We start from the raw sequence: 110413 nt of genomic DNA, 5'->3' as shown, positions 1-110413 counted from the left end.
TTCATCGGTCGCGAAGCGTTGGAGAAAGCCAAGGAAACCCACAAACGCACGCGCGTGACGCTGTTGTTCAACGCCGACGACGTTCGCACGGTCCTTGGCGAGGATCCCGGCTACCTCCTGCGCTATGCGCGCGACCGCGTCGAAGTCGGCGGCGAGTTGGTCGGCCTGTCGATGTATACGGCCTTCTTCCCCGAACACGGCACGATCCTGTCTCTTGGCCTGGTCGACAAGGCCCACGCCACGCCGGGTACGGAAGTCACGATCGCTTGGGGCGAACATCCCGGTTCGGGCACACCGCCCGAAGCTCATCTCGACTTCCCGCGGATCAGGGCAACGGTTGAGGCCTCGCCCTACGACCAATTCGCCCGAACCGGCTATCGCGCCGCGTCCTAGGCATCGACTAGAGCTCTTGAACCTCAAGGCCCTGCTCTTCATCCCGAAGAGCAGGGCCTTTTTGCTTGGGCTTCACGCGCCCACCGCCGTCCACAAGACCGTCGCGAAACCCGCGCCGCAAAAAGAAAGCGCGTGACGGATGCCATCACGCGCTCAGTTTCGGGAGAATGTCTTCAGCGCCTATGGTGCGATCGAAGCTGTCAGGCGAGCCGCCTTGAGGGTATTGGCGAGCAGGCACGCGATCGTCATAGGACCAACCCCGCCGGGCACTGGGGTCACGACGCCGGCATGTTCCAGCTCATGGGTCGCGACATCACCGACAATCCGAAACTTGCCGTCTTCCTTGGGCACCCGGTTGATCCCGACGTCGATCACCACCGCCCCTGGTTTCACCCAATCGCCGCGCACAAGATACGGGCTCCCCGCGGCCACGACCACGATGTCGGCGCCGCGGACGATGTCGGGCAGGTTCCTTGTGTGGATATGCGTCACGGTGACGGTGCATTCTCGTTCGAGCAACAGAAGCGCCACCGGCTTTCCGACGATGTTCGACTTGCCGATCACCACGGCCTTCAGGCCCCGAAAATCCTCGATCACCTTGTCGAGCAGCATCATGCAGCCGAGCGGCGTACACGGCGTCAAAGCGTCGTTGCCGATCGATAGCCGCCCCACATTGACGGGGTGAAAGCCATCAACGTCCTTCTCCGGATCAATGGCGTCCAGCACCGGTCCAGGGCGGATGTGACCAGGGAGCGGCAATTGAATGAGGATGCCGTGGACGCTGGGGTCGCGATTGAGCTGGTCGATCAACACCAGCAACGCCTCTTCGCTCACAGTGTCAGGCAGACGGTGCTCGATGGAGCGAATTCCCACCTCGCCGGCCTTGCGCACTTTGCGCGAGACATAGACCTGACTGGCCGGATCCTCGCCCACGAGCACGACCGCCAGCCCCGGGGTGACACCGTGACTGGCGGCCAAGTCTCGAACGTCTTGGGTTAGAGCCCGGCACAGATCGGCCGCGACCACATCGCCTCTAAGGGTGGTGACCATGTCAGTCGTGGAAGACGATGGTCTTGTGCCCGTTCAAGAGCACGCGCTGCTGCAGGTGGTAGGCCACCGCGCGGGCCAGGACGCGCTGTTCGATAGGTGTCCGAGCCATCGCCGCCTCGCAGGATGTCATCGCCTGCGCCCCCCTCAATCGTGTCGTTGGTCCAGAAACCGTCGACCGTATCGTTGCCACTGGTCTGATGCTGTTGGATGTAGCGCAAGCGCAGATTGGCCGCGGTCCAGACGGTCCCGTCGGCGAACCTAAGAGCTTCGATCTCGTTGGGGCGGATGTTTAGCGAGGTGTACGCGAACTGGTTAATGATCTCGAGGCTGTCGCTGGTGTTGAGGATCAGACGAGCGTTCTGGAGATCGTCGCCGAAGCGCTCGATGGTCACAACGCCGGGCGTAACCCCGCTCTTGAATAGGACCGCATCCTCGTCCTCCGAAAGCAGGCTCTCGTAGGTGTCGTTGATCCGGTCGTGGCCGGAGCCCGCTCCGAACACATAGGTGTCGGACCCGCCGGCGCCTTCCATCAGGTCATCGCCACTCAGAGCGTCGATGTAGTCGTTGTAGTGGGTGCCCACGACGTGGTCGGCGCCCGTCGTCATCTGCGATTGCAGAACGGTCAGTTCAACCTGCTGCCAGGTCTTGACCGTGCCGTCAGACCACACGAAGCGCTCGACGCGATTGAACGCGACATCCCCGAACGGACCGGTCTCGGTCACCACATAGTGGTTCTTGATCCGGATGGCGTCGTTGGTTCCCTGGATCGAGGCGATCAGGTCATCGCCCTGGCGGGTGAAGACGACATCGGCGACCGCCACGCCCTTTCTGAATTGCAGCGTATCGGTCTCGCCTGCGGTAAAGTTGTCTTCGCGCTCATCGATAATGTCGCGTCCATAACCGCGACCAAAAACGTAGGTGTCGTTTTCATTGCCGCCGGAGAGGTAGTCGTTGCCGCCGCGACCATCGATAACGTCGGCCCTGTCGAAGCCGTAGACGATGTCGTCGCCATCAGTCTGGTACTGGTTAAGCACCAAATCGAAGATCTGTTCGTAGCCGATCATCGAATGATCAGCGAAAATCAACGTCTCTATCTGGTTGATCCACCAAACACCGAGCGTGCCGGTATAGGTGGCGGCGAACTGCTTCTCGATCTTGATCGAGCCGCCGCCGTTGTTGAGCACGATCGTCAAGTCGTCGGAGTCGCCTTCACGGACGAAGGTCAAATCTCCGCGAGCGAGGCCCGCCTTGAACTCGATGCGGTCGACGGACTCCCGGAAGGCGTTGTCTTCCTGGTCGACAATGACGTCATTCCCGTCGCCGCGCCCGAAGATGGGCGAACCTTCGGCCCAGGCCTCGAGCAGCGGGCGCAGCGCGCTGCGGATCGAGGCGAGGTCATGCCCCGTCTGCGAGTTGAGACCCGAAAGCGTCTGGGTCACCAGGGATAGACCCGCCGGCTCCACACTCAGGGCCTGACGCAGGCTGACCAGGGTGCCAAACCCTTTGAGGTCGGGCATGGCGGCGGCCTGGGCCGACACGGTGATCTCCGGGCCGATGTAGGTCGTGTCGTGATTGTTGAGTTGAAGGAGCACCTCCCCCAGCAAACCGGTCGAGCCGTTCGTGCGAATGTAATTGGAAGTCGCGGCGATCGGATTGCCCGAAACGACTGCGTTGCTCGGCGTCGTTACGACGCTCAGACCGGCGATGTTGAAATCGGCCAGCGACCGCAACTCGCCGACACCGACCTTTCCGTCGCCATTCCGATCGTTCCAGATCTTGATGGCCGTGAAGTGGTCGCTAGCGTTGATCACACCATCGCCGTTGAAATCGGCGCGACCATCGTCAGCGGCATTAACGACGCCATTGTGGTCGCCATCAAGCAACGACAACAGCTCGAAGCCCGACCCGCGCCCTCCAAACATCTCACGAGAGTCGCCGATCTGGCCGTCGCCGTTCAGATCGCGCACCAGGAAGCCGTCGTCCGAACCGACCCAGCCGGAATGCTCGGCATAACCATCAGCATCGATGTCGAAGAGGGGCGCCTGGCTGCTCTGGGGGAGCAGATCGAACCCATCACCATCCAGATCGAGCACCAGGGGGTCTTTGCCCGTCCAGTAGTCATGACCGGTAGCGATCTTCGAGATGAGCCCGAATAGCTCCCAGGTTCCCCAATAGCTGCCGGCGCTTGTGAAATCCTCGAACAGGCGGAATGCGCTGATCAGGAACTCAGCGACTGTAATGCCGCCGGCGCCCGTGAAGGCGCCGCCACTGCCCGTTCCTTGCGAGGCCTTCCAGTTGGCGAGGAAAAAAGATTCGCTGTCGGAAGCCCATTTCGAAAAGCTTAGCACAAGGTCGCCAGCTTCGTTGAAGGCGTAGAGTAGTCCGTTCTTGCCTCTAGCGTAGATCGCTTCAGATGCCTTGTTGCGAAGCCCCCCCTTCACGAGGAAGCCCTGACCAAGAACGTGATCGGTCAGAGACAAGTCCGTAACAATCGACCCCGCGCTAAAGAGCACCGTGTCGATACCGTTACCGGTGACGATCTTGGACCCTGCGCCCGTAGCCCAGACAATATCGTTCCCATCGCCAAGATCGATACGTCCGCTATATCCAAGATCGTTGAAGACATCACTTTTTGACGTAAGTATTAAGTTGTCAAAATTAATATACCTTACATTCGAATAAATTTCATCGTTTACGTCAGAGTATGTACCCGCCCCATACGGCTTGAAAGAATTGCCGGATAGATACAGCCCGACTTCACCATCTAGAGATAATTGATGCAGGTCGAGTGTGTCATACCCACCCCAGCCATCCAGCCAGATAGAAGATGTTGAGGGACTGTAGTTCGATGCGATGACGAGCGTGTCATCGTACGTCGTAAATTTGATCCGCTCGACTTCGTAGGCGGTGTCGGCGAATGAAAGGCCATCGAGGACCCCCGTGATCCTTTGTCCCGTCCAACCGCCACTAGAGACTGATTGATACGTCAGATGAATGGCGACTCCGGGGGGGGCTTCCTGAGAGTAATCAACTGTGTCGTAGCCCTGCCCGCCAACGAGGAGATCATTGCCCCCGCCCCCCACCAACGTATCGTCACCAAAACCGCCAGACAGGAGATCTTTGCCAATACCACTGCCGCCTAGCAGCAGATCATCCCCCCCGCCCCCAGCGATCAGATCGTCGTCCTGGGAGCCAACAATACGGTCGTTGGCGTCGCCCGATGCGAAGAACGCGATCGGCCCAGGTTGGTAACTCGCTCCCCGATCAGGCTGGGTAAAGTTCTGATGCGTGCTGCCTACCGCGATCGAGATGCGGTCAATCGCATTGCTATAGTTTACGCCCCACAACTCGGCCGCACGGTCGCTAGCGTACACCTTGTCGGTCTGAGGATCGGACGCCAGCACATGAACCATCTCCTTGACGCCGGCGATCGTGCTCGGCCGTCCCGAAGCGCTACCGATCTGCGTGGCCGCCGCAGTGGCTCCGCCCGATATGGCCCATTGCTGATCCGAGAGATCGATGGTGAGCACCTTGCCGGAGGAAGAACCTTCATCGGTATGGAAGCTGAGCACGCCATCCTGAGGGTGAGGCCCGTGCTGACCATAGGTCATGCTTTGGGTCACACCGCGCGCAGCAAGCGTTCCTGAATACTGCGCAAATATTTGCGCGACACTAGGAGCCAGCTTGGTCAGGTTTTCATTCGCGCCCTGGCTAAGCGCTTGTCCCAAGTCCCCCGCGTCCTGGAAGAAGACCTTCGCGGCTATATCGCCAAACAGTAGGTAGCCGTCGTTCAGCACCGAATAGGCGATCGCTTGGCTCAATTGGATCGACGCGGCAGCCTCGCCGGTTTGATCCTTCTTGAAGCCGACCGCCTCCGCGACCGCATCCGAAAAGATTGATTTCAGGGTCGCATCGGCGCTGAGATTGGTCGCCTTCCAATAGGACAAAGGATCGGTGACGCTCGGAACGCCGTCGGCGTACATCAGAAGAATCTGGAGCGCCTGGCTATGCTTTTCGACCGCACCCAAGTTGCCGTTGCTTCCTGGCACAGGGATCGTGGTTTCACTTGCGAGATCGATGGCCCCCGCCCCTACTCCGCCAAGACCGTGCAAAATGAGATTCACGAACGCTTCGGCTGCAGCCCCAACAGCAAGTCTCAGCCCAACGAGAACCTCGCCATCAACGTGGATCGCTTTGATCAAGTCTCCCTTTGGGAGTTCGGGAATAACGACCAGCTCACTGGCCCGCTGGAAGGCCTGGACGAGCTTTGGCCACTCCAGCAGCGGTGAGCCAACCTTCCCGCTCAGCAACCCGCTAAGCGCGTCGAAGCGCTCCTGCTGCGTCGCGGCCACGACACCAAACGCAGCGGTCGCCGCCGTCACCGCGGCAATGCGCCAAAGAACCTCCTGAGCGTACGTTCTGTAAGTCGCGATATCGAACGGCATGTGATCGAAAACGACAGCTTTGCTGTGCGTCAGCGCCGCAAGATAGCCAGCCAGGCCGCCACCCAAGGAGTGGCCCGTAAAGACTAGATTCCGCCCTTCTGGCGGACCAGCAAATAGGTCCGCACCGAGGCTGCCGCCAACCGTCAACTTGTAGAAGTCCGTGGCCGCCTGCGCCTGATTGTTCATGGTGGCGCCGGCGCCGACCAGCCATCCCGAGAGGAAATCGCCCGTAGACCAAAAGCTGGGCGCGGGAGCGTCCGTACCGCGGTAGGCTATAATGATGTCCGCTCCGGACATGTACTGGGTCGCAGAGAACGAAAGGAGGTTGTTCTGAACATTGGTTATGAAAGCCGCTGAACCGACATTCGCCGCCGGATCTATTTTGAAGGCTTGCTTTGTCCCACGGTTGTACGAATCCATCGCCAGAACGGCGAGGAGCAAATCACTCTTCTCGGTCACGATTTACCTCGAAAAATATTCGGGATGAGCGCCAAAGTCTTTCCATCGCAATGGGTGCGACTGTGGCTTTAGGCCGTGCTCCGCCCACGGAAGATAGGTCTTCACTGAGCGGCTGACGGGATCATCGACAATCTGCGCCGCCACGCGTTCGATCCCACAGGTTTGGCCCGCTAAGTCGGAAAGATCGAACGGGTTAACGAGCCTTCCTGTGTCGGGCGATGCTGGATCGGTGAAGGCAGCAAAGGCCGGGAGGAAATCAGGCGCAACAGCGATCGGTCTTGTCGGGGCCAAGCTTGCCAGACGCCGCAAGCCCGGATTGTCCCGTCCACGCCAATCAAGATCGACGCCAAATCCTTCACGGAGAAGCTGATTGCACTCCCAAGGATGAAGCGCAGCGTCAGCTCCGCGGCTTCCATCAAAGGTGAGCAGCGCAAAGACCATCTTGCCGTTGGGCAGCCGGATCGGGATCGCATCCCCTTGAAGTTCCTGAGAGACGTAATCTCCCGGATTGGGGAAAGAGCTGCCCGAGATCCAATTCATCCGCCATACGCCGGAATGCGACGACAATTCACCGGCGCAGCGGAGGTGAAAGGTGAGTTTGAGGTTGAGGGAGATCGTCCTTATCAACCCGCAACTAGAAAGCGCAGGAAGACCAAGGCAAGTGACCAAGGCCGCAGTGGACTTCAAAAGTCCCCTTCGCGTTGCCTGACTTGGCGGAGGGTCCGCAGGCATTTCCCTAAACGCGACTCTCACCGACAAACTCCACCGCTGCGCGAATCTTCCTAGGATGATTTGCGTTCACCCTGCCAGTGAAAATGCCGCAAGGATTGCAAATCCATACATCTCGCCCCCTGCGGTAGCGCTACCCTAAAATTAGGCGAAGCTAAGGCCCGCTGGGCATCCGCCCGCTGGCGGGCAGGCCCTCCAACACACTGACATCCCGCACCCGCTGCTGATCAAGGTTGCTTCCGATCAAAAGGCTGGTGGCTGACGGCCGCACACGCGGGCTCCCCGGCACCGGGCCGGTCCGCAGAACTACGGCCGTTCCTGCGAAGATGGGAGGGACAACCAGGTCGCGCCACCATCCGACAGTAGATCTCCGAGCAGCCAGGGAGAGATTGCCGAGCGGATAGCCCCGAACCCCACGCACCGCCCTTAGTTGCACCGTGACGATCCGCTCTTCTATGGTGGAGCTTCGCCTGGAGGGGGCTCCTATGAAACTTCTCAAAATCGTAGCGGCCGCTGCCATCCTTGTGGCCTGCGCACCGAAGGCAATGGCTCAAGAACGCGGCTATATCGCTGCGCCCGCCGATTGCAGGGCCAATCCAAGCGAGCAGGGGAAATTCATCGAGCGGCTCAGCAAGGGCGACCCGGTCACGATCATTGGCGATCAAGAATCCTGGTCCAATGTCCTATCCGCCTCCGGAAACGAGTGCTGGGTTCCGAGCGAGAAGATTGCTGGCTGGGGCGGATACACATCCACCGGAACGCCTTCGGGCAAGGTTTCCGCCAAACGCGGAACAGCTAAACCGACGTCGAAGCCGGCGCCGATCAGATCCACCAGCGCATACAGATCTCCGACCCCTTACTACGGAAGCAGCTGCCCATGCTCTGGCTCTCGGGTCTGCATCGGCCCGCGCGGCGGTCGCTATTGCATTACCTCGGGTGGCAACAAGCGTTACGGCGTCTAGTCGCTTTGCCCAACGTATCGCGAGGTCTTACGGCCGACGGGCCTGCGCCGAGATAACTCACTGAAAGTAGGCGGGCAGCGTCAACCACTATCCGCTGGGCGTCCCGTCCTAGCGACCCCATCGAGAAATCGCCATGGCTGACGGCCTGATCGCCATGCCGTCCTGCCTGGCCATATCGGACTAGCGGAACATCCCTGCCTGCGGGTGCGTTGGTCCACGGGCATTCAGGATGAACTAATGACATGGGTCGACAGGATCAAAGTCGCGATCGCCGCCGCCGTGCTGGCGAGCGCGACGGCGCATGCATCGACAGCCTGCACGGCCTCTTCGCGCATGAGTGTCGCCGGCCCCGTGCTCGCTGTTCCCGAAGCCGGGGTCATCTGCGTGGCGCTTGGCCCGCACCCGAGACAGTGGGTTCGCGTTCGCCTGACCGGTCCCGAGCTCCTTGATCGCAAGCGCCTCATGGCGGCGGCTTTCTCCCGGCGTGTGGATTGCGTCCAGGCCGTGGCGGGATGGTCCTGTCGTCTCGGAACCGAAGACTTGGCGGTGCTGGCGGGGTCGCGTGAGATCGGCTTGACCGCCGCCAACTGGCGCTAGGATGGCGACTCATGGATAGACGACATCGGTTAACCCCTGTCGACGCGCCAGGTGGAGCGACGCCAGACCCGGTGTTTGCACGCCTGATGACGATCCGTCACGCCGTTGAGACCGGCGTCGCTGACACCGAGACCGTGGCGCGGTGGGATGACCTTCGCGCCGGCGTCCTGGACCTCGTCGAAAGTCTGTGGGCGCGTCCCGTTCCGGTTTCGCGCGCGGACGCCGAGCGGTTCATCCGGCTTTGGATTGGCGAATTTGCCGACAAGCACTGGCCCAGTACGGCCTTCCCATTGATCCATGCGCCCCCGGAGGCGGACAGCGCCGTCGAAGCTGTTCGGCCCCGCTGCTTCACGCCCTAACGACAGAGACCGCCACGCCCCGCCTCCAGATGCAGGTGGTTGGCGTGGGCGGCGTTGTAGTCCGGCGACAGGGTGACGCCGAACACGCGACAAGCGTCGTCGCGCACCCGGCGCAGGAACGTGGCCTCTACGCCCTGCCCGTTCCAGTCCTTCTCGACCGTGATGCGCCGGCCATTGGCCAGCCGGAAGCCGGCGATGTCGATGGCTTCGGCTTGCGCATGGGCGCTGGGCCGACCGTTGAGCGGATCGCCGACGCCGCGGCAGGCATAGACTCCGAGGTGGTCGATCTGCCGAATGTCGGCCCCCAGCAACTCCCAGGCGGCCGGCCCCACCGACTGCCGCCGCCAGATCGCCACCGCAGCGGCCAGATCGCAGGCCATCATCGGTCGGTTCGGCGAAAGGATCGGATCAATCCGGGGGGCGCCGTCGAGCAGATTCCCAGCGCCGGTCACCCGGCAATAGGTGTCCTCGGTTCGGTCGGCGACCGGCCGAAAGGTCAGGCCCGCTCCCGCTATCCAAGCCGCGCAGACGTGTGGCTCGGCCACGGCGTTCAGCAGTCGCCCCCGCGTCGTGCCGTCGATCGGCTCGGTGATGTAGACAGGCCGTCGGTCAAAGCCGAGATCGGACAATGGCTGGCATGCCGCGCAGGCCAAGCCCAGCACCAGCCCGGCAAGCTTGGCGCGACTATGGCTCAAGGCTTGGATGCGTGCTCGGGGTTGCCGTTGCGCTTGGTGTGGGCGAACTCCTCAAGCTGCTTCTCGGTCATCGACAACATCGACTTGGACGCGCCCTTGAGCTCGCTCTTGGGCGTGTCGCCACGTTTGGCGGACAGCGCCGCGCCGGCGGCCTTCTGCTGGGCGGCGGATTTGGCGGGCATGCTGGCTTCTCCTCTCACGAACCTAGTCAACGCCCAGCGATCGGGTCGGTGTCACGTCGATCTCGATCGGGTGGCCGGAAAGCGGACCTAGACGATGCTGTCCATCGTCAGACGGCGATGCTTTGCGCCCGCTCCAGTATCGCCCCGATCCTGCGGGCGAGGTGATCGATCGCGAAGGGCTTGGTGATGATCTCCATACCCTCGGCCAGGAAGGCGGCCTGGTCGGCGGCCTGCTCGGCATAGCCGGTCATGAACAGGATCGGCAGGTTCGGTCGGCTCTCCCGGGCGATCTCGGCCAGCTGGCGACCGTTCAGGCCCGGCAGGCCTACATCACTGATCATCAGGTCGATCGGGCGCCGGGACTGCAGGATCGGCGTGGCGTCGCGGCCGCCTTCGGTCTCGATCGCGCGATAGCCGAGTTCCTCCAAAACCTGGATGACCAGCATCCGCACTGACGGGTCGTCCTCGACGACCAGCACCGTCTCGCCGGCGCCGACATGGGCGGCGTCCTCGCTGTCGGACGTCGCCTCGGCGAGGTCGCCGTGATGGCGCGGCAGATAGAGGCGGATGGTGGTGCCGGCGCCTTCCCGGCTTTCGATCTCGATATGGCCGCGCGATTGCTGGACGAAGCCGTAGATCATCGACAGGCCAAGGCCCGTCCCCTGCCCCAACGGCTTGGTCGTGAAGAACGGATCGAACACCTTGCCCAGGACATCGGGCGACATGCCCAGGCCTGTGTCGGAGACGCTGAGCTCGACATAGTCGCCGGGCTCGGCGCGGTCGCTCTTGGCTAAGCGCTCGGCCGATAGCGCAACGTTGCGCGACGCGATTGTCAGTCGCCCGCCCCGGGGCATGGCGTCGCGCGCATTGATCGCCAGGTTGAGAATGGCGCTTTCCAGCTGATTGTCGTCGGCGACCACTGTCCAGACATCCTTGGCGACGGTGGTCTCGAGGCGAACCTGCTCGCCCAGCGTCCGTCGCAGCATGTCCTCCATCGATCCGACCAGCGTCTCGACATCTAGCGGGCGGCTGTCCAGGGTCTGGCGGCGCGAGAACGCCAATAGGCGGTGGGTCAGCGCGGCGGCGCGCTGGCCCGACTGCATGGCGGCTTCCAGGAAGCGGTCGGCGTCGGCGACGCGGCCTTCGCCGATGCGGCGACGGACCATGTCAATGCCGCCCAAGATGCCGGTCAGCATGTTGTTGAAGTCGTGCGCCAGACCGCCGGTGAGCTGGCCGACGGCTTCCATCTTCTGGCTCTGGCGCAGCTGATCTTCCAGCAGCTTGCGCTGGGTTATGTCACGCCCGACGGCGTAGACGACGTCGCCCTCGGGCACCGCGGTCCAGTTGATCCAACGATAGGCGCCGTCCTTGGCCAGGACGCGGCAGTCGAAGTCGGCGACTGCGTCGCCGGCGAGCAGTCCCGCTGCGCGGTCACGCGCATGGACCTTGTCATCGGGATGGACCAAGCCGCCCATCGGCACGCCGATGAGATCGGCGGCGTCGTAGCCCAGCAAGTCCTTCCAGGCCGGATTGACAGCGCGATAGACGCCGGTGCGATCGCCGATGCTGAGCAGGTCGCGCGAGAGATTCCAAATCCGGTCGCGCTCCTGCCGGCTGACCTCGACCCGCTCCTCCAGCGCCGCCGCCAGGGTCCGCAGACGGGCCTCGGAACGCTTCGTGGCGGTGATGTCGTAGAGGACCCCGATGAAGCTGACGCCGCCGGTCGCCGCCTGCTGGTATTCGCCGCGGCAGACCAGCCAGCGCTCCTCACCGGTGTCCGCGCGGCGGATGCGGAACTCGTGGAACGTTCCACCGATGTCAATCTCGCGCTCGCGCCCGCTGATCAGCGGTGGGTCGTCGGCGTGCATGACCGAATTGATCGTGCGGATAGGCAAGCTGCGCGCGGGTTGCAGGCCGAGCAACCGGCAGAATTCGTCTGAAACCTCGGCGGTGCCGTAGCCGCTCAGATATTCGAAGCTCCCGATGCCCCCGGCGGTCTGGGCGATCCGCAGCCGCTCTTCGACGCGCTTCTGATCGGTGATGTCGGCCAGGACGCCCGAGAATCGGACCGGGCGCTCCTGTTCGTCCAAGAACGTGCGCCCACGGGCGGACACCCAACGCACTTCGCCGTCGATCACGACGCGATAGTCGCGCGCGAAGACCTCGGCGCCGTTCAGAGCGCCAGCCACGGCGATCTTCAGGCGCATGCGATCGGGCGCGAAGACGGTGTCGAAGAACACCGAGGTGGGCAGCCCCTGCGAGGCCGCGACGGGATCCAGGCCGTAGAGGTTGGCGAAGCGCGCGTCGGCGATCAGGCGGCCGCTGGCGATGTCCCACTCCCAAGCCCCGGCCGCGCCGGCCACGGCCTGGGCGACCCGCAGCCGCTCCTTGGCCTCAATCAGACGCTGGCGCGTGAGATTAAGTTCGCGGCCCAGGTCTTCATTGCGATACTCGCCGCTCACATCAGCCTGGGTGGCGATGCGAAAGGCTGGGCGCCCTGCCGCGTCCGCGACGGTGGTGATATTGAGACGGTTCCAGAACTTGGAGCCGTCGCGACGCGCGTTCAGCAGGTCGGCATTGGCCGCGCCGGACGCGACCAGAGCGACAGCGATTCCGGCCACCGTTTCGGCGTCCGTCTCGGCAGTCTGCAGGAAGCGGCAATTGCGGCCGACGACCTCGGCGGCGTCGTAGCCCGTCAAGGCCTCGAAGGCGGCGTTGACGAAGACGATAGGGTCGTCCTTGCGGCGCGGGTCGCTGACGGCGACCGCCATGCCAGAACCGACCAGCGCGTCGAACAGCGGACCGGCCAGGGCGCGCAAGGCGTCCAGGTCCGCGGCCGCCCCCCGGTTCACTCGGCGGATCGCTGGATCGACGATGTCATTCATGACCTCGCTACAACGCCAAGCTGGGCAATAGGTTCAGGGATGCGCGTCAAGCGACGTCGCCCGCTACGCGCTCGATGAAATCGTGGATCAACGTTCGCAGGGCCTGAAGCGATGGTAAGTCCATCAGCATGGCGATGTAGCCGCGGATGTCGCGGTCGTTGATCGCGAAATTGATGTAGAGGAACAGCACCACGCCACCCTCGGCGTGCTTGGCCGACAGACTGAACAGCGCCGCGCCGTCGCCCCTGAACACCTCGGGCAAGGACATCTGCAAAGGCCTCTGCAGCATGTTGGCCATGGTCGCCAAGCAGCTGTTGAGCACCACATTGCCGGTCTCGGCCAGCGCCTCGTCTTCCATCTCCAGCGCTTCGCCCGAAGACAGCGCGCCCCCGGTGACCGCGTGGACCAGGGCCAGGCTATTGGCCTGAGGAAAGATCAGCAGGGCGCGTCCCGAGAATACACCTTCGAAGTCTTGACGCACGGCGACCAGTTCGCCCGCTTCGCGCTCGCGGATCAGGGTGGCGGCGCTCTCGCGGGTCATGACCTCGACCGATGGCACCGACAGCAGCACCTGCTGGCCGACCATCTTGCGCAGACTGCTGGCGGCGCGACTGACGCCGATATTAACCAGCTCCGTCAGCGCGTCGCGCTCCAGCTCTTCCAGGAAGATGGGCTGAACGGTCATTGGCCGTTCGACCGCAGCCGAAGGGCCGCACCCGAAATGAAGCCGCGCATGCCGTCCTCGGTAACGGGCTTTGCAATGAAGGTGGCGTTGGCCGCGCGGGCCCGCGCGACGATCTCGTCCTGGACGTTGGCCGTGGCGACGGCGATCGGCATGTCGGCGAACCGTCCGCGCAACTCCTCGGCCAGCTCAAGGCCATCACGGCCGGGCATGTTGAAGTCCAGCACCACGAGATCAATCTTCTCGTTCTCGAACAGCAAGAGCGCCTCGTCGGCATTGCCAGCCTCGAGCCGGCGCCATTCGGGCTGCAGGGCCAAGATCGCCTTGCCAACCACGATGCGGGCCAGCTTGCTGTCGTCGACGATCAGCACCGTCGTACCCATGAAACCCTCCAACCTTGCCGCCTTTGCAAGGCGACGAACACGATAGTCTTGATCTACACAGTCTTCCGGGCGAGCGCCGGAAGAAGACGGTCACGCAAGAACGGCTCGGCCGGCGCGCCGACAACGGACCTGTCGAACGCCAACAATACCTGTACGACGGCGGCATGGAGACTGTCACACCCCGATATGTCGACCATGACGCCTTCGGAAGGCTGTAGCAGAGCTGCAAGCGCCTCTGCGTCCTCCACCCGACAGTGACCGCTCAAATGGACGATGTCGCCGTTACGGGAGACCTTCATGCCAAAAGCTCCGCCAAGTTCAGAACGAGCAGCACATCGCCGTCGGCCGTCAGGGTCGATCCGACCACGCCGGCCGCTCTGGACAGCAGGCCGCTCATCGGCCTGACGACCGCGTCGATCCGGTCAAGGATCGCATCGACAGCAAAACCGACGAGTTCGCCATCGACCCTCGCCACCACCACGCGATCGACGGCGCCGGCCGCGCCACCGACGGTCTGTTCCAGCCAGACTAGCGGCACGACCTCGTCGCGCAGGACGAAGGCGTGACCGGCGCGGATCGGAACGACTTGGCCGGCGACGACCCGGGTGACCTCGACGATATCTTCCAGCAACAGACCAAAATGCTCCTGCCCAGCCGCCACAACGAGCAGTCGCGCCAGCACCATGCGGATTGGCAGGATCAGACGGATCGTCGAGCCGCGCCCGAGCCGGCTGGCGACTTCGACCCGGCCGCCCAGCTTCGCCGTCGCCGACCGCACGGCGTCCATGCCGACCCCGCGCCCTGAAACGCTGCTGACGGTGTCAGCGGTCGAGAAGCCGGGCTGGAAGATAAGATCGACGAGATCCGCCTCGCCCAGCGCGTCCAGCTCCGCTTCATCGACCAGACCACGCGCCAGGGCTCGGGTGCGGATGCGCGCCGGGTCTATGCCGCCCCCATCGTCCGTCACCTCGACGACGACGTGATCACCGACGGCGCGCGCAGAGAGTTTGACGACGGCCTGAACGGGCTTGCCCGCCGCCTGGCGGATCGTCTCGGCCTCGACACCGTGGTCAACGGCGTTGCGCACCACATGCAGCAAGGGCTCGAACAGGCCGTCGACCACGGCCTTGTCGACCTCGACCTCGCCACCCTCGACGTCCAGCGACACCGTCTTGCCGAGGCCGGCGGCGATCTCGCGCACTAGGCGCGGGAAGCGACCGAACAGCGGCGTCAGCGGCGTCAGCCGGGCGCGGCCGACCGTGGCGTGAAGGGTCGAGACCAGCCGATCCAGTTCAGCTTGGCGAGCTCGCAGGGCCGAGCCCAGCGCCTGCCCGCCGTCCAGGCGGTCGGCATGGGCGGCGAGATCGCCCAGGCCGCTCTTGGCGACCACCAGTTGGTCGGCGATGTCGGCCAACTGATCGATCCGAGCGGCGTCGATGCGGAGTGTGCGCCGGCCTGTGTCCGCCTCGACAGACATCGCCGGCTCGGCTGTCAGCGGCGCTAGCTGGGTCAGCTCGACTTGGTCGCGCACTAGACGCAGGGCCGTCTCGACAAGGCGCGCGTCCGCCGTCGACAAGGCTTCGATGACGAGATTGCAGGCGAAGGGATCGTAGAGCGCCAGGTCGCCGGCCGGCTCGCGAAGGCCCACGCGCAGCTCGGCCAAGTCCGGCACGCCAGAGATGATGGCGATCGGATCGTCGCCCGCGAAATAGCAATCGGCGCGCGGCGTGTAGCGGATGGCGATCCCCGCTTTGCCCGCGAAAGGCGTGTCGCTGGCGGCAACAGAGCTAGGCGCGCTGCTTTCGGCCGATCCCAGCAGGATCAGCAGGCGATCGGCGACAACATCCGCATCGCCCGGCAAGGCGCCAGTAACCTCCAGCGCATCCAACCAGCGCTCGACCTGATCAACGACCGCGACGAGCTTGGTGAAGTCCGGCGCGACCGCCGCGCCACCCCGCAGGGCGCCCAGCCGGTCCTCGACCAGATGCAGCACGCGTCCGAGCGGTTTCAGCCCCAGCAGGTCGGCCGAGCCCTTCAGGGTGTGGACGGCGCGAAAACAGCTGTCGAGTCGCGCGGCGTCATGGCGCGCGCGTTGCAAGGCCGCCAGATCGGCGCTGGCCTGCAGCGCCTGCTCGCGGCCTTCGATCAGGAACTGAGCCAGGAGTTCGTCGATCACGGCGCGTCCTCCGGGCGCTGGAACACCACCGCGTCCTCGAACCGGCGGACGACGAAACGCTCGTCGATCCGGCTCATGGACTCGGTGTGACCGAGGCACAGATAACCGCCCGGCGCCAGTCGGTCATAGAGGTTTCGCGCGGCGGTCAACCGCGACGCTTCGTCGAAATAGATCAGCACGTTGCGGCAGAAGATCACGTCGAACGCGCCCTGCTCTTTCAGCCGCACACCGTCGATCAGGTTGGCGTGGGTGAAGGTCACGGACTCGCGCAGATCGTCGATGATCTTGCGTCGATGGCGCTTGGCGGGTTCGAAATAGCCTTCTCGCACAGCCTCCGGCAGCCGAGACAGCGCGCGCTCGCCATAGAGCCCGGCGCGGGCGGCGTCGAGCGCATGAGTGTCGATGTCGGATCCGACGATCTCGACGTTGTAGGCGTCGACCATGCGCCAGTTTTCCAGCAGCCACAGAGCGATGGAATAGGTCTCCTCGCCGGTCGAGCACGGCAACGACCAGATCCGCACCTTGTCGCCGGGCCGCCGGCGCGAAACGATGTCGGGCAGCAGCTCGCGGCCCAGGCAGGCCAACTGATGCTCCTCGCGGTAGAAATAGGTCTCGTTGACCGTGAAGGCGTTGATCAGGGCCTGGCGTTCCGCGCTGTCTATGCGCAGGAGCGACATGTAGCTGGCGAAGTCCCCGCCGGCCTGCGCCAGACGATCGTTCAAGCGGCGCTCGATATAGTATCGCTTGGCCTCGCCGAACCACATGCCGGTCTGGCGGTAGAGATAGTCCCGCAACCGTTCCAATTCGTCGTTGGTGAAGACCGCGGTCATCGCGGCACCATCGCGACCATGCGGCCGGCAATGGCCTCGAGCGGTTCGACCGCGTTCGCGCCGCCGGCCCGAACCAGCGACCCCGGCATGCCCCAGACGACGGCCGTGTCCTCGGCCTCGGCGATCGTCAGGCCGCCAGCCTTGTGAAGCGCCGCCATCTCGAGCGCACCGTCATCGCCCATGCCGGTCATCAGCACGCCGACCAGTTGTTCAGGCGGGACCTGGGCCATGGCGCTGGCGACCAGCCGATCGACGCTCGGATGCCAGCGGTACTTCTCGTCCGCCGGCGCCGGCAGGGCCACGAGACCGGACACGCGGCGGCTGACCACCATGTCCGCGCCGCCGCGCGCGATGTAGATGGCGCCAGTCTCCAGGCGCGTGGGTCCGGTGACCTCGCTGACGGTCAGGGCGCACAGTCCGTTCAGCCGCGAAGCCAGCGATCCAGTGAAGGTGGCGGGCATGTGCTGGGCCACGAGAATGGGCCACGGAAAGTCGCCAGGGATGTCGCAGAGCACGGTCTCGAGCGCGGCGGGTCCGCCCGTCGACGCACCGACAACGACCAACCCCTTTGGCTCCTTCCCCGCCTTAACGCTCGCCGCCTGGGCGGTTCGGATCGAGCGAGGCGGTGGCTGGGTCGGACTTTTGATCTCGCCGCGTCGCGCGCGCAGGCGCTCGACCAGGCGATGGGCGCGCCCGACCCGCGCGGTCGCGGCGGCTCGGACCTTCTCGACCAGGACCGGCGCCAGTTCGCCGGCGGCCAAGGACATGACCCCATCGGGCTTTGGCACGAAATCGACCGCGCCGAGTTCGAGAGCGGTCAGTGTTTCTTCAGCGCCGGCGGCGGTCAGCGACGAGACCATCACGACCGGACACGGCCGCTGCAACATGATCCTGTCCAGGCACTCCAACCCGCTCATGCTCGGCATCTGGACGTCGAGGGTCACGACGTCGGGCAGGAAACTGCTCAACTTCGCCAGGGCTTCGACACCGTCGCGCGCGATGGCGACCTCGAAACCGGCTTCGGAGAGGATCTCGCTCAGGACGCGCCGGATCAGAGCCGAGTCGTCGACGACCAGGACCTTTGTCACGAAGTGGGTGACGCCCGGGCTAGGTCGCGCAGCAGGTCGGCCTCGGCCCGCGCGAGCAGTGTTTTCGGATCGACCAGCAAGATGACTTCACCCCAGCGCTCCACGGCGCGATCGAACAAACGGGTCTGATCTCCCGAGAGTTCCGGCGCGGGCAGCAGCTCGTCCGCGCTGATTTCCAGGATCTCGCTTGCGCCGTCCACCGCGAAGCCGGCTTGCAGGCCGTCCACCGTGACGACGACCACGCGGCCGTTCGCGACCGGCTGACCGGGCGCCGAGAAGCGCAGACGTTGGTCGATCACCGGCAGGGTCTTGCCGCGCAGGTTCATGACACCAAGAACATAGGGTGGCGCTTTGGGAAGCCTGGTGAATTGGTCCGGCGCGCGCACGACCTCATCGACGGCCGCGATCGGCAGGCCATAGCGCTCGTCGCCCAGGCGCAGGATGACGAAGCGCTCGCGGATCGCCGCCTGTCGGGTCTCGACCATCTCGGCCTCCTTGGAACCACTTGCCAGGGCCAGCCACTGGGTCACCCGTTCGTCGGCCAGCAGGCGATCCGGCGTCAGGACCGCCAGGACGCCCCGACCATCGGCCAACCGCAGCACCGTATCGATGCGCGCCTCGCCGCCGCCGCGGTTGAACAGGCTCGGCGCCTTGCTCCGGCGATCGGCCGAGGCCCGCACGATCGCGTTGATCTCATCGACGACCAGGCCAATCCGCTCGCCGCCGATGCGCACGATCACGAGCCGTCCGTTGATCGTGTCGCCCGCCAAGCCTAGCAGGCCTCGCGCCGACAGCACCGGCAGGACCTGGCCGCGATAGTCGCTGACGCCTAGCAGCACCGCCTCGGTCCGCGGGAGTTCGGCGATGGCCTTGGGGACGGCCGCCACTTCGACGACGGCGTCCAGCGGCAGGCCGTAGCTCTGCCCCATGAGGCTGAACCCCAGAAAGGCGAGATCGGGTTCGCTCGCCTGCTGAAGCGTCGGACGCGCCACCTCAGGGGCGATGGTCCGGCGACGTCCCCGATCAACGGCGAACTTGGCGTCCAGCGCTTCGTCCAGATCCAACCAGGGCGTCCCGTCGGCGCGCGAGAGCCGCAGCCGGGTATCGCCGCTATCCGCCTCGCCGTCGGCGAGCGTCAGGGCCTCGACCCCGTCGACGACCAAACCGACCGGCGGGTCACGGCGCAACACCACGACGCGATCACCGTCGCCACCATCCAGACCCAGCATCTGCCCCAACGACACGATCGGCAGAACGGCGCCACGCAGATGCGCCACGCCCAGCAAACCGGGCGGCGCGTGCGGCACTCGGGTCAGCCGGGGACGCTTGATCACCTCGGCAACGGCCTGGGCGGCCAATGACATGCGGGCGCCGGCCGCTCGGACGGTCAACCGTCGACGAGCGCCGTGGTCCGCGCTCATGCCTCGGCCGTGCGCTGGAGCTCGCTGGCCAGGAGGGCGATTTCCTCGATCGCGGCCGCCAGCTCCTCGGCCGCCTGTGACTGCTGACGGGCCGCGACGGCGGCCTGGCTCGCCGCGGCGCTGGCCTGCTCGGCGGCCACTGCGATCTGGCTCACGCCTGCCGATACCTGCGCGCAGGCCGAGAGAATGGCCTCGCCGCCCCTGGCGATATCATGCGCGCCCGCGCGCAACGCCTCGGCCTCCTGCACCACGGCCCCAAGGCGCTCTTCGATCGTGCGGTTGCGATCGACCTCCACCTCCGCGACGGCCACGGTCTGGTCGACCTCGCGGCGGACCTTGCCGATCTGCACCGAAATCGCGGCGATCAAGTCCTTGACGGACTCGGCGTTCCCCGACGCGTCCCGCGCGAGGGTCCGGATGTCGCCGGACACGACCGCGAAGCCGCGACCAGCCTCCCCCGCACGGGCCGCCTCGACCGCGCCGCTGGTAGCCAGCATGGTCGTCTGGACGGCGATCAGCGACAGCCCGTCCACCAGCTTGGCCGTCGCGGCGCTTTCCAGCTCCAGCGCCTCGACGGCGTCCAGCACCGAGCGATTTTCCGCCGTCGCCGACTCTACGTTCTCGACCAACGACGAGATCGCCTGACGGCTTTCCTCCAGCAGACCCCGCATCGTCTCGGCCCGCGCCGCGCTCTCGGCGCCGTTGGCACTGGACAGTCGCGCGGCCCGCTCGATCTCGGTCATCGCGGCGCTGGCCTGCTGGGTCGCCGCGGCCTGGATCTGCGCGCCTCTGCTGATCTGGTCGATGGCGACGAGAATCTCGTCCGCCGACCCGGAAAGTTCCTGGATGGCCGCAGAAAGCTCTTCCGCCGCCGCCGCGGTCTCGGTAGCCGCGGCCGCCGCGCCGGTCCCAGTGGTCCCGGTCTCGACCAGTTCGCTCAAGGACTCCGCCGCGCTCTGGCTCTGGTCCAGGGACTGACCCTGTTGCTGGATCGAGCGCTGGGCTTCCGTAGCGGCCGCGGCCTGTTCCTCGGCCGCGCTGGAGATGCTTTCGGACCCGCGCCGCATTTCGTTCGTCGCAGATGCGGCTTCGACGGCCGCGATCAGGACGATCTGACTGTCCTGACTGAGCCGAGCCATCTCCGCGCGGATGGTCTCCAGTGTCGACAGGATCTTGGTTGCGGAAGCCGCCTCGGCCTCGGCCGTCGTCGCGGCGCTGCGCAGGCGTCCACCGACGTCGCGGACCATCATCGTCATGCGCTCGGCAGAGTCCTTGATGTTCCCCGATCTCGCCTCGGCCGCCTCCGCCAAGGCCCGCACCTCGTCGGCGACGACCGCGAAGCCACGCCCCTCGTCGCCCGCCCGCGCGGCCTCGATGGCGGCGTTCAAAGCCAGGAGATTGGTCTGGTCGGCGATGTCGGAAACGGCGACGGTGATCTCGTTGATCCGCGCCGCATGCTGGTCCAGTTGAGCCACGGCGTCGACGGTGATCAACTGGCGCCGGGCGTTGGCCGCCACGGCCTTGATGGACGCACCGACCGCGGCGCCAAATTCGGTCAGGACACCCTGCAGCGCTTCGGCCCGCTGACGCGCCGCCTCGGCGCGTTCTCGCCCCACTCTGAACTGCTCGGTCATCGCATTGGTGGCCGCGAGCGATTCGTGCGCCGCTCCGGCGGCTTCCTCGGCGCCGCTGGAGATCTGCGCCAGGGCGCGCCGCAACTCCTCGACGGCGCCGGCCGCCTCGGCCAACCCGCTGCTGAGCTCGAGCACCGCAGCGCTGATCCTGCCTTCCGCTCCCTCACGATAAGCGCGAGGCTTGCGGGCCGGGGCGCGTTTGACGACGGGCGGCTCATCTTGCGCGGCCGGCGTTCCCCCCGTCTTGGCGCGACCAGTCAGACTCGTCGTCTTCACAAGCGCCATCTGGTCAATCCTGGAACACTCTTCAGCCCACCCGAGCGCCCGTCGCGATCAGCGCTGAAGATCGGTCATACAAGCATGGATGTGTCGCACCGCTCAACACGACCTGCCGCCAATCGCGCCGCTTCCTAATGTTCATATGGCTAGTAGCGGGTGGCTAAGCGTCTTTTTCAGACCGCGCTGAGCCCTGTGTCGGCTTGACGACCGCAACCTCGACTTGCGGCCGACGTTAGGCCTGCACATCCATCCAATCGAAAGACGCTCATGGCCACCCCGGCGAAGACCAAGGCCAATACGGCCGCGCGCGGCAGCGCCAAGCCTCAGACCACGACGACGGTCCCCCACCCCGCCGGTCCCTCGACCGAAGGCGAAGCTCTGATCGCGCCCGGCGGCGAAACCCATCAACAAGCCGATGGCCCGGACACCCAGCTGACGACCAATCAGGGCGTACCGATCGGCGACAACCAGAACTCGCTGAAGGCCGGCGTACGCGGGCCGGTGCTGTTGCAGGACTTCATCCTGCGCGAAAAGATCATGCACTTCGACCACGAGCGCATTCCCGAACGCGTGGTCCATGCCCGTGGCTCGGCCGCGCACGGCTTCTTCGAGTGCCTGGACTCGTGCGCCGACGTCACTTGCGCAGACTTCCTCCAACGGCCTGGCGAGCGCGTCCCTGTGTTCACCCGGTTCTCGACTGTAGCCGGCAACAACGGCTCGGCCGACCTGCCGCGCGACGTGCGCGGCTTCGCGGTGAAGTTCTACACGCAAGCGGGTAATTTCGATCTCGTCGGCAACAACATGCCGGTGTTCTTCATCCAGGACGCCATCAAGTTCCCCGACCTGATCCACGCGGCCAAGCAGGATCCCGATCGCGAGTTCCCGCAGGCCGCCACCGCCCACGACACCTTCTGGGACTTCATCTCGCTGACGCCCGAGAGCATGCACATGATCATGTGGGCGATGAGCGACCGGGCCATCCCGCGTTCGCTGCGGATGATGGAGGGCTTTGGCGTCCACACCTTCCGGCTGATCAACGCCGCCGGCGACAGCACCTTCGTCAAGTTCCACTGGCGGCCCAAGCTGGGCGCGCAGTCGGTAGTCTGGGACGAGGCGCTGAAGATCAACGGGGCCGATCCCGACTTCCACCGCCGCGACCTCTGGGAAGCCATCGAAGGCGGTGAGTTCCCCGAGTGGGAATTCTGCCTGCAGACCTTCACCCAGGAACAGGCCGACAGCTTGCCGTTCGACGTGCTGGACGCCACCAAGCTGATCCCCGAGGAAGTCATTCCCCTGCGGGTGGTCGGTCGGATGGTGCTGGATCGCAACCCTGACAACTTCTTCGCCGAGACCGAGCAGGTCGCGTACTGCGCCGCCCACGTGGTGCCGGGGATCGACTTCACCAACGACCCGCTGCTGCAGGGGCGCCTCTTTTCGTACCAGGACACCCAGCTCAAGCGGCTAGGCGGACCCAACTTCCACCTGCTCCCGATCAATCAGCCCAAGTGTCCGTTCCACAACCTGCAGCGCGATGGCCACATGCAGATGGGCGTGCCCAAGGGCCAGGTGAACTACGAGCCGTCCACCCTGGGCGCGGACGTAGCGCGGGAGTCTCTGGAGACCGGTTATCACACCTTCCCCAATCCCGAGGCCGGCGAGCAGCTGCGCTTAAGGCCTGAGACCTTCGCCGACCATTACACACAGGCGCGCCTGTTCTTCGCCAGCCAAACCAAGCCCGAGCAGGACCACATCGTCGCGGCTCTAGTCTTCGAGCTTAGCAAGTGCGTGACGCCACGCATCCGCGAGGCGGTGCTATCGCGACTGATCCACATCGACGACTTCCTCGCCCAGTCCGTAGCGGAGGGTTTGGGCTTCCCGGGCAAGATCGTCCCCGCTCCAGCGCCGATCGCGGCGAAGGACATGGAGCCCTCGCCCATGCTCAGCCTACTGGCCAAGGCCACGCCAACTCTAGAGGGCCGCAAGATCGGCGCCCTGGTCAGCGACGGCTGCGACGACAAGCTGATCGCCAAGCTGAAGGCCGCTATCGAAGCCGCCGGCGCCAAGCTGCAGATCATCGGTCCGACCATCTATGGCGTGACCGCCGCCAGCGGTGCGGTGCTACCGGTCGATCACAAGAGCGACGGCGGTCCTTCGGTGCTGTTCGACGCGGTGGCGATCCTGCCGTCGGACGAGGGTGGCCAGCAGCTGGCGATCGAGGCGGCGGCGGTCAATTTCCTGCGCGATGCCTATGGCCACCTGAAGGTCATCGCTTACCTGCCATCGGCCGCGCCGCTGTTCGCGGCCGGCGGGATCACCGACGTCGGACCGGGTGACGACGCGGGCCTGATCGCCCTGCCCGACGCCAGTGTCGACGACTTCATCGCCGCCGCCTCGGCAGGCCGCGTCTGGGCGCGCGAGCCCCTGGTGCGTCCGCCGCCCAAACCGCTGGTCGCGGCGGCGTGAGAACGCCCCGGAACAAAGCCCACCCGGACGGATTAGCCCAACACCGCGCGTATCGCGTGAGCCATCGTAGGATCCCATGAGCATCTTCAGTAGTATTCTGAACAAGATCTTCCATCGCAACCCCGCCCCGGCGGCTCCGCAATCGACGGCTCAGGCCGCGCCGACGGCGAGCGCTCCGGCGACGCCCGCGCCCACCCCAGCGCCGGCGGCTCCTGTCGACGTCGAGGCCGTGCTGACCGACTTGGCGGCGCAGAAGGGCGGCGGCGGCAACTGGCGCACCTCGATCGTCGATCTGTTGAAACTGCTGGACCTGGATTCCAGCCTGCAGGCGCGCACCTCGCTGGGCCAGGAGCTAGGCGTTCACGCCGGCGCCGACGGCAGCGCCGAACAGAACATCGCCCTGCAGAAGGCGGTCTGGGCCAAGCTGGCCGAGAACGGCGGCCACGTGCCGGCTAGCCTGAAAGACTAGGCGGTTGCGCTAATAACCATGATCGATTGCCTGATCATCGGCGGCGGGCCGGCCGGCCTGACCGCCGCGATCTACGCCGCGCGCTTCCACCTGTCCGTGCAGGTGGTCGACGCCGGCGATAGTCGGGCCGTTCAGATCCCGCTCACCCGCAACCACGCCGGATTTCCCGAAGGGATTTCCGGCGTGGCGCTATTGGAGCGCATGCGCAAGCAGGCCGTCCTTTATGGTACGAAATTGATCGCCGGGCGCGTCACGGATCTGAGGCGCGGTTCGAAGGGTTTCGTCGCCTGTCTCGCCGACCGCGAAATTTCGGCCCGGACCGTGCTGCTGGCCACCGGCGTGACCAACCGCCAGCCTCTGATGGACGCGGCCCTCCATGCCGAGGCCCTACGGCAAGGCCGCCTACGCTATTGCCCGGTCTGCGATGGCTTCGAAGTCACCGATAAGGTCTTGGGAGTCGTCGGCCGTGGTCCGCGAGCCGCTCGGGAGGCCGAGTTCCTGCGCAGCTACACCGCCGACGTCAGCCTGATCGGCCTCACTGGCGAAGACGGTCTGGATGACGCCGCCCGCGCCCGTCTCGACGCCATTGGCGTCAAACGCTTCGTTGGCCCGGCGCGTGATTTCCACCTAGAAAGTGATGGTCTTGTCGTGACCTGCACGGCGGTTCGCCTGCGGTTCGACGCCGTCTATCCGTCGCTGGGATCGGACGTCCATTCCAACCTCGCCCGGTCCCTGGGCGCGGCGGTCACCGAGGACGGTTGCATCAAGGTCGACGCTCACCAGCGCACCAGTATCCGCGGCCTCTACGCCGCTGGCGACGTGGTGCTGGGCCTAGACCAGATCAGCCACGCCATGGGCGAGGCCGGCGTCGCCGCCACGACCCTACGCAATGACCTGGTGGCTGTTAGCCCCTTGCTGCGATGATGGCGGATCGGCCCTTCCGCTGAAGACGCCTTGTATAAATCTGGGTCTTTGCGGTTCGACACGCGTTGGTTGGGTATGAACCTGACTGACGCTCAACGAAACGCCCTCGAGAACCTGGAGCGCAAGCGCCAAGGCAAAGAGGTCCCCTACATTAACATCTCCAGCGCCCGGATATTGACCGACCTTGGCCTCGCAGAGCGAAATGCTCAGGGATGGGATATTACAACGGCAGGATCGGCGTTACTTCAGTCGCAACCACATTGAATTTATGCAAATTTATGATTTAACGCCCCCCTCATTATGGATATCAATTTTAGTTCCATTTATAATTACTTTATTTATACAGTTGAATATTTAACCCAACGCAACTACATAACACTCCTGGGAAGAGTACGCCTCTTCCCTAGGAACCCCACACAATGCGAATTCAAACCCTGGTCGCCGGCGTCTGCGCTGCGGCCTTGATCCCCACCATCGCGCTCGCACAGCAGACCTGCGAGCAACGTCAAAGTACTCGAGTTGTCGGGACTCTCGCTGGCGCTGGCATCGGCGCTCTCGCCGGCAGCGCCGTCGCCGGTCATGGCGCCCGCAATGAAGGCGCGATCGTCGGCGGCGTCGCCGGCGCCCTGATCGGCAACCAGGCGGCGAAGGGCAAGCAAGACTGCGCCCGCGCCTACGGCTTCTATGACAACCAGGGCGCATGGCATGCCAACACCGTCGCCCGCGGCGACGCGGCCGGCTATTTCGACCGCGACGGCGGCTGGGTCGAAGGCGCTCCGCGCGGTTACTACGGGCGTGACGGTCGCTGGGTGCAGGCCAATACCGACACCTCGACCAGCGGCTACTACGCCAACAACCTCTGGGTTCCGGCCTCGGCTGACGGCTACTACGCACAGGACGGGCGTTGGGTCGCCGCCGCTTCCGGCTACTATGATCAATCGGGGCGCTGGATAGCTGGTCCCGCGACGGGCCGTTATAACGCCGATGGTCGTTGGATGGCTGGCCAGGCCAGCGGACGCCGCGACGCCAGCGGCGCCTGGATCGCCGATCCTCAGCCGGGCTACTACGACAAGGGTCGCTGGGTCCGCGGCGAGACGTTCGGATACTACGACTCGCGCGGCCAATGGATCGCGACCGACGGACGGGCCCAGCACGTCAACATGACTCCAGGCGGCCCTCGCGGGGGATCGACCGCGCCAAGCATCGACGAACGCCAAGCCCAGCTGGCGGAGCGGATCAATCGCGGCGCGCAGAACGGCCGGCTGAGCCGAGCGGAGGTCAGCCAAGCCAGACGCACGCTCGTCGCCATCGAGCGCCAGGAGCGATCGTTGCGCACCCGCCAGGGTTATCTCGGCCCCAAGGGACAGGCGATCATCATGGCCAGGCTCGACGGTTTGAGCAAAAGCCTCAGGGTCGATGTCCGCGACATCTACTGACCTCTGCGATCCCGAGCGCGTGGCGAACGCCGCGCGCTCTTGACCGCTGTAGCCGCATAGCCTCCGCCGCCGAACGCTCGCCGGCGCTGGCGTCGACGCGCCCCGGCTTGGCGCATTTTTGGAAAACCCGATGATCTGGCTCTTCGAACTCTCGGTCGGCCTGCTGGTTGTAGCAGCCTTGATGGCGCCGCTCTATAAGCTCCTCGCCCCCGCTTGGGCCGGGGTCGAACCTCGGCTGGCGAAGAGGCTACCCGCGACTGATCGCTCATCGCCCAAGGCCCCCTGAGCGGCGAGGCGCCTATTTGAGCAACCCGGCGGCCCGCAGCGCCTTGGCGATGGTCTCCTGAACACCCGCCGGCGCCGCGCTGACCGCGCTCATCACCGCTCGTCCCAAAGGGTCCCCTTCCCGCTCAACCGATGCAGTCGGCCGCGTCACGACCTCGTCACCGGAAGAGGTCGACGCCTCCCTCGCCGACACGTTGTCGATCCCCCAGAACCGGACGATCTCAAGAGACGAGGAGACGCCCGCCTCGAGCATGAAGGGCGCGAGCTTGCCCAGCGCATCGTCTCCCCTGGTCGATAGAGGCGTCCCATGGCCCAGGCCGCGTACAAGATTTAGCTCAACCAGTGTTTCTCCCGCCGCCGACCGCCAGATCGACCGCGTTCCAAAGGCATGCTGCTCCACGCGATGCGGAGCCGAGGACAAGCCATGGATGGCGCTCCATTGCTGGGTCAGGTCATGCGCGTTCCCCGCCTGAACAGTGAAGTCGGCCTCGCCATGCCAGACGGACAGGCGCGGCGGACGGCCTTCCTCTTGCGACCTGGGGATCAGAGCGCCCAACTCCCGGGCCGCGCGGCCGTCGGCGCGGCTCATCACCCGCAAGGCGTCTTGGACATTGCGCGCGACGCCATAGGGCAAGCCGCCAATCACCGCGCCACCCGCAAAGACATCAGGATAGGCCGCCAGCATGGCCACAGTCATTGCCCCACCCGCCGAAAGACCGGTGACGAAGACGTTCTCGGCGTCGAGATCGTGGATAGCGACCAGGTGGGCCACCATGGACACGATCGATGCGGCCTCGCCCTCCCCGCGGCGGGTATCGCTCGGCGAGAACCAGTTGAAGCAGCGATTGGGGTTGTTGGCCGACGGCTGCTGGGCGGCCAAGACCATGAAGCCGAAGCGATCGGCCAGGGTCAGCCAGCCGGCATTGACGGCATAGGCTTCGGCGGCCTGGGTACAGCCATGAAGGACCACCACGAGGGGCGCGCCGAGCTGTAGCCCTAGGGGCCGGTAGCTCAGCATCGTCAATTTACCGGGATTGGGTCCGAAAGACTCTGTCCGTTCCAGGGCTCCGTCGGATCCGGACGCGGGGGGCGACGCCTGGCGCAGCCGCGCCAACATCGCGGTCGTTTCACGTAGGCCCGGCATGACATCATCCTGATCAGCGCAGCAAGATGCTGCATCGCAGTATAATGCTGCGATGCAGCAAACATGGCATCACGCTTGATCACGTCTTTCGCACCACGACCCGAAGGCTCGGGTCGTGGCGCGCTCGATCAATAGTCCGGGCGGATCAGATTGGTCGCGGGACGCTCGGCGCGGCGGACATCGCCGTCGACAACGACATCGTCGGTCGGAGAGAAGGTGCGCGGCTCGCCATACAACGACCGTTCACGGCTGATATCGTCAGCATTGTAAGGCGTGGCGGCCGGATCGAAGCCCGTCCAGCCGGTCTGGCGATAAGCGTCCCCGCGCATCGCCGCGTCCACGCCACGACGGTCGTTCAGGATGCCCTCGACCGTGGCGATCTCATCGTCATGCGCCTTGACGCTGACCAGGCTGCCACCGCGGCGAACGCCCTCGGAATAGACGTTGGCTTCATCGTCGCTGTGGCCCGCGTCCTTCAGCGCGCCGAGCAGGCCGCCCGTGGCCGCGCCGGCGACGGCGCCAACCAGCCGGCCGCCACGACGGGACCAAGACCCGGAATGGCCAGCATGCCGAGACCAGCCAGCAGACCCGCGCCCCCACCGAACAGGCCGCCAGTGGCCGCGCCCTTGCCCGCGCCCTCGGCTGTGTCGTTGTCGCCATCGGCGTGCTTATGGCCGTCGTGCCACTTGTCGGCATTATTGGAGACCAGGCTGATCTTGTCGTGGTCGATGCCGCGCGCCTCCAGATCGGAGATGGCGTCGAGGGCTTGGGTATGGCTGTCGAACAGCCGAGTGATCGTCTTGCTCATAAGGAATGTCCTGGCGTGATGTGATTGGAGAAAGGGACGTGCCGAGACCTAGAGCGCGGTGATCGCGCCCTTGTAGTCGACCGAGACGCTGACCTTCTTGCCGTCCTTCATGGCCTCGCCCTGCCACAGGCCGTTGGCGTTCTGGTTCAGCGGGCCGAGCTCGGTGTAGCCGGCCTTCTCGATCGCCATCCGCGCCTGGTCGGCGGTGTAAGAGCTGGCGCCCGGGGTGGGGCCGCTCTCGCCGGTGGTCGGCTTGGTGTCGACGGCGACATTCGTCGGCGCCGCGGCGGCCGACACGGCCGGCCCTTCGACCTTGTCATGGTCAGCGTTCTTCTGGCCGCACGCGGCCAACAGCATCGCGGCGAGCGCGACGCCCATCATCGGTCTCAACATGTCTTGGATCTCCCAGAGGTGCGAGAGAAAGCCCCCGACCACGACATGGTTCCAATGCCGCGAAGTCAGATCTTTATTAATAAATTCAAATTCTTGCGGAACGATTCACTTGGGAACCTTGCGACCTGTCGCCAGTTGCCGTCCCATGACCCATCCCAATCACACCCTCGTTCTGCTGGTCGATGACGAGCCCGTTGTTCGGATGGTGGCCTGCCAGAGCCTCGAAGACGCCGGCTTCCAGGTTATCGAGGCCGACTGCGCTCAAGAGGCCCTGGATATCCTCAAGTCGCGGACAGACGTCGGCGTGCTGTTCACGGACGTCAACATGCCCGGCGCGTTCGACGGCCTGGAACTGGCCACGCTCGTCCATGAGCTTTGGCCTGACATCCAGCTCGTCGTGACCTCGGGACAGGCGTTGCCAACTCCCGTTCCAGACGATGGCCGCTTCATGGCCAAGCCTTACAGGCTCAACGAGATGGTCGACACGGTTACGTCGGTCGCCATGCGCCTGCCCTGAATGGAGGACTACACCGATCCCGCGCCGCGCGGATCACTCGCATTGGCCTCGATCGAGGCGGCCACCGCGGCCGCGTCCGTTGGCTTGGCCATATCTTCGGACTCCGGATCCAAGCGGTCGGCCAGATTGGGCTCATCGCGACGCAGCTCTTCCAGAAGCTGGATGATCTTCGCGCTCTTTTTGTCGGCCAGCAGCGCCAGCTCCAAGGTCAGCTGAGCGCGGCGGTCGGCCAGCAGGTCCTCGCGCCGCTGAGTGACCAGGATCAGGAACGCGACCAGCAGGGCCGCGACCGTGGCGGCCAACTCCAGCCAAGCGAAAGAAGGCTGATCAACCCGGCCTCCCCCGCGCCAGGCCGCAAGGCCCGCCCAGGCGCAGACCACGACCACCAGGACGATCACCGCCGCCGGTCGTCCCAAGCGGTCGGTGACGGCGTCGATGGCCCGCTGCAAGCCGCTGGCGTTGCGATAGTGCTCACGATGAAAGCTGGCCACAGCCTCGACGGACTCGGCGACATGATCCGCCAGGTCGTCGTCGCCATCCGCGACTTCTCTATCCTGTTCGGACGGACTCACGGCGCGACCTTGGTACGCGAGGCCCGCTCGGCCTTCACCTTGGCGGCGATCCCGGCGCTGCGCTTGGCGGCGCGTTCGCATCGCAGATGCAACGCGGCCAGCTCCTTGTCGGTCAACTTCTCGATGCCCATGAAGTCGTCCTCGGCGTCGGACATGCGGATCAACTCGTCGAGCTTGGTCTGCAGGGCGACGCCGTCGCGGTTCTGGGTGTTCTGGATCAGGAAGACCATTAGGAAGGTCACGATCGTAGTGCCGGTATTGATCACCAGCTGCCAGGTCTCGGAGAACTTGAAGATCGGACCGGTGACGGCCCAGATCAGCACGGATGCGACGCACAGCAGAAAGGCGACGGAGCTACCCGTCGCCTTGGCCGTGGCGTTCGCGAACTTCGCGAACAGCTTGTCCATCAATGGGCCGCGAGCACCGTGCCTTGCAGGGTCGGCGTCTCAGGGACGGGCAGGCCGCCGGCCTTGTAGCTGGCGATCAGCTCGGCCTTCTCCGCCGCCATCTGCTCGCCCAGGGCGTCCATGTCGAGGCCGGCCTTGCGGGCCTGACTGAACATGCCTTCGACGCGCTGCTCCTCCTCCTTGACGTGGTGCTCGATCATCTCCGACAGCACCTTGACCTTGGCGTCGTAGAATTCGTCGTCCGGCCCACCGGCCTCGATCTCGGCGATCAGCACCTTGGCGCCGTCATGCTCGACATAGGCTTCCTTCAGAAGACCCTCCTCCACCTTGCCTTCGCAAGCCGGGTAGAAGATGTCCTCCTCGATCTTGGTGTGGACGGTTAGCTCCATGCAGATCTGCTCCGCCAGAGCCTTCTTCTTGCCGTCGCCCTTGGCGGCTTCGAACTTGGCGAACAGGTCCTCGACGTTGCGATGATCGGCCTTCAACAGGGCCACGGCGTCGAGCTTGGGGGCGTCAGCCATCATCTTAGTCTCCATGAACAGCCAGGGAGACTGTCGAGACAAGCAACGGGGCGCTCGGCCCGTCGTTCCGCGCCAGGACGACTTGAGATACGTTCGCGAATACCCACCCGCGCCGCCTACTCGGCTGGCGCCGGCTCGAGCAGATCGACCAGAAAGGCGCGGATGATTTCGTGCAGGGCGGCAAAACTGCCCAGCCCCAGCACAAGCGCGAAATAGCCTCGCGCATTAATCTGGCGGACGCTGAAGTCGACGTGGATCAACAGGACCACACGGCCGTCTTCGGCCGGAAACACCTCGTCCGCCATCAGGATCGAGACCGTCGGTATGGCCACCTTGAAGGTCACGCCCAGCATCGAGCCGATGGTGGCCAGAAGCCCTAGAAGCAGAACATTGCCCACCTCACCCAGCGTATCGTCCAGCAGTTCGGCATAGTCCTGTCCGGAATAGCCTTCACCCAGCACGGCGCGCGCCAGCGTGCTCCCGTCGTCGGGGCTCAACAGCAACATGGTCTGGCCGTTCAGCCGCCCGGAAAATTCCTGGCGCACGACCGTCAGCGCCTCGCCGTTGAAACTGACAAGCGCCCGAGCCGAGTCCGCAGCTTCATGGATCTCGACGACCGGGACCTTCAAAGACACTTCCGACCCGACCATGGCGCGCAATCGCGTGGCCGCGCCGCTGACGGCGATGTTGACCAGCTCGGTCAGAGCGTCGCGTTCGAGTTCGGAGAGGTGATCGATGGCCACGCTGGAACTCAGTCTCAACTCGGGAATAGCGTGAAGTCGACGATGGGTCGGCCCTGACGCCGCCCCATCAGAGGAGCTCTGCGGCTGAGATCACCATGCGCGCTAAACCTGGGTTGCCCAAGGATAATAACTGCCTTGGCAGCTAGCCCCCAGGAACCTCAATCGACCTCAAGAGCTAAGCCTCCGCTTTAAGGGGATGCCTCGATGTCCGGCGCCACGATCAAACGCCACCTGCGGACCGGCCGATCGCTATGGGCCGATACCCGTTGTCCGCTCTTGAGGCCTGGGATCGCACGAACATGGTGGTGTGCAGGCCGTCGAAGGTCGTTGGTCGCAGCCGCCGCTTTGAGGCAGATTTGGCCGCGAGTGGAGACAGGCAGCACAAATAGACCCTAGCGCCATGGTCACGCATTGATATCATGTATTCAGGATGTTTTTGCGTGACCCATCACACACAGAGAAATGCAACCGCCCCAATTGGATAGCCCAGTAATTTTTCGTATTTCGAAATTTGTACACAAATCAACGACATAAATACGCGTCATTATTGATGCACAACTACCCCACTCTAGATCACACTTACTCACCCCCGATCACCGCCAGTCACTCTTAGGCACACAGGCTTCGCCTGCGGAGGCGATGTCAAATTTGACAACAAGCCGTCTCTATTGGCATTTTCAGGCATTGATTGCCTGAGGGATCGCCGTGGAGATCGAAATCGAAGTCGTCCGAGGCACAGGTGACGTCTATCGCGATTTAGGGAAACCCAACTCTGGACCCCACTCACTCAAAGCCAAGCTCGCAGCCGAGATCATCAAGGCTCTGGATCGCGAGGGCGTCTCTGTTCGAAGAGCCTCAGAACTGACGGGGATCGCCGCCGCCGACTTCTCTCGCGTGCGAAACGCCAGGCTCCAGCGGTTCACCGTCGACCGACTGATCACGATGCTGGAGCGCCTCGGCAACCACATCATCTTCGACCTGACGGTGCAGCCGTCTAGCCCCGATCAGAGAAGCGCTCGAACGCGGTGATCTTCTTCATCAGCGGATCGATCTCTCCGCGATAGATCTCCGATCGCAGGAAGGCGACTTCGGCATCGCGATCGGCCTCGTCGACATCAATGTACCAAGCCTTCGGCGCCGGACCTGGCTCACCATTCCAACGGTATCCCCGCGCCTTGAGCACATCTTTCAGTTCGTACGGCGAGTTCTCCGCCCAGATCCTGATGCTGGCCTTGCGAGCGGCGACGAGCAGGGTCTGGAAACCCGATCCGTCACTCCCCGGAAGCGGGGCCGATAGGATCTCCAGTGTCGCCAGGCCGTCGTGAGATGCACGATGCCCTTCATGGAAGAACCCGTAACCTGCGGCGAGGAAGGCAAGCTTGCCACTTTCAAAGCCCGCCGCCTTCCAGTCGATCTGGGTGTAGGAACAGGCCCAGGCCTTCTCAGCGAAGGCCGGACAGAAAGCCTCGGCGAAGCGACGGTCGAAGCTGGCGTTGTGGGCGATGATCAAGGCGGCCGGCGCGATGAAGGCGGCGACCTCAGCCAGGTCCACCGCCTGGCCCTGCACCATGTCGTCGGTCAGGCCCGTTAGTTTGGTGATCTCGGCGGAGATGGGCTCCGCGGGCTGGCGAAGCCTCGAGAAGGGTTCGCCGACCGCCACGATCCGTCCGCCGACATCATAGGTGAATGGCACGAGGCCAAACTCGATGATCTCGTGCTTACGCGGGTCAAGGCCAGTCGTCTCAAGATCCAGAACGATGCCCTGGCGCAGGACGCCGACCGGCGCGGCTTCGATGCGCCGCACCCCGTCGAGCCGCCGCAGCACGCGATACCGCCCGCTTGCCTCGAGCATACGGGCCATCGCTTCCAGCTCGTCGGGCGTGCTCGTCACTTGATCAGGGCGACGACCGGGCAGTGATCGGAAGGTCGTTCACCGCCAGCGGCGTAGGTCAGTTCCTCGAAGCCCTTTAGATCGCGCGTCGCGCGGGCGTCGAGCACGACGTGGTCGATGAACTCCGAGAACCGCGGATCGCATTTCGGCCCCGTCGCGCCTTCGGCGAGCGCCAGGTCGGCATTGGCCGGCGTGGCGTCATCGAGATCCGCCCAGATTGGATCGCCGGCGCGCGCGAGGCGGCGATTGAAATCACCCAGAACGGCAAAGCGCACGCCCTGCCCCGCCGCCGCGTCGATCCAGCGCTCCAGGATCGGGACCTGGCGAAGCAGGATCTGGCAGGCATCGCCGTTCTGGCCGGAGGCGCAGCCGGACTTCATGTGCACGGCCAGCAGTCGCAACGGCTGATGGCCTTTGGCCGAGAGCGTGATGTCGACGGCGGAGCGGAGATTGGGATCGCCCACCTGCAGGTCAGTCAGATCGGCGGCGCGTTCGAACGGGACACCCTTGCGGATGGCAAAACCGACGGCCTGACGCGTGAGGGTTCGCCCTTCCAGACCGCGACAGGGAAAGGCGTCGCCAGCCGGGCGTCGCTCGATGATGACCGTGTACTTGGCCGGATCGAAGACCCGCTCTGCAGCCTTGATGGACTCGACTTCCTGGAAGGCGATGACATCGGCGTTCAGGCGCTCGGCATAGGTCCGCATCAGCGCATAGTCGGCGTCGGTGCGTGGGCGGCAGCCCTTCGCGCCATCCTCGGAGAGATGCTCCATGTTCCAGCTCGCGACCCGCAATGGCGTCTGGACGGATGTGGGCTCGATCGCGCAGGCGCCGGCGACAAGAGCAAGAGCGAGAACGGCGAAACGCTTGAGCATGAGATTCTCCCGATGCTCTTTCCTATCTTGCCTCCTCGGCGCGTGGCGATAGCGGCGCATCAATTCTCAAAGGGCCGACCGCTTGGCGCCAATTGCTGACATTAGGCCCGGCTCAGGAAGTGGACATTCGGCCGGCAGGGCCAAGTGACCCTAAGATGTAGCTCACCGATCTCCAACTAGACGGCGATCAAGCTTCGCCTTAGCGTCTCGCACATGATCGATGCCCTCCAAGCCTCACGGACGGCCACGTTTTTCGTTTTGTCGCATGCGCCTACAGGCGCCGACGTGGAAACGATGTTCGATGCCCTGCGCGCTGCGCAGCAAAATGCGCAACCCGATCTCTTCCGGCATATTCGTGTCGCCGAGGGTGACGCCCACTGGTCGGCGATCGCCTTCAACTATGAGCGACGCCCGGCGTTCCTTCCTGAGCAAGACGCGATCTGGGAAGTCGTATGCGGCTTTCTCTTGATCGTGGAGCATGACGGCCACGTTGCGGTCTTCCGTTCTCGCTTGGATCTGACGTCCCTTTTCCGAACGAACCACCTGACCAAACTGTCCCCAGAGCGGGTCAACATGGCGATTGCGCGGCCCGACGCGATTTTCGAGAAGGTGCGCCTGAAACACATGACGCTGTCGCGCCAAGCGCTTCGCACGAAGACCCTGGAGTCCAACGATCTTAGCAACGCCGTCGGTGCCGCCTCGTCTAGCCGCTACATCGCTCAAGGTTATGCGCTGCGGAGCGGGGCTGGGCACTACACCGCGACACCCAGCACAGGTCGCATAGCACAACGGGCTGACCGGGCGGGTCATCTGGAGTTAGTGCACTATGCCGTCGCGGTCATCGACGAGTTGCAGACGGCTAGCGCTGCGCCATCGACATTCATTCAGTCGTTTGCCCGCCCCATCAGTTTCTCCGAACTCGGATCCAGGCAGCCTACGGCGTTCTCCGTGGATACGGCGGCGCTCAGCGACGCGATCTACGAACTGGAAGAGATTCGCCTGGTCCGATTAGCAGGGTCCGACTGGCTGCCGCTCACCTTCGGTGAGACCCAAGCGCTGCTTGCTGAACTTGACGCCATTATGGAAGTACACGGCGACGAGCCAACGCGGTTGCTTCGCAACGCGACCGGCGTGCAGCTGGGTCGGATGCGGCTCAACAAGGCACACATAGCGCTTCGCAGTCTGTCGCTTCCGATCTGTGCGGGCGTCGAAGTTGAGCGTAGCGACCTGCCGCTTGGCGGTGATCCCGAACGTATTGGTCTGTGCGCTTATCTCGATCGTGAGCGCCATTTCATCGTCCTGTTCGATGACGTCTCGCTCGCCTACATTGATGGCGAGCTTTATCAAGACGGGGGCCTCGCGCAGGGTAGTACGCAACTGCTCTCGTACTTGAAGGCGGAGCCATCCCTCACCAACGTCACGAGCGAAAAGGGGACGTTTTCCGCTGCTCATACCAACTTTGATGTGGACTCGACCTTCAGCGCCGTCGCCGCGCACGTCTCGCAAGGCGATAACGTTCTTGTTTGCGATGACCTAGGCGATGAATGGGCGGACTTCATAGGCTTGGACAATGCGGGTTCGCCCAAACGCATCACATTCTATCACGCCAAGCATGGCGCTCTGTCGCTCGGCGCCTCTCCCTTCCACATTTCAATAAGCCAAGCCATCAAGAACCTCGGTCGGATGTCGCTGCCCAGCGACGAGTTGCCCGGCAAGGTCGCCGGCTGGGGGCAGTTCTATTCCAACGATGGTGCCGTGACGCAGATTTCGCGCACGGTTCGCAGCACGCACGCAGCCCTATCCGATGAGTTCAACGCAGCCCGGGCCGCGCCTGACGCGATCCGTCGCGTGATGATCGTCACGTCTTCGCTTAGCCGCCAGCAAGTCGAACAGGCGCTCCAAGCCGTCGCAGCTGGTCAGCGGCCCAGTCCCTACTTTGTGCAGCTCTACTGGCTGCTCATGTCGTTCTTCAGCGCTTGCTCTGAGGTGAACGCCCATGGGTACGTTGTTTGCCAACCCTAGCAGGTGCTCATGTGCATTTCCTCGGCCTGGTGCCAAATGCGGGCTTTGGCCAAGGTCCAGAACTAGACTCTGATCAGCGTATCTTCGCCGAGCCAGAAGAATGGCTAGGCTTTTTCAGAGGGAGGAGAGACGCGGATGTCCCACAAAAGGCGAGCTGAAGATGAGCTTAGGAAACTGAAAAGCCAACTGCAGACGATGCGCTCGTTCTTGCAGTCCGGCGACGCCAGTTTCGCCCTCACATTGCTAAGCAGGGCCGAGGACCATGCAAAACGTGCGTCCGATCACGTTCACCGAATTGACGAAGCCTAAGCGCCATTAGCTGCCGCTGACCTAGCTCCAGCAACAGGACGTTCGCTTTGATGGAGTGATGCGCTGAATCACTACGCCTGCGCCGCAGCCCTCTAGAGCGCGAATTGCCGTGTTCGCCTGGGCTCCGATCACGTCCAGCGCTCGTCGGACGCTTTGTCCTGGGACAACCAGAAATCCACCACGCGATAGAGCTCGGCCCGGTCAATCGGCTTGGCGAGATGATCGACCATGCCGACCTCTCGATAGCGCTCCAGTTGCTGGGGCGCGATATCAGCCGTGACGGCTACGATTGGAATGCCAGAGCATGCGCCACCCGAAGAGCGGATCGCCCGCGTCGCGGCTAGGCCGTCCATGCGGGGCATGTGTATGTCCATCAAGATGATGTCAAAGTCCTGATCCGCCGCAAGACGGACAGCCTCCTCGCCGTCCTCGGCCAAAGCAACCTCGCAGCCCGCCAGCACCAGCATGGCTTCGCCCAGCTCGCGGTTCATCGGATGATCATCGACCAGCAGGACCCGCGCCACCACCTCGGCGTTCTCGTCGATCGTGGGAGCGACCGCGGCCTCGGCCAGCCGGACAGGCATCTTGATCCAGAAGGTCGAGCCCTCGCCAAGGGCGCTGACGACACCGATCTCGCCGCCCATAAGATCGACCAGCGCACGGCAGATCGCCAACCCCAGGCCCGCGCCGCCGAACACCCGGCTCGCTGAGCCGTCGATTTGGGAAAAGCGCTTGAAGAGCTTCTCATGCTGGTCGGCGGATATCCCTATGCCCGTGTCGGCAACCTCGAGACACATGATGGGGAGGTCTTCGCCAGCCGTTATGGTCAGCCGGGCTTCGACACCGCCGGCCGGCGTGAACTTTACCGCGTTGTTCAAGAGGTTCAGAAGCACCTGACGGAGCCGGTCCTCGTCCAGCTCATAAAGCGCTGCGTCGTCGACGCTGGTCTCGACCGCTATCGTCAGACCCTTGGCCCGCGCGTCCGGCGCGACGATCGCGACGACCTCCTGAAGCAACCTGGACGGCGAGTTGGGTTTCGGGTCCAGCTGGACGCCGATCGTTTCCAATCGCGAGGCTTCCAGGACATCGGTGACGAGCATCCGGAGCGAACGGCCCGCGCCGGCGATCAGGCCAAGCCTCCGTCGCCCCTCGTCCGACAGGTCTTCAGTCGCGCCCAGCAGGTCGGCGAAGCCCAGGATGCTGTTCAACGGCGTGCGCAACTCGTGACTGACGGTAGCGAGAAACTCGGATTTAGCGCGATTGGCGGATTGCGCCTCAAGACTTAGCCGCGCGTTCGTCTCGGATTCGTGCTGCAGATTCCAGTTCAGGTGGTCACTGGCGCAACGGGCGGTAACCTCGCGCCGGATCACTGTTCGAATGGCCAACGAAACGCAGAAGCCTACGATCGTCGCCCCGATGCCGACCGGAATGACGAAGGCTCCCTCTGGCGTTCGGGCGGCGAACATGAGGAGCGCCAGCAAGGGCAAGCCGCTGCCCAGCAAGGCCACACGCGCGCTTGGAGCCGCCAGGACGAAGACAAAGAGGTCGATGATGAAGTTGAAAAGCTTGTAGTCGCTCGGCGCGATCTGGATCGAAGCGCATTGTCGCGCGACTTCCAGCAGGTAGACGACCGACATGATCGCTTCGAGAGCGAGAAGGCGCGGCGTGGACGCTCGTCGCAAATGACGGAGAGATAGGCCGGCGACGGCCAGATTGGTCGAGGCGATCGCCAGCATCGCGACGCGATCACCGCCTGAAAAGGCGATCGAATACGAGACCAGCATGAACAGTTCGACCGCCACGACGGCAGTCAGAATAATCTGGACCACAGCAGAGAAACTGCGGGCGAACTCCGCCTCCGTATCGCTCCAGGCGGTCGTATTCATCATCAAAAATCGCCGGTCCCCGAAAGGCGACGACATGGACCCAAGGGTCCGTGCCGTCAACGCGCGAGCATAGCCATTCCCGGAGATTCATGGCTTGCTTGATCTGGGTCAATTTCGGGAAAAGGAAAATGACCGCATGATGGTCGTTTCCCCCACAAACAGATCTCCTTGGGAGCAGGCCCGCCGTGAAGCGGTTCCGTCTCAGCCGCATTGACAATTTCCATGGCCAGGAAGCCGGCCAGATCCATGCGCTCATTCTGATCACCGCCGTGCAGGGCTGGGCATGGCTGCCGACATGGGTAGTCGTACTCTGGGCGACCGCCAACTGCGGCTTCGCGATCTATTTCCGCCAATTGGCGCGGCGCATCGCGGCGAAGGCGGAAGACGTTACGATCGGGCGCCAGCCAGCCGGCTTGGCGCGGGTCTGCCTGACCAGCTTCCTCTTCACGACGTCGTACTCTAGCCTCTCAATCCTCGTCGCGCTCCAAGGCCATTCCAGCGCGCTCCTCGCGGCTTCGGCGTTTTTCGCGGGGCTGACGCTCGGCTCCGCCAGCCTGTTCACCGTAAGCCGCCCGTTGGGCTGGAGCGCGATGGCCGGCCTCGTGTTCAGCCTCGCGGCCGGGCTTGGCTGGCGCGTGAGCACGCCACAGGATCCAGATCCATCGCACAGTCTGTACGGAACCCTTTCCGCAGCCTCGGCGGTCCTGCTGTTCATGCTCTACGCCGTACAGGTCGGGTTCGCTCGACGGGCAGCCGATCGGCGCGCCACTCGGCTCTTCTTGCGCGCCGAGGCAAGCGAGCGTGCGGCGGTCGAGGCCGATCGAGCCAAGGCCGCCTTCCTGGCCATGGTGAGCCACGAGATCCGTTCTCACCTCAACGGCCTGATCGCCGTCGTTCACACGACATCCGACGTGGACGGACGGAAAGAGCTCGGTCGCCGCCTGGCCCTGCTCGAGGGCGTCAGCCACGACATGCTCGCGATGCTCAACGACCTGCTCGACATGTCCAAGATCGAGGCCGGGAAACTCGAACTGGAGCAAATATATTTTGACCTGTCGGACATATTCGACACGCTTGAGGTCGTCTATGCCAGCCTGGCCAAGCAGAAGGGCGTCGCCTTCGAGGTCGAGATCACACCCGCGGCCCTAGGTGTCTACATCGGAGACCCCTATCGCCTGCAGCAGGTCTTGAACAATCTGGTTTCCAACGCGGTCAAGTTCACCGACAGCGGCCAAGTGACGTTGCGGGCGGATCGAGGCGACCACGGGCTTGTGCTCCAGGTCGCCGATACCGGAGCCGGCATTCCGCCCGAGCTTTCAACGCGGCTCTTCGAGCACTTCGTCCAGGCGGACGCTTCAATCGCCAGACGGTTCGGAGGTTCCGGACTGGGATTGTCCATCTGCCGGGAGCTCTGCGCGCTGATGGGCGGCACAATTGAGGTAGAGACCGGCGACGACGGAACCGTCTTTACGGTCGAACTTCGGATCGATCGGGTCGACCTTCAGGCCGAAGGCGCGGAACGCTCGCAAGACTAGGCTTCGGAGACGCCCAGCAGTTCGAGCCGATAGCCGTAGCTGTACACGGGCGCCAGTCGCACGCCGTTGTCCCGGTGCATGGCAAGTTTCGTCCGGATACGGGATACATGCATGTCCAGGGTGCGGCTGGGCAGATCTGGATTGCGCCCCCAGACCGCCTCCAGGATGTGGGCGCGGGACAGCGCGCGCTCAGCATTGCGGAAGAAGTGAAGAGCCAGGCCGAACTCCTTGGCGGTGACGGAAATGTCTTCGCCCCGAACGCCAACGCTGTTGGCCGTTAGATCAAATCTGTAGACACCGTAGGCTTCGACCCCCCGCGCCTGCCGCCCAGGATAGGCCCTGCGCAGAAGCGCGCCGACACGAGCCTGGAAGACAGCGGGATCGGCGGGTTTGACGACATAGTCGTCGGCGCCCGCATTGAGCGCGGCCAATATGTCCTCCTTGGCATCTCGCCCCGTCAACATCAGGACAGGAGGCGTCTCGGGCAGGTTTTCGCGGAGCCAAATCAGCGCTTCAAGACCGGATATTCCCGGCATATTCCAGTCCAAAACCAGGAGATCAAAAGTATCTCTCCTTAATTCAACCTGAAGCGCTCTGGCTGAATTGAAAACAAGGCATTGGTTTCCGGCATCCGAGAGCAATTCCGCGACAATTCGCGCCTGAGTGATCTCATCGTCCAGAATTGCAATTCTCAATGGTAAACCCTCATTGCGCCGCGCGGCGGATAGGGGTCCCCCCGGGAAAGCGACCGACTCGCGCGAGGCTAGGCCGTAAAATCACGGCGTCAAACCCGACCAGGGGCCTTCAAGGCCCAAATTGAGCCACGGAAACGTCAAGCTTCGAGCGGCAGCAGGCGAGGAGCCAGATATCGCAACCGAAAATGGAAAATACTTCATTTTACAGTTGGTTACATGACATCGCGCTTCGGCCGGGCAACTAGTGCATTTGCATACATGCCTGTATTCCCGAGGCGCCTGTCGTGAAAAATATCGCCAATACACACGACGAATACAATTCAGGCTCGAGATTGGCTGGAAGATCATCGGACGAGAAACTTTCGATATCCGACCTCAGAATTCTCATTGTCGACGACAACGCGCAAATGAGATCCATCATCGGCTCGATACTCGCAGCCGCTGGAGCTCGCCATCTCTACTACGCCGCCGACGGCCAACGAGGTCTCGCGACGTTGAACACGCTCGCCATGGACGCCGTCTTCGTGGATCGTGAAATGCCCAATCTGGACGGGCTCGAGTTCATCTCGAAAGTGCGCGCCAGGGGCGTATCGTTCCAAACGCTGCCGATCATCATGGTGACCGGTCGCGCCGATCGTGAATGTGTCGAAGCGGCCCGCGATCGGGGAGTTACAGAGTTCCTGGTCAAGCCCGTGACGGCCGCCGCGATCCTGGATCGTCTTCAGGCCGCGCTCTCTCGTCCTCGCCCCCGCGTCGTATCGACGACCTATTGCGGGCCGGACCGCCGCCGCGCCCAGGCCGAAACCCATCATGGCCCCCGGCGTCGATCGGCCGATAGCGCTCGCTACCTCGACTGACCTTTCCTCTTTGCCCAGCGGCCTGCCTCCCGCGCGAACCTGAAGCGCGGAGGCCGATTTGATTCAACTGGATCCATCTTGATGTCATCCGTCTCTTGCCCCCACGCTGGCCAGACTGCTTCAGACACCATCGACGCTCTGGTGCTGGGGGGCGTTCTCGCGATGTCAACCGAAGCCCTCGTCGTCACCGACGCGGCGATGAACGTGCTGATGTTCAGCGCCGGCGCCGAAGCCATCTTCGGGTACGCCGCGTCCGAGATCGTTGGGGCTTCGCTGGACAGTCTTTTGCCGCACAGATTTCGTGCGACCCACCGCCGGCGTGTCGCCGCCTTCGGCCGCACCGGCGCGACCAGCCGCCTGATGAGCGACCGCGCCGAACTCTATGGCCTCAGGAAGAACGGCGAGGAGTTTCCGATCGAGGCTTCGATCTCTCAACTCCAGACGCGCGACGGACAGGTGTTCACGGCCATTCTGCGAGACATCACCGCCCGTAAGCAGGTCGAGATCGACATGCAGGCGGCAATGCTTCGAGCCGAGTCCGCCAACGCCGCCAAGAGCACATTCCTGGCGACGATGAGCCACGAGATTCGAACGCCGCTCAACGGCGTGCTCGGCATGGTGCAGGCCATGTCCTACGGCCCCCTGGAACCTCGCCAGCGCGAACGCCTGGAGATCGTGAAGAGCAGCGGCGAAGCGCTCCTGTCACTTTTGAACGACATCCTGGACTTGGCGAAAATCGAATCCGGCAAGATCGACCTCGAGGCGCTGCCTTTTGATCTCAGCGACCTGCTTCGAGTCGTCCTGATGAGCTTCCGGGACACCGCCATGAACAAGGGCCTGAAACTCGTCCTGGCCGCCGATCCGGCACCGAACTGGCGACTCGGCGATCCGGTACGCGTGAGGCAGATCGTCACGAACCTGATTTCGAACGCGATCAAGTTCACCGAGCAGGGCCAGGTCCGGCTGTCGCTCGCGGGTGACGCCCGGCAGGTCGAGATCGAAGTCAGCGACACCGGGCTGGGCATCCCTCCGGATACACTGCCTCGCCTCTTCGAGACCTTCGTCCAAGCCGATGCCGCCACCACCCGTCACTTCGGCGGCACGGGACTTGGCCTTGCCATATGCCGGCAGCTGGCCGAGCTGATGGAAGGCGAGATCGGCGCGACGAGCGAGATCGGGACGGGTTCCACCTTCCGGGTCACATCACACCATCACCGCAAGACGTTCGCGGCGCCGTCGTCGCGATCCTTGGCGCGGCCTTTTCATTGGAGGCTTCATGTCGGGCTTGCGATTGATTTTCGGCGCTGCGGTGACAAGCTGTCCGCAACTTGCGCCAGATGTCATCGCCCAGGAGACGCACTTGGAAGACTGGAACGCTCGTCTTCAAGAATTCGTAGCCAGCATTGCCTCCAGCGTCGCGGTGATTACCCGTGGCCCGTCCGAAGAACTGACTGTCACTGCCTGCAACGAACTGTTCTTCGAAATGGTGGGCGGGAGGCGCATAGGCGCGGAGACATTCCCATTCGCTTTGGAGGCCGTGGTTCCGAGCTATGCGCGGCGAGATGCGCGAAAAGCTGGTGGAATGTTTCGGAACCGGAGTGCCGCAGGAGCTCGAACAGGCCTACGATCTCAAGGACGGGACCCACTGGTGGCGCCTGTCGTTGAAGCCCATTCGCGACCTCGACGCCGGAGGGAGTCTCCACATCCTGGTCACGGGCCTCGACATCTCCCCGAAGATGTTGCTGACCCACCAGCTGGAGGTCAGCACGTCCCGCTTTCGGTCCGTGGTGGACGCGGCCTACGACGCGATCATCACGATTGACCAGCAACACAGGATCACCCTGTTCAATCGCGCGGCGGAAAACCTCTTTGGCTACGACCAGGAGGAGGTGATCAACCAGTCGCTGGAAATGCTCATTCCGGACGCCCACCGCGCCAAACATCCAGACTATGTGCATCAGTTCGCCCGATCACCGGTGAAGTCTCGGCAGATGGACGAGCGAAATCTGATCTACGGGCAGCATCGAAACGGCGGGAGGATTCCGGTGGAGATCGCGATCTCGAAGATCAGCGTGAATGGCCTGGTCGAGTTCACGGCCGTCATCCGTGACATCACCGACCGCGTGCACCTGATGGACGTACTGCAGCGTCAGGCCTCGACTGATGAGCTGACCGGCATCCCAAACCGGCGCGAGTTCTCTGAGGTCGTCGAACGGCTGATGCGGTCCCAGAAGAGCCTTTCGCTCCTGATCCTTGATGTCGACAAGTTCAAGTCGATCAACGACACCTACGGTCACGATGCTGGCGACGAAGTCCTGCGCATCCTCGCGCGCGTTGGCGCGGGCACTGTTCGCCACATGGACATCTTCGCGCGCCTGGGCGGCGAGGAATTCGTGGCCGCCCTTCCCGGTACCGACATTGATCAAGCCACGGCCATGGCCGAGCGCATTCGGCTGATTTTCGAAACCCAGGAATTCGAGCACAAATGGCGAAATGGCAGCCCGATCCCCTTCACGGTGAGCATCGGAGTGGCGGCGCGAAACCCTGGCGACGCGGACGCGGGCGCGATTCTGAAACGAGCCGACATGGCCCTCTATCGGGCTAAAGAGGGTGGACGCAATCGCGTTGTGATCGGCTAACCCTAAATGAAAATACGATTTCTAGCAGAAGACGGCCCCGCTCAACGTCACCTATGAGTCAGTTCGGTTCCGCACCGGCGCCGGTGTCACCCACGTCCGATAGCGAACCTTCCCAACGTCTCTGATGAGTCAGGAACGGCCTTACATTTGGCTAGTCGGTAGCCTGCTGCGCCTTCGACAGCAGGACTAGCGGATCGACCTCAAGCGCGACCGCAAAACGCTCAACCACCGCAAGCGTCGGATTGCGCTTACCCCGTTCTAGTTGGCTGACGTAGGAGTAGGCGAGGTCGACCTGGTCGGCGAGCGCTTCAAGCGTCTGCCCCCGTTCGAGACGCAAGCGCCTGACATTGATTCCGAACGTCTGCCCCAAATTCATGGGGCAAGCGCAACCAATCCTAAACGCCTGACCATTCTCTATAGTGAATATATACTATAGTGAACTTATGAGGCGATCGATGCCCTCTAGCGATGTTGAAGCCTTCCATGCCTACGGGCCAGGCGCGGAAACCCCACAATCACGGCCAGCACTTCAACGGAGTGCAAGCCTATCCACGACCATGCATCGAACAGGGAGGGAAAGGCAGGGAGGTCCCGAGCGGCAAAAGCAGCTGCAAAGGACCATACTCATGCGTGAAGCGCCCCCGTCCGTCTGGCCGGCGCCGGAACCGGACTATCGCTTACCTCAAGACCTGATCGCCGCGATCGACAGAGCCCTGACCACAAAGCTACCAGCCGGAATTTCAAAGCAGGTTCGCCACGACATTTTACAGCGGCGCCTCCACGAGCTAGCGGTCCACCTCGGCTTCAAGTCCCGAATAGAAGTGCCAACCGGGTATAGACGGTTTGTCGCCACGGGCCGTTTCGACGCCGTCTGGGAGCGAGTTGACGCAAGCGCTTTGCCGATCGTTTTCGAGATCGACAGTTGCTGGCGCTCTGAGTCGCTTTTGAAGCTGGCCCGGGTTGGAGAGGGGGCCCTCAAGCTTTGGATTTACTATGGGCAACGGCCGTTCCCGCTAGAGCCAACTGAGCCGGGCCTGCGGCGCCTCAACATCCTTCGCATCGAACCTTGGCGCCTGGGGGTCAAAGACGGAAGACGCATGAAGGCGCTTACGCCCGGTCCTTGGCCAGCAACGCTTCATCCACAACGGGGCGGTCGAGACTTCGTCGAAAGGATCGGACTCAGCCACCGGTTCCCGAAGTTCGAGGGTGGCGAGCAAGCGTAGATTAGCACAAGACGTTAGCACAATTGTGGATTATCCTTGAAAATCAACGCTAATAACGGACTTAAAATCCGTTGGGCTTCGGCCCGTGCCGGTTCGACCCCGGCCGCCCGCACCACCTTCCGCGATCCACCGACGGAAGACTTTGCGACCGATCACCCGCGTGAAGTGAATAAACATTCCCATGCGGAATAAGCGTTTCTCTGCGTTTCGACTCCGGTCAGGATGCGCCCGCGTCGCGCGTGTCGAAAGCCGCCGTTTCAGCACGACGTCCTACCTTGCGTTCCAGTGAGTGAGCATGGCCGACGACAAGACTCCCGATCCCGTCGATGTCCACGTGGGCCGACGCCTGCGTATGCGCCGCAAGGACCTGGGCTTCTCCCAGCAGGCCCTGGCCGATGCGCTAGGCCTGACCTTTCAGCAGGTGCAGAAGTACGAGGGCGGATCGAACCGGATCAGCGCCAGCAAGCTGCACGCCACGGCCATGTTCCTGAAGACGCCGATCGGCTTCTTCTTCGAAGGCCTGGACGATCCGGAACACGCCGACAGCACCGCCGCCGAGCTGGCCAACGAGATGGCCCAGTTCTGGTCCCTGCCCGGCGCCCCCGACCTGGCCCGCGCCTTCGTCACCATCCAGTCGACCGGCATGCGCAAGCACCTGGTCGACCTGGCCAAGGCCGTGGCGGGCGAGGAGTAGGACCTACCCCGCGTCCGCGAGCAGCTCGATGTTCTGAGCCTTGGCCTCGGTCAGGGCGGTGATCAGCTCGGCCACGGCCGCGTCCAGCTCTTCGGCGTCGCGGCCGCGCAGCACCAGGTTGGCGCCGTAGGTGTCCGGCGGCGAGAAGAATGGATAGCTGCCCAGCGACATCTCCGGATGGGCCTTGGCCACCGATTCCAGCGGCGCGGCGATCGTGCCCTCGCCCGTGCCGGTGACGCGGACGGTCTTCGACAGCACCACCGCCCCGGTCCGCAGGCGCGGGCCGACGTCCTCCAGCATCCCGCGCATGATCGCCGGCACGCCCGCCAGGACGAAGACATTGTCCTTCTGGAAGCCAGGCGGGCCCTGCACGGGATTGTTCACCAGGCTGCCGCCCTCGGGCACGTGCGCCATGCGGCGGCGGGCGGCGTTGGGCTCGCCCCAGCGCTCACGCAGCAGGGCCATGATCTCGGGATGCTCGGGCGCCGTGACCCCGAACGCCTTGGCGATCGAGTCGGCGGTGATGTCGTCGTGGGTCGGGCCGATGCCGCCCGTGGTGATGACGTAGTCGTAGCGGGTGCGCAGGGCGTTGACCGCGTCAATGATGTCCTGCTCGACATCCGACACCACCCGCGCTTCGCAAAGGTCGACGCCGTAGGTGGCCAGATACTTGGCGATGGCTGACAGGTTCACATCCTGGGTGCGGCCGGAGAGGATCTCGTCGCCGATGATCATCACCGCCGCCGTCACGCGTTCCGTCATCGCTCTACTCCCTCGTCGTCCTTCCATCGCACTTAAGCCTGGGCTTGGTTCGGAGCAACGACCTCCTGTAAGCAATCGCGGCGACTTCGACAGACAGAGCGCCATGACCGCTGACATAAGCTTCGAATTCACGGGTCTCGGCTGGGCGAGATTCCACCTCACGGTCGGCGGCAAGGCCTATGACAGCCCCTCGGTCAGCTACTGCACGGACGCGTTCGGCGACCTGGCGAGGATGGCGCTGAGTACGGCGACCGGCGCCTATCGGTCGGAAGCCAGCTTCGAACTCGAGCCGGGCGAGCTGCGCATCACGTTGGTGCGCCAACCGGTCGTGATGGGCGCCTCGCCCGGCTCCTGCCTGCTCTCGATCCTCGAATTTCCCGACTTCGCGCACTATCCAGCGCCGCCGCCGGATTCGGATGGCGTGCTCGTCTTCGGCGTGGAGGTCGGCGGCAGGGTCTTCGGCAAGGCGATGCTGACGGCCTTGGAAGCCGTCTGGAACGAGCACGGCGTGGACGGCTTCAACAAGCGCTGGGCGAGTGACGACGGCTTTCCGCTTTCGGCCATGGAAGCGCTGCGGCGCGCCTTGGAGGTCCAGGACCCGCCGCCGATCAATCCCGATTTCGAAGAGAAGTGGGCGGCGCTGATGGATGAAGCGGGGGAAGGCTAAGCCGCATGCTGCTCCCGCAACCGCTCATCCACGGCCGGCTGGTCAGTCGCTACAAGCGCTTCTTCGCGGACATCGTCCTGGACGACGGTCGGGCGATCACCGCCCACTGCCCCAACCCCGGCGCCATGCTGGGCGTGAGGGACGCCGGCCAGGGGGCCTGGGTGTCGTGGTCGGACGATCCCAAACGCAAGCTCGCCTACACCCTGCAGCTGGTCGAGCAGGGCAATGTGCTGGTGGGGATCAACACCCTGCTGCCCAACAAGCTGGTGGCCGAGGCGCTGGCCAAGGACCTGATCCCGGAGCTGTCCGGCTACGCGACGATCAAGCCCGAGGTGAAGTACGCCGAAGCCTCTCGCGTCGATTTCCTGCTGACCCATCCGGATCGCCCGCCGTGCTGGCTGGAAGTCAAGAACTGCCATTTCAGCCGCACGCCGGGCCTGGCCGAATTCCCCGACTGCAAGGCCGAGCGCTCGACCCGCCACCTCACCGACCTCGCCGCCCAGGTCCGCGAGGGCCACCGCGCCGTGGCCCTGATCGTCGTCCAGCGCGAGGACTGCGAGACCTTCCAGGCCTGCGCCGACCTCGACCCGGCCTTCGCGCGGGGTCTGGACGAAGCGGCCAAGGCGGGGGTGGAGGTGCTGGTCTATGCGTGCGCGATGAGCACCGAGACGATCCGCATCGATCGCCGCATCCGCTGGGCCGGCGAGGCCGCATGACGGCGAATTAAGCTGCGGGCGGGTCCCGGCGGCGCCACGGTGGCGCGGCAAGGGAGATCCCGATGAAGCTTTTCACCACCGCTCTGGCGCTCACGCTCGCTTTCACGGCCGGCGCGGGGTCCGCTGAGCAGAAGCCGAAGGGCGGTTTCATGGACCTCGTCACCGGCGGCTACGCGATCAAGTCCTGCACCGACAAGATCCGCGACCGTCTCGCCGTCGGCGCCGGCAAGACGCTGAACATCGAGCACATGAACGGCGACGCCCCGCCCTCGCCCGGTGTCTGGGATATGCGCTTCAAGGGCTCGACGACCGTCAGCGCCACCCAGAAGACGACCGCGTTCAGCGGCGTCTGCCATGTGCGCCCCGACAAGCCGACGACCATCGACCTGAAAGTCGGCTGAGCTTAACGCACCTAACAGCGATTTAAGCTGCAATCGCCGCGATGTCGGTTACCCATTCGCGCCTGCGAATGAGGGATCGCATGCGTAAGACTATTCTCGCCGTCACGGTCATGACCCTGGTCCTGGCTGGCTGCGGCCGTTCCGAACCCGGCAAGGCCGAGACCGGCTTCATGACCGGCCTGCGGGCCGTGTTCGCGTTCAAGGCCTGCACCGACAAGCTGGAGGATCGCTTCGGCCTGAAGGAGATCGCCGGCGTCACCTCCAACGACATGGACCCGGTCTCGGCCGGCCGTCCGGGCGAGTGGGACGTCAAGTTCACCGCCGACGTCACCGAGAAGGAGAGCGGCCGGGTCACGCGCTACAACGGCGTCTGCCACGTGCGCCGCGACAGGCCCACGACCCTGGACGCGACCTTCGTCAAGGAGGTCCGGGCCGGGACCGGGGTCGTTCGGCGTATCACCCCCTAGAACCCGGAAGAGGAACTCTTGGCGGGCCTGGGGTTGAAATCCGTGCTAGGATCGGCAGATACGCCCCTTCCGTCGACCCGATCGCCGCCTCATCGCGGCGGCGACCGCCCGAGTAGAGCATGACCTTGGACAACACCCTCGAGATCGAAGCCGAGACCCGCACGGGCCAGATCAAGATCCACAAGGCCGAGGATTTCGAAGGCATGCGCAAGGCCGGCAAGCTGGCCGCCGAATGCCTGGACATGCTGATCCCGCACGTGCAGCCGGGCGTCTCGTCCGACCACCTCGACACCCTGGCCCGCGAGTTCATCCTGGACCACAAGGCCCTGCCGGCGTGCCTGTACTATCGCGGCTATCCCAAGACGGTCTGCATCTCGCGCAACCACGTGGTCTGCCACGGCATTCCGGGCGACTGGAACGTCAAGGAAGGCGACATCGTCAATATCGACGTGACCGTGATCGTCGACGGCTGGCACGGCGACACCTCGCGCATGTACGGCGTCGGCGAAGTCGGCCCGCGCGCCCGTCGCCTGGTCGAGATCACCTATGAGGGCATGAAGCGCGGCCTGGACGCGGTGAAGCCGGGCGCCACGCTGGGCGACATCGGCCACGCCATCCAGTCCTACGTCGAGGCCCAGCGCTGCTCGGTCGTCCGCGACTTCTGCGGCCACGGCCTGGGCAAGGTCTTCCACGACGCCCCGAACATCCTGCACTTCGGCCGTCCGGGCCAAGGCGCGGTGCTGAAGCCGGGCATGTTCTTCACCGTCGAGCCGATGGTGAACCTCGGCAAGCCGGCCGTGAAGGTGCTGAACGACGGCTGGACCGCCGTGACCCGCGACAAGTCGCTGTCGGCCCAGTGCGAGCACTCGATCGGCGTGACCGAGGACGGGTATGAGGTGTTCACGGCCTCGCCGCAGGGGCTGTTCCAGCCGCCGATCCTGGGGTGATTTTGATTTCTCCTCCCCCTCTGGGGGAGGTGGCCCAGAGGGCCGGAGGGGGCAGCGCGGCATGGGCCGCATTAGCCCCCTCAGTCGCTCCGCGACAGCTCCCCCAGAGGGGGAGCAGATGAACACCCACTAGACAACCCTAACGCTAACCCTCCAAGATACTCGCGCAGAGTCGAGGGCGGTATGGTCAGCGTCACATCCCTGGGCATATCGGACGCCGCGCCCGACGAGCCGCCCACCGAAGTGCGAGCGCTCGCGCCCCTTCCCAAGCCGGCCCACAAGTCCGCCCACGCCCATCACGCCGGCCACCGCGAGCGCCTGCGCCAGCGGGCCAAGATCGGCGGCTTCGTCGCCCTGCCCGACTACGAGCTGTTGGAGCTCTATCTCTTCCGCACCTATCCGCGCGGCGACGTCAAACCGCTGGCCAAGGCGCTGCTGACCCGCTTCGGCTCGCTTGGCGCGGTGCTCGGCGCCACCATCGAGGAACTGGCCACCGTGCCGGGCGTCGGCGAGACGGCGGCGATGGACATCAAGTTGCTTCACGAGGCCACGCTGCGGGCCGGGCGCGACAAGATCGTCAAGCGCCCGGTGATCAGCTCGTGGAGCGCCCTGCTCGGCTATGTCCGCGTCGCCCTGGCCAACGAGTCGCGCGAGCAGTTCCGCGTGCTTTTCCTCGACAAGAAGAACCAGCTGATCGCCGACGAGGTGATGAACCGCGGCACGGTCGACCACGCCCCAGTCTATCCGCGCGAGGTGATGCGGCGAGCGCTGGAACTGTCGTCCAGCAACGTGATCCTGCTGCACAACCACCCGTCCGGAGACCCGACCCCGTCGCGCCCGGACATCGACATGACCAAGCAGATTGTCGAGGCCGGCAAGGCCCTGAAGATCGCCGTCCACGACCATCTGGTGGTCGGCCGCGAGGGCGTGGCCAGCTTCAAGGCGTTGGGGTTGATGTGACCCTCTGACTCCGGATCAGGACAGAAATTTCTCCCCGGGATTACCCAGCTTGGCTTGACGCCTTGGGCCTAAACCTAGAGCGTCCCGGCATCAGTTTGCTCCGGAGTCCCCGCATGCGTCGCCTGCTCACCGTCCTCCTCGGCTCGGCCGCCCTGCTGACCGGCGTCGCTTACGCCGCCGACGTCAAGAAGACCCCCGAGAAGCCCGGCGAAGTCCCCAAGGCGGTGCTGGCGGCGCACGACAAGTACCTGACCCTGGACACCCACCTCGACACGCCCGAGCACTTCGCGCGTCAGGGCTGGTCGATGCTGGACAGGCACGCGGTCACCGAAGACGGCACCCAGGTTGATTTGCCCCGCATGAAGGCCGGCGGCCTGGATGGCGGCTTCTACGTGATCTACACGGGTCAGGGCGAGCTGACGGCCGAGGGCTACCGCAAGGCCCGCGACTTCGCCCTGAACCGCGCGACCGAGATCCGCGAGATGGTCGCCGCCCATCCCGACCAGTTCGAGCTGGCCTACACGGCCGACGACGCCGTGCGGATCAACAAGGCCGGCAAGAGCTTCGTCTTCCAGAGCATCGAGAACTCCTGGCCGATCGGCGAGGACCTGACCCTGCTGCAGACCTTCTACGCCACCGGCGTGCGCATGGCCGGGCCGGTCCACTTCCGCAACAACCAGTTCGCCGACAGCTCGACCGACAAGCCGATCTGGCATGGCTATTCGCCGCTGGGCCTGCGCTGGCTGGCCGAGGCCAACCGCCTGGGCATCCTGGTCGACGTCAGCCACGCCTCGGACGACATCGTCGAACAGTCCGTGCTGCTGTCGAAGGCGCCGATCATCGCCTCGCACTCGGGCGCTCGGGCGATCTTCGACCACCCGCGCAATCTGAATGACGGCCTGATCAAGAAGATCGCCGAGAGCGGTGGCGCGGTCTGCATCAACTCGGTCTATCTGCGCGCCAACGCCGTGCCGAGCCCCGAGCGCAAGGCCGCCCTGGACGCCATCGGCAAGGCGCCGGGCGACGAGGCGACCCAGGCCGAGGTCAAGGCCTGGACGGCCAAGCGCGTGGCCGTGGACAAGCAGTTCCCGCCGGTCCGCGCCAACTTCGACATCTTCATGAGCAGCATGCTGCACACCTTGAAGATCGCCGGTCCCAAGGGCGTCTGCGTCGGCGCCGACTGGGACGGCGGCGGCGGCGTTGAGGGCCTGGAAGACGTGGCCGACCTGCCCAAGATCACCGCCCGCCTGAAGGCCGAAGGCTACAGCGACGTCGACATCGAGGCGATCTGGAGCGGCAACGTCCTGCGCCTGGTGGCAGGCGCGCAGGCCTATGCCAAGAGCGTGGCGAAGTAGGCGCGCGCGCCTACCGGCGAACGTCGTTCTCGGCTAGGTTGCTCAGGCATCGCCTGGGAGGTCTTCCGATGGGTCGCATCGCTGCTCTGGCCGCCTTCCTGCTGCTGGCCGGCCTCGCGCTATCGCCCAGCGCCCAGGCCGCCAGCTTCGACTGCGCCAAGGCCGCCTCCGCGACCGAGAAAGCCATCTGCCGCGACGCCGCCCTCTCGAAGCAGGACGAGGCGGTGGCCGCCGCCTACAAGGCCGCGCTCACCCTGTGGCCAGCCGGGAACTGGCCGAGCTACCTGCGCACCGAACAGCGCAACTGGCTCCGCGACCGCGACACGATCTGCAAGGGCGGCGACATCGCCTGCCTGAAGCGCGACTACGAGCTGCGCCTCGGCTACCTGCAGCGGAAGAGCCTGAAGTGGACCGGCCGCTATGTCGCCGGCGCCTGCCCCAAGGACGGGATCTTCCTCGACGCCGCGCCCAGCTATCCCCAGGACGAGCTGTCGATCGACATCTACTATTGCCCCAACTCGGCGGGGAACATGCTGCAGCAGGTGCGCGGCATGCCCGACGCGGCCGGGCGACTGGACTACAAGGGCGAGGCCAACTGCCCGATCACCCTGGTCTTCACCCAGGATACCATCACCGTCTCCGGCCCGAGCACCGGCAACTGCAAGCTGCTGTTCTCCGAGCGGGTGTTCCGCCGCGATCCGGCCCGCTCTCCGTTCCTCAACGAGAACTAGCCGATGCCCCGCCTCGTCGCCGCCCTGCTGGGCTTGCTACTCTTAGCCTTGGCCGGTCCCGCAACCGCCGCCAGCTTCGACTGCGGCAAGGCCCGCACCAAGGTCGAGAAGCTGGTCTGCGCCGATCCCCAGCTCTCGCGCCAGGACAGCGACCTGGCCGCCGCCTATGGCGAGGCGCTGAAGGCCTGGGACGGCAAGATCACCACCTATGTGAGGCTGAACCAGCGCGGCTGGGTCGGCGCCCGATCCCTGACCCCGCCCGGCCTGAGCGGCGACGGCGCGCTCTGCGAGGACGACGCCAGCCGCCTGGTCTGCCTGCGTCAGGTCTATACCGACCGCCTCGCGGTGCTGAGGAACCCCGGCTTCCGGCTCAGCGGCATCTATGCCCGAGGACAGGACTTCATCAGCGTCAAGGCCATGCCGACCGGCTTGGTCTTCGGCTACGCCCTGGCGGATACGAGCGCGACCCAGGGTTTCACCGACGACACCAAGCCGATCCACATCGCGCCGGGCCAGACGGCCGTGACCTTCCCGCTGACCGGCCAGGGACCGGACGCCTGCCGGCTCGACGCGGTGTTCACCGCCGACGCCATGGTGCTGACCCAGAAGGGCCCGTGCTCCGGCGCCAAGCTCGCCGGCCGCTGGGCGCGCGACCAGGCCCGCGATCCGGAAGTGGAATTGTTCTAGGTCGCGCGCCGGCGGTTCCACGCGTCCCACGCCCGCCAGGCCATCAGCAGGCCGAAGACCACGCCGTAGACGATCGGCGGCCGATGCTCGGCCTTCACCAGCAGGTAGTAGTGGATCACCCCCAGCGGCACGATCAGGTAGATCAGCCGGTGCAGCCGCTCCCACGCCGCCCGGCCCATGCGGATCACCCAGCCGTTGGTCGAGGTCACCGCCAGCGGGACCAGCAGGACAAAGCCCAGCATGCCCAGGGTGATGAAGGGCCGCTTGAGGATGTCCTTCCACAGCTGCTTGAAGTCGAAGAACAGGTCGACGCCGATGTAGCTGCAAAGGTGCAGCACGATGTAGCTGAAGGCGAACAGGCCGATGGTCCGGCGGAAACGGACCAGCCTGGGCATCTTCAGGATCCGCGCCGCCGGGGTGATGGCCAGGCCGACTAGCAGCAGCCGCAGACCCCAGACGCCCAGCTGGCGGATCAGCTTCTCGATCGGATTGGCGCCCAGCTCGCCCGAGAAGCCCTTCCAGGTCAGCCAGACGATCGGCGCGAAACAGGCCGCCCAGACCAGGGCGTAGATGAGGTTGTCGCGGAGCTTGGAGGGGCGTTTCCGCACGCCCCCGTTCTTGACCGACACCATCAATAGAACCGCTTCAGGTCCATGCCCTTGTACAGGTCGGCCACATACTCCCCGTAGCCGTTGAACGGCAGGGTCTCGCGCCGGCGGAACTCGCCGATGCGGCGCTCGGTGGCTTGCGACCAGCGGGGGTGGTCCACGGCCGGATTGACGTTGGAATAGAAGCCGTACTCGCGCGCCGCCAGCTTGTTCCACGAGGTGGCCGGCTGCTTCTCCACGAGGCTGATCCGGACGATCGACTTGATGCCCTTGAAGCCATATTTCCACGGCACGACCAGCCGCAGCGGCGCGCCGTTCTGGTTGGGCAGCACGTCGCCATAGAGGCCCACCGCCATCAGGGTCAGCGGGTGCATGGCCTCGTCGATCCGCAGGCCTTCGCGATAGGGCCACTCCAGGGTGTTCCACGCCTGGCCGGGCATTTCGGTGGGCCGCATCACGGTCTCGAACGCCACGAACTTGGCCTTGGACGTCGGTTTCACCGAGGCGATCAGGTCCTTCAGCGGGAAGCCGACCCAGGGGATCACCATCGACCAGCCTTCGACGCAGCGCATGCGGTAGATGCGCTCCTCCAGCTTGTTCCCCTTGATCAGGTCCTCAATGCCGACCGTGCGCGGCGCCTCGCAGGCCCCGTCGATGCGCACCGTCCAGGGACGCGGCTTGAACTTGCCCGAATTCTCGGCCGGATCGCCCTTGTCGACGCCGAACTCATAGAAGTTGTTGTAGGTGGTGATGTCCTCTTTCGGGGTCGCCTTCTCAGGTGTCGAGAAGCCCTTCGAGAAGGTCAGCCCCGCTTGGGCCTCACCCGCCGCCAGCCCCGCCAGGCCCAGGCCCGCGATCCCCGTCATCAGCGTCCGCCGCTTCAAGTAGAGGCCGTGATCGGTGACGTCGTTGTCGGTCAGGTCGGGGGCGTGGCGGATCAGCATGGGGCGCTCCGAAGCGGCTACGTCAGAGATACGTCGCGGCGAGCCGTTTGGTTACGCCCTCACCCAAAAAAACAGCGCCGGAAAATCAGTTCGGACCTTCCATCCGCCGCGCCGCCGCCGGGGCATAGACCCGCGCCAGGCCGTCGGCCAAGGCCGCCCGCTCCTGCGGCGACAGCGAGGCGGTGAAGGTCGCCAGGGCCGCCTCGACATTGCCGCGCGCCTGCTGGTCCAAGGCCCGGGCCGAGGCCAGGCGGCGGGCCACCTCGCCGGCGTCGTAGCCGGGCGCGCCCAGGGCGGCCAAAGCCGCCTGCCGCTCGGCGCGGGCCTGCTGGGTCAGCGGCTTGTTGCGCTTGTTGGTCTCGTTCAGCGCCCGCCGGAACGCCCGGCGGCTTTCCGGCGACAGCACGTCGCCCGCCGAGATCAGTGGCGGCCGGGGCGGGGCGGCGTTCGGCGAGACCATCTCGACCGGCGGCGCGGCCACGGGCGGCGGCGCCTCGATAGCCGGCGGCGGGCGGGTCGTGGCGTGGTGCGCAGGCTTGGGCGCCTCGCCTCCCGTCACCACCGGCGTCTGGGGTTGGACGACGGGCGGCGGGTTCGAGGCCACGACCGCCGGACGCGTCGGCGCGGGCGCGCTGGCGGCCGGCGCGGACTTGGGGGCGGTCAGGCGCACATAGGCCATGCCCGCCAGTCCGCCGATCAGGAAGACATTGACCACCGCCGACACGCCCAGGGCGATCATCCAGGGACGCGCGCCGCTCATAGTTCGGAAGGCTCCGCCAGGGCGTCCTGCAGAGCGGCCGAGGTGTCGACAGCGGTGACGACGGACTCGGCGGCGACCGGCGCCTCGATCTGGGCGGGCCGCGCGAGCACCACGCCGACGGCGACGCCCGCGAGGGCGGCGGCCGACAGGCCCAGGGCCGCGCCCAGGCCGGCGATCCAGCGCCGCGCGGAGGCGACCGGCTGCGGAGCAGCGGCGATCAGGCGACCCAGCAGGGCGGCGTCGGCGGTCTGGGCCGGGGCCAGGTCCAGCAGGCGGTCCAGGTGGGCGGCGGCGGCCAGCACCGGCGTCAGGCGCGCGCCCTCGGCGGCCAGCAAGGCGCGCGCGGCCTCGCGCTCGCCCTCGGGCCAGCGCGCGATCTCGCCGCCATAGCTCTCGGCCAGGTCCTCGAACCTCCCAATGGCCATCTCTGGCGACATCATGACCCTGCCTCCTTCATTCCCCGCCCCCGTGCAGATCCGCCAGCGACGCCTTCAGCGCCCGACGTCCCCGCGAAAGCAGACTCTCCAGGGCCTCGACGCTGATTTCCATCAGCCTCGCGGCTTCGATATTGCCCAAGCCTTGGTGATGGCAAAGCACGATCGCCTCGCGCTGGCGCGGCGGCAGCGCCGCCAGGGCCGCCTCGACCCGCTTGGAAAGGTCCGCGCCCAGCAAGCCGGCGTCCGGCGCCGGGCCGGTGTCGACCTGCTCCGGCGGCGTGTCCGTCGCGATCTCGCGCCGGCGCCGCAGACGGTCGTAGCAAAGGTTCAGGGCCACGCGATGCAGCCACGTGTCGAACCGCGCCTGGCCGGGCTTCCAGGCCCGCGCCTGCTTCCAGGCGCGCAAGAAGGTCTCCTGGGCCACGTCCTCGGCCTCCCCGGAGTCGTTCAGCATGCGGCTCGCCAGGGCGAGGATGCGCGGCAGGCGTCGGTCCAGCAGCGTGCGAACGGCGGACGGCTCGCCCCGTCCCACCCCCGCCAGCAAGGCTTCGTCGGGATCGTTCCCGTCGGACGCCAACCGTCAACCTACCGCGCACGTCGCCATCAGACCCCGACCTTGGCCTTGCCGCCCTTGGCCTGCAACTCCTCCAGGGTGAGGACGCCGTCGTTGTTGGCGTCCATCCGCTTGTAGCGCCAGGCCAGGACCGCATTGGCCTCGGTCCGCGACAGGGAACCGTCCTTGTCGGCGTCGAAGCGCGAGAACAGCTTCTGCCCGCGCTTGCCGGCCTTCTCGGCCTTGGCGTCGGCCTCGGCGTTCTGCTTGCGGAAAGCGCCGAACTCCTCGGGCGAAATCTTGCCGTCCTTGTTGGTGTCCAGCCGCGCGAACAGCTTGTCGCCATTGGCGGCCTGGAACTGCGGCAGGGTCATGCCGGAGGGGGCCGCGGCGGTTTTGCTGTCGGCGGTCTGGGCCAGCGCCGGCGCCGCGACGGCGAACAAGGCGCCGGCGACGATCAGGGTGCGTAGGGTCATCAGTCTCAAGGTCTCCAGGGTTGGAAGGCCCGTCCCATGAGACTGAACGCTAAACCTCGTGGAATCCGTCGCGGTCCGACAACCAATTTTCGCAGCGCAGGCCGTCGACAGGTCCGAACTCACGGATATTGCCAGTGACCACCGTCAAGCCGCGTGAGCGAGCGTGGCCAGCAATGAACACGTCGTACGTGCCGATGATCTGCCCTCGGCGCTCCAGATCGGCGCGGATATCGGCGGCGTGAGCGGCCGCCTCGCTGTCGAATGGCAGCACCCTGAGGCGTTCGGCGAACCCTTCCACCTCGGCCGTCTTCTGCTCCGACCACATCGACTTGGCCACACCGACCAGCAGCTCGGTCAAGGTGATTGTCGAAATACTCAGGTTTCCCGCATTTAGGACGAAGCGATCCCTCAGCTTGAAAGATCGATCGCGCAGCACGGCAACGCAGAAATCCGTATCGAGCAGATAGCCCGACATCAGAACTCCTCACGCTTCTGCATCGGTGGCTGCGGTGGCCGTTCGATGTCGATGCCCGGCCGATCGAAGAAGTCATCCCAAACGGACTCCACCGGCACGATCACAAGCCGTTTGCCCTCCTTGATGATGCAGACTTCCTTCACGTGCTCCGGAAAGGCCACGTCCTTGGGCAGGCGCACGGCCTGGGTCTTGTTCGACAGGAAAAGGGTGGTCTTGATCATCGCCAACCTCCTTGGATATCCATATTGTATATCCAAGAGAACAAAGGCGCAACCAACCCCTATCCCGGCGCCTTCACCACGGCCTCATAGGCCGCCCGCGCCTCGGCCTTGGCCTTGGCCAGCTTGGGTTTCAGCGACTTGAACTGGCTCACATGCCCCGCCTTGGCCAGCAGGGCCTTGAAGGCCTTGGGCTCGGCCTCGACGTCGCCGCCGTCTTCCAGGGCCACCTTGATCAGTTGCGAGAGGTCCTGCTCCAGCCGCCAGGCCGTCTCCAGCCGGGCCAGGGCGCCATCGTCGGCCAAGCCGGCCTCCCGCAGGGCGGCCAGGGCCTCGCCGGTGTTCTGGCGCAGAGGGCCGCCCTTGGCCGCGTGGGCCAGTTGCAGGAACTGGGCGGCGAACTCGATGTCGACCAGCCCGCCGGGGTCCAGCTTCAGGTCCCAGTCGCCCTTGCCCGGCCGCTCGCGCTCCATCAGCTCGCGCATTTCGATGACGTCGGCGGCGGTCTTCTTCCATTCGCGCGCCCGGCGCAGAGCGGCTTCGATCGCGCCCTCGGCACGCGCCTTGAACTCCGGCGAGCTGGCCCAGACCACCCGGGCGCGGGTCAGGGCCAGCAGTTCCCAGGTCTCGGCCTCGCGCTCGTAATAGTCCTCGAACGAGGCGAAGCTGACCGCGACCGGCCCCTTGGTCCCCGAGGGGCGGAGCTTCAGGTCGACCTCGTACAGCGTCCCCTCGCCGGTCGGCGCCGACAGGGCCGAGGCCAGGCGCTGGGTGAAGCGGGCGTAGAAGACCTCGGCGCTCCAGTCCTTGATCGACGACATCGCCGCCGGCTCGTCGGCCGCATAGAGCGTCATCAAATCGAGGTCCGACTTGGCGGTCATCTCGCGCGAGCCGGCCTTGCCCAGGGCCACCACGGCCACCTGGCCGGGGAAGGTCCCGCCGATGCGTACGGCCTCGGACAAGGCAGCGGGCGCGAGGCCGCCGATGATCAGGTCGCCCAGTTCGGCGAAGGCCCGGCCGATGTCGCGGGCGTCGGCGCTGCCGCTCATAACCCGCACGCCGATCCGGAAGCTCTGGTCGCGGAACAGCCGTCGCGCGCCGTCCATCGCGCCCTCGAAGTCCTCCGGGTCCCACGGCGCCACGGCCGGGGTCTCGATCGGGCCGAAGAAGCTGGGGTCCAGCAGGGCGTCCAGCGCCGTCGGGCGCTTGGCCATGGTCGTGGCCAGGCGCGGAGCGAAGGCCATGACCTCGACGATCAGTTCGAACAGGCGCGGCTGGGCCAGGAACAGCGACTGGATCTGCACGCCCGAGCTCAGACCGCCGAAGAAGTCCGCGAACCGGTTGAACGCCTGGTCCGGCGCGCCCGTGGCGTTGGCCGCGTCCAGCAGGCGTGGGGCCAGGCGCGTGAAGAGCTCGCGGCCCCGCTCGGTGCGGGTGGCGGCGATGTGGCCGTGATGCCAGCCCCGGATCGTGGCGGCGACGCGCTCGGGGCTGGAAAAGCCCATGCGCTTGAGCGTGGCCAGGGTCTCGGGGTCGTCCTCGACGCCGGTGAAGACCAGGCTGCCGAACCGGGAGGACAGCTCCTCCTCGCCGGCGAACAGGCGGCCATAGCGAGCATTGACGCCCTTCAGGATCTTGCCGACGGCGGCGTCGAAACTGCGCAGGTTGTCATGGTTCCACAGCGCGGCGACCTTCTTACGGTCGTTGTCCGACTCCGGGAGCTTGTGGGTCTGGTCGTCGGCGATCATCTGGGCGCGGTGCTCCAGCGCTCGCAGCTCGCGATAGGCGTCGGTCAGCCAGGCGGCGTCCTCGAGGGTGACGTGGCCGGCCTCGGACAGAGCCTTCAGGGCGTCCAGGGTGCGCGGGCTGCGCAGGTCAGGCTGGCGGCCGCCCAGGATCAGTTGCTGGGTCTGGACGAAGAACTCGATCTCGCGGATCCCGCCCCGCCCCAGCTTCAGGTCCGCGCCCTTGGCGGTCAGGCGGTCGTCGACCTTGTAGGTGTGGATCTGGCGCTTGATCGAGTGGATGTCGGCGATGGCCGCGAAGTCCAGGTTGCGCCGCCAGATGAAGGGCTGCAGCCCCTCCAGGAACGCCGCGCCCTCGCCTGCGTCGCCGGCCGCGATCCGCGCCTTGATGTGGGCGGCGCGTTCCCAGTTCTGGCCGACGCTCTCGTAGTAGTCCATGGCCGCGTCGACCGGCATGGCCGGCGGGGTCGAGGACGGGTCGGGGCGCAGGCGCAGGTCGATGCGGAAGACATAGCCGTCGCCGGTCCGCTCCTGGAGGACGCGGCCCAGGTGGTTGGCGATGCGCACCGCCACGGCCTGGGGCTCGACGCCCTCGGCGACCTGCAGCTTCTCGGGCGCATAGAAGATCGAAAAGTCGATGTCGCTGGAATAGTTCAGCTCGAACGCGCCGTGCTTGCCCATGGCGATGCAGAAGAGGCCCGGCGCGGGGCCTTCCTCCCCTTCGCCGACATGGGTGAGCGCGCCGCGAGCGACCTCCTGCCGGACAGCCTGGGCCAGGGCGGCCCTCAGGGTGGCGTCGGCGAAGCGGGTCAGGGCGCCGGTCACCTCGTCCAGGTTCCAGACGCCGCCCAGGTCGCACAGGGCCGTCAGCAGGTGCAGGTCGCCCTTCAGCTCGCGCAGGACCCGGCGGGCGGTCTCGAAATCCGGCTCGGCGGCGACGGCCTCGGCGGCGGCCAGGATCATGGTCAAGTTTTCGCCGGGATCGCCGCCCAGGATCATCGGCAAGCGTCGGCCGTCGCGGCGAGCGAGACCGGCCAGGTAGGGCGAGGCCGCGAACACCGGAGCCAGGGCGCTCCAGGCCGCGTCGACCCCGTCCATGGCCTCGTCGGCCCGCTTGGCGATCGCCTCGTGCGCCCGTTCGGCGGCCTTGGCGTCGAGGATCGGGCCGCAGGGGGCGAGGCGGTCGGCCAGGGGGGAGACGGGTCGAGTCATGCGGGCACCGTGGCCCGCCTTGCGTTCACGGACAAGCCGAGCGCGGCGCCCGTCGCTTGCGAACGGCTCTTAGGTGCTTGACGTAGGAATTTACAGTTGTAACCATTGAGTCCGAGAAACGGTCAGGACCGCATCCGACGATGATCGAGCTCTTCGCCCTCGCCCTGGTTCGGGCCCAGATCGCCGCCGCCGCCGCGGTGGTGCTGGTGCTCATGCTGCGCCCGTCCGCGCGCCAGCTGTTCGGCCCGCGCCGCGCCTACGGCCTCTGGACCGTCGTGCCGGCCGCCGCGGCCGCCGCCTTCCTGCCCAGCCTGGCCGAGACCATGGACATCGGCTCGCCCGCCCGTCCGCTGGGCGTGTGGGCCAGCAAGCTGATCCTGCTGTGGCTGGCCGGCTGCGCCATCGCCACGGCGGTCCTCGTCCTGCGCGAGCATCTGTTCCGCCGCCGCGTCGACCAGGGCGTCGCCGGCCCCGCCGTCATGGGCGCCCTGTGGCCGCGCATCGTCCTGCCGTCCGACTTCGCCGAGCGCTTCGACGCTCGCGAACGCGAGCTGATCACCCTGCACGAGCGCACGCACATCAATCGCGGCGACCCGATCGCCAACCTGATCCTCGCCGGCGCCGGCGTCCTGGGCTGGTGCAACCCGATGATCCACCTGGCCCAGCGCTTCGTCCGCATCGACCAGGAGCTGGCCTGCGACGCGACCGTCGTGGCCCTGCGCAGCGACATTCGCACCGACTACGCCAAGGCCCTGATGAAGGCGCAGCTAAGCGTCTCGGTCTCGCCCCTGGCCTGCGGCTGGGCCACCCACCCGCTGATCCTGCGCGTCTCGATGCTGAACCGCCGCGAGCCCAGCCTGCACCGCGACATCGCCGGCTTCCTGACCATGACCTTCCTGGCGCTGGTCGCCATGCTGCTGGTCTGGAGCATCGCCCCGCGCGGGCCGGACGCGGGGGACCTGCGCCCCGGCATGGCCGCGCAAATGGATCCCTATACCGGCGCGATCACCTGGGTTCAGGCCGAACGCTGACACGACGGCGCAACGACGCCGAGAGGGCCGGAAGGGGAAGACGGCGATGATCGACCTGCTGGTCCTGGCCCTGATGCGCGTGCAGGTCGCCGCCGCCATCGGCGTGGCCGTGGTGCTGCTGTTGCGCCTGCCGGTCCGCTGGCTGTTCGGGCCGCGCCTGGCCTACAGCCTCTGGACCCTCGTGCCGGTGGCCGCTGTCGCCGGCCTCTTCCCCAGCCTGTCGGAGACCCTGCGCGTTCGCGGCGGCGCCGCGCCGCTGGGCGATCACCTGGCGCTGAAGGTGCTGGCGGCCTGGGTGATCGGCGCCGCGCTCCTGGCCGGCCTCATGGTGCTGCAGGAACGCGCCTTCCGACGCCGCGCCGCGCGGGGCCAGGCCGGCCCCGCCGTCATGCGCGCCCTGTGGCCCCGCCTGGTGCTGCCGGCCGATTTCGAGATCCGCTTCACCGCTCGCGAGCGCGAGCTGATCCTGCTGCACGAGCGCACGCACATCCGCCGGGGCGACCCGCTCGCCAACCTGATCGTGGCCGGGTGTCGCGTGCTGGGCTGGTGCAATCCGGCGATCCACCTCGGCGCCGCCTTCGCGCGGATCGACCAGGAACTGGCCTGCGACGCCACGGTCCTGGCCCTGCGCGGCGATATTCGCGGCGACTACGCCAAGGCCCTGCTGAAGGTCTCCGGTTCGGGCGTCGCCTCGCCCCTGGCCTGCGGCTGGGGCACGCATCCGCTGGTCCTGCGCGTAAGCTTCCTGGGCCGGACCGAGCCCTGCACGCGCCGCCAGATTGTCGGCTACCTGTTCCTGCCCGCCGCGGCGATCGCGACCTTCCTGGGGGTGTGGAGCCTGGCCCCGCCCGGCTTCGACGCCTTGGCCATGGCCCCGGACGCGCTCTACGCGCCGCACGCCGACCTGGGCTGGAAACTGCCGTAGAGCGGAACGCAATTCTCAAGCGGCACAATCCATTGCCTTCCTGGCCCTTGTGCCCAGGACCCATGCTTGAGTCCGGCGCGGATATTATGGGTTCGCGCGACTGGAAGGCCGTGAACTCGGCCTGATGCTCGTTGCGTCTGAACCATGGGTCCTGGACACGAGGCCCAGGAAGGCAGGGGTTGTTGGTTCGATCAGATGTCGACCTGCGCCGACCTACCGCCTACTCCACCCGCGGCAGCACCAGGGCCACGCGAAGACCCGGGCCGGTGCCGTTGTACTCGCCCGGCCCCTCGGCCAGTTCCAGGCGGCCGCCGTGCGAGGTCGCCACGGCGCTGACCAGCGACAAGCCCAGGCCCGCGCCCGGTTCGCTGCGGCTGTTCTCCAGGCGCACGAAGCGCTGGACCACGCGGACGCGGTCGGCCTCGGGCACGCCCGGGCCGGTGTCGGTGACCGAGAACTCCAGCTCGCCCGACGAGGTCCGCCGCGCGCGCAGCATGATGGCCCCGCCCTCGGGCGTATATTTGATGGCGTTGTCGAGGATGTTGGCCAGCGCCTGGGCCAGGAACTCGCGGTTGCCCTTGATGGTCAGGGCCGGGACGATCTCGGCCTTGAAGTCCAGGCCCTTGTCCTCGCACGACAGCTCGTAGAGCTCGGCCATGTCGCCGGCCAGGTCCGAGGCGTCGAACAGCCGCTGGTCCGGGGCCGAGCCGGCGGCCTGCAGGCGGGCGATGGCCAGCACGGCGTTGAAGGTCTTCAGCACCCCGTCAGCGTCCAGCAGGGCCGTCTCCAGCGCCGCCACCGGATCGCCCTTGCCGTTCTCGGCGTCGATCAGAGCCACTTCCATGCGGGCGCGCAGGCGGGTCAGCGGCGAGCGCAGGTCGTGGGCGATGGCGTCGCCGGCGTGGCGCAGGCCGCCCATCAGGCGCTCGATCCGGTCGAGCATGTCGTTCAGGCCTTCGGCCAGTTCGTCATACTCGTCGCGCGTGCCCCGCACCCGGGCGCGGGCGTGCAGGTCGCCGGCGCGGACATCGTTGACCACATCCACCAGCCCCTGCATCGAGCGGCTGACATTGCGGCTGATCAGGACGCCGCCGGACATGCCCAGCAGGATGACCAGCGCCCCGGCGCCCCACAGGGCCCGGACGATCTTGCGGACATAGGCCTCGGAGGCGTCGACATCGGCGCCGACGAACAGGATTTCGCCGTGCTCCAGCCGCTGCTGGATCCCCCGCGCGGCGGCCTTGACTTCGGCCCCGTCCAGGTCGGTCTCGGTGACCTTGAAGCTGGCCCATTCGGGACCGTCGCCACTGAAATTGGCGACCGGCGACTCCTCGATCGAGCCGGAGATGCGCTTGCCGTTGGGATCGGCCAGGAAATACAGGAACGGCCGCTCGCCCGTGGCCCGCTCGACGATGGTCTGGTTCAGGGCGTCGACGCCGCCCTGGCGGTAGGCCGCCTCCAGGCTCTCGAACTCACGGCTGATCTCGGCCTGGGCGCGGCGGTTCACCTCGCCCGCCGTGGCCACGTAGATGTAGCCCAGGAAGGCGCTGGCGGCCGCCGCGAACAGGGCCAGGAACAGCAGGGTCAGCCGGAACGGCGTGGTGCGGAGAAGGCGCGGCAGACGCATGTCAGTTCCCGACGGCTAGGCCGCCGCCAATCAACTACGGATCGAGGCGATAGCCGGCGCCGCGCACGGTCTGCAGCATCGGCCGGTCGAAGCCCTTGTCGATCTTCGAACGCAGACGCGAGATGTGCACGTCGATGACGTTGGTCTGCGGATCGAAGTGGTATTCCCAGACCTTCTCCAGCAGCATGGTGCGGGTCACCGACTGGCCGGCGTGGCGCATCATGAACTCCAGCAGCTGGAATTCGCGGGGCTGGAGGTCGATCTCCTTGCCCTGGCGATGGACCGTCCGGTTGATCAGGTTCATCTCCAGCTCGCCGACCTTCAGGGTCGTGGCCACGGCGCCGGTCTCGCGACGGCGCGACAGGGCCTCGACCCGGGCCATCAGCTCGGGGAAGGCGTACGGCTTGACCAGGTAGTCGTCGGCGCCGGCCTTCAGGCCCACGACGCGGTCATTGACCTCGCCCAGGGCCGACAGGAACAGCACCGGCGTCTGGTCGCCTTCGCGACGCAGGGTCTCGACCACCTGGACACCGTCCATCTTGGGCATCATGCGGTCGACGACCAGCACGTCGAAGCCGCCCTTCTGGGCCTCGGCCAGGCCGGCTTCGCCGTCGGGCGCGTGCTGGACGTCGTAGCCGGCTTCCTTGAGGCCGTGCGCCATGGCGCCGGCGGCCTCCAGATCGTCCTCGATAATCAGAATACGCATCAGTGAGCCCCTCATGCGCCAGACACAGCGGTGGAACGAGCGACGTTCTCCCGATTCTGGTCCATCGCGCGATAGTTGACCCTGCAATAGCGTTTTCGACGAGCGCCGTAACTTAAACCTTGGACAGATACGAAAAAGCCCCGCTCCGGAGGACCGAAGCGGGGCTCTGTCGTCTAAAGCGTCGTCAGACTACGGCGCGATCTTCAGCGGCACGAAGACCGAGCGGTTCTGGCGGATCACCTTGATCAGCACGTTGTCGCGACCGGCCTTCTTGGCCGCCGCCACCGCGTTGCTCACGTCAGCGGCGGTGACCACCGGGATGTTGTTGATGCTGGCCAGGACGTCGCCCTTGGCCAGGCCCTTCTCGCCCGCGTCACTGTCGCCCTTCACGCCCACGATCAGCAGGCCCTTGATTTCGCTGTCGATCTTGTAGGTCTGGCGCGAAGCCGGATCGATCGGGGCCAGGGTCAGGCCCAGGGCGTCGATCTTCTGGCTGGCGGGCTTGTCCGGCGCCGGGGTCGCGCCGCCGTTCTGATCCTGATCGTCATTGGTGGCGTTCAGGTCGTTTTCCGCCGGACGGGTGCCCGAGGTGACATTGACCACGCGCGGCTTGCTGTCGCGCAGGATCGACATCTTGATGACCTCGCCAGGACGGGCCTTGGCGACTTCGCGGGTCAGCTCCGAGCGGTTGGCCACGGCCACGCCATTGACGGCGGTCAGGATATCGTCCGGAAGCAGGCCGGATTTCGCGGCGGGACCGCCCGGCACCAGATCGGCGACGATCGCGCCCTTCACGTCCTTCATACCGAGGGCCTCGGCCATCTCGCTGCTGAAGTCCAGGATGGTCACGCCGATGTAGCCGCGCACGACCTTGCCGCCCGAGATCAGCTGCTTGGCCACGCCCTCGGCGATGTCCGCCGGGATGGCGAAGCCGATGCCGACCGAGCCGCCCGACGGCGAGTAGATGGCGCTGTTGACGCCGATCACCCGGCCATAGATGTCGAAGCTGGGACCGCCCGAGTTGCCGCGATTGATCGGCGCGTCGATCTGGATGTAGTTCACGAACGACGAGGTGTTGTCCTGCAGGTCACGGCCATAGGCCGAGATGATGCCGGCCGTCGCCGTACCGCCCAGGCCGAACGGGTTGCCGATCGTGATGACCCAGTCGCCGACGCGCGGCTTGGCCTGGTTCTCGAAGTCGACATAGGGGAAGTCCTTCCCCTTGGCCTTGGGGTCGACGACCTTGATGACCGCCAGGTCGGTGCCTTCGTCGCGGCCCACCAGAGTGGCCTTCAGCTCGCGGCCGTCCTTCATCACCACCTGGATGTCGTCGGCGTCGGCCACGACGTGGTTGTTGGTGACGATGTAGCCGTCGGCCGAGATGAAGAAGCCCGAACCGGCCGACTGCTGCTTCGGCGTGGCCGGCGTGTCGCCGTCATCGGCGCCGTCCTGGCCTTGGCCCGGCTTCTTCTGGCCGCGCGGCACGATGTCGAAGCCTTCCAGGCCCGGGATGCGCAGCGACTGCGGCGAGGCCTTGGACGTCACGTTGATCTGGACGACGGCGGGGGAGACCTTCTCGAAGATGTCGGCGAACGACATAGGAGCGCCCGGCGGCGGGGCGAAGGCCGGCGCGCCGGCCATCGACGCGCGGACGGCCGGCGCCTCGGCGGCGTCCGCGCCACCCATGCGCATGCCCACGCCAGCCAGGGCCGCGCAAGCGACGCCCGCGCCCGCGATGGCGCCAACAATGAAACCCGACTTCCTAGCGGTCATTCGTCTTTCCTCATCCGCGCGCAGCGCGCGCGGTCCCAAATAAGCCCGACCAGCGCGCCCTCCCGCGCGATCGCTTCGATCTGAGAACCTAGCCCTGGCGGCAAAAGGTGCAATGGTCCTCGAATTATCTTTCCGTCATCCGGAAGGTGCTTCTTGAGGCTCCATTTCGGCGCAATCGTGTCATTCGTCTTTGAGCAGGCGCTCCAGACGAGCTTCCTCGTCCTGCGAAAGCTCGGTCTCGCCCGTCTCGCGACGACGCAGCAGACCGAACATCAACAGACCCCCGACCGACAACACGCCCAGCGGGGCCAGCCACAGCACGGCGTTGCCCGCCGAGAACCTGGGCTTCAGCAGCACGAACTCGCCATAGCGCTGCACGAGGAACGCACGGATCTCGACGTCGCTGCGCCCGGCCTTGACCTGCTCGCGGACGGTCCGCCGCAGGTCGCCGGCCAGTTGGGCCTCGGAGTCGTCGATCGACTCGTTCTGGCAGACCAGGCAGCGAACTTCCTTGAAGAGCTCGCGAGCGCGGGCCTCCTGCGCCGGATCGGCCAGGCGCTCGGACGGCTCGGACGCGCTGGCCATCAGGGCGACGGCGACCAGGGCGACGGCGAGGGCCTTCAGACGGCTCACGACGCCGTCTCCCGCGTCCGGCGGCCGACACCCAGGCGAACGCGGCGATCGGACAGCGACACCACCCCGCCCAGGGCGATGATCAGCGGGCCCAGGAAGATCAGCCGCACCCACGGGTTCACATAGGCGCGCACCAGCCAGGCCGGCTTGCCGCCCTCGCCCGCCCGGCGCTCGCCCAGCACGACATAGATGTCGTCCAGCCCGCGCGGGCAGATGGAGACTTCCGAGGTCGTCTGGCCGCCGGTCGGGTAGAAGCGGCGTTCGGGTTCCGCGCGACAGATCTCGGCGCCCGAGGCGTCCGTGACCTTCACGATCCCGCGCTCGGCCAGGTAGTTGGGGCCCTCGACCGTGCCGACATCGGTCAGGGTCATGGTGTAGGCGCCCAGGGCGTGACTCTCGTTGAGGCTCAGGGCCTGGGCCGCCTCGACCTTCCAGGCCATCTCGAACGACGCGCCCAGCACGAAGATCCCAAGGCCGGCGTGCGCCAGGGTCGTGCCCCAGGCGCCGCGCGGCAGGCCCTTGGCGCGGCGGGCGCTCTCGGCGACGGGCGCGCGGAACAGCTTCAGGCGATCGGCCAGCTCCAGCAGCGCCCCGCCCAGCAGCCAGAAGCCGACGACCAAGCCGGCGCTGGCCAGGGCCTTGCGGGGCTGGACGACACCATAGGCGACCAGGCCCAGCAGGGCGGCGACCGCCAGGGCGATCCACAGCTTGCGGGCCACGGCGCCAGCGTCGCCGCGCTTCCAGGCCAGCAGCGGACCGGCCGGCAGGATGGCGAAGGCCAGCACCATCAGCGGCGTGAAGGTCAGGTTGAAGAACGGCGCGCCGACCGAGACGGCCTCGCCGTCCATGGCCTCGCGGATCAGCGGATAGAGCGTGCCCAGCAGCACCACCGCCGTCGCCGTCGACAGCAGGATGTTGTTGAGCACGATGGCGCTCTCGCGGCTGATCGGGCGGAACTGGCCGCCGGCGTTCAGGCTGGCCGCGCGCAGGCCAAACAGCAGGAAGCCCGTCCCCGCCGCCAGGCCCATCATGATCAGCAGCAGCACGCCGCGCGTCGGGTCGACGGCGAAGGCGTGGACGCTGGTCAAGACGCCCGAGCGCACCAGGAAGGCGCCCAGCATCGAGAAGGTGAAGGCCGCCAGGGCCAGGAACGCCGTCCAGCCCGGCAGCGCGCCGCGCTTCTCGGTGACGATGGCCGAGTGCAGCAGGGCCGCGCCGATCAGCCAGGGCATGAAGCTGGCGTTCTCGACCGGGTCCCAGAACCACCAGCCGCCCCAGCCCAGCTCGTAATAGGCCCAGAAGGCGCCCAGCGTGATGCCGACGGTCAGCAGGCTCCAGGCCGCCAGGGTCCAGGGCCGCACCCAGCGCGCCCAGGCCGCATCGATCCGGCCCTCGATCAGCGCCGCCAGCGACAGCGAATAGACCACCGAGAAACCGACATAACCGCTGTAGAGGAACGGCGGATGCACCGCGAGCGCCCAGTCCTGCAGCAGCGGATTGAGCGAGCGCCCCTCGACCGGCACGTCGATCAAGCGCGTCAGCGGGTTCGAGGCGAAGACGGTGTAGGCCAGGAACAGCACGCCCAGCGCGCCCTGGATGGCGATGGCGTAGGCCCGCAGGCGCGGCGGCAGGCTGTCGCCGAAAAAGGCCATGGCCGCGCCGTAGCCGGTCAGCACCAGGCACCACAGCAGCATCGAACCCTCGTGGCTGCCCCAGGCGCCGGCCACCTTGAACAGCAGCGGCTTGGCTGTGTGCGAGTTGGCCGCGACATTGGCGACCGAGAAGTCCGAGGTGACAAAGGCGTGGATCAGGGCCGCGAAGGCCGCGAGCACCGCCACGAAGGTCGCGATCGCCGCGCCACGTCCGGCCCCGGCCAACACCGGCGAGCGCCGCGCGCCACCGACGGCCGACAGGCCGGTCTGGGCGAGGGAGAGGGCCAGGGAAAGGATCAGGGCGAAGGCGCCCAGCTCGACGATCATGTGGCGGGCTTTCCGTACGCCGGAGCCCCAGCCCCCTCGCCCCGCCACTCGCCCTGCTTCTTCAGGGCCTTGGCGACGTCGCGCGGCATGTAGCGTTCGTCGTGCTTGGCCAGCACCTGCTTGGCGACGAAAACGCCGCGCGCGTCGAAGCTGCCCTCGGCGACGATGCCCTGGCCTTCGCGGAACAGGTCCGGCAGGTCGCCGTGATAGGTCACCTTGGCGGTGGCCTTCTGGTCGGCGACCACGAACTCGACGTCGCCGCCGGGGTGCTTGACCACGCTGCCATGCTGGACGAGGCCGCCCAACTGCACCTTGCGGCCCGGAGCGACGTGCGCCTCCTGGGCTTGGGCGGGCGTGTAGAACAGCGAGATGCTGTCGCGCAGACCGTAGAGCGCCAGGCCGACCGCCAGGGCCAGCACCGGCGCGATGGCTAGCAGGATGGTCAGACGACGGCGCGCCTTGCGCGATTTGGGCCAGAAACTCATGGCGTCGTGATCTTCTGAGCGGGCGTGTCGGCGGCCTGGCGCAGGGCCGACAGCACCTTGGGCTGGTCCTTGAAACGGGTGGTGGCGGTCGCCAGCGCGGCGTCGCGCTTGGCGCTCTCGCCCAGCACGGCATAGGCGCGAACCAGGCGGACCCAGCCGTCGGGATCGTCGGGCGATTGGGCCAGACGCGCGGCCAGGCCCTCGACCATGCCGGCGATCATGCCCTGGACCTGTGGGTTTGCTTCGGCGGGCGCTTGCGAGCCCGGCAGCTGGCCCGTGGCCTCGACCTGGGCGATTTCCTGGGCCAGGGCGGCGCGGCCCGGATCATCGGCGGGCAGGCCCTGGGCGATGGCGCGCCAGTCGGCGAGGCCGCCGGCCTTGTCGCCGTCGGCGATCTTGCCGCGCGCCAGGTAGTAGCGGGCGCGCAGGTCGTTCGGGTCGATCTTCAGGGTCTCGCCGAAGGCCAGCTTGGCGTCGGCGCCCACCTGACCCTTGGCTTCAATGACGAAGGTCTCGCCCAGCAGGCTCCAGATGTCGGCGCGCCTGGGCGCCAGGCGCACGGCCTTGCGCAGGGCGGCCTCGGCGCCGGTCAGGTCGCCGGCGGCGGCGCGAGCCTTGGACAGGAAGACCAGCGGCTCGGGATCGGTCGGGCGCTCGGCGGCGACGTCCTGCAGCACGGCGGCCAACTGCTCGGGCGGCAGGGTCGCCGGGTCGCTCGCCTTCCAGGCGGCGACGCGCTTGGCGTAGGGCTGGTCGGGCAGTTCGGGACGTCCGACGACGACATAGAGGCCCATGGCCGCCACGCAGGTCGCGCCGATCGCGCCGACCACGGCCTTGCGGGCTCCGGCGCCATCCTTGGTCCAGCTTTCGGTCTGGTCGGCGGCGGCCAGCAGGCCACGCCCGGCCTCGGCGCGGGCGGCCTTCAGCTCGTCCTGCGCCAACAGGCCGTCGGCGGCCAGGCGCTCGACCTCGGCCAGGCGGCGGCGATGCGGCTCCAGCCGGGCCTGGGCGTCGTCGATCGGCCGGGCCCGCGCCGCGCCCCGCAGCACCAGCCCCGCCGTCGCGACCGACAGTCCCGCCGCGGCGATCCAGAAAGCGATCATGGCCTGGGTGTTAGCCGGTTACCGCAGCGTCCGTTAGCGAAAAAAGCGCTTAAGGACGGCGCGTCCTGCCTCCATGCTCGGAACATCGTCGAAGGAGTGTTCATGACGCCGATCCTGCTGATCCCCGGCCTGCTGAGTTCGGCCGAGATCTTCGCGCCGCAGATCCCGGTCCTGTGGGAGCACGGCCCAATCACCGTGGCCAACACCCTGGAAGGCGATAGCCTCGCCGGCATGGCCGCGCGCATCCTGGCCGACGCCCCGGCGCGCTTCGCCCTCGTCGGCGTCTCGATGGGCGGCTATCTGGCGCTGGAGATCATGCGCCAGGCGCCCGAGCGGGTGGAGCGGCTGGCCCTGGTCTGCACCTCGGCCCGTCCCGACACGCCCGAGCAGTCGGCCGGACGACGCAAGATGGTCGAGCAGGCCCGCGCCGTCGGCTTCGAGCGCTTCTGTTCGCTGGGCGCCGACGCCCTCACCCACCCCAGCCGCAAGGGCGATCCGGCGCTGAACGCCATCGCCCGACGCATGGGCCTGGCCGTCGGCATGGAGAGTTTCGCGCTTCAGACCGAGGCGGTGATCGGCCGCGCCGACAGTCGCCCACTGCTGGCCGCCATCAAGGTTCCGACCGCGATCATCGTCGGCGACGGCGATCCGCTGACCCCGGCCGCCCTGTCGGAAGAGATGGCCGCGGCGATCCCCGGCGCGAAGCTGACCCTCGCGCCCGAATGCGGACACGTGATCACGCTCGAGCGACCCGAGGTGGTGAATGCGGCTTTGCTGGAGTGGTTGAAGGCCTAGGCCGCGATGGCGGCGGCCGCGCGGCGACGCACGATCTCGGCGGTCTTCTCGTCGCGGGTGTAGGCGATGAAGCCGGCGGCGACGTCCAGATACTTCACGGCCAGGCCCGAATCGCCGCCCTCGCCCGTGCGGGCGACGTGCAGCACGTCCTCGATATAGGGGTCGAGGCGGCTGTTCAGTTTTTCCAGGACCTTGTTGCGCGAGTTGCCGTAGCCGGCCTTGTCGGCGCACGAGCGCAGCTCGGCGATGAAGGCCAGGCCGGCCTGGGCGCGGCGGATCATCGCCTCGTCCGGCTCTTCGGTCAGCTTGGCCACGCCCTTGCTGCCCTTCTTGGCCATCATCGAGATCGGACGGGTCGGCAGGGCCTTTTCCAATTCCTTGTCGATCTGGTCCATGCGCTGTTCGCAGGCCTTGGCCATCGCCTGCTTGTGGCGCGCCAGGCGCTTGCCCCAGGGGCCGTCCTTGTTGATGTCGACCGACTGCTGGAACTCGACGATCTGCAGCTGCACCTTGTGAGCGCTCTGCGCGGCCTCGCGGCCGGCCTTCTCGCCGTCGGAGAAGTTGAGGGTCTCGATGCGCAGGATCGAGGCGTCGATGTCGGACAGGATGCGTTCGCCGAAATCCTTGACCTCCGACGAGGCGAGGTAACGGTCGTTGGGGCGGTCCATCACCGCCGAGATCACGCGCATGATCCGCCAGTCGTCGGGCAGGTGCGCCGACAGGATGTCCAGCAGCAGCGGGCCAGCGTCCTCGCTGATCCGGCAGGCGTCGCGATAGGCCAGCTTGGCGGCGAAGGCGCGCTCGTCCGACATGCGGCTGACCCATTCGGACAGCTTGGGTAGGCAGGACCGGGCGATCGCCGACAGCTGCAGGCACAGGGCCAGATGTTCGGGGTCGCAGAGCGAACGCACGCTGTCGAAGGCCGCGTTCTCGGGATCGCGCAGGCCGTTGGCGGCGAGCTTGCACAGATCGTCGAACACGTCGGGCACGCCCTGCTCGAGATCCCACGGATTGCACTTGGCCGCCGCTTCCTCGACGCGCATCGGCGCGACCGTCTTCAGCGCCTTCCACAGGCGTGGCAGTACGGGTCCGGGGAAATCGATGCAGCCGTCGGGACGCGCCACGCACAGCGGCACGATCGGGGCCAGGACGTTGTTGCGGACGAAGCGGTTGGCGGTCTCGTCCTCGACCAGACCGCGCACGGAGGCCAGCGCGCCCTGCGATCCGGCGCTCGACAGCGCCAGTTCCAGGCTGCGCAGGGCAGCGTCCGGCGCGGTCTCGACCAGCGTCCGGATGATCTGCAATTTTTGCGCGGCGATGGCGGCCATGGTCCCCCGTGTCGGAGTAACCGATTCCGACAGGCGTCAACCATGTTGGAACGAGGTTAAGGATTTCCAAAACGCAATAAAAATCATAGCCCTCCGCTCAAGCTGTCGCGGACGAAAAGCTCTGAGCTACTAGAGGTTTAGGCCACCGGTGTCCGAGATGGCCAAACCCTGTTGCGCGACGGTTGGTCGCAACCATGGGTTATGTTTCGGCGCGCGGAAGGTCCAGAGTGACCCGCAATCCGCCCAGCGGCGATTCACCAAGCTGCACCTTACCGCCGTAGGCGCGGGCCAATTCGTCGACGATCGACAGGCCCAAACCCGAACCGGGGGCGTTCTCGTCGAGTCGCTGGCCGCGCTTCAGGGCCTGGGCGCGCTCCTCGGGCGGCAGGCCTGGACCGTCGTCGTCGACGGTCAGGATCATCCTCGCCTCGCCCTGCGGGACGGCTTCCGCGCGGATCTTGCCCTTGCACCACTTGCCGGCGTTTTCCATCACGTTGCCGGCCAGCTCCAGCAGGTCCTGCTTCTCGCCCTGGAAGCAGAGGTCCTCCGGGCAGCGCCAGTCGATCTCGACGCCCTTGTCCTGGAAGATCCGCTCCAGGGTGACGGCCAGCTCGTCCAGGATCGGCTCGACCGGCGTGCGCTCGCCCGAGGTCTGGGAGCGGGCGGCGGCGCGAGCGCGGCGCAGGTGGTGGTCGACCTGCTCGCGCATGGTCTGGGCCTGGCGCTCGACCACCTCGGCCAGTTGGCTCGGCTGCTGGGAAGCCTCGGTCAGCATCACCGACAGCGGCGTCTTCAGGGCGTGGGCCAGGTTGCCGACGTGGGTGCGCTGGCGCTCGACGACATCCTGGTTGTGGGCCAGCAGGGCGTTCAGCTCGACGGCCAGCGGCTCCAGCTCGACCGGATAGACGCCGTCCAGGCGCTCGGTCTTGCCCCGACGCACCGAGGCCACCTCGCGACGAAGGCGAAACAGCGGCTGCAGGCCGAACCGAACCTGCACCACCGTCGCCAGCAGCAGGCCGCCGCCCAGGATCAGCAGGGCGATGGCCGTCACCCCGGCGAACCGGTCGGCGTCGGCGTCGATGGGCGAGCGGTCCTCGGCGGCCAGAAAGACCACGGGGTCGGCATAGCCCGGCAGCTGGGCCTGGATCGCGGCGGCGCGCAGCGGCTTGTCCTGCGGCCCGCGCATGTCGAAATACTGGGTCTGGCCCGGGGCCGCGTCCAGGTGGTCGATCTGGGCCGAGGCCAGCATAAGGTCGCTGTCGAACAGCGAGCGCGAGCGCGCCAGCGGCGTCATGGCGCCGTCGGGCCGCTTGTCCAGGATCACCCAGTAGCGACCGGAATAGGCCCGCGTGGCGCGGATGTCGGTCAGGAACGGCGCGCGCAGCTGGCCGTCCTCGACCGTCGAGCCGGCATAGAGGTCGTCGGTCAGCACCGCCAGCGACTGGTCGAACCGCCGGATGGCCGCGCTGCGGAACTGGGCGGTCAGGAACACGCCCGCGATCAGCACGACCAGCAGGGTCCAGATCCCGGCGATCAGGACCAGGCGACGGACCAGCGAACGACGGCGCAGGTCCAGCAAGGCTAAAGCCTTTCCCAGTCAAGCGATCTCGCTTGACTGGGACAGAAAGGCTTTAAATTCAAAGAGGAGCGCACTCTCATCGCAAAACCGGTTCCCACTTTTGCGGAGCGCGCTCTAGGCCGTCTCTTCGCCAGGCAGAGGCGCGAGGCGGTAGCCCAGGCCGCGGACGGTCTCGATGCGGTCGGCGCCCAGCTTCTTGCGCAGGCGGCCGATGAACACCTCGATGGTGTTGCTATCGCGGTCGAAGTCCTGGTCGTACAGGTGCTCGACCAGCTCGGTGCGGCCGATCACCCGGCCCTGGTGCATCATCATGTAGTGCAGCAGGCGGTATTCCAGCGAGGTCAGGCGCAGAGGCTCGCCATTGACGCTGGCTCGCGCGGCGCGCGGGTCCAGGCGCAGCGCCCCGCACGACAGCGACGGCGCGGCGTGGCCGGCCGAGCGGCGCAGCAGGGCGCGCAGGCGGGCCAGCAGCTCTTCGGTGTGGAAAGGCTTGGCCAGGTAGTCGTCGGCCCCGGCGTCGAAGCCGGCGACCTTGTCGCTCCAGGCCGCGCGGGCGGTCAGGATCAGCACCGGCGTGGCGACATTGCCGCGCCGCCAGCGCTCCAGCACCGAGACGCCGTCCACCTTGGGCAGACCCAGGTCGAGGATCACCGCGTCGTACGGCTCGTTCTCGCCCAGGAACTGGGCCTCCTCGCCATCGGGGGCGTGATCGACGGCATAGCCGGCGTCGGCCAGGGCCAGCTTCAGCTGGCGCGACAGGTCGGGATCGTCCTCGACGAGCAGGATACGCATGGAGACTCCTGAGTCCTGTTTAGCCGCCGCTGAGGATCTGACCGGTGCGGGCGTCGACGATGAAGTCGATGCGGCGGCCGTCGGCCGTCGCCCAGCGAACCCGGTAGTTCGAGCCTTCCAGGCCCGCGTCCAGCACGCGGCCGGGCACGCGGCGGCCGATCATGTCGATCACCCGCGACAGCGGCACCAGCTGACCCGATTGCACGCCGCCGCGCGCCTGGTCCGACTGGGCGCGCCAGTCGGCGCCCAGCGAGTCAGGGCCTCGGCCATGCCGCTGCGCCGAGGCCACGCCCGGAAGGGCGGCGGCCAGCGCGGCGACGACGAGAATGGCGCGGATCGTTTTCATGCTCTCCGGTCTAAAGGACCTCGGCTGAATGGATACTGAACGTTCGGGTTATGAACGGGCTGCGGCGTTCTGTCACGGCCTTGGTATTCTCCTCCCCTCTTGGGGAAGGTGGCGGCGAAGCCGACGGAGGGGGCAGCGCGGCCCACGCGGAGTAGCCCCCTCCGGCCCTTCGGGCCACCTCCCCCAGAAGGGGAGGAGATCGTTTCACATCGCGATCAAGCTCTTCCGGAACGTCAGCCGCACCGTCCGCCCCAGCGGGTCCAGGTAGTCCGCCTGATACGCCTGGGGCGTGACGCCCTTGGCGTCCTTCACGATCGGACGACTGTAGAGCAGGTTGTCGGTCGCCAAGGTCACGCGCGTCCCCGCCAGCCACCGCTGCTTCACGGTGCGCGGGACCTCGTAGAAGCCTGACAGATTGATCGTCGTCTGGTCGTCGAACCGCAGCGATCCGCCGTTGCTCGGGCCCGCGTCGATCACGCTGCCGCCGCGCCAGTTCCCCGTCAGGGTCGCGCCCATGTCGGCCTTCGTGGCGTTCAGGCGGAAGCTGAGCTCGCGTTTGGGCTGCCCCCGGCGGCTGGTGCTGGCCCCGTTCAGGAGGTCCAGCGACGCCAGGCCGTGGCGCAGGGTGGTCTCGTCGCGCAGCCGCCAGACATAGTTCAGCGACGCCTGGATCTGGCCCGACGACTTGCGGGGCGTCTTGCTCGCGCCCTTCGCGGTCTTGGCCCCAGGCGGCTGCCCCAGGAAGCGGGTCAGGTTGATCCCGCCGCGCAGTTCCTCGCGATCGATGGCGTCGAAGTTCAGCGGCCGGCTGTCGATCGCCGTCAGCGCGCCCTCGGCGTTGCGCGTGAAGCGTTCCGGGAACGCCGCCTCCAGGGCCGGGGTGATCAGCGGGAAGTTGGCGATCGGGTGGTCGATGCGGGTGCGGACATAGTTGGCGTTCAGGGTCAGCCGCGTCTGGCCGCCGTCGCGCCCCAGCGGCCGCAGGTTCACCCCCGCCCGCAGCACCCGCCGGCTGTCGTTGGCCAGGCTGGTGTTGCCGCCCTCCAGCCGGCTGACCGTCACGCTCTGGCCGGTGGCGAAGTCGAACACCGTGACGCTGGGCGTCAGCACGACCGGATCGACGATCTGACCGGCGTTGGGCGAGGTCTCTTCCTGGTTGACGCTGAGATTGAAGCTCAGCAACCGGTCGGGCGACCAGTTCAGGCTGGCGCCGTAGGCCAGGCGGTCCTTGTGGGTCTGGATATCGTAGCCGGCGTTCAGGCTGGCGGTCAGCTCGCCCAGGACCGGCAGCACCTCGTGGGCGCGGCTGGCGATGGGCACGTCGACCCCGCCTTGCACGGAGACCGCGCGGCGCTCATAGGCGGTGGCGCTGGCGACCCCGGCGCGCAGGGCCTCGGAGTTCTGCTTCACCCGCTCGCCACCGACCTTGACCGTCGAGGAGATGCGCCCGGCCGGGATCTCGGCGACATCGCCGTTCAAAACGAGCTCGGCCTTGGCCGTCTTCGACTTCGACTTGGCGACGTCGCGAATATTGGCCTTCAGCAGCGCGCGCGGGACCGGGCCGAACGGATTGACCGCCGGATCCTTGGCGGTGATCGCGGCCTTCCAGGCAGCGGAGTCGACGCCCCGACCGGTGACGGTCTCGGTGTCGTTGCGGTCGTAGTTGCCGGTCAGCGACCAGCGCCAGTCACCGACATAGCCATTGGCGGCCAGGCCCAGCTGGCCCTTGAAGGCGTCGGCCTCGCGCAGTTGCGCCCATTGGGCGTCGAGATAGCGATAGACCGTGACGTCCTTGGCGAATGGCGAGAACGGGCTGCCGACCGGCAGCTTCACCGAGGTCGCCGGCAGGCCCAGGAAGCTGGTGCGGTGGGCGTCTTCCAGATTGACGCTCAGGGTGACGCTGACCTGCTGGGCCAGGTCGCGGGTGACGGCGGCTTTGAAGGTCCCCTGCCCCAGCGATGGCGTCAGGCTGCGGTTGGCGGTGACGCCCGAGACGTCCGGCGCGCCGGCCGCGAAGCTCGCCAGGAGCGCCGCGCCGTCCCAGGCCCCTTCGGGCGCGCGGGTCACGGTGATCGGGCGGCCGGCCAGGGCTGACAGCGCCGGGTCGATCTCGCTGCCCGACGGCGAGCCCAGGATGTTGCCGACCAGGCCGTACGGCGACGAAGCCGAGGTCGCACGAGTAATGTCGCGCTCGGCCTCGAACAGGGTCGATTCCTGGCGCCATTCCAGCCCGATCGTGGCGCGGTTCTCGCCAGCCAGGCGGAAGACGTCGCCGCCGAACCGCTCGGCCGAGCGCCCGCCCGCCGTCGCGCCGGTCTCCTCGGCCTCCAGCGCCGCCGAGTGGAAGCGCTTGCGCAGCACGAAATTCACGACCCGCTGGTTGGGCCGGTAGCCGTAGGACAGGGCCGCGGCCGGCGACAGCACGTCGGTGCGCTGGATCGCCTGGGCCGGCAGGTTGCTGATCTCCTGGAAGCCGGAGATGCGGCGGCCATTGACCAGGAACACCGGCGGCGGCGAGTCGGGCTCGGGCGAAATGGTCGGCGCCAGCAGGGTCACCAGGTCCTGCACGGTGCTCGCGCCGGTGCCCATGATCTCGTCGGCGTCCAGGGTCAGGTCGGGCTGGACAGGCCCTTCGGTCCGCCCGCGCAGGGTGGGCGTGACCACCACGCTCTCGACCAGGGCGGTCTGCTCGCTCTCCGGCGGCTGCGGATTGGTAACCGGTGTCTCTTGAAGCGGCGCAGCTGCTTGCAGGAGCGCCAGAACGCTGACCAGAACCATGAAAGCCGCTCGACCCGTTCCCTAACCCCGGCCGCGTTCCCTACGGTGAGGCTCGGGCGGAGGCAAGGGGACTACTTCCGCTTCGGCGTATAGGGTTTCTGATCGCGCCAGGCCTGGGCGAACTTCTCGAGATCCTCGTCGACGGTCTCCGGCAGGGTCACCACCAGGCGCGCCAGCAGGTCGCCGCGCTTGCCCTTGGCGTCGGGCATGCCCCGGCCCTTCAGGCGGAGCGTCGCGCCGCTGTTGCTGCCCTTGGGCACGGCCAGCATGACATTGCCGTCGGGCGTCGGCGCCTCGACCTTGCCGCCCAGCACCGCGTCCGGGATCGAGATCGGCAGGTCCATGACCAGCGCCTCGCCCTCGCGGCGGTAGATCGGGTGCGGCTTGATGGCCAGCTCGATCAGGGCGTCGCCCGCGCCGCCGCGACCGGGCGAGCCCTGGCCCTTCAGGCGCAGGGTCTGGCCTTCCTGGGCGCCGGCCGGGATGGTGACGTCGATCGTGCGGCCGTCCGAGAAGGCCACGCGCTTCTTGCCGCCCTTGATGGCGTCTTCCAGGTCGACGTCGAGACGGGCCTTGATGTCGCCGCCCTTGGGCGAGAAGCCGCCCTGGCCGCCGCCACCGCCGCCGAACGGGCCGCGCCCGCCGCCGAACACGCCGCCGAACAGGTCCGACAGGTCGATCTCCGGGCTGTCATCCGGGCGGAAGCCGCCGCGACCGAAGCCGCCGGCGTTGAACGGACCGTTGCCCGGCTGGCCGCCGAAGCCGCGCGAGGTCTCGCGACCGTCGGCGTCGATCTGGCCCAGGTCGAACTTCTTGCGCTTCTCGGCGTCGCCGACGATGTCGAAGGCGGCGCTGACCTGCTTGAACTTCTCCTCGGCCTTCTTGTCCCCCGGATTGGTGTCCGGGTGATGGGCCTTGGCGAGCTTGCGGAACGCCTTGCGGATCTCGTCCGCGCTCGCGGTCCGGGATACGCCGAGTTCCTGATAGGGGTCGCGCGCCAAGGAAGGTCCTCTTGAAGTCAGTCGGTTCGGTATCGCTCTCCATCTAGAACGTCCAGAGCGCCGCGCAAGCCACCTGTGACGTCATCGTCACAGACCTGTGGTCGCAGGGACGCCCCAGCCGTAGAGCGACGAGCCCTGACAGACCTCGATCCGCGCCGCCCCCGAGGGCGCGTCGGAGGCCCTCATAGCGGCCGTGTAGTCGAACGTCGGCGCCGTCAATTCGACCTCGCGCAACACGCTCGTCCCGTCCAAGACCCGCAGGCGATAACGCTCCGCCGCCTCGCCAAGCGGGACCTCGCCCTCCCAGACGTCGCCGCCCAGACGCGCCCGGCGGATCCAGGAAAGCTTCAGGTCGCCGCCGACCAGCCGCTTGCGCAGATGCGCTGGCGCCAGCGGCCGCAGGGCCCGGCCGGTCCAGATGGTCGAGACCTCCGTCATCGCCGCACCCGACGGCGGCCCGCCGGCCGGCGCGGCGCGGACCATCAGCGGCGTCCCGCGCTGGAAGGCCGCCACGCTCATCGGGACCACCGCCTCGTCCAGCAGCACCACCGGCGCGCCGGCCGGAATCGTCGCTTCGCTCGCCGCGCCGTCGCGCTGTCCGCGCAGCAGGCCCGACAGCGTCCAGACGTCCGGCTCGACCAGCTCGGCGGTCGCGAAAGCCAGGACCTCCCATTCGCCCGAAGCCGTCTGCACCGCCAGGGCGTTCTCCCCCGCCAGCACCGCCGCCAGGGACGCCGAGGCCAAAGCATCGCCCTCCATCCGCACGGTGAGGCGCCCGGCGCGGTCCAGCCGATGCGGCGAGGCCGGCGGCAGGTCGGTCAGGGTCAGGCCCAGGGTGGCTGGCGCCCCGACCCGCGCGCGGACGGTCAGGGTCTCGACCCCGGCGCCGGCGTGGATGTCGACCGGCCGCCAGGGCTCGCCCGCCGCCGCGACCAAGGGCCTCGCATCGTCCGACAGCCGCTGGTCCGCCGGCAGGTCCAGCACGTGCAGCACCGGCGGCGCGGCCGGATCGCGCGGCGGCGGCGGCGTCCAGTCGACCGCGCCGCCGACGCCGTAGCCCTTCAGGATCGGGACCAGGGTCGCGCGCGGCCGCTCGTCGAAATCCAGCCGCTGCACCCGCCAGCCCTGCCCGTCCATGGCCAGGCGGTCGCCCGTCTCCAATCGCCAGGCGGCCGAGGGCGACAGGTGGACGATCCGCGTCCGCCGCGCCGCCTCGTCGGCAGCCAGCATCCGGCGCGCGACGGCCTCGGCTTCGGCCGCGACCAGCACGATCGGCGCATCGGCGTCGCGCGTCCCCTCGCCTGTCTCGCGCCGGACGATCAGCGCTCCGGCCTGGTAGTCCCGCGCGGCGTCGATGAAGCACAGGCGCACCGCCTCGGCGGCCGGGTCGAGCACCCGCGTCTCGGTCTCGGCGGGCGCATCGTCCGGCCAGGCCAGGTCGTCGCCCGCCAACGCCCCGACCACGCGGCCCGAACGCGACATCATCCGCACCCGCTCGCCGCGCTCGACCGGGTCCAGGCTGAAGGCCTCGGTCAGCGGCGTCAGCGCGTCGCGCAGGCGCATCGGCCGGTCGACGACATAGCCGCCCACCGAACCGCCGGCCTCGCCCGGATCGATGTCCACGCCCGCCCGCAGTCCCAGGGCCTGGATCAGCTCCGGCAGCGGCGCAGCCCCGGCCCGGCCGGTCAGCCAGTGGCCCAGCACCCAGTTGTCGCCGTCGCTCCAGACGTCCGAGCGGGCCGGGAAATCCGGATAGGGCCGCGCGTCCCAGCACCAGGCGCTGGCGCCGTCGATCATCGGCCCGCCATAGAGCGGCGAGACCGGATTGACCGCCGGCTCGTCCAGCCAGGCCAGCACGGCCTCCAGGTAGCGCCGCTGGCCGAAGTCGTCGCGCTCGCCCGTCGAATAGGGCGGCAGGAAGCTCTCGGAGCTCTTGGGATCGATGAAGAGGTTCGGCGAATTGGCGCCCTTGTCGACGGCCGGGCAGCCGAACTCGGTCAGCCGCAAGGGCTTCGATTTCGGGACCCAGGCCGTCGGGCTAGCCGAACGCACCCCGCCGGGCCGGTCATGGTGCGGATTGCTCCACCACGAGAGCAGGTCCTTGGCCCGGAACATCCAGGCCTCGCCATGGGCGCCGTCGGTGATCGGGGTGCGGACCTGGGCGTCGCGGTCGGCGGGGCTGGCGTAGAACCAGTCGAAGTCGGCGCCGCCCGTCAGGCCGGCCCGCAGATAGGCCGGCTGATGCGGTCCCAGATAGCCGGCCGCCAGGTCCAGATGGTCGTCGCCCTCGCGCCAGTCGGTGACCGGCGGGTACCAGTCGACGCCCACGAAATCGATGTTCGGATCGGCCCACAGCGGGTCCAGGTGGAAAACCGCATGGCCGCTGCCGTCCGCTGGCTGGTGGCCGAAATATTCGCTCCAGTCGGCGGCGTAGCCGATCTCGGTGGCGCTCCCCAGCACGCCGCGCGCTTCGGCCGCCAGGGCCTTCAGCTTGGCGACGGCCGGGTAGCTCCCACCCTCGCCGCGCACCGTGGTCAGGCCGATCAACTCCGAGCCGACGACGAAGCCGTCCACCCCGCCCGCCTGCACGGCCAGGCGGGCCTGGTGCATGACCATGCGGCGCAGGCCCCAGGTCCCGTCGAAGAAGGCGTTCACCTGGCTGGCGGCCGCCGTGGTCCCATCCACCGAACCAGGCTTGCCCGGCGCCGGGTGGCAGGTGATCCGCCCGCGCCACGGGTAGGCCGCCTGCCCCTCCGGCGGGTCCATCAGGATGAACGGATAGAGGGTTACCTTCAGTCCCCGCCGCTTCAGCTCCGCGATGGCCTGCAGCACCACCGCGTCGGCCGGCGTGCCGCCATAGGCCGGGAAGTCGCCCCGCCGCGACACCAGGTGGGCGGCGCCGCGCGAGACGCCGTCGACCTCCCATCCGATCGGAAAGGTCGTCTTGGCCCGATGCTCGACACCCGGCCGGATCTCGCACGCGCCGCAGCGCAGGTCCGTCCCGAACCAGGCCACCACCAGCGTCACGTGGTTCACGTTCGGCAGCTGGGCCTGCAGCTGGTCCAGGGCCACCATGATGTCCGGCCGCCCCTCGGCGTTGTGCACGCTCTCGCTGGACGAGCGGGTGACGCCGTCGCGGCGCAACACGGCCTGGGTCGCATAGACGAACTCGCCCGCGCCGGGGATCAGGCAGACGCCCTTCAGCCGCTCCTCCAGCCCCGGCGGCGCGCCGGGCGGACGGGGACGGCGGAAAACCTCGAACGACAGCTGCGGCGGGCGATTGCCGTACGTGTCCAGCGGCAGGTCCTCGAACACCACATAGGCCACGCCGCGATAGGCCGGGGCCTCGCCTTCAACGGCGGCGATCAGCGGATCGGCAAGCTGGTCCTCGGTCCCGCGATGCACGCGCATCGTGAAGGTCGCTGGATCCATCACCTTGCCGTCGGCCCAGACGCGGCCGATGCCATCGATCGGCCCCTCGGCCACGGCCACCGCGAACGACAGGCTGTAGGCGTAGCTGGTGGTCTTCTGGCCCTTGGAGCCACCGACGCGGCCCTCGACCCGCTTCTCGCGGAACCGCGCGGCCCAGATCACCTGCCCGCCGACCCGGGCGCGACCGAACACGCAAGGCAGCGGCGCGCCTTCCGCGGCCCCCGTCAGACGCAGCTCCGGAATGCGCGGCCCCACCTGGCGCGCGGGCGTCAGGAGGTTGATCGCCGCCTGGTCGACCAGCCCGCCGACCACCGCCCCGACGACGCCGCCAAGGGCCCCGCCGACACTCGCGCCAACGCTGGAGAGGATGACTTGGGCCATGCGGCCTCCTCAGAATTCAGGAAAACGGAAAGCCGCGACCAGCCGCTCGCGCCACCAGCGCCCCAGGGCGCTCTCGACGCAGGCCCGGCCCCAATAGGCGTGGATCATGCGGTCGGGACCGGACTGGATCGCGCAGTGCTTGGCGACCGCCCCGGGGGCCATGCGGAAAACCAGGACGTCGCCGGGCCGGGCGTCTTCAAGTGGGATGGGAACCAGCCAGCGGCCGAACGCCTCGAGCAGCAGCTCGCGCCCGCCGATCTCCGCCCAGTCGGGCCGATACGGCGGCGGAGATTCGGGCTCGACGCCGCGCAACGCCCGCCAGACGCCCCTGACGAGGCCCAGGCAGTCGCACCCCGCGCCCAGGGCGGACGCCTGATGCCGATAGGGGGTGCCGAGCCAGCGGCGGGCATGAACGAGAATCTCCTCCCCCTCTGGGGGAGGTGGCCCAGAGGGCCGGAGGGGGCAGCTCGACCTAGGCCCCACTAGCCCCCTCAGTCGCTCCGCGACAGCTCCCCCAGCGGGGGAGCAGATACCGACAGCCGCCTTCATCGACGCCCGCCGTCATTCCGCTCGCCCTCGACCGGATACAGCGTCAGGAAATCCTCGCCTGGCGCGGTCGGAAAGCCGCGAAAGTTCACGCCATTGCCGAACGTCCCGACACAGGTCTTCCAGCGCTTGTCGCAACGCGCGTCCGGAAACGCCGCCACGTCCACCCCGCACCGCGCGTCCCCGAACCGCGCGTCGCACAGCCGGGTAAAGGTCCGCCCCGCCATCCGCTCCAGCTGCTCCAGCGGCCCGGCCAGGGTCGCCTTGAACGCCTCGCCCTCCCGCGCGACCGACGCGATGGTCGCGGTCCACAGCCGCACGACCTTGCCGGGCGCGGTCCAGTCGACGCGCAGGGCCTCGACCTTGGCGCCGTCATAGAGCCCGCCCGCCAGGTCGGCTTCGGTGATCCCCGCCTCGTCCAGCACGCCCAGGGCCGCCGCCTGCCCCGGCGCGTAGCCGATCGCCGTCTCGGACGCGCCCAGGCTCCAGCCGGCGCTCGCCCGGCAGAGGGCGTCCTCGACCACCAGGTCGCGGTCGTGATCCGTGAAGCCCAGCCGCTCGCCATCCGCTCGCGTGACGATCCACGCATGGGCCAGCCGCCCGTCGTTGAAATCCTCGGGAAGCGCGCGCATCAGACCCGCACCTCGACCAGAGCGCAGGCGGCCACGCGGGCGGCGGCGAAGCCCTCCATCGTCACGTCCAGCCGATCCAGGTCGAACCGCACCGGCGTGTCGAACTCGAAGCCCGCCGTCACCGCCGCGCCAGCCGCCGGGGCCGCGTTCAGGGTGACTAGGCCCGTGGTCACATCGACCGAGAAGGCCGCCCCCGCCAGCGCGACGCCGGCCACGGCGATCTTCACCGTCCCGGCCACGGGCTTGGCGATCGGCCGAACCACCGCCTCGGGGCCGGCGCCATAGGTCTTGGCCAGGGCGAACACCTTGCGGGCGCCGTCGCCAGTCCCCAGCGCCTGGTCGCCCGCCGTCGGCTGGCCCGAGGGCGCGCACGATTTGAAGTCGGCCGGATCGCGGAAGCGGAACCCCGCCAGCCGCCCCCGCCGCGCTTCGAAGAACGCGACCAGCTGCGCCGCCTCGTCCAGCGGCCGCACGGCCGTGGCGATCAGGTAGCGGCGGCGGCCCAGCGCCCACGGGGTGCTGCGGCGCTCAAAGCCCGAAGCCAGGCCGACCACCTCCGTTCGCCGCTCGATCCCGCCGGTGCAGCCGAACGCCAGGCGCGCGGGCAGGCGCGCCTCATGGAACTCGCTCATGGCGATCCCTCATGGAAGAAGTTCACGGAAAGGTTCGTGGCGGCGCCGTCGGACAGTGCGGATCGGCGCCGAAACCGATTAAGTCTGCGTCATGACCCGCTTTTCACTTCTTGCGCGGGTCGTCGGGCCGTAGTTATGGGTCCGAGATTGGAGACCGAAATGGATTGGAAGACCCTGTTCCTCTCGCCGGAAGGCCGCATCGGCCGCCAGGCGTTCTGGATCGGCTGGCTCTGCCTGCTGGGCGCCAGCGCGGTGCTGAACGTCATTCCGGTGGTCGGACACGTGCTGATGCTGGTGGTGATCTATTCCAGCGTCTGCGTGCATACCAAGCGCCTGCACGACATGGGTCAGACCGGCTGGTGGCAGGTGCTGCCGTGGGTCGTGGGTCCCTCGCTGGTGTTCGGCGCCGGCGTCTCCGTCGGCATCTCGGCGATCATGGCCGCGGTCCAGGGCGGCGAGCCCGAAGTGGCGGCGCTGGCCAGCCTGGGCGGCCTGGCCATGTCGATCTTCCTCTGCTTCGCCATCTGGCTGGCCTTCACCCTGTGGGTCGGCTGCAGCGTCGGCCAGGCGGGCGACAACAAGTACGGCCCGCAACCGCCGAACACCGAAGCCGTGGCGCTCTAAAGGCGCCGCGCCCCCAGACTGACCGCCCGGGCCAGCGCCTGGGCGAGTTGGGCGTCGGAGCGGATCAGGCCCGACGCCTCCCCACCTTGAACATTGACCGTCACCGACACCCCGGCGTTTCCGACGGGCTCGATGCTCCCGGCGCCGTTCGGTCGAAAGACCTCCGGCCCACGCTCGCCAACCAGATAGGCCCCGCCCGGTAAGACCGGACCGCCATCGGCGCGAGCCCCGGAAAAGCCCTTCGACAGCGCTTCCGTCAGCCCGCCGCCCTTCAGGGCCGCTCCCGCCGCGCCCAGCACCGCCCGCGCCAGCTCGGCCAGCGACACCTGGCCGTCCGAGGCCGCGCGGGCCAGGGAGCGCATCAGCGAAGCCCCGGCGCGGGCGAAGGCGTCGTCGATCGAGCGCGCGGCCCGTTCGGCGGGCGCCTTCAAAGCCTCCAGCGAGGCGGCCGCCTCGGCGGCGCGGACAGGTACGGCGGACAGGCCATCCCCAGGGGCGTTCACGTCGAAACTCATCGGATCTCCTCGTCGGGATAGCGGGCGATCAGGTCCGCCAGACCCGCCCGCGACAGCACCGGCGTGGCCGGCGTTTCGGTCAGCGCGCGCCACTCCTTCAGCGACAGTCGCCAGAACGCGTCAGGCGCCAGGCCCAGGCGGACAGCCAGGCGCAGCACATCGCCCCAACCGCTCACGCACAGGCCGCCAGGGCGGCGGCCAGGGCGCTGGCGGCCTCGGGCACGGTGGCCCGCGCGGCGACCTCCGGCGGCTCGCCCCCACCGTCCAGCAGGGCGGCCAGCACGGCGGCGAGGTCCTGGGCGCTGAGCGTGGCGATGCGGTCGGGCAGTTGTGACCAGTCGGAGAGACCCAGGACGGCCTCGATGCGAGCCAACGCGCCGAGCGTCAGGCACAGGCGACGCGGCGCGCCGGCCAGGGTGACGACGACTTCGCCGCGCGCGGGATTGGGCGGCAGCATCAGATTGCCGTGAAGCTCACGGCGCCGGCCGACGCCAGGCTTAGCGCGAACGCCGCCTCGCCATCGTGCTCGCCGGCATATTCCAGCGCCGCCACCAGGAACGGCCCCTCCAGCTGCCCGAAGTCCGGCACGACCAGTCGCCATGTCCGCGCCGACTGTTCGAAGAAGCTGGTCCGCACCTGCGCGTCCGACTCCGCGTCGCGGAACACGCCGGAGCCCGACACGGCCACCGAGCGCACGCCGGCTCCGGCCAGCAGCTCCCGCCAGCGCCCGGCGCTGTCGCTGTCCGTGGCGTCGACGGTCTTGGCGTTAAGGCTGATCGTCCGGGCGCGCAGGCCCGCGACGCTGACGAAGCCCGAGGCCCCGTCGCTGATCTTCAGCAGGATGTCCTTGCCGGCTTGAGCGGCCATGGCGGTTCTCCGTGTCAGGAAGCTTCGGTCACCGCCCGCACGCGGACGACGCCCAGGATGGTTTCGCGGTCCGCGCCGGTGAACACGTCGGCATAGGGAACCCGCAGGTTGACGAGCCGCCGGCTCGTCACGGCCGGCCGCGCGTCGTGCAGCGCCGCCCGCACGGCCGCGACCAGGGCGCGGGCCTCCTCCGGTCCGCCGAAGCGGCTGGCGCAGGTCAGGGTCAGCAGGTGCTCGGTCCCCTCGCCGCCCCCTTCCCCGTCAAGAGAACCGCCGAACGGCTTGTTCTCCGACCGGGTGACGACGACGCACGGAAAGGTCGGCAGGCGCGGCGAGACGCCATAGATCCGCTGGCCGGCGATCGCGGTGACGGCGGGCGTCGCCTTCAGCAGCGCGACCAGGGCGTCGATCAGAGGCTTATCACTCACAGCCGCGCCTCCCGGAACGGCGCCAGCCACGGCTCGACCAGCCGCAGCGACGGTTCTCCGGCGTGGCGATGCTCGTAGGCGTGGGCGGCGAGGATCAGCACGGCCAGCCGCAGCGGCGCGGGGCTGGCCGGAACCAGCGTGACGCCGACCGCCGCCGCGACCCGCGCCTCGGCGGCGTCGATCAGCAGCGTCAGCAGCGCGTCCTCCGAACCTTCAGGCGCGCGCAGGAACGCCCTGGCCTCGGCCAGGGTGAGGGATTGGGGCATGGGGGATTTTCTTTCGGGAAAGGGACGCCCCCTCCGTCACGGCGCGTATTCGCGCCGCGCCACCTCCCCCGCTTCGCAAGGGAGGATGGGGGACGTTCATCCTCCCCCGAGAAACGGGGGAGGTGGATCGCTGCGGATACGCAGCGAGACGGAGGGGGCGCTAAGGCCGAACTAGCTGGCCGCGAACTTCAGCAGCTTCACCGCGTCGAAGTTCTGCACCCCGCCGCCGACGCGCTTGGTCGTGTAGAACAGCACGTGCGGCTTGGCCGAATACGGGTCGCGCAGCACGCGCACGCCGGCGCGGTCGACGATCAGGTAGCCCTTCTCGAAGTCGCCGAACGCCAGCGCGCAGGCATTGGCGCCGACATCGGGCATGGCCTCGATCTCGGTGACCGGGAAGCCGAGCAGGCTCGCCGACTGGCCCGGCTGCAGGGCCGCGTTCCAGATGTAGTTGCCCTGTGCGTCCTTGAACTTGCGCACCGCGCTGACCGTGCGGCGGTTCATGACGAAGCGGCCGTTCTGGCGGTACTGGGTCTTGGCCGCGTAGATCAGGTCGATCAGCTTGTCGGTCGGGTTGCTGGCCGGCCAGGCGCCCGCGACGCCCGTGGCCAGATAGCCGACCTGGCCCCACGTGTACGACGCGTCCGGCGCGGCGGTGTAGGCCAGCAGGCCCTTGGGCTTGTTGACCCCGTCGCCGGTCACGAAGGCCGTGGTCTCCTGGGCGGCGAAGGCGTCCTGCACTTCTTCCGCCAACCACTCGTCGATGCTGACATAGGCGTCGTCCAGCAGCGCCTGGGTCGCGGCCGGGCTGGCGTAGAGCTCGCCGGCCGGGAAGTCGATGACGTCCAGCGTCGGCGCCGTGGTCTCGGGCCGCGCGGCGGTCTCGGCCACCCAGGCGGCGGCCAGGCCCGTCGGCGACACCGGCTTGCGGAAGCTGCCCGAGCCGATGGTGCGGACCTGGCAGATCTCGCGCATGACGCTGGTCGCCGCCAGGCGGCGCAGGATCAGCCGCTCCAGCTCCGGCGGCGCGACATAGCCGCCGGCCGTGGCCGTGCCTTCCGACAGGCCCTTGGCTTCCAGCAGGCTCAAGGCCGTCTCGCCGGTCTTCACATAGTGGTCGAAGGCGGCCTTGCGCTCGTCCACCCGCGCCAGCGGCGTATCCGCCGAAAGCGAGGGCCTGCGCAGGTCCGACATCAGCCGATCGAGACGGTCCTGAGCGCGGCCGACAGCCTCGTCGATGCGCCCGACCTTCTCCTCCAGCAGCACGTCGGCCCGCTTGGTCTCGATGGCCGACAGGCGGGTGTCGTTGGCGGCCTTGAAGCTCTCGAACGCCGTCAGGACGTCCGCCAGCGCCGCGCGAGCCTCGGGCGAGGCCGCGTGTTTGGTTTCCTTCATGGGGATCTCCAGAGAGGCCCGCCCTCACGACGAGGGCGGGGAAATCGAAAGGCTGGTGTTAGGGTGGCGAGGCATGTCCCTGCCTCCGCTCGATCCCGCCTTGCTGGCCCGACTGCCCGACGACCTCGACGGGGCGATCGCCGTCCTGCGTGAAGCGGGCCTTTCCAAGGTCGGGACGGCCGGCGCCCTGGTTCGACACCGGGGCCTGAGCCTCGCCGAGGCCAAGCAGCAGGTGCATCTGTCGCCGGCCTGGGCCGACCTACGCGCAGTAGATGACGCCTTCCACGATGTGCTCGTGGCGACTGCTCAGCGCGGCGAAGACGGCTAGCTAGTCACCGTCTGTCGAGACTGGGATGGCATCCAAAGGGTCACGGCATTGCCGCTGGGATCACACAGCGCCCAGACGCTGGAGCGCCTGCCTGGCATGGCCTAGGTTGTGCGGATGAAATTCAACGACCTGAAATCGATTGGCCACAACATCGCGGACTCGTTGGCCAGCGGCATCTGCCTGATGATCGGCTACTATCAGGTCGACATTTTCGCCGAAGCGTCAGCAGGCCCGGAAGGCATCGTCGTTGTTGACTTTCTTTCGGGAGAAACCAGCGGAGCGCCCGTCTCGGCGGTCCTGGCCGAGGCGGTGCGAGAGTATTCCAAAGCGCTCGAAGGTCTCTGCGAACGACATGGCGCGGAGAAATCCGCATTCACGGTTCTGACCGCACGGTTTGGCATCGACGCCGTCTACGGCCGCCACTTCACCGTCACCGTCGAAGACACCAAGGGGCGTCGCTCGGTCGATCCCTACTACGGCGCGCCCGGCAAGAAGCTCATCAAGGTGAGACGACTCGCAGGCGAGCGCCGGGCAGCATCGGGAACGTCACGATCGACACCTCCCAAAGCTCCACGCGGCTGAGCACCCGCAGGCGCCCCTGCGTCCGCGCCTTCACCTGCCGGAAGCCGATGGACAGCCCATCCAGCGCCCCCGCCTCGACCAGGGCCGCGACCAGCCGCCCGCGCGGCGTCGTCCGCAGGATGCGCCCGCGCACGAACAGCCCCTTGGCGTCCTCGACCACCTCGTCCCAGACGCCGACCGGCTCGGCCTCGTCGTGCTGGTGCAGCATCGAAACCGGACCGCCGGCCGCCAGGCTCTCGGCGAAGGCGCCCGCCGCCGTGACGTCGTCGTTGAGGTCGCGCGTCCAGAACAGCGAGGCGTAGCCCTCGATCTTCAGATCGTCAGTCATGGGCGCGCTCCAGCTTGGCCTCGATCCGCAGCAGGCTCTGCCGCGTCGCGTCGGCCTGGGTCTCCAGCCGCGCCAGGCGCTCGGCCACCGGGGCCTGGACGTCGAGCCGCCGCTGCATGTCGTCGATCCGGGCCGAGGCGCGACCGGCCCACATCAGGGCGGCGGCGGCCTGCAGGAAGACGGTGACGCAGAGGCCCAGCGACACCTGGCGATCGAACCGCCAGCGATCCACCGGCGCGCTCAATGCTCCAGCCCCGCCAGCCGCCGCCGCTCGGCGTCGGTAAGGAAGCTCGCCGCCTGCAAGCGGCTCCACAGCGCGTCGCGCTCGGCCGACAGGGCGGGGACGGCGTCCAGGTCGGGCGCGATTCGCGCGCCAGGGAACTTGACCCCCAGCCACCCGGTCAGGGCCCGCGCCGCCCGCTCGGCCAGCGGCGCGACGGTCCCGCGCCAGAACGCGGCGTTGGCCTCGCGGTAGTTGGCGTAGGTGTTGTCGCCCGGAATGCCCAGCAGTTGCGGGGGCACGCCGAACGCCAGGGCGATCTCGCGCGCCGCCCCGTGCTTGCCCTCGGTGAAGTCCATCTCGGCCGGCGACAGCGACATCGCCCGCCAGTCCAGCCCGCCCTCCAGCAGCAGCGGCCGGCCCGCGTTGGCGGTCCCTGAATGGGCGTTGGCCAGCTCGGTCTTCAGCCGGTCGAACTGCTCGTCGGAGAGGCGGTCGCCGGCGTCCTTGCTCGAATAGACCAGCGCCCCAGACGGCCGCGCCGAGTTGTCCAGCAGCGCCTTGTTCCAGGCGCTCGACGCATTGTGCACGTCGATCGCGAAGGCGGCCGCTTCGAGCGGCGAGAAGCCGTAGTGATCGTTGGTCGGGTTGAAGAGCTTCAGGTGCAGCACCGGCAGCCAGCCGTCGGCGTCGCGGGCGATCCGCACCGTGCGCCCCGCTGCCTGGTAGTCGTACGCCAGCGGCCATCCGCGCGGCCCCGGCACGACCGTCATTCGGTCGGGGCGAAGGGCGTAGAGTTCGCTCGGTTGAGCCTCTCCCGCCGCCTCCAGATAGGCGTTGCCGGCCACCTGCAGGCCGCCGAAGAACTGCTCCATCAGGTCCGGCCCGCCCTGTTCGGGATTGGGTCGGTCGAGGAGTTTCTTCAGCGGATGATCGTCTGCCCGGCGGCCCTCGACGAACACCGCTAGCGGCGTGGCGGCCGCCGCCTCGGCGATCAGCCGCACGCAGCGATAGGCGACGGGATTCCTGGCGAACCCTTCGGCCGCGAGGGCCGCGTAGTCGCGCGGCGTCCACTGCGGCCGACCGCCCGTGGTGAGGGCGATGAGGCGCGCGGCGCGGGAGTCCTTGAACTCGCGAGGCCCTTGGGGCGGACGAGGTTTGAAGAGGGGCATGGTTGCTCCCGAGAGGATTGAGAACAAAAGAAGAACAATGTAGAGTTGCGAGCACCGAAGACCCCTCTCCTCCCCCTCTGGGGGAGGGGGACCGGCGAACGCCGGTGGAGGGGCCCTGTGAGGAAAGGGACGCGCACTTGGAGACGCCGAGAGAAACCGTGACCACCGCTCGCCGCCTCCGGCGAGAAATGTCCCCGCCCGAGGCTCGGCTCTGGTCGGCCCTTAGACGCTCCGGCCTCGATGGTCTGAAGTTCAGGCGGCAACACCCGATGGGTCGCTGCGTGCTGGACTTCTACTGTCCTTCGCTAAAGCTGGCGGTGGAAGTCGACGGCTACGCGCACTGCATCAATGACAGGCCTGAGCGCGACCTGGCGCGAGATCGCTGGCTGGCGAGCCACGGCGTGCGGACGCTTCGCATTCCCGCTAACGACGTGATGGCGTCCATTGATGGCGCGCTGTCCCAGATCCGAGAGTTTGTGGCGGTTGAACAACTCAGGGCCCCTCCACCGCCGTTCGGCGGTCCCCCTCCCCCAGAGGGGGAGGAGAGCTACTTCTACTGAGCGGCCTTCGGCCACCTCCCCCGCTTGGGGGAGGATCTAGAGACTGCGCAACCTCGGCTTTCGCGTCCCGCCCAGCATCAACTCGCTCACCGCCCACACCAGCGCATCCGCCCGGTCCGGACTGTGTTCCAGATCCCCCGAGCCGAGCGCCATCAGTTCCTCCTCCAGCGCCGCGAACGCGCCGCAGTGGAGCACGCGGCCCTGTTCGTACAGAGCCGCCACCGGCTCGGCCCGCGCCCGCTTGCCCACCGACGCCCGCACCAGTTTCACCGGGCACGGCGGATCGGCCTGGGCCAGCACCGCGCGCACCATGTCGCCGCCCTGGTTGGCTTCGGCCACCAAGGCGTCGGCGCTCCAAGCCCGCGCGGCGGCCACGGCCTTCTTCGCCCAGCCCGCCGGAGACAAGCCTCGCGCCGTCTCGTCGGCCAGCACGAACGCCCGGTCGTCCCGGCGCCCGACGACCACGATCCCGCACGCGTCGCCCGTCGCGGTCGCCGGCGGGTCCACCGCCACGACCACGCGGTCGAAGCGCGCCGGCTGCGCGGCCCGACACCGCGCCAGATCCTCGGCGCGGAACAGCCCGCCGTCGGTCTCGACGATGATCCCGTCCAGCTCCTGCGCCGCCAGACGCGTGCCGCCGTAGAGGCTCTCCAGCGTCCGCAGGAACGCCGGCGCCAGGTTGCTGGCATTGGCGCTGGCGCCCGCACGGGTCAGCGCCACGCCCGCCTCGGCCATCAGGGCCTTCAACGCCCGGATCGGCCTCGGCGTCGAGGTCACCACCAGCCTCGGGTCCTGCCCCAGCCGGAGCCCGAACCGCAGCATGGCCAGGGTCTCGGCCGGCTTGGGCCAGGCGCAGAACTCGTCCGCCCAGGCCGCATGGAACTGCGGCCCGCGCAGGCTGTCGGGATCCTCGGCCGAGAACGCATAGGCCGTCGCGCCATTGGGCCAGACCAGCCGCCGCCGCGAGGCTTCCCAGCGGGGACGGAACAGCGGGCCGCCCATCGCCTTCAGCCCCGACGGCCCCTCGATCATCACCTCGCGCACGTCGTGCAGCGTGGGTCCGATCAAGGCCAGATTCGGATAGGCCAGGGCATTCAGGGTGATCCAGCGCGCGCCCGCGAAGGTCTTGCCCGCGCCGCGTCCGCCCAGCATCAGCCACGTCGACCAGGCGTCGTTGCGCGGCGTCATCTGGTGGATCAGCGGATCGCCCAGGACCGCGCTAAGCAGGCGCCGCTGATCCTCCTTCTCCAAGAGCATCGTCGCCGCCGTCAGCCAGTTCCGCTCGACGCTTGAGCTCGAGGAGCTCAGCGAAGCGATCGAACCGGGCGCCAAGAGCGGCCTGAATCTCTTCGGGATCGTCGGGGATGCCGTCATGCATGGAGGCCTCGTCGTCATTGGCCGCCTCGTCGGCGGCGGGCTTGGTCTTGGACTTCTCCGCGGCCGGCTCGGGGACCATCGTCTCGATGGCCTTCGCGGAGCGGGCGAAGACGCCGCAGGTCCGGGCGTCCTTCTCGATCTGCGCCTTCTCGGCGTTGTCCGTGCTGGTCTCGAAGGCGTCGATGAGCTTGTCCATCTTCACCTTGAGGCGGGCCTGCAGCGTCTCGCTCCAGCCCTGCGCCTCGTCGCTTCTTCCGGCCATGACACAAAGATACGGCGCCAGCGGGCGCGGATGATTCAGCGGCGCATAAAAGTGACAAGCTGTTGAATTCATGACCTTCCATCTCACCAATTCAGAGTATTCGCGCCGCCCAATCCCCGTGCCTGACGCCAGGGGCGGCTCGACAGGCGCGTCCGACGCCGACAGGGTGCGCCGCGACAACCAAGGGGAGCCCAGATGACCGACCAGAGCCTCGCCGGCCGCACCGTGCTGATCACCGGCGCCTCGTCCGGCATCGGCGCCCACCTGGCCCGCAAGGCCGCCCTCGCCGGGGCCCGGGTCGCCGTCGCCGCCCGCCGCGCCGACAAGCTCGAAGCCCTGGTCGCCGAGATCAACGCGGTCGGCGGGACCGCCCGCGCCTTCGCCATGGACGTCGAGGACGAGGCCTCGATTATCGCCGGCTACGACGCCATCGAAGACAAGCTCGGCGCTCCGGACGCGGTGATCGCCAACGCCGGCATCAGCATCCAGGGCATGGCGCTCGACATCGCCGCCGAGGACTTCGACAAGGTCATGGGCGTCAACACCCGCGGCGTCTTCCTGACCGCCCGCGAGGGCGCGCGGCGGATGATCAAGGCCGGCTCGGAAACGAGCGGGAACGGCCGCATCCTGCTGGTCGCCTCCATCGGCGCGCACAAGGTGCTGCCGGGCCTGGTGGCCTACTGCACGTCCAAGGCCGCCACGGCCATGCTGGGCAAGGGCCTGGCCCGCGAGTGGATCCGCAAGGGGATCAACGTCAACGTCCTCTGCCCCGGCTACATCAAGACCGAGCTGAACAGCGACTGGTTCGACAGCGAGGGCGGTCAGAAGCTGGTCGCCGGCTTCCCGAGGCGGCGGCTGATGGAGGAGGACGACCTCTCGGCCACGGCGCTGTACCTGTGCTCTGACGCGGCGCGGGCGGTGACGGGCAGCGTGTTCACGGTCGACGACGGGCAGTCGCTGTAAGATCCTCCCCCCAGCGGGGGAGGTGTCGGCGCAGCCGACGGAGGGGGAAGAGGCCGGGCCAGGAGAACTACCCCCTCCGGCGCTTCGCGCCACCTCCCCCGCTAGGGGGAGGATTTGAACATCTCCCCTCAAATCCGCGCCCTGACCGACAGGAATCCCGCACCACCCCTTGGCGCCATGGATCAATCCGGCAATCGCATTGGACTTGTCATGGACGCGCGCCCATATGGCCCGCGACACCAGTGCGAAGGACGATGAACGTGCATCTGACGGGCGAGCTTCTGATCGGCGGCGAAAGCCGCTTCGGGACCAACGGCGAGATCAAGGGCGTGAACCCCGCCACCGGCGAGACCCTGGAGCCCGCGTTCGGCGGCGCGACCAAGGCCGACGTGGATCAGGCCGCCGCCCTGGCCGCCGAGGCCTTCGCCAGCTACCGCGCCTTGCCCTACGAGACCCGCGCCACCTTCCTGGAAGCCATCGCCGAGCACATCGAGGCCATCGGCGACGATTTGATCGTCCGCGTCATGGCCGAGACCGGCCTGCCCCGCGCCCGCCTCGAAGGCGAGCGCGCCCGCACCACCGGCCAGCTGCGCCTGTTCGCCAGCGTGCTGCGCGACGGCGGCTTCCTGGAGGCCCGCATCGACCCGGCCCTGCCCGAGCGCAAGCCGCTGCCGCGTCCGGACCTGCGCCTGCGCAACGTGCCGCTCGGCCCAGTCGCCGTGTTCGGCGCGAGCAACTTCCCGCTGGCCTTCTCGGTGGCCGGCGGCGACACCGCCTCGGCGCTCGCGGCCGGCTGCCCGGTCATCGTCAAGGCCCACCCGGCCCACCCCGGGACGTCGGAGCTGGTCGGCCGCGCCATCCAGGCCGCCGTCGCCTCGGTCGGCCTGCATCCGGGCGTGTTCTCGCTGATCCACGACAGCGGCTACGAGGTCAGCCAGGCCCTGGTCGCCGATCCGCGCGTCAAGGCCGCAGGCTTCACCGGCTCGCGCCGTGGGGGCCTCGCCCTGGCCGCCATCGCCCAGGGCCGGCCCGAGCCGATCCCGTTCTACGCCGAGATGAGCAGCATCAACCCTGTCATCCTGCTGCCCGCCGCCCTGCAGGCGCGTGGCGGCAAGATCGCCCCGGACTTCGTGGCCGCCCTGACCCTGGGCGCTGGCCAGTTCTGCACCAATCCCGGCCTGATCCTGGCCATCGACGGCCCCGAGCTGGACACGTTTGTCGAAGCGGCCGGCAAGGCGGTCGAGGCCGCTCCGGCCGCCGTCATGCTGACCCCCGGCATCTGCAAGGCCTTCGCCCACGGCGTCGCGGCCCTGTCGGAGGACGCCAAGGTCACGACCGTCGCGCGCGGCGTCCCTGGCCCAGACGGCAGCCACACCGGCCGCGCGGCCCTGTTCAGCGTCAAGGCCGCCGACTTCCTGGCCAATCCGCACCTGCACGAGGAGGTCTTCGGCGCCGCCTCGGTCGTGGTGCGCTGCGCCGATGAGACCGAGCTCGCGGCCGTCATCGAAGCCCTGGAAGGCCAGCTGACCATCGCCCTCCACCTGGAGGACGCCGACCACGCCCTCGCCGCCGCCCTGCTGCCGGCGCTGGAACTGAAGGCCGGCCGCATCCTGGTCAATGGCTTCGGCACCGGGGTGGAGGTGGCCCACGCCATGGTCCATGGCGGTCCGTTCCCGGCGACCTCCGACGCCAAGGCGACCTCGGTCGGGACGTTGGCGATCGGGCGTTTCCTGCGACCGGTCAGCTACCAGAACCTGCCGGAAGCCCTGCTGCCGGCCGAGCTGCGGACAGAGAACCCGCTCGGCATCGCGCGGCGGGTCGATGGCAAGGTGAAGCTGGCCTAGCAACACGCAAAACCCCTCTCCTCCTCCTCTGGGGGAGGAGAGGATTTTGCTCGCTGCAATAGTTAGGCAATTACTTGACTAACAAATCGCCCAACGATACTTAACCCCATGCCTAACCAACAGCCCTCGCTCGACCTCATGTTCCAGGCCCTCGCGGACCCCGCGCGGCGGAGCATGGTCGAGCGGCTCAGCCAAGGCCCCGCCTCGGTGAGCGAACTGGCTCGGCCGCTGGACATGTCGCTGCCGGCGGTCATGCAGCACCTGGCCATGCTGGAGGCGGGCGGGATCGTGGCGTCGGAGAAGGTCGGCCGGGTGCGCACCTGCCGGATGAACCCCGACGTTCTCAGTCTCGCCGAAAAATGGATCAACCAGAGGCGCACCCAGTGGGAGCGACGCCTCGACCGGCTGGGCGATTTCCTGGCCGCCGAAGACGAGGAAACGAAATGACGGCCAGCCCTGTGACCGAACGCAACGTCGTCCACGCCACCTTCACCGTCGAGCGGACCTACGCCGCCTCGCCCGCCCGGGTGTTCGCCGCCTTCGCCGATCCGGAAAAGAAGAAGCAGTGGTTCAAGGGCCCCGAGGAATGGGGTCCGCCCGACCAGAAGTTCGACTTCCGCGTCGGCGGCGAGGAGCACAGCATCGGCGGCCCGCCCGGCGATCCGCCGCACCGGTTCTACAACCGCTACCTGGAAATCATCCCCAACGAGCGGATCGTCTACACCTACTGGATGCACCACGGCGAACCGCTGGCTTCGGCCTCGGTCGCGACGATGGAGTTCCGGGCGGAGGGCGACAAGACCCGCCTGGTGGTCACCGAGGTCGGCGCGTTCATCGACGGCTACTACGACGCCGCCGGCCGCGAGCACGGCATCCGCTGGCAGCTGGACACGATCGCGGCGGTGGTGGAGGGGGCGGAGTAGGCCGGCGGCGCTCAACAAAATCCTCCCCCTAGCGGGGGAGGTGTCGGCGCGCCGCGACGACGGAGGGGGAAGAAGCCGGGCCTGGACAAGTTCCCCCTCCGGTCGCTTCGCGACCACCTCCCCCGCTGGGGGGAGGATTTATCAGTGACTCCCCGGCGGCGGCGGTTTGGCGATCTTCGCCACGTCCGCCTCCGTCACCGGCTTCGCATAGGCATTGCCGAAGTGCGTCCGCACATAGGTGATCGCCTCGGCCATCTGGGCGTTCGACAACGTGCCGCTGAACCCCGGCATGCCGCCCTTGCCGCCAGCCACCACCATGATCGGATAGGCCGCCCCGGCCAGCTTCGGATTGCTCGCCAGCGCGGGGATGGTCCCCGCCCCACTGGCGCCCTTGGCATCCGCCATGTGGCAGGCTTGGCAGACCGCGCCATACACCTGCTCGCCGGTCACCGGCTTGGGCGCGCGAACGATACCGCCGCCGGTGTCGCCGCTCGGCGGCGTCTGGGCCATGGCCGGGGAGGCGACGAGCGCCGCAATCAGTACGAACCGCTTCATCCTCTAGGCCTCCAGCGCGCGCTTGTGCAGACGGGTGATGGCGTCGATGGAGGACAGCAGCGCGCCCTCCATCCAGCAGCCGACGTAAGAGGCGTGCTCGCCGGCCAGGACGATCCGGCGGTCCATGCCGACCAGGGTCTGGTAGTGCTCTTTCCGAGTCTCCTCGTTCCAGCGGGCGCAGCAGCCGAGGGTCCAGGGCACCCGGCTCCAGGCCACCGACGCGCCGGACGCGAACTCCTTGCGATAGCTCCCCGGGTGCAGCACCGACCCTTGAGCCAGCGCGACCTCGATCCGCTGCTCGGGCGTCATCCCCGCCAGCCGATAGGCCCCCATCTCCCGGGCGAAGGCGCCTAGCAGCACGGCTGGCCCGTCCTTGAACATGTTGTTGTTGGGATAGGAGATCAGGGCGATCTCCTGGTCGGTGAAGCTGTGGCCGCCGTAGATGAAGTCGTCCTCCTCCCAGAAGCGGCGCTTCATCTCCAGGCCGATCTTGACCTGGCCGGAATAGGGCACGGCCTTGATGGCGGCCATCATCTCGTCGGTGACCTGCAGGTCCATCTGGCCCAGGATGCCCAGCGGGATCGTACAGACGCACCAGTCGGCCTTGGCGTCGGTCGCCTTGCCGGTCGCCACATCCGTGAAGCTCACGACCACGCCCTTGTCGTCCTGGGCGATCCTGCTGACCTTGGCGCCGTAGGTGATCAGGCTCTCGACCTGCTTGGCGAAGGCCTTGCCGATCATGTCCATGCCTCCCACCGGCTGGAACATGGTCGTCTGCATCTCCGAGCCCATGAAGAAGGCCATCGAGGTCCAGACCTGCGGGTCCAGCACGTCGTGCAGCGGATAGAGGTCCTTGGACGGGATCGGCGCGCCGTTGACCCCGCCGCCGCCCGGCCGCTCGAAGCCCCGGTGCGAGGAGGCGCGCAAGCCCGCCGCGTACTTGTAGTCCTTGTCCAGCATGCCCCAGCCCTTCAAGGCCTCCAGCAGCTTGTCGCGGTCCTCGGCGGTGACGGTGTCGTCCAGCGCCTTGGCGTTGACCGACTTGGCCAGCAGCTCGGCGATATTGCCCTCGAAGTCGGCGGCGGCGGCGTTGAAGCGCACGGGCTTGCCGCCGAAGGCCTGGGACGAGTGCACCCAGCCGGAGTGGTTGAACTGGATGAACGGCTCCAGGGCCACCCCGAACTGCTTGCAGTAGTGCAGCAGGGTGCGGTGGTGGTGCGGGATCCGCCAAGGGCCGGGGTTCAGGTAGTTGCCGGCCGAGAAACCGACCTTCTGGGTCGCCCCACCCAGCTCCGTATAGGTGTCCCCGCCCCGCAGCGACCAGTTGCGGCCGCCGGCGCGGTTCTGGAACTCTAGGATCTTGACCTTGTAGCCGGCCTTGGTCAGCTCGAACGCCGCCAGCATGCCAGCCAGCCCCGCGCCCAGAACGATCACCGAGGCGCCGGGCCGAGCGCCCTGCAGGTTCGGCGGCCCATGGAACTGGGTCTCGGCCGCGTGGCCCAGCGTCGTCATCGCCTGGTACAGCGCCGCTGTCCCGCCGACCTTGGCGATCGCCGAAAGAAGCTGACGCCTGGTCGGCGCCCCCACACCCGATTGCATAAGCCCATCCCCTACCGAACCGCTCCCGAGGGCGGTGTAGGGCTAGGGGGTCATGCCGGATGGGCGACGGCGAGCATTCACGCTGCGGTGCAGCAGAGGTCGTCGCGGAGGCTCTGAATTATCGGCGCCCAGACGATCAGGGTGCGCGGGAAGTGGGCGCCGCCTTCAAACCCTATCAACTTGATCTGTCATCCCGGCCATAGCGAAGCGCGACGATCCGGGATGACAGGATCAGCGCACCACCCGCAGCGCCGGCTTGTCCGCGCAGGCCTGCAGCAGCGGGATCGTGAAGTGGAAGCTCGACCCCAGCCCCGGGCTGGAGTGCACGCCGATGGTCCCGCCCATCAGCTCGACCAGTTCGCGGCAGATCGACAGGCCCAGGCCGGCGCCGTCGTGGGCGCGGGTCAGGGAGTTGTCGACCTGGGAGAAGGTCTTGAACAGGTCCGACAGATGCTCGTCGGCGATGCCCATGCCGGTGTCCTCGACCTCGAACCGCAGGCCCTTGCCGGCCCCTTGTCCTTGAGGGCGGACACGGACGGTGACGCCGCCCTGGTCAGTGAACTTCACGGCATTGGCCACCAGGTTGCCCAGCACCTGGCGCAGGCGCATCGGATCGCCCGTCCAGCGGCCGCGCAGGTCGACGGCGATGTCGACCGTCAGTTCGATGTTCTTGGCCGCCGCCGCGCCCGAGAAGGCCGCGCAGCTGGCCTCGACCAGGGCGGTCAGGTCGAAGACCTCGGCCCGCAGCTTGACCGCGCTGCTCTCCAGCCGGGCGATGTCGAGGATGTCGTTCAGCAGGGTCAGCAGCGAGCGGCCCGACTCCTCCAGGATGCGCAGGCGCCTGGACTGCGGCTCCGACAGGGTATCGACGGCCATGACCTGGGCCATGCCCAGCACGCCGTTCAGGGGCGTGCGGATCTCGTGGCTCATGTTGGCGAGGAAGCGGGTCTTGGCGGCGTTGGCGGCCTCGGCCTCCTCCTTGGCGCCGATCAGGGCGACGCGGCCGGTCTCCAGCTTGCGCAGGGCCTCGACCACGCGCTGCATCAGCACCGCGCCGGCGGCGGCCAGCACCAGGAAACCGGCGACGATCCAGGGCGCGACGCCCTTGATCAGCGACAGGCCGGGGTTCTCGGCCGACCAGGCCAGGGCCCCGACCGGCTGGCCGTTGATGTCGTTCAGCAGGACGCGGGGCGTCTCGCCGCGCGGGCGATCCAGGAACACCAGGTCCTTCAGCCCCAGGTCGTCGGCGAAGTTGCGGACGAAGGCCTTGTCGACCAGGCGCGCGGTGACCACCACGGCGGGCGGTCCGCCATAGCTGTCGGCGGTCGCGCGGCTCTCGGCCGTGACGGCCGCGACGGCGATCAGGTAGGTCTTGCCGCCGACCTTCAGCAGGCCCGTGCGGGTGGCCTCGGCGGCGGTGCTCAGGCGGCCTTCGCGGCGAGCGATACGGGCGTCGGCGGCGACGTCGGCGGCGATGCGGGCGGTCTCGGCCGGAAAGGCGCCAAGGGCCGCCGTCGTGGTCCGCCGGCCATGGTCGGCGGCGTGGACCACCTGCCCCGCCTGCATGACGAAGGTCAGGTCGTGGCCGAACTGCTCGCGGTAATAGGTGCCGAAATTGGCGTCGGCCCACACCAGGTCCGGCTTCCAGCCCATGGCCTTGTAGGCCGCGTCCCAGACGGTGGCCGAGGTCAGCTCGCGCTCCATGCGGTCCAGGGTCCGGGTGACGGTGCGGCGGACCAGCAGGATGTCGTCGGCGGTGTCGGTGCGATCGACCGACCGGGCGGCCAGCAGCATCAGGGCCAGGCTGCCCAGGATCGAGACGACGACCATCACCGCGGCCGCGCCGACGATCCCGTGGATCAGTCGCATCGGCCGCGCGGTAGAGGTCGAAGAAGAGGTGACCGGGCGCGTCATGAGAGACCGGTAGCTTCGGCTTGGATAGCGAACCGTAAAACGCGGCTCTTGGCCGCAGGGTCGGCTACCCGACCCTGTCCCTCGCGCCGTCCAGCAGCAGCGCCGTCACCGCGGCCCGCGTCTCGTCCATGAAGGCCTTGTCGGACAAGGTCTTGCCGCTCAGCGCCCGCACCTGCACCGCGAAGTCGGCATAGTGCTGGGTCAAAGCCCAGATGGCGAAGATCAGGTGCGACGGATCGACCCGTTTCGCCAGCTTTCCGGCGTCGATCCACGCGCGGATGACCGTGCACTTGGCGTCGAAAACCGCCTTCAAAGGCCCGGCCAGCACGGGTTTGAGCAGCGGCGCGCCGCGCAGCATCTCCAGGGCGAACAGGCGCGAGACCTCGGGATGGTCGCGGCTCATGGCCAGCTTGGCGCCGACCAGGGCGGCGATGGCGTCGGCGGGGTCCTCGTCGGCGGTGAATCGCGACAGCGGCGCCAGCCACAGCGACAGCCCCTGCTCCAGCACCGCCACGTACAGGTCGTCCTTGGACGGATGGTAGTAGAGGAGGTTGGCCTTCGAGATCCCCGCCGCCTGGGCGATGGCCTCGACGCTGGCCCCGTCCAGGCCCTGGCGCGCGAAGACCCCGAGGGCCGCCTTCAGGATCGCGGCCTTGCGGGCCTCGCCAGCTTGAGCGCGGCGGCCTTTTGGCGGTTCGGCCTTCGCCGGATCGCCCACGATCTGAGCGGCCTTGACCAGCTTGCGGGCGCCAGAGGCCGGCTTGGCGGCCGGACGCGTGGCGCTCTTGCGCGGAGCCTTGACGGTCTTGGCGGCCAGGTCGGTCATGCGATCTCGAATTTGGACCATTTGGTCAAACATGGACCGAACGGTTCGGATTGCAACGTTACGCGGGATGGTATTCCATGCCTCTCGCAAATCACAAGGGAGCCGACGTCGATGACGTCCACGATCACCCCGCTCAGCCCCGACAGCATCATGTTGCCGGCGCGCCCCGAGCCCATCCCCGTGGATCCCAAGACCACGGCGGTGATCGTCATCGACATGCAGAACGCCTACGCCTCGCCCGGCGGCTACCTGGACCTGGCCGGCTTCGACATCTCGGGCGCCGCCGCCTGCATCCAGCAGATCAAGGGCGTTCTGGAGGTGGCGCGCGGCGCCGGCATGACCGTCGTCTATTTCCAGAACGGCTGGGACGACCAGTATGTAGAGGCCGGTGGCCCGGGCTCGCCCAACTGGTGGAAGTCCAACGCCCTCAAGACCATGCGCGCCAAGCCCGAACTGCAGGGCAAGCTCCTGGCGCGCGGCCAGTGGGACTACGAGCTGGTCGACGAGCTGACGCCCCAGCCGGGCGACATCCGCCTGCACAAGACCCGCTACAGCGGCTTCTTCAACAGCCAGCTGGACAGCGTGCTGCGGGCGCGCGGCATCCGCCATCTCGTGTTCGTCGGCATCGCCACCAATGTCTGTGTCGAGTCGACCCTGCGCGACGGCTTCATGCTGGAATATTTCGGCACCGTGCTGGAGGACGCGACGCACCAGGCCGGGCCTGAGTTCGTCCAGAAGGCGGCGCTGTTCAACATCGAGACCTTCTTCGGCTGGGTCTCGACGACGGCTGATTTCAAGGGGGCGTTCGGGCAGCTGGCGCCGAGCTCCTAACCCCCTCCACCCGATCTCCCCGGCGAATGCCGGGGCCCAGATCGAACCCACGAACGCTTGAGAGACTGCCCCGGCCGAGAAGCGCGAACACTCAAACCGACCCGGATGAATCTGGGTCCCGGCATTCGCCGGGAAGGTCGGATTTGATGAGGATTTAGAGGAGCACCACCATGCCCAAGACCGTCATCACCCCGCCCGGCACGGGCACGCCCATCGCCCCGTTCTCGCCCGGCACGCTGGCCGACGGGATCGTCTACGTCTCGGGCACCCTGGCCTTCGACAAGGACAACAACGTCGCCTTCCCCGACGACGCCGAGGCCCAGACGCGGCAGATCCTGGAGACCATCAAGTCGGTCATCGAAACCGCCGGCGGCACGATGGAAGACGTCACGATGAACCACATCTTCGTCACCGACTGGAAGCACTACGGGCCGCTGAACAAGGTCTATGCCGAGTACTTCCCCGGCGACAAACCGGCCCGCTACTGCATCCAGTGCGGCCTGGTGAAGCCCGGCTTCGTGGTCGAGATCGCCTCGGTCGCGCACATCGGCAAGAAGTGATCCCCATGAGCGGAGTTTTTGGATGAGCGGATTTGGGGGTTAACGGGATGACCAGTGGTACGGTCGATGGCCTGTTCTACGACCTGCACGGCGGCCCCGTGGCCGGCCGCGAGGTCGTGCTGCTGTCGTCGGGCCTGGGCGGCTCGGGCGCCTTCTGGGCCCCGCAGATGCAGGCCCTGACCGAGCGCTGGCCAGTGGTGCTGTACGACCACCGGGGCACGGGTCGCAGCACCCGCGAGCTCCCGGCCAACTACACCGTCGCCCACATGGCCGACGACATGGTCAAGGTCATGGACGCCCTCGGCCTCGCCAAGGCCCACGTCGTCGGCCACGCGGCCGGCGGCAATGCGGGCCTGCAGCTGGCGCTGGACCATCCGGGGCGCCTGTCCAAGCTGGTCGTCGTCAACGGCTGGTCGCGGCCCGATCCGCACATCCGCCGCTGCTTCGACACCCGCATCCATCTGCTGAACGACACCGGCCCGCAGGCCTATGTCCACGCCCAGCCGATTTTCCTCTATCCGGCCGACTGGATCTCGCGGAACCACACCCGCCTCCAGGCCGAGGAGGCCCACCACGTGGCCGGCTTCCCGCCGCGCGAGGTGATGCTGGCCCGCATCCGGGCGCTGCTGGCCTTCGACGTCGACGCGCGGCTGGAGGAGATCACCCACCGGGTGCTCGTGAGCGCCAGCGCCGACGACATGCTGGTGCCGATGAGCTGCTCCCAGCGCCTGGCCGGCCGCCTCCCGAACGCGGAATTCCAGCAGGTCGCCTGGGGCGGCCACGGCTTCACGGTGACGGACCCGGAGACCTTCAACGAGGGTCTGGTGAAGTTCTTGGAGGGTACTTGATCCTCCCCCCAGCGGGGGAGGTGGTCCGAAGGACCGGAGGGGGAAGTTCTCCTAGCCCGGCTTCTTCCCCCTCCGTCGTCTCTTCGAGCCGACACCTCCCCCGCTGGGGGGAGGATTTCGTCGGCATCCCAAATTCCTAGAACAGGACCATTCCCATGCAGGTCGGCGTCTTCATCCCCATCGGCAACAACGGCTGGCTCATCTCCGAGAACTCGCCGCAGTACATGCCCAGCTTCGAGCTCAATAAAGAGATCACCCAGAAGGCCGAGAAGTACGGCTTCGACTTCGCGCTCTCGATGATCAAGCTGCGCGGGTTCGGCGGTAAGACGCAGTTCTGGGAGCACAATCTCGAGAGCTTCACCCTGATGTCGGGCCTGGCGGCCGTGACCTCGAAGATCAAGATCTTCGCCACCGTCGCCACCCTGACCATCCCGCCAGCCATCGTGGCGCGCATGGCCTCGACCATCGACTCGATCGCCCCCGGCCGCTTCGGCATCAACCTGGTCACCGGCTGGCAGAAGGCCGAGTACAGCCAGATGGGCCTGTGGCCGGGCGAGGAGCACTATACCGACCGCTACAACTACCTGGCCGAATACACGACCGTGCTGAAGGAGCTGCTGGAGACCGGCGTTTCGGACTTCAAGGGCAAGTACTTCACCATGGACGACTGCCGGGTCAGTCCGCACCCCAAGGAGACCAAGCTGATCTGCGCCGGCTCGTCCGACGAGGGCCTGGCCTTCACGGCGCAATATGCCGACTACAGCTTCGCCCTGGGCAAGGGGACCAACACCCCGACCGCCTTCGCCTCGGTCAACAAGCGGCTGGAAGCGGCGGCGGAAAAGACCGGCCGCGACGTGCAGTCGTTCCTGCTGTTCATGATCATCGCCGACGAGACCGACGAGAAGGCCATGGCCAAGTGGCAGTCCTACCGCGAAGGCGCGGACCAGGAGGCCCTGGCTTGGCTGACCAACCAGGCCGCGCCCAATGCCAAGGCCGGGGCGACCACGAACACCACCCAGCTGGCCGCGCCGGAATCGGCGGTGAACCTGAACATGGGCACCCTGGTGGGCAGCTATGAGAGCATCGCGCGGATGATGGACGAGATCGCCGCGGTGCCGGGCACGGCGGGCGTGCTGTTGACGTTCGACGACTTCGTGAAGGGGGTCGAGGACTTTGGGGAGAGGATCCAGCCGCTGATGAAGAGTCGCAACGTCGGCTAGTTGAACAGCTCTCCTCCCCCTCTGGGGGAGGAGAGAAGCCCGGACGTCGCCGCCCCTAATCGACCGCCAGCATCCCCACCAGTTGCAACCTGAACACCAGCGTGCTGTCCGGCGGGATCTCGCCCATGTCGCGCGAGCCGTAGGCCAGCTCGGACGGGATGTAGAGCACCCACTCGTCGCCGACGTGCATCATCGGCAGCACGTCCAGCCAGCCCTGGATCAGGCCGTCGGCCGGCATGATCGCCGCCTTGCCGCGCGCGAAGCTCGAGTCGAACACCGTGCCGTCCAGCAGCTTGCCCTCGTAGTGGACCTTGATGATGTCGCCGAGCTTGGGCGACGGGCCTGTCTTCGGGCCGCTAGTCACGATCTTGTACTGCAGGCCCGACGGCAGGGTGATCACGCCCGGCGCCTTGGCGTTCTTCTCCAGGAAAGCCTTGCCGGCGATCGCACCGGCCGAGGGGCCCGCATTCAGCTGCGGCGGCGGCGACGGCTGCACCTGGGCATGAGCGGCGCCGGCGGCGAGGAAGGCCGTGACGGCCAGGGAAGCAAGAAGGCGCATGGGGTCTTTCGAAGGTTCGATTCCGGTGGCGGCACCGTAGCGATCCTTGAGCTGAACTTCGCGGCGAAATTTGGGGTGAGCAGGAGCGCGCCCTCCGTCACGCGGCTGCGCCGCGCGCCACCTCCCCCGCAAGCGGGGCAGGAGAGAGCCGCTGAACCTTCCTGCCCCGTGCAACGGGGGAGGTGGCGCGGCGCGAAGCGACGTGACGGAGGGGGCGCTCTCCCGACCCTAAACCAACCCCCGCTTCGCCGCCTCCAGCGCCGCCTCGGCCCGGGAGCAGATGTTGAGCTTGCGGTAGATCGCCTTGACGTACCCCGCCACGGTCAGCTCGGTGACGCCCATGACCTTGGCCGCCTCGCCCGAGCGCAGGCCCCGGCCGATCAGCCGCAGCACCTCGGTCTCGCGCGGGGTCAGGGCCGCCTCGGGCTCGATCAGCGCCACCGGCGCGGGGCGGGCGCGGAAGTAGTCCAGCATCCGGCGGGCCACGGCCGGCGACAGCGGGGTCTCCCCGGCCTCCAGGCGGCGCAGGTAGCGGACCAGGTCCTCGCGGCCCATGTCCTTGAGCAGATAGCCGCCCGCCCCCGCCGCTATGGCGTCGAACAGGTGGGCGTCGTCGGCATAGATGGTCACCACCACCGACCGCGTCGTCCCGCCCGAGCGCTCGTTCAGGTCGCGCAGGAAGTCAACGCCGCGTCCGTCCGGCAAGGCCAGGTCGACCAGGGCCAGGTCCGGCATGCCGCCGTCCAGGAACGAGCGCGCCTCGGCCAGGTCCGCCGCGCCCCGGGCGACGACGCCGGGGAAGGCCTCGGCCAGGGCGGCCAGCAGGTGCTCGCGGGTCTCGGCCTGGTCCTCGAGGACCAGGGCGGTTTCAGGAAGGCTCATGCAGCGGCGCTCGCGTCTACGGGCGCCGAAAGGCGAATGACAGTGCCCTTGTTGGTATCGGGAATTTCGACCGCCCCGCCGATCTCGCCGAGGCGACGTTCGAGGTTGGCCAGGCCGCTTCGGCGGCCGCCCGGCTCGGTCGGCAGGCCGACGCCGTCGTCGCTGATGGTCAGCTCCAGCCGACCGGCGTCCTCATGGACGGTGACGACGACCTGGGTCGCGCCGGCGTGGCGGATGGCGTTGGACACCACCTCGCGCACGGCCGAGGTCAGGTTCTTGTAGACGCGGTAGGGCGCGGTCCGGTCCGGGACGGCCAGCTCGACCGGCGGCCAGTCCAGAGCCAGCCCGGCCGCCTCAAGCCGTTCGGCGGTCTCGTGGCGCAGGTCGGCCAGCACCGCCTCCAGCGGCAGGTCGTGGCCCGACAGGCCCGAGACGATCGAGCGCAGGTCGCCGATGGCCCCGCGCATGGCCTCCCGGGTCTGGGACAGGTCCTGGCGGTGCAGGCCTGACAGCAGGCGCGCCCCGACGTCGTCGTGCAGGTCGCGGGCGATGCGCAGCCGCTCCTCGACCACGCCGCGGGCATAGGCGTCGCGGCCTTCCTCGATCTGCGAAAGCAGGCCCACCAGCTGGTCGCCCAGCTGGGCCTGGGCCGTGCCGAACAGGCCCCGGCCCCGGAACGGGAAGCGCAGGGTGATGGCGGTCGTCCCGGCGGCGGCGGGCAGGCCCAGGCCCACCCCCTCCTCCAGGATCTCGGCGCTGGCCTGGGTGGGCGATCCGGTGGCGATCTCCAGCGGCTCGTAGACCTTGGACAGTAGATCCTTCCAGGCCTGGGCGCGGGCGTCGATGTCGTGGATCAGGGCGACCTGGGCCACGGCGGCGAACATCTCGTGCTCCTTCATCGGCTTGCGGCCGATGGTCCGCCGCCAGAGCATGTCGCGGAACGGCAGGTAGGCGAAGGCGACGATCAGCAGCGAGATGCCCAGGGCGGTCTGCGGCGCGGTCCCCAGGGCGGTGATCAGGATGCCGTCCAGCGCCAGCAGCGCGGCGCCGGCGCTGATGTAGAACAGGATCCGGAACGCCCACTGGTCCAGCTCGAACAGCTTGTGGCGGCGCAGGCCCACGGCCATGCCGACATAGATGATCACGAAGAAGCCCAGCGAGAACCGGGGATCCAGGAACGGCCGCATGCCCAGGGCGATGGGCACGGCGACATTGCCGATGAAGGCCCCGGCCCCGACGATCACCGACAGGCCCAGCCACCGGGTGGCGGCCATGGCGGCGGGGTCCTTCCGGTTGGCGATGGCCTGGACCAGGATCGTCACCATGATCAGCAGCATCTCGATCGAGGTGATCGCCTGGCCGGTGCTCTCCTGGGCGGGATTGCCCGGCAGCAGCGGCGTGGCCGCCCAGATCAGCAGCCACAGCGGCGTCATCAGCAGGATCGCCGCCCTTGGCGCCACGCGCTTCGGATAGGCCAGGAAGAAGGCGATCATCGCGCCGCCGAAGGCCACCGCGCCGATCATGTTCAGGTGCTTGACGATGGCGGTCAGCACGCCGTCCATGACCAGCTCGACGCTGGCGTGGACCGCCCAGCCGAAGGTGAAGGCCAGCATCGACAGGCCGGTGACGGCGAAGAGCTGGGTGGAGAGGTCGCGCGGCCGCAGGGCCCAGACCCAGCCGACGATCAGCGTGGCGATCAGGCCGAAGCTGAGATTGGCCCAGAACTCCGCCCCCAGGGTCGACAGCGGGCGAATGCGTTCGTCCAGGGTCACCACCCGCTGCG

The 110413-nt window shown here is 67.3% G+C and carries 111 protein-coding genes, 1 tRNA gene and 5 pseudogenes (2 of these 117 only partly in view); 44 read left to right on the top strand and 73 right to left on the bottom strand.

Features of this window, described 5'->3' with window-relative positions:
* A protein-coding gene (locus tag AC07NN_RS04920; RefSeq protein WP_494638017.1) for an aminomethyl transferase family protein crosses the window boundary here: on the top strand, positions 1-393 show its final stretch. The gene continues 945 nt to the left of window position 1, outside the view; the window shows 393 of its 1338 coding nt (coding positions 946-1338); its start codon lies beyond the left edge, outside the window; it ends in the stop codon at positions 391-393.
* 180 nt (positions 394-573) lie between these two features.
* Here the strand turns inward: AC07NN_RS04920 and AC07NN_RS04915 are convergent, their stop codons facing one another.
* Genes AC07NN_RS04915 through AC07NN_RS04905 form a run of 3 tightly spaced genes read right to left on the bottom strand, consistent with a single transcriptional unit; the run spans position 574 to position 6887 of the window.
* Complete coding sequence (locus tag AC07NN_RS04915; RefSeq protein WP_494638015.1) at positions 574-1443, bottom strand: bifunctional 5,10-methylenetetrahydrofolate dehydrogenase/5,10-methenyltetrahydrofolate cyclohydrolase; 870 nt, start codon at positions 1441-1443, stop codon at positions 574-576.
* Entirely contained in the window at positions 1389-6347 is a 4959-nt protein-coding gene (locus AC07NN_RS04910; protein WP_494638013.1) for an SPM autocatalytic domain-containing protein, read from the bottom strand. The genes AC07NN_RS04915 and AC07NN_RS04910 overlap by 55 nt, the downstream gene beginning before the upstream one ends.
* Positions 6348-6350: 3 nt before the next feature.
* A complete protein-coding gene (locus tag AC07NN_RS04905; RefSeq protein WP_494638011.1) occupies positions 6351-6887 on the bottom strand; it encodes a hypothetical protein in 537 nt (178 codons plus the stop codon).
* A 674-nt stretch (positions 6888-7561) separates the two neighbouring features.
* On the opposite strand from AC07NN_RS04905, the gene AC07NN_RS04900 reads away from it, so the two are divergent.
* The 3 genes from AC07NN_RS04900 to AC07NN_RS04890 all read left to right on the top strand — a co-directional run bounded on the left by AC07NN_RS04900 (position 7562) and on the right by AC07NN_RS04890 (position 8994).
* Positions 7562-8038 (top strand): SH3 domain-containing protein, encoded by a 477-nt coding sequence (locus AC07NN_RS04900; RefSeq protein WP_494638009.1) that lies wholly within the window; start codon positions 7562-7564, stop codon positions 8036-8038.
* A 237-nt stretch (positions 8039-8275) separates the two neighbouring features.
* Complete coding sequence (locus tag AC07NN_RS04895; RefSeq protein WP_494638007.1) at positions 8276-8635, top strand: hypothetical protein; 360 nt, start codon at positions 8276-8278, stop codon at positions 8633-8635.
* A gap of 86 nt (positions 8636-8721) precedes the next feature.
* A complete protein-coding gene (locus AC07NN_RS04890) occupies positions 8722-8994 on the top strand; it encodes a hypothetical protein (protein WP_494638005.1) in 273 nt (90 codons plus the stop codon).
* Here AC07NN_RS04890 and AC07NN_RS04885 read toward each other — a convergent pair.
* The 11 genes from AC07NN_RS04885 to AC07NN_RS04835 form a co-directional block, all read right to left on the bottom strand.
* The gene (locus AC07NN_RS04885) at positions 8991-9689 is read right to left on the bottom strand and encodes an extensin-like domain-containing protein (protein WP_494638003.1); all 699 of its coding nucleotides are present in this window, start codon (positions 9687-9689) and stop codon (positions 8991-8993) included. The genes AC07NN_RS04890 and AC07NN_RS04885 overlap by 4 nt on opposite strands.
* The gene (locus AC07NN_RS04880) at positions 9686-9871 is read right to left on the bottom strand and encodes a DUF3008 family protein (RefSeq protein ID WP_494638001.1); all 186 of its coding nucleotides are present in this window, start codon (positions 9869-9871) and stop codon (positions 9686-9688) included. Before AC07NN_RS04880 ends, AC07NN_RS04885 begins: the two co-directional genes overlap by 4 nt.
* Before the next feature lie 107 nt (positions 9872-9978).
* Positions 9979-12756, bottom strand: a complete 2778-nt coding sequence (locus AC07NN_RS04875; protein ID WP_494637999.1) for a PAS domain S-box protein — start codon at positions 12754-12756, stop codon at positions 9979-9981.
* Between the two features lie 46 nt (positions 12757-12802).
* A complete protein-coding gene (locus AC07NN_RS04870; protein WP_494637997.1) occupies positions 12803-13441 on the bottom strand; it encodes a chemotaxis protein CheC in 639 nt (212 codons plus the stop codon).
* Positions 13438-13821 carry a response regulator transcription factor gene (locus AC07NN_RS04865; RefSeq protein ID WP_494637995.1) on the bottom strand — a complete coding sequence of 128 codons (384 nt, stop codon included), beginning with the start codon at positions 13819-13821 and terminating at the stop codon, positions 13438-13440. The genes AC07NN_RS04870 and AC07NN_RS04865 overlap by 4 nt, the downstream gene beginning before the upstream one ends.
* 53 nt (positions 13822-13874) lie before the next feature.
* On the bottom strand, positions 13875-14120 hold the full coding sequence (locus tag AC07NN_RS04860) for a hypothetical protein (RefSeq protein ID WP_494637993.1): 246 nt from the start codon (positions 14118-14120) through the stop codon (positions 13875-13877).
* Positions 14117-15997, bottom strand: coding sequence for a chemotaxis protein CheA (locus tag AC07NN_RS04855; protein ID WP_494637991.1), 1881 nt, complete (start codon positions 15995-15997; stop codon positions 14117-14119). The genes AC07NN_RS04860 and AC07NN_RS04855 overlap by 4 nt, the downstream gene beginning before the upstream one ends.
* Positions 15994-16827: a CheR family methyltransferase gene (locus AC07NN_RS04850; RefSeq protein ID WP_494637990.1), complete on the bottom strand. Its 834-nt coding sequence runs from the start codon at positions 16825-16827 to the stop codon at positions 15994-15996. The genes AC07NN_RS04855 and AC07NN_RS04850 overlap by 4 nt, the downstream gene beginning before the upstream one ends.
* Positions 16824-17915 (bottom strand): chemotaxis-specific protein-glutamate methyltransferase CheB, encoded by a 1092-nt coding sequence (gene cheB / locus AC07NN_RS04845; RefSeq protein ID WP_494637988.1) that lies wholly within the window; start codon positions 17913-17915, stop codon positions 16824-16826. The genes AC07NN_RS04850 and cheB overlap by 4 nt, the downstream gene beginning before the upstream one ends.
* The gene (locus tag AC07NN_RS04840; RefSeq protein ID WP_494637986.1) at positions 17912-19336 is read right to left on the bottom strand and encodes a chemotaxis protein CheW; all 1425 of its coding nucleotides are present in this window, start codon (positions 19334-19336) and stop codon (positions 17912-17914) included. The genes cheB and AC07NN_RS04840 overlap by 4 nt, the downstream gene beginning before the upstream one ends.
* Complete coding sequence (locus AC07NN_RS04835; protein ID WP_494637984.1) at positions 19333-21255, bottom strand: methyl-accepting chemotaxis protein; 1923 nt, start codon at positions 21253-21255, stop codon at positions 19333-19335. Before AC07NN_RS04835 ends, AC07NN_RS04840 begins: the two co-directional genes overlap by 4 nt.
* A 261-nt stretch (positions 21256-21516) precedes the next feature.
* On the opposite strand from AC07NN_RS04835, the gene AC07NN_RS04830 reads away from it, so the two are divergent.
* The 4 genes from AC07NN_RS04830 to AC07NN_RS04815 all read left to right on the top strand — a co-directional run bounded on the left by AC07NN_RS04830 (position 21517) and on the right by AC07NN_RS04815 (position 26541).
* Complete coding sequence (locus AC07NN_RS04830) at positions 21517-23712, top strand: catalase (RefSeq protein WP_494637982.1); 2196 nt, start codon at positions 21517-21519, stop codon at positions 23710-23712.
* A gap of 76 nt (positions 23713-23788) precedes the next feature.
* The gene (locus AC07NN_RS04825; RefSeq protein ID WP_494637980.1) at positions 23789-24181 is read left to right on the top strand and encodes a DUF3597 domain-containing protein; all 393 of its coding nucleotides are present in this window, start codon (positions 23789-23791) and stop codon (positions 24179-24181) included.
* 18 nt (positions 24182-24199) lie between these two features.
* Positions 24200-25105, top strand: a complete 906-nt coding sequence (locus AC07NN_RS04820; protein WP_494637979.1) for an NAD(P)/FAD-dependent oxidoreductase — start codon at positions 24200-24202, stop codon at positions 25103-25105.
* A gap of 419 nt (positions 25106-25524) precedes the next feature.
* Complete coding sequence (locus tag AC07NN_RS04815) at positions 25525-26541, top strand: hypothetical protein (protein WP_494637978.1); 1017 nt, start codon at positions 25525-25527, stop codon at positions 26539-26541.
* A 298-nt stretch (positions 26542-26839) separates the two neighbouring features.
* Here AC07NN_RS04815 and AC07NN_RS04810 read toward each other — a convergent pair whose 3' ends face one another.
* The 4 genes from AC07NN_RS04810 to AC07NN_RS04795 all read right to left on the bottom strand — a co-directional run bounded on the left by AC07NN_RS04810 (position 26840) and on the right by AC07NN_RS04795 (position 29171).
* Complete coding sequence (locus AC07NN_RS04810) at positions 26840-27970, bottom strand: extracellular catalytic domain type 1 short-chain-length polyhydroxyalkanoate depolymerase (protein WP_494637977.1); 1131 nt, start codon at positions 27968-27970, stop codon at positions 26840-26842.
* 128 nt (positions 27971-28098) lie between these two features.
* Complete coding sequence (locus AC07NN_RS04805) at positions 28099-28299, bottom strand: hypothetical protein (protein ID WP_494637976.1); 201 nt, start codon at positions 28297-28299, stop codon at positions 28099-28101.
* A gap of 146 nt (positions 28300-28445) precedes the next feature.
* Positions 28446-28778: a general stress protein gene (locus tag AC07NN_RS04800; RefSeq protein WP_494637975.1), complete on the bottom strand. Its 333-nt coding sequence runs from the start codon at positions 28776-28778 to the stop codon at positions 28446-28448.
* Between the two features lie 48 nt (positions 28779-28826).
* Positions 28827-29171: a hypothetical protein gene (locus tag AC07NN_RS04795; RefSeq protein ID WP_494637974.1), complete on the bottom strand. Its 345-nt coding sequence runs from the start codon at positions 29169-29171 to the stop codon at positions 28827-28829.
* Between the two features lie 145 nt (positions 29172-29316).
* Here AC07NN_RS04795 and AC07NN_RS04790 point away from each other — a divergent pair, with 145 nt between their 5' ends.
* The gene (locus AC07NN_RS04790) at positions 29317-29688 is read left to right on the top strand and encodes a response regulator (RefSeq protein ID WP_494637973.1); all 372 of its coding nucleotides are present in this window, start codon (positions 29317-29319) and stop codon (positions 29686-29688) included.
* An 8-nt stretch (positions 29689-29696) separates the two neighbouring features.
* On the opposite strand, the gene AC07NN_RS04785 is transcribed toward AC07NN_RS04790, so the two are convergent.
* The 4 genes from AC07NN_RS04785 to AC07NN_RS04770 all read right to left on the bottom strand — a co-directional run bounded on the left by AC07NN_RS04785 (position 29697) and on the right by AC07NN_RS04770 (position 31931).
* Positions 29697-30260 (bottom strand): DUF1003 domain-containing protein, encoded by a 564-nt coding sequence (locus tag AC07NN_RS04785; protein WP_494637972.1) that lies wholly within the window; start codon positions 30258-30260, stop codon positions 29697-29699.
* Positions 30257-30667, bottom strand: a complete 411-nt coding sequence (locus tag AC07NN_RS04780) for a low affinity iron permease family protein (RefSeq protein ID WP_494637971.1) — start codon at positions 30665-30667, stop codon at positions 30257-30259. The genes AC07NN_RS04785 and AC07NN_RS04780 overlap by 4 nt, the downstream gene beginning before the upstream one ends.
* On the bottom strand, positions 30667-31191 hold the full coding sequence (locus tag AC07NN_RS04775; protein WP_494637970.1) for a hemerythrin domain-containing protein: 525 nt from the start codon (positions 31189-31191) through the stop codon (positions 30667-30669). Before AC07NN_RS04775 ends, AC07NN_RS04780 begins: the two co-directional genes overlap by 1 nt.
* Positions 31192-31304: 113 nt before the next feature.
* A complete protein-coding gene (locus AC07NN_RS04770; protein WP_494637969.1) occupies positions 31305-31931 on the bottom strand; it encodes a hypothetical protein in 627 nt (208 codons plus the stop codon).
* 705 nt (positions 31932-32636) lie between these two features.
* Between AC07NN_RS04770 and AC07NN_RS04765 the strand changes: the two genes are divergently transcribed.
* Positions 32637-32960 (top strand): helix-turn-helix domain-containing protein, encoded by a 324-nt coding sequence (locus tag AC07NN_RS04765; protein WP_494637968.1) that lies wholly within the window; start codon positions 32637-32639, stop codon positions 32958-32960.
* Here AC07NN_RS04765 and AC07NN_RS04760 read toward each other — a convergent pair.
* Together AC07NN_RS04760 and AC07NN_RS04755 are read right to left on the bottom strand one after the other, a co-directional pair.
* Positions 32926-33792 (bottom strand): 3'-5' exonuclease, encoded by an 867-nt coding sequence (locus AC07NN_RS04760; RefSeq protein ID WP_494637967.1) that lies wholly within the window; start codon positions 33790-33792, stop codon positions 32926-32928. The two genes, AC07NN_RS04765 and AC07NN_RS04760, sit on opposite strands and share 35 nt — an antisense overlap.
* A gap of 26 nt (positions 33793-33818) precedes the next feature.
* Entirely contained in the window at positions 33819-34697 is an 879-nt protein-coding gene (locus AC07NN_RS04755) for an endonuclease/exonuclease/phosphatase family protein (protein ID WP_494637966.1), read from the bottom strand.
* A gap of 213 nt (positions 34698-34910) precedes the next feature.
* Between AC07NN_RS04755 and AC07NN_RS04750 the strand changes: the two genes are divergently transcribed.
* Entirely contained in the window at positions 34911-36719 is a 1809-nt protein-coding gene (locus AC07NN_RS04750) for a hypothetical protein (protein WP_494637965.1), read from the top strand.
* 437 nt (positions 36720-37156) lie between these two features.
* Here AC07NN_RS04750 and AC07NN_RS04745 read toward each other — a convergent pair whose 3' ends face one another.
* A complete protein-coding gene (locus AC07NN_RS04745; protein ID WP_494637964.1) occupies positions 37157-38917 on the bottom strand; it encodes an ATP-binding protein in 1761 nt (586 codons plus the stop codon).
* 182 nt (positions 38918-39099) lie between these two features.
* Here AC07NN_RS04745 and AC07NN_RS04740 point away from each other — a divergent pair, with 182 nt between their 5' ends.
* Entirely contained in the window at positions 39100-40449 is a 1350-nt protein-coding gene (locus AC07NN_RS04740) for a sensor histidine kinase (protein ID WP_494637963.1), read from the top strand.
* On the opposite strand, the gene AC07NN_RS04735 is transcribed toward AC07NN_RS04740, so the two are convergent.
* Positions 40446-41144 carry a response regulator transcription factor gene (locus AC07NN_RS04735; RefSeq protein ID WP_494637962.1) on the bottom strand — a complete coding sequence of 233 codons (699 nt, stop codon included), beginning with the start codon at positions 41142-41144 and terminating at the stop codon, positions 40446-40448. The genes AC07NN_RS04740 and AC07NN_RS04735 overlap by 4 nt on opposite strands.
* A gap of 284 nt (positions 41145-41428) precedes the next feature.
* Between AC07NN_RS04735 and AC07NN_RS04730 the strand changes: the two genes are divergently transcribed.
* The 3 genes from AC07NN_RS04730 to AC07NN_RS04720 all read left to right on the top strand — a co-directional run bounded on the left by AC07NN_RS04730 (position 41429) and on the right by AC07NN_RS04720 (position 44640).
* Positions 41429-42001 (top strand): response regulator, encoded by a 573-nt coding sequence (locus AC07NN_RS04730; RefSeq protein WP_494637961.1) that lies wholly within the window; start codon positions 41429-41431, stop codon positions 41999-42001.
* Between the two features lie 162 nt (positions 42002-42163).
* Entirely contained in the window at positions 42164-43666 is a 1503-nt protein-coding gene (locus AC07NN_RS04725; RefSeq protein ID WP_494637960.1) for a sensor histidine kinase, read from the top strand.
* Positions 43564-44640 carry a GGDEF domain-containing protein gene (locus tag AC07NN_RS04720; protein ID WP_494637959.1) on the top strand — a complete coding sequence of 359 codons (1077 nt, stop codon included), beginning with the start codon at positions 43564-43566 and terminating at the stop codon, positions 44638-44640. The genes AC07NN_RS04725 and AC07NN_RS04720 overlap by 103 nt, the downstream gene beginning before the upstream one ends.
* 151 nt (positions 44641-44791) lie before the next feature.
* On the opposite strand, the gene AC07NN_RS04715 is transcribed toward AC07NN_RS04720, so the two are convergent.
* Entirely contained in the window at positions 44792-45016 is a 225-nt protein-coding gene (locus AC07NN_RS04715; protein ID WP_494637958.1) for a helix-turn-helix domain-containing protein, read from the bottom strand.
* Between the two features lie 250 nt (positions 45017-45266).
* On the opposite strand from AC07NN_RS04715, the gene AC07NN_RS04710 reads away from it, so the two are divergent.
* From AC07NN_RS04710 to AC07NN_RS04700, 3 genes are all read left to right on the top strand, one after another.
* Positions 45267-45863 (top strand): hypothetical protein, encoded by a 597-nt coding sequence (locus AC07NN_RS04710; RefSeq protein WP_494637957.1) that lies wholly within the window; start codon positions 45267-45269, stop codon positions 45861-45863.
* A tRNA-Leu gene (locus AC07NN_RS04705) sits at positions 45850-45978 on the top strand. Before AC07NN_RS04710 ends, AC07NN_RS04705 begins: the two co-directional genes overlap by 14 nt.
* Positions 45979-46158: 180 nt before the next feature.
* Entirely contained in the window at positions 46159-46557 is a 399-nt protein-coding gene (locus tag AC07NN_RS04700) for a helix-turn-helix domain-containing protein (RefSeq protein ID WP_494637956.1), read from the top strand.
* Positions 46558-46560: 3 nt separating this feature from the next.
* On the opposite strand, the gene AC07NN_RS04695 is transcribed toward AC07NN_RS04700, so the two are convergent.
* The gene (locus tag AC07NN_RS04695) at positions 46561-47319 is read right to left on the bottom strand and encodes a competence/damage-inducible protein A (RefSeq protein ID WP_494637955.1); all 759 of its coding nucleotides are present in this window, start codon (positions 47317-47319) and stop codon (positions 46561-46563) included.
* A 103-nt stretch (positions 47320-47422) separates the two neighbouring features.
* Between AC07NN_RS04695 and AC07NN_RS04690 the strand changes: the two genes are divergently transcribed.
* The 9 genes from AC07NN_RS04690 to AC07NN_RS04650 all read left to right on the top strand — a co-directional run bounded on the left by AC07NN_RS04690 (position 47423) and on the right by AC07NN_RS04650 (position 54250).
* Positions 47423-47986 carry a hypothetical protein gene (locus AC07NN_RS04690; RefSeq protein ID WP_494637954.1) on the top strand — a complete coding sequence of 188 codons (564 nt, stop codon included), beginning with the start codon at positions 47423-47425 and terminating at the stop codon, positions 47984-47986.
* A 5-nt stretch (positions 47987-47991) separates the two neighbouring features.
* Positions 47992-48702 (top strand): DNA/RNA nuclease SfsA, encoded by a 711-nt coding sequence (gene sfsA, locus AC07NN_RS04685; protein ID WP_494637953.1) that lies wholly within the window; start codon positions 47992-47994, stop codon positions 48700-48702.
* 62 nt (positions 48703-48764) lie between these two features.
* Positions 48765-49103 carry a hypothetical protein gene (locus tag AC07NN_RS04680; protein WP_494637952.1) on the top strand — a complete coding sequence of 113 codons (339 nt, stop codon included), beginning with the start codon at positions 48765-48767 and terminating at the stop codon, positions 49101-49103.
* Positions 49104-49183: 80 nt separating this feature from the next.
* Entirely contained in the window at positions 49184-49570 is a 387-nt protein-coding gene (locus AC07NN_RS04675) for a hypothetical protein (RefSeq protein ID WP_494637951.1), read from the top strand.
* 119 nt (positions 49571-49689) lie between these two features.
* Positions 49690-50517, top strand: a complete 828-nt coding sequence (gene map / locus AC07NN_RS04670) for a type I methionyl aminopeptidase (RefSeq protein WP_494637950.1) — start codon at positions 49690-49692, stop codon at positions 50515-50517.
* A gap of 183 nt (positions 50518-50700) precedes the next feature.
* Positions 50701-51477, top strand: coding sequence for a RadC family protein (gene radC / locus AC07NN_RS04665; protein ID WP_494637949.1), 777 nt, complete (start codon positions 50701-50703; stop codon positions 51475-51477).
* A 113-nt stretch (positions 51478-51590) separates the two neighbouring features.
* Positions 51591-52832, top strand: coding sequence for a dipeptidase (locus AC07NN_RS04660; protein ID WP_494637948.1), 1242 nt, complete (start codon positions 51591-51593; stop codon positions 52830-52832).
* Positions 52833-52900: 68 nt separating this feature from the next.
* Complete coding sequence (locus AC07NN_RS04655) at positions 52901-53563, top strand: lysozyme inhibitor LprI family protein (protein ID WP_494637947.1); 663 nt, start codon at positions 52901-52903, stop codon at positions 53561-53563.
* A 3-nt stretch (positions 53564-53566) separates the two neighbouring features.
* A complete protein-coding gene (locus AC07NN_RS04650) occupies positions 53567-54250 on the top strand; it encodes a lysozyme inhibitor LprI family protein (protein ID WP_494637946.1) in 684 nt (227 codons plus the stop codon).
* Here the strand turns inward: AC07NN_RS04650 and msrQ are convergent.
* From msrQ to AC07NN_RS04605, 9 genes are all read right to left on the bottom strand, one after another.
* Positions 54247-54858 (bottom strand): protein-methionine-sulfoxide reductase heme-binding subunit MsrQ, encoded by a 612-nt coding sequence (gene msrQ, locus AC07NN_RS04645; RefSeq protein ID WP_494637945.1) that lies wholly within the window; start codon positions 54856-54858, stop codon positions 54247-54249. The two genes, AC07NN_RS04650 and msrQ, sit on opposite strands and share 4 nt — an antisense overlap.
* Before the next feature lie 23 nt (positions 54859-54881).
* On the bottom strand, positions 54882-55802 hold the full coding sequence (gene msrP / locus AC07NN_RS04640) for a protein-methionine-sulfoxide reductase catalytic subunit MsrP (RefSeq protein ID WP_494637944.1): 921 nt from the start codon (positions 55800-55802) through the stop codon (positions 54882-54884).
* An 85-nt stretch (positions 55803-55887) separates the two neighbouring features.
* Positions 55888-56562, bottom strand: coding sequence for a periplasmic heavy metal sensor (locus tag AC07NN_RS04635; protein WP_494637943.1), 675 nt, complete (start codon positions 56560-56562; stop codon positions 55888-55890).
* Positions 56559-57002, bottom strand: a complete 444-nt coding sequence (locus AC07NN_RS04630) for a hypothetical protein (RefSeq protein WP_494637942.1) — start codon at positions 57000-57002, stop codon at positions 56559-56561. The genes AC07NN_RS04635 and AC07NN_RS04630 overlap by 4 nt, the downstream gene beginning before the upstream one ends.
* A gap of 13 nt (positions 57003-57015) precedes the next feature.
* Entirely contained in the window at positions 57016-57576 is a 561-nt protein-coding gene (locus tag AC07NN_RS04625; protein ID WP_494637941.1) for an RNA polymerase sigma factor, read from the bottom strand.
* 26 nt (positions 57577-57602) lie between these two features.
* A complete protein-coding gene (locus AC07NN_RS04620; protein WP_494637940.1) occupies positions 57603-58028 on the bottom strand; it encodes an EF-hand domain-containing protein in 426 nt (141 codons plus the stop codon).
* A gap of 49 nt (positions 58029-58077) precedes the next feature.
* Complete coding sequence (locus AC07NN_RS04615) at positions 58078-58503, bottom strand: type II toxin-antitoxin system VapC family toxin (protein WP_494637939.1); 426 nt, start codon at positions 58501-58503, stop codon at positions 58078-58080.
* Entirely contained in the window at positions 58503-58724 is a 222-nt protein-coding gene (gene vapB / locus AC07NN_RS04610; protein WP_494637938.1) for a type II toxin-antitoxin system VapB family antitoxin, read from the bottom strand. The genes AC07NN_RS04615 and vapB overlap by 1 nt, the downstream gene beginning before the upstream one ends.
* A 59-nt stretch (positions 58725-58783) precedes the next feature.
* Positions 58784-61678, bottom strand: coding sequence for a bifunctional [glutamine synthetase] adenylyltransferase/[glutamine synthetase]-adenylyl-L-tyrosine phosphorylase (locus AC07NN_RS04605; RefSeq protein WP_494637937.1), 2895 nt, complete (start codon positions 61676-61678; stop codon positions 58784-58786).
* Between the two features lie 140 nt (positions 61679-61818).
* Between AC07NN_RS04605 and AC07NN_RS04600 the strand changes: the two genes are divergently transcribed.
* Together AC07NN_RS04600 and AC07NN_RS04595 are read left to right on the top strand one after the other, a co-directional pair.
* A complete protein-coding gene (locus AC07NN_RS04600; RefSeq protein ID WP_494637936.1) occupies positions 61819-62709 on the top strand; it encodes a M56 family metallopeptidase in 891 nt (296 codons plus the stop codon).
* 46 nt (positions 62710-62755) lie between these two features.
* Complete coding sequence (locus AC07NN_RS04595) at positions 62756-63634, top strand: M56 family metallopeptidase (RefSeq protein ID WP_494637935.1); 879 nt, start codon at positions 62756-62758, stop codon at positions 63632-63634.
* A 220-nt stretch (positions 63635-63854) separates the two neighbouring features.
* On the opposite strand, the gene uczS is transcribed toward AC07NN_RS04595, so the two are convergent.
* The 7 genes from uczS to ccmI all read right to left on the bottom strand — a co-directional run bounded on the left by uczS (position 63855) and on the right by ccmI (position 71940).
* On the bottom strand, positions 63855-65261 hold the full coding sequence (gene uczS, locus AC07NN_RS04590; RefSeq protein WP_494637934.1) for a two-component system sensor histidine kinase UczS: 1407 nt from the start codon (positions 65259-65261) through the stop codon (positions 63855-63857).
* Positions 65262-65295: 34 nt separating this feature from the next.
* Positions 65296-65967: a two-component system response regulator UczR gene (gene uczR, locus AC07NN_RS04585; protein ID WP_494637933.1), complete on the bottom strand. Its 672-nt coding sequence runs from the start codon at positions 65965-65967 to the stop codon at positions 65296-65298.
* Positions 65968-66156: 189 nt separating this feature from the next.
* Positions 66157-67740, bottom strand: coding sequence for a Do family serine endopeptidase (locus AC07NN_RS04580; protein WP_494637932.1), 1584 nt, complete (start codon positions 67738-67740; stop codon positions 66157-66159).
* A gap of 180 nt (positions 67741-67920) precedes the next feature.
* On the bottom strand, positions 67921-68373 hold the full coding sequence (locus AC07NN_RS04575; RefSeq protein ID WP_494637931.1) for a cytochrome c-type biogenesis protein: 453 nt from the start codon (positions 68371-68373) through the stop codon (positions 67921-67923).
* The gene (locus AC07NN_RS04570; RefSeq protein WP_494637930.1) at positions 68370-70352 is read right to left on the bottom strand and encodes a heme lyase CcmF/NrfE family subunit; all 1983 of its coding nucleotides are present in this window, start codon (positions 70350-70352) and stop codon (positions 68370-68372) included. The genes AC07NN_RS04575 and AC07NN_RS04570 overlap by 4 nt, the downstream gene beginning before the upstream one ends.
* Positions 70349-70837: a cytochrome c maturation protein CcmE gene (gene ccmE, locus AC07NN_RS04565; RefSeq protein WP_494637929.1), complete on the bottom strand. Its 489-nt coding sequence runs from the start codon at positions 70835-70837 to the stop codon at positions 70349-70351. The genes AC07NN_RS04570 and ccmE overlap by 4 nt, the downstream gene beginning before the upstream one ends.
* Positions 70834-71940: a c-type cytochrome biogenesis protein CcmI gene (gene ccmI / locus AC07NN_RS04560; RefSeq protein WP_494637928.1), complete on the bottom strand. Its 1107-nt coding sequence runs from the start codon at positions 71938-71940 to the stop codon at positions 70834-70836. The genes ccmE and ccmI overlap by 4 nt, the downstream gene beginning before the upstream one ends.
* 102 nt (positions 71941-72042) lie before the next feature.
* Here ccmI and AC07NN_RS04555 point away from each other — a divergent pair, with 102 nt between their 5' ends.
* On the top strand, positions 72043-72735 hold the full coding sequence (locus tag AC07NN_RS04555; protein ID WP_494637927.1) for an alpha/beta fold hydrolase: 693 nt from the start codon (positions 72043-72045) through the stop codon (positions 72733-72735).
* On the opposite strand, the gene AC07NN_RS04550 is transcribed toward AC07NN_RS04555, so the two are convergent.
* The 10 genes and pseudogenes from AC07NN_RS04550 to AC07NN_RS04505 all read right to left on the bottom strand — a co-directional run bounded on the left by AC07NN_RS04550 (position 72732) and on the right by AC07NN_RS04505 (position 86182).
* Positions 72732-74063 carry a hypothetical protein gene (locus tag AC07NN_RS04550; RefSeq protein WP_494637926.1) on the bottom strand — a complete coding sequence of 444 codons (1332 nt, stop codon included), beginning with the start codon at positions 74061-74063 and terminating at the stop codon, positions 72732-72734. The genes AC07NN_RS04555 and AC07NN_RS04550 overlap by 4 nt on opposite strands.
* A gap of 199 nt (positions 74064-74262) precedes the next feature.
* Positions 74263-75660, bottom strand: coding sequence for an ATP-binding protein (locus tag AC07NN_RS04545; protein WP_494638203.1), 1398 nt, complete (start codon positions 75658-75660; stop codon positions 74263-74265).
* 96 nt (positions 75661-75756) lie between these two features.
* Positions 75757-76434, bottom strand: a complete 678-nt coding sequence (locus AC07NN_RS04540; RefSeq protein ID WP_494637925.1) for a response regulator transcription factor — start codon at positions 76432-76434, stop codon at positions 75757-75759.
* Between the two features lie 19 nt (positions 76435-76453).
* The gene (locus tag AC07NN_RS04535) at positions 76454-76780 is read right to left on the bottom strand and encodes a PepSY domain-containing protein (protein WP_494637924.1); all 327 of its coding nucleotides are present in this window, start codon (positions 76778-76780) and stop codon (positions 76454-76456) included.
* A gap of 204 nt (positions 76781-76984) precedes the next feature.
* Positions 76985-77086, bottom strand: a pseudogene (locus tag AC07NN_RS04530) (hypothetical protein); the annotation flags it as partial.
* Between the two features lie 2543 nt (positions 77087-79629).
* Positions 79630-80559: a DnaJ C-terminal domain-containing protein gene (locus AC07NN_RS04525; protein ID WP_494637923.1), complete on the bottom strand. Its 930-nt coding sequence runs from the start codon at positions 80557-80559 to the stop codon at positions 79630-79632.
* A gap of 87 nt (positions 80560-80646) precedes the next feature.
* Positions 80647-84372: a baseplate multidomain protein megatron gene (locus tag AC07NN_RS04520; protein ID WP_494637922.1), complete on the bottom strand. Its 3726-nt coding sequence runs from the start codon at positions 84370-84372 to the stop codon at positions 80647-80649.
* Positions 84373-84381: 9 nt separating this feature from the next.
* Complete coding sequence (locus AC07NN_RS04515) at positions 84382-84903, bottom strand: C40 family peptidase (RefSeq protein WP_494638201.1); 522 nt, start codon at positions 84901-84903, stop codon at positions 84382-84384.
* A 14-nt stretch (positions 84904-84917) separates the two neighbouring features.
* Positions 84918-85550, bottom strand: coding sequence for a phage/gene transfer agent baseplate hub protein (locus AC07NN_RS04510; RefSeq protein ID WP_494637921.1), 633 nt, complete (start codon positions 85548-85550; stop codon positions 84918-84920).
* Positions 85550-86182, bottom strand: a complete 633-nt coding sequence (locus AC07NN_RS04505; RefSeq protein ID WP_494637920.1) for a phage distal tail protein, Rcc01695 family — start codon at positions 86180-86182, stop codon at positions 85550-85552. Before AC07NN_RS04505 ends, AC07NN_RS04510 begins: the two co-directional genes overlap by 1 nt.
* Positions 86183-86341: 159 nt before the next feature.
* Here AC07NN_RS04505 and AC07NN_RS04500 point away from each other — a divergent pair, with 159 nt between their 5' ends.
* Entirely contained in the window at positions 86342-86806 is a 465-nt protein-coding gene (locus AC07NN_RS04500; RefSeq protein WP_494637919.1) for a DUF805 domain-containing protein, read from the top strand.
* On the opposite strand, the gene AC07NN_RS04495 is transcribed toward AC07NN_RS04500, so the two are convergent.
* From AC07NN_RS04495 to AC07NN_RS04470, 6 genes are read right to left on the bottom strand one after another with little or no spacing between them, the layout of a single operon-like run.
* The gene (locus AC07NN_RS04495) at positions 86803-87321 is read right to left on the bottom strand and encodes a phage tail tape measure protein (protein WP_494637918.1); all 519 of its coding nucleotides are present in this window, start codon (positions 87319-87321) and stop codon (positions 86803-86805) included. The genes AC07NN_RS04500 and AC07NN_RS04495 overlap by 4 nt on opposite strands.
* The gene (locus AC07NN_RS04490; protein ID WP_494637917.1) at positions 87318-87497 is read right to left on the bottom strand and encodes a phage tail assembly chaperone; all 180 of its coding nucleotides are present in this window, start codon (positions 87495-87497) and stop codon (positions 87318-87320) included. The genes AC07NN_RS04495 and AC07NN_RS04490 overlap by 4 nt, the downstream gene beginning before the upstream one ends.
* Positions 87494-87778 carry a GTA-gp10 family protein gene (locus AC07NN_RS04485; RefSeq protein WP_494637916.1) on the bottom strand — a complete coding sequence of 95 codons (285 nt, stop codon included), beginning with the start codon at positions 87776-87778 and terminating at the stop codon, positions 87494-87496. Before AC07NN_RS04485 ends, AC07NN_RS04490 begins: the two co-directional genes overlap by 4 nt.
* Positions 87778-88188 carry a phage major tail protein, TP901-1 family gene (locus tag AC07NN_RS04480; RefSeq protein ID WP_494637915.1) on the bottom strand — a complete coding sequence of 137 codons (411 nt, stop codon included), beginning with the start codon at positions 88186-88188 and terminating at the stop codon, positions 87778-87780. The genes AC07NN_RS04485 and AC07NN_RS04480 overlap by 1 nt, the downstream gene beginning before the upstream one ends.
* Positions 88189-88202: 14 nt before the next feature.
* A complete protein-coding gene (locus AC07NN_RS04475; RefSeq protein WP_494637914.1) occupies positions 88203-88616 on the bottom strand; it encodes a DUF3168 domain-containing protein in 414 nt (137 codons plus the stop codon).
* On the bottom strand, positions 88613-88882 hold the full coding sequence (locus tag AC07NN_RS04470; protein ID WP_494637913.1) for a head-tail connector protein: 270 nt from the start codon (positions 88880-88882) through the stop codon (positions 88613-88615). The genes AC07NN_RS04475 and AC07NN_RS04470 overlap by 4 nt, the downstream gene beginning before the upstream one ends.
* Before the next feature lie 21 nt (positions 88883-88903).
* Between AC07NN_RS04470 and AC07NN_RS04465 the strand changes: the two are divergent.
* A pseudogene (locus AC07NN_RS04465) lies at positions 88904-88978 on the top strand (hypothetical protein); the annotation flags it as partial.
* A 75-nt stretch (positions 88979-89053) separates the two neighbouring features.
* On the opposite strand, the gene AC07NN_RS04460 reads toward AC07NN_RS04465, so the two are convergent.
* Positions 89054-90277: a phage major capsid protein gene (locus AC07NN_RS04460; protein WP_494637912.1), complete on the bottom strand. Its 1224-nt coding sequence runs from the start codon at positions 90275-90277 to the stop codon at positions 89054-89056.
* A 73-nt stretch (positions 90278-90350) separates the two neighbouring features.
* Between AC07NN_RS04460 and AC07NN_RS04455 the strand changes: the two genes are divergently transcribed.
* Entirely contained in the window at positions 90351-90605 is a 255-nt protein-coding gene (locus tag AC07NN_RS04455; protein ID WP_494637911.1) for a hypothetical protein, read from the top strand.
* A gap of 114 nt (positions 90606-90719) precedes the next feature.
* Positions 90720-91187, top strand: coding sequence for a hypothetical protein (locus AC07NN_RS04450; RefSeq protein ID WP_494637910.1), 468 nt, complete (start codon positions 90720-90722; stop codon positions 91185-91187).
* Here the strand turns inward: AC07NN_RS04450 and AC07NN_RS04445 are convergent.
* The 3 genes and pseudogenes from AC07NN_RS04445 to AC07NN_RS04435 all read right to left on the bottom strand — a co-directional run bounded on the left by AC07NN_RS04445 (position 91105) and on the right by AC07NN_RS04435 (position 93073).
* Complete coding sequence (locus AC07NN_RS04445) at positions 91105-91515, bottom strand: HK97 family phage prohead protease (RefSeq protein ID WP_494637909.1); 411 nt, start codon at positions 91513-91515, stop codon at positions 91105-91107. The two genes, AC07NN_RS04450 and AC07NN_RS04445, sit on opposite strands and share 83 nt — an antisense overlap.
* The gene (locus tag AC07NN_RS04440; protein ID WP_494637908.1) at positions 91508-91759 is read right to left on the bottom strand and encodes a hypothetical protein; all 252 of its coding nucleotides are present in this window, start codon (positions 91757-91759) and stop codon (positions 91508-91510) included. The genes AC07NN_RS04445 and AC07NN_RS04440 overlap by 8 nt, the downstream gene beginning before the upstream one ends.
* A pseudogene (locus AC07NN_RS04435) lies at positions 91756-93073 on the bottom strand (phage portal protein). The gene AC07NN_RS04440 and the pseudogene AC07NN_RS04435 overlap by 4 nt, the downstream one beginning before the upstream one ends.
* 22 nt (positions 93074-93095) lie before the next feature.
* Here AC07NN_RS04435 and AC07NN_RS04430 point away from each other — a divergent pair.
* A pseudogene (locus AC07NN_RS04430) lies at positions 93096-93326 on the top strand (endonuclease domain-containing protein); the annotation flags it as partial.
* 64 nt (positions 93327-93390) lie between these two features.
* Complete coding sequence (locus AC07NN_RS04425) at positions 93391-93507, top strand: hypothetical protein (protein ID WP_494637907.1); 117 nt, start codon at positions 93391-93393, stop codon at positions 93505-93507.
* On the opposite strand, the gene AC07NN_RS04420 is transcribed toward AC07NN_RS04425, so the two are convergent.
* Positions 93504-94862 (bottom strand): DNA-packaging protein, encoded by a 1359-nt coding sequence (locus tag AC07NN_RS04420; RefSeq protein ID WP_494637906.1) that lies wholly within the window; start codon positions 94860-94862, stop codon positions 93504-93506. The two genes, AC07NN_RS04425 and AC07NN_RS04420, sit on opposite strands and share 4 nt — an antisense overlap.
* A gap of 439 nt (positions 94863-95301) precedes the next feature.
* On the opposite strand from AC07NN_RS04420, the gene AC07NN_RS04415 reads away from it, so the two are divergent.
* The 4 genes from AC07NN_RS04415 (at position 95302) to AC07NN_RS04400 (ending at position 98836) form a co-directional block, all read left to right on the top strand.
* The gene (locus AC07NN_RS04415; protein WP_494637905.1) at positions 95302-96069 is read left to right on the top strand and encodes an SDR family NAD(P)-dependent oxidoreductase; all 768 of its coding nucleotides are present in this window, start codon (positions 95302-95304) and stop codon (positions 96067-96069) included.
* A 254-nt stretch (positions 96070-96323) separates the two neighbouring features.
* Positions 96324-97913, top strand: a complete 1590-nt coding sequence (locus AC07NN_RS04410) for an aldehyde dehydrogenase (NADP(+)) (RefSeq protein WP_494637904.1) — start codon at positions 96324-96326, stop codon at positions 97911-97913.
* A gap of 108 nt (positions 97914-98021) precedes the next feature.
* Positions 98022-98360 (top strand): ArsR/SmtB family transcription factor, encoded by a 339-nt coding sequence (locus AC07NN_RS04405; protein ID WP_494637903.1) that lies wholly within the window; start codon positions 98022-98024, stop codon positions 98358-98360.
* Positions 98357-98836 (top strand): SRPBCC family protein, encoded by a 480-nt coding sequence (locus AC07NN_RS04400; RefSeq protein WP_494637902.1) that lies wholly within the window; start codon positions 98357-98359, stop codon positions 98834-98836. Before AC07NN_RS04405 ends, AC07NN_RS04400 begins: the two co-directional genes overlap by 4 nt.
* Before the next feature lie 31 nt (positions 98837-98867).
* Here the strand turns inward: AC07NN_RS04400 and AC07NN_RS04395 are convergent.
* The 5 genes and pseudogenes from AC07NN_RS04395 to rutR all read right to left on the bottom strand — a co-directional run.
* Positions 98868-98976: pseudogene (locus AC07NN_RS04395) on the bottom strand (NlpC/P60 family protein); the annotation flags it as partial.
* A gap of 1 nt (position 98977) precedes the next feature.
* Positions 98978-99391 (bottom strand): c-type cytochrome, encoded by a 414-nt coding sequence (locus AC07NN_RS04390; protein WP_494637901.1) that lies wholly within the window; start codon positions 99389-99391, stop codon positions 98978-98980.
* 3 nt (positions 99392-99394) lie between these two features.
* Entirely contained in the window at positions 99395-100990 is a 1596-nt protein-coding gene (locus AC07NN_RS04385) for a flavin monoamine oxidase family protein (RefSeq protein WP_494637900.1), read from the bottom strand.
* 231 nt (positions 100991-101221) lie between these two features.
* Positions 101222-102859 (bottom strand): sensor histidine kinase, encoded by a 1638-nt coding sequence (locus tag AC07NN_RS04380; RefSeq protein WP_494637899.1) that lies wholly within the window; start codon positions 102857-102859, stop codon positions 101222-101224.
* 109 nt (positions 102860-102968) lie between these two features.
* Positions 102969-103730: an HTH-type transcriptional regulator RutR gene (rutR, locus tag AC07NN_RS04375; RefSeq protein WP_494637898.1), complete on the bottom strand. Its 762-nt coding sequence runs from the start codon at positions 103728-103730 to the stop codon at positions 102969-102971.
* Positions 103731-103841: 111 nt separating this feature from the next.
* Here rutR and rutB point away from each other — a divergent pair, with 111 nt between their 5' ends.
* From rutB to rutA, 4 genes are all read left to right on the top strand, one after another.
* On the top strand, positions 103842-104561 hold the full coding sequence (gene rutB / locus AC07NN_RS04370; protein WP_494637897.1) for a pyrimidine utilization protein B: 720 nt from the start codon (positions 103842-103844) through the stop codon (positions 104559-104561).
* Positions 104562-104731: 170 nt separating this feature from the next.
* Positions 104732-105121, top strand: coding sequence for a pyrimidine utilization protein C (gene rutC, locus AC07NN_RS04365; protein WP_494637896.1), 390 nt, complete (start codon positions 104732-104734; stop codon positions 105119-105121).
* Between the two features lie 47 nt (positions 105122-105168).
* Positions 105169-105969, top strand: a complete 801-nt coding sequence (gene rutD, locus AC07NN_RS04360) for a pyrimidine utilization protein D (protein ID WP_494637895.1) — start codon at positions 105169-105171, stop codon at positions 105967-105969.
* 155 nt (positions 105970-106124) lie between these two features.
* Entirely contained in the window at positions 106125-107189 is a 1065-nt protein-coding gene (rutA, locus tag AC07NN_RS04355) for a pyrimidine utilization protein A (protein ID WP_494637894.1), read from the top strand.
* Positions 107190-107244: 55 nt separating this feature from the next.
* Here the strand turns inward: rutA and bamJ are convergent, their stop codons facing one another.
* The 3 genes from bamJ to AC07NN_RS04340 all read right to left on the bottom strand — a co-directional run.
* On the bottom strand, positions 107245-107748 hold the full coding sequence (bamJ, locus tag AC07NN_RS04350) for a BamJ family beta-barrel-assembly machinery protein (RefSeq protein ID WP_494637893.1): 504 nt from the start codon (positions 107746-107748) through the stop codon (positions 107245-107247).
* A 228-nt stretch (positions 107749-107976) separates the two neighbouring features.
* Positions 107977-108630, bottom strand: a complete 654-nt coding sequence (locus AC07NN_RS04345) for a response regulator (RefSeq protein WP_494637892.1) — start codon at positions 108628-108630, stop codon at positions 107977-107979.
* A protein-coding gene (locus AC07NN_RS04340; protein WP_494637891.1) for an ATP-binding protein crosses the window boundary here: on the bottom strand, positions 108627-110413 show its 3' portion. 376 nt of this gene lie beyond the right edge of the window; only the last 1787 of its 2163 coding nucleotides appear in the window; the start codon falls outside the window, past its right edge; it ends in the stop codon at positions 108627-108629. Before AC07NN_RS04340 ends, AC07NN_RS04345 begins: the two co-directional genes overlap by 4 nt.

It is taken from the genome of Caulobacter sp. GW821-FHT09H08, from assembly GCF_059415885.1.
Note: the sequence above shows the minus strand (reverse complement) of the source record. Positions and strands in the feature narration are given on the sequence as shown.

Bases quoted from the DNA above. Each gene is read 5' to 3' on its own strand.
- AC07NN_RS04915 (WP_494638015.1), bottom strand. From the start codon at position 1,443: ATGGTCACCACCCTTAGAGGCGATGTGGTCGCGGCCGATCTGTGCCGG.
- AC07NN_RS04905 (WP_494638011.1), bottom strand. From the start codon at position 6,887: ATGAATTGGATCTCGGGCAGCTCTTTCCCCAATCCGGGAGATTACGTC.
- AC07NN_RS04900 (WP_494638009.1), top strand. From the start codon at position 7,562: ATGAAACTTCTCAAAATCGTAGCGGCCGCTGCCATCCTTGTGGCCTGC.
- AC07NN_RS04895 (WP_494638007.1), top strand. From the start codon at position 8,276: ATGACATGGGTCGACAGGATCAAAGTCGCGATCGCCGCCGCCGTGCTG.
- AC07NN_RS04890 (WP_494638005.1), top strand. From the start codon at position 8,722: ATGACGATCCGTCACGCCGTTGAGACCGGCGTCGCTGACACCGAGACC.
- AC07NN_RS04880 (WP_494638001.1), bottom strand. From the start codon at position 9,871: ATGCCCGCCAAATCCGCCGCCCAGCAGAAGGCCGCCGGCGCGGCGCTG.
- AC07NN_RS04875 (WP_494637999.1), bottom strand. From the start codon at position 12,756: ATGAATGACATCGTCGATCCAGCGATCCGCCGAGTGAACCGGGGGGCG.
- AC07NN_RS04870 (WP_494637997.1), bottom strand. From the start codon at position 13,441: ATGACCGTTCAGCCCATCTTCCTGGAAGAGCTGGAGCGCGACGCGCTG.
- AC07NN_RS04865 (WP_494637995.1), bottom strand. From the start codon at position 13,821: ATGGGTACGACGGTGCTGATCGTCGACGACAGCAAGCTGGCCCGCATC.
- AC07NN_RS04860 (WP_494637993.1), bottom strand. From the start codon at position 14,120: ATGAAGGTCTCCCGTAACGGCGACATCGTCCATTTGAGCGGTCACTGT.
- AC07NN_RS04850 (WP_494637990.1), bottom strand. From the start codon at position 16,827: ATGACCGCGGTCTTCACCAACGACGAATTGGAACGGTTGCGGGACTAT.
- AC07NN_RS04840 (WP_494637986.1), bottom strand. From the start codon at position 19,336: ATGAGCGCGGACCACGGCGCTCGTCGACGGTTGACCGTCCGAGCGGCC.
- AC07NN_RS04835 (WP_494637984.1), bottom strand. From the start codon at position 21,255: ATGGCGCTTGTGAAGACGACGAGTCTGACTGGTCGCGCCAAGACGGGG.
- AC07NN_RS04830 (WP_494637982.1), top strand. From the start codon at position 21,517: ATGGCCACCCCGGCGAAGACCAAGGCCAATACGGCCGCGCGCGGCAGC.
- AC07NN_RS04825 (WP_494637980.1), top strand. From the start codon at position 23,789: ATGAGCATCTTCAGTAGTATTCTGAACAAGATCTTCCATCGCAACCCC.
- AC07NN_RS04820 (WP_494637979.1), top strand. From the start codon at position 24,200: ATGATCGATTGCCTGATCATCGGCGGCGGGCCGGCCGGCCTGACCGCC.
- AC07NN_RS04815 (WP_494637978.1), top strand. From the start codon at position 25,525: ATGCGAATTCAAACCCTGGTCGCCGGCGTCTGCGCTGCGGCCTTGATC.
- AC07NN_RS04810 (WP_494637977.1), bottom strand. From the start codon at position 27,970: ATGCCGGGCCTACGTGAAACGACCGCGATGTTGGCGCGGCTGCGCCAG.
- AC07NN_RS04805 (WP_494637976.1), bottom strand. From the start codon at position 28,299: ATGCGCGGGGACGCTTATCGCCAGACCGGCTGGACGGGCTTCGATCCG.
- AC07NN_RS04800 (WP_494637975.1), bottom strand. From the start codon at position 28,778: ATGAGCAAGACGATCACTCGGCTGTTCGACAGCCATACCCAAGCCCTC.
- AC07NN_RS04795 (WP_494637974.1), bottom strand. From the start codon at position 29,171: ATGTTGAGACCGATGATGGGCGTCGCGCTCGCCGCGATGCTGTTGGCC.
- AC07NN_RS04790 (WP_494637973.1), top strand. From the start codon at position 29,317: ATGACCCATCCCAATCACACCCTCGTTCTGCTGGTCGATGACGAGCCC.
- AC07NN_RS04780 (WP_494637971.1), bottom strand. From the start codon at position 30,667: ATGGACAAGCTGTTCGCGAAGTTCGCGAACGCCACGGCCAAGGCGACG.
- AC07NN_RS04775 (WP_494637970.1), bottom strand. From the start codon at position 31,191: ATGATGGCTGACGCCCCCAAGCTCGACGCCGTGGCCCTGTTGAAGGCC.
- AC07NN_RS04760 (WP_494637967.1), bottom strand. From the start codon at position 33,792: ATGGCCCGTATGCTCGAGGCAAGCGGGCGGTATCGCGTGCTGCGGCGG.
- AC07NN_RS04755 (WP_494637966.1), bottom strand. From the start codon at position 34,697: ATGCTCAAGCGTTTCGCCGTTCTCGCTCTTGCTCTTGTCGCCGGCGCC.
- AC07NN_RS04750 (WP_494637965.1), top strand. From the start codon at position 34,911: ATGATCGATGCCCTCCAAGCCTCACGGACGGCCACGTTTTTCGTTTTG.
- AC07NN_RS04745 (WP_494637964.1), bottom strand. From the start codon at position 38,917: ATGATGAATACGACCGCCTGGAGCGATACGGAGGCGGAGTTCGCCCGC.
- AC07NN_RS04725 (WP_494637960.1), top strand. From the start codon at position 42,164: ATGTCAACCGAAGCCCTCGTCGTCACCGACGCGGCGATGAACGTGCTG.
- AC07NN_RS04720 (WP_494637959.1), top strand. From the start codon at position 43,564: ATGCGCGAAAAGCTGGTGGAATGTTTCGGAACCGGAGTGCCGCAGGAG.
- AC07NN_RS04715 (WP_494637958.1), bottom strand. From the start codon at position 45,016: ATGAATTTGGGGCAGACGTTCGGAATCAATGTCAGGCGCTTGCGTCTC.
- AC07NN_RS04710 (WP_494637957.1), top strand. From the start codon at position 45,267: ATGCGTGAAGCGCCCCCGTCCGTCTGGCCGGCGCCGGAACCGGACTAT.
- AC07NN_RS04700 (WP_494637956.1), top strand. From the start codon at position 46,159: ATGGCCGACGACAAGACTCCCGATCCCGTCGATGTCCACGTGGGCCGA.
- AC07NN_RS04695 (WP_494637955.1), bottom strand. From the start codon at position 47,319: ATGACGGAACGCGTGACGGCGGCGGTGATGATCATCGGCGACGAGATC.
- AC07NN_RS04690 (WP_494637954.1), top strand. From the start codon at position 47,423: ATGACCGCTGACATAAGCTTCGAATTCACGGGTCTCGGCTGGGCGAGA.
- sfsA (WP_494637953.1), top strand. From the start codon at position 47,992: ATGCTGCTCCCGCAACCGCTCATCCACGGCCGGCTGGTCAGTCGCTAC.
- AC07NN_RS04680 (WP_494637952.1), top strand. From the start codon at position 48,765: ATGAAGCTTTTCACCACCGCTCTGGCGCTCACGCTCGCTTTCACGGCC.
- AC07NN_RS04675 (WP_494637951.1), top strand. From the start codon at position 49,184: ATGCGTAAGACTATTCTCGCCGTCACGGTCATGACCCTGGTCCTGGCT.
- map (WP_494637950.1), top strand. From the start codon at position 49,690: ATGACCTTGGACAACACCCTCGAGATCGAAGCCGAGACCCGCACGGGC.
- radC (WP_494637949.1), top strand. From the start codon at position 50,701: ATGGTCAGCGTCACATCCCTGGGCATATCGGACGCCGCGCCCGACGAG.
- AC07NN_RS04660 (WP_494637948.1), top strand. From the start codon at position 51,591: ATGCGTCGCCTGCTCACCGTCCTCCTCGGCTCGGCCGCCCTGCTGACC.
- AC07NN_RS04655 (WP_494637947.1), top strand. From the start codon at position 52,901: ATGGGTCGCATCGCTGCTCTGGCCGCCTTCCTGCTGCTGGCCGGCCTC.
- AC07NN_RS04650 (WP_494637946.1), top strand. From the start codon at position 53,567: ATGCCCCGCCTCGTCGCCGCCCTGCTGGGCTTGCTACTCTTAGCCTTG.
- msrP (WP_494637944.1), bottom strand. From the start codon at position 55,802: ATGCTGATCCGCCACGCCCCCGACCTGACCGACAACGACGTCACCGAT.
- AC07NN_RS04635 (WP_494637943.1), bottom strand. From the start codon at position 56,562: ATGAGCGGCGCGCGTCCCTGGATGATCGCCCTGGGCGTGTCGGCGGTG.
- AC07NN_RS04630 (WP_494637942.1), bottom strand. From the start codon at position 57,002: ATGATGTCGCCAGAGATGGCCATTGGGAGGTTCGAGGACCTGGCCGAG.
- AC07NN_RS04620 (WP_494637940.1), bottom strand. From the start codon at position 58,028: ATGACCCTACGCACCCTGATCGTCGCCGGCGCCTTGTTCGCCGTCGCG.
- AC07NN_RS04615 (WP_494637939.1), bottom strand. From the start codon at position 58,503: ATGTCGGGCTATCTGCTCGATACGGATTTCTGCGTTGCCGTGCTGCGC.
- vapB (WP_494637938.1), bottom strand. From the start codon at position 58,724: ATGATCAAGACCACCCTTTTCCTGTCGAACAAGACCCAGGCCGTGCGC.
- AC07NN_RS04605 (WP_494637937.1), bottom strand. From the start codon at position 61,678: ATGACTCGACCCGTCTCCCCCCTGGCCGACCGCCTCGCCCCCTGCGGC.
- AC07NN_RS04600 (WP_494637936.1), top strand. From the start codon at position 61,819: ATGATCGAGCTCTTCGCCCTCGCCCTGGTTCGGGCCCAGATCGCCGCC.
- AC07NN_RS04595 (WP_494637935.1), top strand. From the start codon at position 62,756: ATGATCGACCTGCTGGTCCTGGCCCTGATGCGCGTGCAGGTCGCCGCC.
- uczS (WP_494637934.1), bottom strand. From the start codon at position 65,261: ATGCGTCTGCCGCGCCTTCTCCGCACCACGCCGTTCCGGCTGACCCTG.
- uczR (WP_494637933.1), bottom strand. From the start codon at position 65,967: ATGCGTATTCTGATTATCGAGGACGATCTGGAGGCCGCCGGCGCCATG.
- AC07NN_RS04580 (WP_494637932.1), bottom strand. From the start codon at position 67,740: ATGACCGCTAGGAAGTCGGGTTTCATTGTTGGCGCCATCGCGGGCGCG.
- AC07NN_RS04570 (WP_494637930.1), bottom strand. From the start codon at position 70,352: ATGATCGTCGAGCTGGGCGCCTTCGCCCTGATCCTTTCCCTGGCCCTC.
- ccmE (WP_494637929.1), bottom strand. From the start codon at position 70,837: ATGAGTTTCTGGCCCAAATCGCGCAAGGCGCGCCGTCGTCTGACCATC.
- ccmI (WP_494637928.1), bottom strand. From the start codon at position 71,940: ATGATCGCTTTCTGGATCGCCGCGGCGGGACTGTCGGTCGCGACGGCG.
- AC07NN_RS04555 (WP_494637927.1), top strand. From the start codon at position 72,043: ATGACGCCGATCCTGCTGATCCCCGGCCTGCTGAGTTCGGCCGAGATC.
- AC07NN_RS04550 (WP_494637926.1), bottom strand. From the start codon at position 74,063: ATGGCCGCCATCGCCGCGCAAAAATTGCAGATCATCCGGACGCTGGTC.
- AC07NN_RS04540 (WP_494637925.1), bottom strand. From the start codon at position 76,434: ATGCGTATCCTGCTCGTCGAGGACGATCCCGACCTGTCGCGCCAGCTG.
- AC07NN_RS04535 (WP_494637924.1), bottom strand. From the start codon at position 76,780: ATGAAAACGATCCGCGCCATTCTCGTCGTCGCCGCGCTGGCCGCCGCC.
- AC07NN_RS04520 (WP_494637922.1), bottom strand. From the start codon at position 84,372: ATGGCCCAAGTCATCCTCTCCAGCGTTGGCGCGAGTGTCGGCGGGGCC.
- AC07NN_RS04510 (WP_494637921.1), bottom strand. From the start codon at position 85,550: ATGCGCGCGCTTCCCGAGGATTTCAACGACGGGCGGCTGGCCCATGCG.
- AC07NN_RS04505 (WP_494637920.1), bottom strand. From the start codon at position 86,182: ATGAGCGAGTTCCATGAGGCGCGCCTGCCCGCGCGCCTGGCGTTCGGC.
- AC07NN_RS04500 (WP_494637919.1), top strand. From the start codon at position 86,342: ATGGATTGGAAGACCCTGTTCCTCTCGCCGGAAGGCCGCATCGGCCGC.
- AC07NN_RS04495 (WP_494637918.1), bottom strand. From the start codon at position 87,321: ATGAGTTTCGACGTGAACGCCCCTGGGGATGGCCTGTCCGCCGTACCT.
- AC07NN_RS04485 (WP_494637916.1), bottom strand. From the start codon at position 87,778: ATGCTGCCGCCCAATCCCGCGCGCGGCGAAGTCGTCGTCACCCTGGCC.
- AC07NN_RS04480 (WP_494637915.1), bottom strand. From the start codon at position 88,188: ATGGCCGCTCAAGCCGGCAAGGACATCCTGCTGAAGATCAGCGACGGG.
- AC07NN_RS04470 (WP_494637913.1), bottom strand. From the start codon at position 88,882: ATGCCCCAATCCCTCACCCTGGCCGAGGCCAGGGCGTTCCTGCGCGCG.
- AC07NN_RS04460 (WP_494637912.1), bottom strand. From the start codon at position 90,277: ATGAAGGAAACCAAACACGCGGCCTCGCCCGAGGCTCGCGCGGCGCTG.
- AC07NN_RS04455 (WP_494637911.1), top strand. From the start codon at position 90,351: ATGTCCCTGCCTCCGCTCGATCCCGCCTTGCTGGCCCGACTGCCCGAC.
- AC07NN_RS04450 (WP_494637910.1), top strand. From the start codon at position 90,720: ATGAAATTCAACGACCTGAAATCGATTGGCCACAACATCGCGGACTCG.
- AC07NN_RS04445 (WP_494637909.1), bottom strand. From the start codon at position 91,515: ATGACTGACGATCTGAAGATCGAGGGCTACGCCTCGCTGTTCTGGACG.
- AC07NN_RS04420 (WP_494637906.1), bottom strand. From the start codon at position 94,862: ATGACGACGAGGCCTCCATGCATGACGGCATCCCCGACGATCCCGAAG.
- AC07NN_RS04415 (WP_494637905.1), top strand. From the start codon at position 95,302: ATGACCGACCAGAGCCTCGCCGGCCGCACCGTGCTGATCACCGGCGCC.
- AC07NN_RS04410 (WP_494637904.1), top strand. From the start codon at position 96,324: ATGAACGTGCATCTGACGGGCGAGCTTCTGATCGGCGGCGAAAGCCGC.
- AC07NN_RS04405 (WP_494637903.1), top strand. From the start codon at position 98,022: ATGCCTAACCAACAGCCCTCGCTCGACCTCATGTTCCAGGCCCTCGCG.
- AC07NN_RS04400 (WP_494637902.1), top strand. From the start codon at position 98,357: ATGACGGCCAGCCCTGTGACCGAACGCAACGTCGTCCACGCCACCTTC.
- AC07NN_RS04390 (WP_494637901.1), bottom strand. From the start codon at position 99,391: ATGAAGCGGTTCGTACTGATTGCGGCGCTCGTCGCCTCCCCGGCCATG.
- AC07NN_RS04385 (WP_494637900.1), bottom strand. From the start codon at position 100,990: ATGCAATCGGGTGTGGGGGCGCCGACCAGGCGTCAGCTTCTTTCGGCG.
- AC07NN_RS04380 (WP_494637899.1), bottom strand. From the start codon at position 102,859: ATGCGACTGATCCACGGGATCGTCGGCGCGGCCGCGGTGATGGTCGTC.
- rutR (WP_494637898.1), bottom strand. From the start codon at position 103,730: ATGACCGACCTGGCCGCCAAGACCGTCAAGGCTCCGCGCAAGAGCGCC.
- rutB (WP_494637897.1), top strand. From the start codon at position 103,842: ATGACGTCCACGATCACCCCGCTCAGCCCCGACAGCATCATGTTGCCG.
- rutC (WP_494637896.1), top strand. From the start codon at position 104,732: ATGCCCAAGACCGTCATCACCCCGCCCGGCACGGGCACGCCCATCGCC.
- rutD (WP_494637895.1), top strand. From the start codon at position 105,169: ATGACCAGTGGTACGGTCGATGGCCTGTTCTACGACCTGCACGGCGGC.
- rutA (WP_494637894.1), top strand. From the start codon at position 106,125: ATGCAGGTCGGCGTCTTCATCCCCATCGGCAACAACGGCTGGCTCATC.
- bamJ (WP_494637893.1), bottom strand. From the start codon at position 107,748: ATGCGCCTTCTTGCTTCCCTGGCCGTCACGGCCTTCCTCGCCGCCGGC.
- AC07NN_RS04345 (WP_494637892.1), bottom strand. From the start codon at position 108,630: ATGAGCCTTCCTGAAACCGCCCTGGTCCTCGAGGACCAGGCCGAGACC.